Raw genomic sequence first — 115,343 nt, forward strand, 5'->3', positions numbered from 1 at the left:
CGACGTGATCCTGGTGGGTACCGGGTCCGAGGTGCAGCTCGCCGTCGAGGCACGGGAGCTCCTCGCCGCCGACGGCATCGCCGCTCGCGTCGTGTCGCTGCCGAGCCGCGAGTGGTTCGACCGTCAGGACGCCGCCTACCGCGAGTCGGTGCTGCCCGCAGCCGTCAAGGCCCGTGTCTCGGTCGAGGCCGGCGTGGCGCAGGGCTGGCGCGACATCGTCGGCGACGCCGGTCGCAGCGTCTCGCTGGAGCACTACGGTGCGTCCGCCGACTACCAGACGCTGTACCACGAGTTCGGCATCACCGCCGAGGCCGTGGCCGCCGCCGCGCGCGAGTCCGTCGCGGCTGCACGCGGCGAGTAGTACCCGACGACGGCGGCCGGCAGGCGTCGGCCGCCGTCGTCGTCCACCATGTGACGAGCACGGTGGTGAGGCCGCCGCTCCCGACGTCCAGGCAGGAGACCTGACATGACTGAGACGAACCGACCCACCCGGCGCCTCTCCGAGGCAGGCGTGTCCATCTGGCTGGACGACCTGTCGCGCGAGCGCCTCGACAGCGGCAACCTGGCCGGCCTGATCGACACCCACGACGTCGTCGGCGTCACCACCAACCCCACCATCTTCGCCGGAGCGCTCGCCGCCGGGAACGCCTACGACAGCGCGCTCGCCGAGCTGGCCGGTACCGACGTCGAAGCAGCCGTCGAGGCGATCACCACCGACGACGTCCGTGCGGCGGCCGACGTGCTCCGAGGCGTCTACGACGCGACCGGCACCGTCGACGGGCGGGTCTCCATCGAGGTCGACCCCCGCCTCGCCCGTGACACCGCCGCCACGGTCGCCACCGCCCAGCGACTCTGGACCACCGTCGACCGGCCCAACGTCATGATCAAGATCCCCGCGACCGTCGAGGGACTTCCCGCGATCACGGAGACCATCGCGGCCGGGATCAGCGTCAACGTCACCCTCATCTTCTCCATCGAGCGCTACCGCGCCGTCATGGACGCCTTCCTCACCGGGCTGGAGCGGGCGCACGCCACGGGCCACGACCTGGCCCCCATCGGGTCGGTCGCCTCCTTCTTCGTCTCCCGCGTGGACGCCGCCGTCGACGCCGCACTGACCGACGTCGGTACCGAGGATGCGCTCGCCCTGCGCGGCACGGCGGCGATCGCGAACGCACGCCTGGCCTACGCCGCCTACGAGGAGGTCCTCGCCTCCGAGCGCTGGCAGACGCTCGCCGCGGCGGGCGCGAAGCCCCAGCGCCCCCTGTGGGCCTCTACCGGTGTCAAGGACCCGGCCTACCCCGACACCCTCTACGTGACCGAGCTCGTGGCGCCCGGCGTCGTGAACACGATGCCCCAGGCCACCCTCGACGCCGTCGCGGACCACGGCGACATCCCCGGCGACACGGTCTCCGGGACGGCCGGGCAGGCCTCCGCCACCCTGGCTGCCGTCGAGGCACAGGGCATCTCCATGGCCGAGGTGACCGCCCGGCTCGAGGACGAGGGCGTGTCGAAGTTCGAGAAGAGCTGGGACGAGCTGCTCACCACGACCAAGACCGGGCTCGACGCCGCCGGTGCCTGAGCGCTCCCGGCCGGCTCGGGCGACGACCAGCACGCCACACCCAGTACGTACCACGAGAGAGACGGGGCACCGTGAGACCGGCCAAGATCACTGCTGAGCAGAACCCGCTGCGCGACCCGCTCGACCTCCGGCTCCCCCGGATCGCCGGGCCCTGCGGGCTGGTCATCTTCGGGGTCACGGGCGACCTGTCCCGCAAGAAGCTCATGCCGGCGGTCTACGACCTCGCCAACCGCGGGCTGCTGCCGCCCGGCTTCGCGCTGACCGGCTTCGCCCGCCGGGACTGGGACGACCAGGACTTCGCCCAGATCGTGCACGACGCCGTCAAGGAGCACGCCCGCACGCCCTTCCGCGAGGCGACCTGGCGACAGCTGAGCGAAGGCATCCGCTTCGTCCAGGGATCGTTCGACGACCCGGAGGCGTTCGAGCGCCTGCGGCGGACGGTCGAGGACCTCGACGCCGAGCGCGGCACCGGCGGCAACCACGCCTTCTACCTGTCCGTGCCGCCGAGCGCCTTCCCGCTCGTGTGCGAGCAGCTCTCCCGGTCCGGCCTGTCGGAGTCGGAGGAGGACGCCTGGCGACGGGTGGTCATCGAGAAGCCGTTCGGTCACGACCTCACCTCCGCCCAGGAGCTCGACGGCGTCGTCTCGAAGGTGTTCGAGCCGGAGTCGGTCTTCCGCATCGATCACTACCTCGGCAAGGAGACGGTGCAGAACATCCTCGCGCTGCGCTTCGCGAACCAGATGTTCGAGCCGCTGTGGAACAGCAACTACGTCGACCACGTCCAGATCACGATGTCCGAGGACATCGGCATCGGTGGGCGTGCCGGGTACTACGACGGGGTCGGTGCCGCCCGGGACGTCATCCAGAACCACCTCCTACAGCTGCTGGCCCTCGTCGCGATGGAAGAGCCCGTCAACTTCGACGCCGACGCGCTGCGCGCCGAGAAGATCAAGGCGCTGTCCTCCGTGCGGCTCCCGCGCGACCTGTCCCGGCACACTGCCCGAGGCCAGTACGCCTCCGCCTGGCAGGGCGGCGAGAAGGTCGTGGGGTTCCTCGAGGAGGAGGGCTTCAACCCGGAGTCCACCACCGAGACCTATGCGGCGATCCGGCTCGACATCGACAACCGACGGTGGGCCGGCGTGCCGTTCTACCTGCGCAGCGGCAAGCGGCTGGGCCGCCGCGTGACCGAGGTCGCGGTCGTCTTCAAGACGGCGCCGCACCTGCCGTTCGAGAGCTCGCTCACCTCGGACCTGGGCAGCAACGCGCTCGTCATCCGCGTCCAGCCCGACGAGGGCGTGACGCTGCGGTTCGGGGCGAAGGTCCCCGGGACCGCCATGGAGGTGCGTGACGTGACCATGGACTTCGGCTACGGCCACTCCTTCACCGAGTCCTCCCCCGAGGCGTACGAGCGACTGATCCTCGACGTCCTGCTGGGCGACCCGCCGCTCTTCCCGACGCGCGAGGAGGTCGAGCTGTCCTGGAAGATCCTCGACCCGGTGATCACGCACTGGGCCAACAAGGGAAGGCCGGAGCCGTATCCGTCCGGGTCGTGGGGGCCACCGTCGGCCGACGCCATGATGGCCCGCGACGGGCGCAGCTGGCGCCGTCCCTGACCCACCGGCACGACGAAGGAGCACCCCATGATCATCGACATGCCGGACACCACGACGAACGCGGTCAGCAAGCGTCTCGACCACCTGCGCGACGAAGGCGGTGCCGTGGCGCTCGGCCGCGTGCTGACCCTCGTCGTCGTCGCCGTCGAGGACGACATCGAGGCCGCGGTGACCGCGGCCAACGAGGCCAGCCACGAGCACCCGTGCCGCGTCGTCGTCGTCGCGCCGCTGGCCACCCGTACGACGACGGGCCGCCTCGACGCCCAGATCCGCGTGGGAGGCGACGCCGGAGCCTCCGAGGTCGTCGTCCTGCGGTGCGCCGAGCCGCTGCGCGACCATCCCGACACGCTGGTCATGCCGCTGCTCCTGCCGGACGCACCGATCGTCGTCTGGTGGCCCACGGGCGGCCCCGACGACCCGACGGCGGACCCGCTGGGGGCCATGGCCCAGCGCCGCATCACCGACACCACGACGGCGAACGACCCGGTCGCGATGCTGGGTCGTCTCGCCACGACGTTCACCGAGGGTGACACCGACCTCGCCTGGGCACGTGTCACCCTGTGGCGCGGGCTCATCGCGGCGGCGATCGACCAGCCGCCGTACGAACCGGTGACCGCCGTCCGGGTGGAGGGCCAGTCCGAGCACACCTCGCTCGACCTGCTCGCCGCCTGGCTCGGGATGAAGCTCAAGTGCCCGGCCACGGTCGTGCGCACCACGGGCTCCGACGCGATCACCCGCGTGACGCTGGAGCGCAAGAGCGGTCCGATCGTCCTCGACCGGCCCGACGGCCGGGTCGTCACGATCAGCCAGCCCGGCAAGCCCGATCGACGCATGTCCCTGCCGATCCGTTCCCTCTCGGAGGCGATCATCGAGGAGCTGCGCCGGCTCGATCCCGACGAGATCTACGGCCAGGTGCTCGGCAAGGGTCTGGCGCGCGTCGACACCGTGGAGGTGGACGCATGAGCGCGATGAGCCCCCGCGCAGGGGCACCGAGGAGCCCCCGCGCAGGGGCGCCGAGGAACGAGGTGCACCGGAGCGAGGCACCGCAGCGATCGTGCACGGAGGAGATCGCATGAGCACGCGGTTGGTCGTCGTCCATCCGGACCCCACCGTCCTCGCGGAGGCCGCCGCCGCACGGCTGCTGACCCGCATCCTGGACGTCCAGTCCGTTCGTCGTCCCGTGCACGTCGTCCTGACCGGCGGGACCGTCGGCATCAAGACGCTCGACGCGGCGGCCGCGAGCCCACTGCGTGAGGCGGTCGACTGGTCCGGTGTCCACGTGTGGTGGGGAGACGAGCGGTTCCTGCCGGCCGGCGACCGCGACCGGAACGAGACCCAGGCACGCGAAGCACTGCTCGACGACCTCGTCGCTTCCTCGGGCCTGCCGGCACGCAACGTCCACGCCGTGCCCGCCCGCGGCGTCGGCCCGGACGATGCCTCCACCCCGGAGGAGTCCGCCGCGGCCTACGCCGCCGAGCTGGCCGCCTTCGCCGCCGACGGCGACACCGTGCCGGCGTTCGACGTGCTCCTGCTCGGTATGGGTCCGGACGGCCACGTCGCCTCACTGTTCCCCGGGCACCCTGCGCTCTCCGCCCCCGGCGCCGTCGTCGGGGTCCATGCCTCCCCCAAGCCGCCGCCCGAGCGCGTCACGCTGACGTTCGCCAGCATCGGGCACGCCCGCGAGGTGTGGGTCGTCGCGGCCGGCGCGGAGAAGGCCGAACAGGCCGCAGCCGCCCTGGCGGACGGTCCCGTGACCGAGGTGCCGGCGGTGCGCGCCGTCGGGCACGACCGCACCCTGTGGCTCCTCGACGCCGCCGCCGCTGCCGGCCGCGGCTGAGTCACAGCCCGGCACGACCGACGACGCGAGGGGCGGCCCTGTTCTCGGGGCCGCCCCTCGCGTGGTGGTCTCAGCGTGCCGTGGCCAGCCCGCCGGACCGCCGGTCTCGCAACGTCGCGAGCGCCTCCTCCAGCAGGGCGGCGCCGTCCGCCTCCGAACGGCGCTCCTTCACGTAGGCCAGGTGCGTCTTGTACGGCTCGTTGCGCAGCGGAGCGGGAGGGTTCGCCTGGTCCTGACCGGCAGGCAACCCGCAGCGCGGACAGTCCCAGTGCTCGGGTGGCTCGAACTCCTCCAACGCCGCGAAACTCGGCCGTGTCTCATGACCGTTGAGACACCAGTAGGAGACCACGGTACGCGGCGCCATCTCACCGCGCTCCTGCTCTCCCATGGGCCCGGCTCCGACGCGCGAGCCACGGATGGCGTGTCCAGCAGATGCCACGTGTCGTCCTCACCTTCGACTCAGTGGGCCCTCGCCCACGGACGATCCTCGTGCCCGACGGCGCCCCGTGCCGTCCGACGCCGCACCCCCGGGAGCGGCTGGTTGGTCCGTCAGCTCACCTTGGTCGCGAGCCCGAGAAGAACGACGACGACGGTCCACACCAGGGCGATGCCCACCGTGATGCGGTTCAGGTTGCGCTCGGCGACACCGGAGCTTCCCGCTGCGCTCGTCATCCCGCCCCCGAACATGTCGGACATGCCGCCGCCCTTGCCCTTGTGCATCAGGATCAGCAGGATCAGGAACGCGCTGGTGAGCACGAGCACGACATTCAGGAAGATGGTCAACGCGTCGAACATGAGTGTCCTCGGTTCTCGGCCGCCTCACGGCGGGCTGACGGTGCCGGGATTGCCCGGCGGGCTCAAGACTAAGTGACGAACGCCTCTCGTGGCGAACCCTTGGCATGACCAAGGGCTGACCGCCACGAGAGGCGTTCTGGGTGGACGGCGCCCGAAGCCCCGCCCTGCGGCGTCAGGCGACGTGCGACTGGTACCGCGCGATCTTCGCGAACTCCTCCGGGTCGAGGCTCGCGCCACCGACCAGCGCACCGTCGACGTCGGGCTGCGCCATGATCTGCGCGACATTGCCCGACTTCACCGAACCGCCGTACAGCACACGGACGCCGGAGGCGAGCTCGGCGTCGTAGAGCTCCGCGAGGCGGGTGCGGACCGCGCCACAGACCTCCTGCGCGTCCTCGGGCGTCGCGACCTCTCCGGTACCGATGGCCCACACGGGTTCGTACGCCACGACGACGTCCTTCGCCTGTGCAGCCGGGACGCCGTCGAGAGCGGCGTCGAGCTGGGCCAGCGTGTGGGCGACCTGGTCGCCCGCCTTGCGCACGTCGAGGCCTTCGCCGACGCACAGGATGGGGGTGATGCCCTTGGCGAACGCCGCCTTGACCTTGGCGTTGACCGCGGCGTCGTCCTCGGCGTGGTACTCACGGCGCTCGGAGTGCCCGACGGCGACGTAGGTGCAGCCGAGGCGCGCGATCATCGCGCCGGAGACCTCACCGGTGTACGCACCGGACTCGTGCTGCGAGAGGTCCTGCGCACCGTAGCGGACCTCGAGCTTGTCGGCGTCGACCAGGGTCTGGACCGACCGCAGGTCGGTGAACGGTGCGAGCACCGCCACCTCCACCGCGGAGTAGTCGTGCGACGCGTCCTTGAGGGTCCATGCGAGCTTCTGGACCGCGGCGATCGCCTCGGCGTGGTCCAGGTTCATCTTCCAGTTGCCTGCCATCAGCGGCGTGCGGTTCGTGGCCACAGTCGTGTCCTTCGTGTCGTGGTGGATGGTCAGCTCGTGACGGTCAGCCCGCGAGAACGGTCAGGCCGGGGAGCTCCTTGCCCTCGAGCAGCTCGAGGCTCGCGCCACCGCCGGTCGAGATGTGGCTGAAGCCGTCCTCGTCGAAGCCGAGGATGCGCACCGCGGCCGCGGAGTCCCCGCCACCGACGATGGAGAAGGCGCCCGTGCCCGTCGCGTCGACGATGCCCTGCGCCACCGCACGGGTCCCACCGGCGAAGGCGTCGAACTCGAAGACGCCCATGGGACCGTTCCAGACGATCGTCCGCGCGTCCGCGAGCTTCGCGGTGAAGAGCTCGCCGGACTCCGGACCGATGTCCAGGCCCATCGTGCCGTCGGGGATCGCGTCGGCCGCGACCGTCGTGTGCGGGGCGTCCGCGGCGAACGAGTCCGCCGCCACGATGTCGGTCGGCAGCACGATCTCGACCCCGTTCTCCTCGGCCTGCGCCAGGTATCCCCGGACGGTCTCGACCTGGTCGACCTCGAGGAGCGAGGCACCGGTCGCGTGCCCCTTGGCGGCGAGGAACGTGAAGACCATCCCACCGCCGATGAGCAGGCGGTCGGCCTTGGTGAGCAGGTTCGCGATGACGCCGAGCTTGTCGGAGACCTTCGAGCCGCCGAGCACGACGGCGTAGGGGCGCTCCGGGTCGGTCGTGGCCCGCGAGAGCGACTCGACCTCCTTCAGCACCAGGTCGCCCGCGGCTGCGGGCAGGAGCTGGGCGATGTCGTACACCGAGGCCTGCTTGCGGTGGACGACACCGAAGCCGTCGGACACGAAGGCGTCCGCGAGCTCAGCGAGCTCGGCGGCCAGCTCCGCGCGCTCGGCGTCGACCTTGGAGGTCTCCCGGGCGTCGAAGCGGACGTTCTCGAGCAGGGCCACCTGGCCGTCGGCCAGGTCCGCGACGGTGGAGCGCGCCGACTCACCGACGAGGTCCGTGGCGAGCGCGACGTCCTGGCCGAGCAGCTCGCCCAGACGAGCCGCCACCGGCGCGAGGGAGAACGTCGGGTCCGGGCTGCCCTTCGGCCGGCCCAGGTGGGCCATGACGACGACGCGCGCACCGCCGTCGGCCAGCCGCTTCAGCGTCGGCAGCGCCGCACGGATGCGGCCGTCGTCCGTGATGGTCGCGCCGTCCAGCGGCACGTTGAAGTCGGAGCGGACGAGGACGCGCCGGCCGCGCAGGTCCCCGAGAGAGTCGATCGTCTTCATGAGCTCACCTCGTGCAGAAAGGTCGGGTGGTGTCGTACTTCCGGTGACACGACGACGTCCGCGGGTGCGGATCGCTCGTCACGAGGACGGGCGGACCGCGCACCCGCGGACGTCGTGGTCATGCTCGGGCGGAACTGTTTCTCAGAGCTTGTCGCCGACGAGCAGCGTCAGCGACACGAGGGAGTTCGAGTAGCCCCACTCGTTGTCGTACCAGGAGACGACCTTGACCTGGTTGCCGATCACCTTGGTGAGCTTGGCGTCGAAGATGCTCTGGTGCGGGTCCGTCACGATGTCGGAGGAGACGATGTCGTCCTCGACGTAGGACAGCACGCCCTTGAGCGGGCCCTCGGCGGCGGCCTTCACCGCGGCGTTGACCTCCTCGACCGTCACGTCCTTCGGCGCCTCGAAGGTGAGGTCCGTGGCCGAGCCGGTGATGACGGGCACGCGCAGGGCGTAGCCGTCGAGCTTGCCCTTGAGCTCGGGCAGCACGAGCGCCACGGCCTTGGCCGCACCGGTCGTCGTGGGAACGATGTTCTGCGCGGCGGCGCGGGCACGACGCAGGTCGCCGTGCGGGCCGTCCTGCAGGTTCTGGTCACCCGTGTAGGCGTGGATCGTGGTCATCAGACCACGCTCGATGCCGATCGAGTCGTTGAGCGCCTTGGCCAGCGGGGCGAGGCAGTTCGTGGTGCACGAGGCGTTCGAGATGATGTGGTGCGCGGCCGGGTCGTACTGGTCGCTGTTCACGCCCATCACGAAGGTCGCGTCCTCGTTCTTCGCCGGGGCGGAGATGATGACCTTCTTGGCGCCGGCGTCGATGTGCGCCTTGGCCTTGGTGGCGTCCGTGAAGAACCCGGTGGACTCGATGACGATGTCCGCACCGAGCTCGGCCCAGGGCAGGTTCGCCGGGTCGCGCTCGGCGAGTGCACGGATCTTGGTGCCGTCGACGATGATGTTGTCGTCGTCGAACTCGACGGTCTTGCCGAAGCGACCCAGCGTGGTGTCGTACTTCAGCAGGTGGGCCAAGGTCTTGTTGTCGGTCAGGTCGTTGACGCCCACGACCTCGATGTCTGCACCCGACTCGGTGAGAGCGCGGTAGAAGTTACGTCCGATGCGGCCGAAGCCGTTGATGCCGACGCGGATGGTCACGATAGCCCTCCTCAGGGCGCGCCGGATCCGGACCGGCGCACACGGTTGATGCCAAACTCAAGCGCGCCCTCGGCGCGCTGGACGAGACGGAGTCACCCCGGAGGTCCCGTGACGCGTAGCCGGGACATCAGCCCAGGGTCACACCGTCGTCACCTGACACCTCGGAGCCTATACCCATCCGTTGCCGGGTGCTGACTCCGGTCGCCCGTGAGACAGGTGGTCGGACCAGTGCCGCCGGCAGCGTCGGATCAGAGGTCCAGCAGGTCAGGAGAGAGCCCGGCCTCGGTGTCCGGGATGCCGAGATCCATCGCGCGCTTGTCGGCCGTCGAGAGCAGCCGACGGATACGACCAGCCACGGCATCCTTGGAGAGCTGGGGGGAGGCGAGCTGGCCGAGCTCCTCCAACGATGCCTGCTTGTGAGCCAGGCGCAGCTCGCCCGCCTCGCGCAGGTGCTCCGGCACCTCGTCCCCGAGGATCTCGAAGGCCCGCTGCACCCGGGCGCCCGCCGCCACCGCCGCCCGCGCGGAGCGGCGCAGGTTCGCGTCGTCGAAGTTCGCCAACCTGTTCGCGGTGCCACGTACTTCGCGGCGAGCGCGGCGCTTCTCCCACGTCTCGCGGGTGACCACGGCGCCCATGCGCCGCAGGACCTCGCTGATGGCGTCGCCGTCGCGCACCACCACACGGTCGATCCCGCGCACCTCGCGAGACTTCGCCTGCACCCCGATGCGACGTGCCGCACCGACCAGCGCGAGCGCCGCCTCCGGGCCGGGGCACGTCACCTCGAGGGACATCGACCGTCCGGGCTCCGTCAGCGACCCGTGCGCGAGGAACGCGCCCCGCCACACGGCCTCGGCCGCGTCCACACCTCCCGAGACGACCTCCGGCGCCAGCCCACGCACCGGACGGCCACGCGAGTCCAGCAGGCCCGTCTGGCGGGCGAGGGACTCGCCGTCGCGGACCACCCGCACGACGTAGCGGTCGTTCTTGCGCAGACCACCGGCCCTGACCACGATCAGCTCGCTGGTGTGCCCGTACAGGTCGACGATCGACCGCCGCAGCCGTGCCGCGGCCGATTCCGAGTCGAGCTCGGCCTCGATCACCACGCGCCCGGAGATGATGTGCAAGCCACCCGAGAACCTGAGCATCGCGGAGACCTCGGCCTTGCGGCACGACGTCCGGGTCACCACGTGCCGGGACAGCTCGTCCTTCACCTCTACCGTCAGCGCCATGGCGTCATCCTGCCACGCGCCCGAGAGGTGCGCCGTCAGCGGTGCGACTCGTCCCGGCCAGGAGCCGGCGGCCCCTCGAACACGTCCCGGTAGGCCGCGGCGAGCCGCAGCGGGTCGTGACGAGGGGTGCCGTCGCCCCGCGCCACGGACGCCACGACGAGCCGCGCGCCGAGGGCCTCGGCCGCCGCCCGCAGCTCCTCGGCGTCGTCGACCGTCGACGGGTCCGCCAGCACGGCGTCGATCCGCAGCTCGGGCGCGTGCCGTCGCAGCGCCGCCAGGTGCGCGGGTGCTGTCAGACCGCGCGTCTCCCCCGGTTCCGCGCTCAGGTTCAGGGTCACGCAACGGCGTGCCGGAGTCGCGTGCAGCGCCGCCGCCAACCCGGGCACGAGCAGATGGACGAGGACCGACGAGTACCACGACCCAGGGCCCAGCACGACCCAGTCCGCGTCCATCACCGCGCGAACGGCCTCAGGGCACGCCGGCGGGTCGACGGGATCCAGACGCAGCTGGTCGATGCGACCGCCGCTGACGGCGACGCTGCTCTGACCGACGACGGTGGTCGACACCCCGCGATCCACGACGTCGGCCTCGACGACGAGCGGCACCGAGGCCATCGGCAGCACACGACCGCGCGCACCGAGCAGGCGTCCGACCCAGTCCAGGCCGGCCACCGTGTTGCCGAGGCGGTCCCACAGCGACACGATGAGCAGGTTGCCCATCGCGTGGCCGTCGAGGTCCCCGCCCGAGGCGAAACGGTGCTGCAGCAGGTCGCTCCACGTCCTGCCCCACTCCGAGTCGTCGCACAGCGCGGCCAGAGCCATGCGCAGGTCACCCGGCGGCAGGACGTCGAGCTCGTCACGCAGCCGTCCCGAGGAACCGCCGTCGTCGGCCACCGTCACCACGGCGGTGAGCCGTTCGGTCAGGAGGCGCAGCGCTCCCAGGCTCGCGGACAGGCCGTGCCCACCACCGAGCGCGACGGTCCGCGGTCCTTCCGGCCCCCCGATGTGACGGGGCGCGAGGTGAGTGCGCGCAGCGCTGTCGTCGGCCGAGCTCAGCGTCCTATTCCTTCCCGAGGTCACGGGCCGCGACCGTGACGCGCTGACCGGCGGCCCGCAGACGTTCGGCGATCTCCCCGGCGATGGCGACGGACCGGTGCTTGCCGCCCGTGCATCCCACGGCGATCGTCACGTACCGCTTCTCCTCGGCGACGTACCCGGCGAGGACCGGCTCGAGCGCGGCGACGTAGCGTTCGACGAACTCCGTGGCACCCGGCCGTCCGAGGACGTAGCTGCGCACCGCCTCGTCCTGTCCCGTGAGGTGGCGCAGCTCGGAGATCCAGTAGGGGTTCGCCAGGAACCGGACGTCCGCCACGTGGTCGGCGTCGAGCGGCAGACCGTACTTGAACCCGAAGGCGACGATGTTGATCCGCAGGGTGTCGACCGAGCCCGCGGCCACGGCGTCGCGCACCTCCTTGGCCAGGTCGTGCACGGACAGGTCGGTGGTGTCGACCACCACGTCCGCCCGCTCGGCGATCGAGTCCAGCACACGACGCTCGGCGGCGATGCCGTCGAGGATGCGACCCTCGCCCTGCAGAGGGTGCGGACGGCGCACGCTCTCGAACCGGCGCACGAGCACCTCGTCGGAGGCGTCCAGGAAGAGGATCCGGTAGGTCACCCCGCCCGATCGCAGGTGGCCGAGCGCCTCGGCCAGCTCCGGGAAGTACTCCCGTCCACGGACGTCGACGACGACGGCGAGCCGCTCGACCGACGAGCCTGCCTTGGTCATCAGGTCGACGAGCGGGACGATCATCAGGGGCGGGAGGTTGTCGACCACGAACCAGTCGAGGTCCTCCAGGACGCCGGCGGCGCGCGTCCGACCCGCGCCGGACATGCCCGTGATGACGAGCACCTCGGGGTCGGCGCGCTCGGGCGCAGGTGTCGCTGCCTCGATCTCGGCGATGCCCTGCGGGACAGTGATGGGCGACGGTTCGCTCATGGGCCCAGCATGCCATCCCGTGTGCCGGGCGAAGCACCGGCAGGTCCGACAGACTCGACCTTCGCCAGAGCCTCGACGACGGCGTCGGCCGTCCGTGCTCCGATCCCCGGGACCTCGGCGATCTCGGCGGCGCTCGCGGCACGCAGGCGTTTGACCGAGCCGAACCGTGCCAGGAGCGCCTGCTGACGAGCGGGACCGAGACCTGGCACGTCGTCGAGCACGGACGACACCATCCCCTTGCTGCGCCGGCGGCGGTGCTGGGCGATGGCGAAACGGTGCGCCTCGTCGCGCACCCGCTGCAGGAGGTACAGACCCTGCGACGCGCGCTGCAGGATGACGGGGTAGTCGTCGTCGGGGACCCAGACCTCCTCCAGCCGCTTCGCCAGCCCGCACAGCGCGACGTCGGTCACCCCGAGCTCCTCGAGCGCGCGGGCGGCGGCGGCCACCTGCGGCGGTCCGCCGTCGACGACGACGAGGTGCGGGGGGTAGGCGAACCGGCGCCGCTCCTCCGGCTCCACCTCGGCCGCGACCGCGCCGGTCACCCCCAGCTCACCGGAGGCGTGCCGGTCCGCCAGGTAGCGCTTGAAGCGCCGCCTGATCACCTCGTACATCGCGGCGGTGTCGTCCGCCGCGCCGTCCCCCTCCGGCCCGCGCACCGAGAAGGACCGGTACTCGCTCTTGCGGGGCAGCCCGTCCTCGAAGACGACCATCGACGCCGACTGGTAGGAGCCCTGCGTGTGCGACACGTCGTAGCACTCGATCCGCAGCGGAGCCTCGTCCAGCCCCAGCGCCTCCTGCAGCTCGGCCAGGGCCTGACTCCTGGTCGTCAGGTCCCCGGCCCGCCGCGTGCGGTGCAGTGCGAGCGCCTGCTCGGCATTCGTGCGCACCGTCTCGGCCAGCTCGCGCTTGTCGCCGCGCTGCGGGACCCGGACGTCGACCCGCGCACCGCGGAGCCCGGTCAGCCATGCCGTGACCTGCTCGAGGTCCGACGGCAAGATCGGCACCAGCACCTCGCGGGGGACGGCGTCCCGCGCCGCCGCACGCGCCTCACGTTCGCTCGCGCCGGGGTCCAGCGAGTCATCCACCGCGCCGTACACCTGCTGCAGCAGGTGCTCGATCAGCTCGGCGTCCGTGATGTCCTCGACCTTCTCCACCACCCAGCCGCGCTGGCCGCGGATCCTTCCTCCGCGCACGTGGAAGACCTGGACCGCAGCCTCCAGCTCGTCGCCGGCCAGAGCGAAGACGTCGGCATCGGTCGCGTCGGACAGCACGACGGCGTTCTTCTCGGTCACGCGCCGCAGGGCGCCCAGGTCGTCGCGCAGCCGGGCGGCCCGCTCGTACTCCAGATGTGCGGCGGCGTCCGCCATCTCGCGCTCGAGCCGTCGGACGAAGCGGGCGGTGTCACCGGCCATGAAGTCGCACAGGTCGCTCGCGAGCTGGTGGTGGTCCTCAGGGGTGATCCGCCCGACGCACGGCGCAGCGCACTTGTCGATGTAGCCGAGCAGGCAGGGCCGACCCGACTGCTCGGCGCGCCGGTACACACCGGCGGAGCAGGTACGGACAGGAAAGACCCGCAGCAGGAGGTCGAGAGTCTCACGGATCGCCCACGCGTGGCCGTAGGGGCCGAAGTACCGGGTGCCAGGCCGCTTCACCCCCCGCATCACCTGAGCACGCGGGATCTCCTCGCCCATGGTCACCGCCAGGTACGGGTACGACTTGTCGTCGCGATACTTGACGTTGAACCGGGGGTCGTACTCCTTGATCCAGGAGTACTCCAGGGCGAGCGCCTCGACCTCGGTGCCGACGACGGTCCACTCGACGGAGGCCGCCGTGGTCACCATCTGCTGGGTCCTGTGATGCAGGTTCGCGACGTCCTGGAAGTAGCTCGACAGGCGCTGGCGCAGGCTCTTCGCCTTGCCCACGTAGATCACCCGGCCGTGCGCGTCACGGAACCGGTAGACACCCGGCGAGGTGGGGATCTCCCCCGGTCGAGGTCGATATGTCGCAGGGTCGGCCATGAGCCCAGGTTAGGTCAGGGAGCCGACAACCCGGCACCGCTCAGGCGGCGGCCTCCACCAGGTGCAGCGGTGCCGGCTCCACGATCACGCTGAAGTTCACGCTGCGAGCCAGGAAGCACAGGGCGTGCGCCCGATGGTGCAGTGCCCGGACGTGCTCGTCGGTGGCTTGATCGCCCGGTTCCGCGACGACGCGCGGGCGCAGCGTGACGTCGGTGAACTGCCCCTCCCCGCGGGCCTCGACCCGCATCGTCCCTGAGGCGTCGTCCACGTACTCCCGCACGGCGAGACCGCTCTCGGCCGCCAGGTGCAGGAACCAGAGCATGTGGCACTGGGCGAGGCTCGCCACGAACAGGTCCTCGGGGCTGAACCGCCTGGGATCACCACGGAACGTCGGGTCCGCCGAACCTGGCAGGACGGGCCGACCGGGCAGGGCGACGTCATGATCGCGCGTGTAGGCGATGTACGACGACGTCACGGTGTCGGCACCGCCCGGCTCGATGTCGGACGCGGGCCAGCTGACTGCTACCGAGTACTCGTGGTGGGCTCCCATGGCCACACCGTAGAGGTTCAGGCCGCGTCGCGCTTGGTGGCTCGCGCCTTCTTGGCGCTCCTGCTCCGCGCGGGCACGGGCGGCGCGGTCGTCGTGACGGGCGGCTCGACCGGGACGTCCGGGTGGGCCGCGAGAACCTCGGCCAGGTAGCGACCGGTGTGACTCTCCTCGACCGTCGCCACGTGCTCCGGGGTGCCCTGTGCCACCACCGTGCCGCCGCCCGAGCCGCCCTCAGGACCCATGTCGACCACCCAGTCGGCACTCTTGATGACGTCCAGGTTGTGCTCGATGACCAGCACGGTGTTGCCCTTGTCGGCCAGGGACTGCAGGACGCCCAGCAGCTTGCGGATGTCCTCGAAGTGCAGACCGGTGGTGGGCTCGTCGAGCACGTAGACGGTGCGACCCGTCGACCTCTTCTGCAGCTCGCTGGCGAGCTTCACGCGTTGCGCCTCGCCCCCGGAAAGGGTCGGGGCGGGCTGACCGAGCCGGACATAGCCGAGGCCGACGTCCACGAGCGTGCTCAGGTGGCGTGAGATCGCGGGGAACGCCGCGAAGAACTCCGCGGCCTCCTCGATCGGCATCGCGAGGACGTCCGCGACCGTCTTGCCCTTGAAGTGGACCTCGAGGGTCTCACGGTTGTACCGAGCACCGTGGCACACCTCGCACGGGACGTAGACGTCGGGCAGGAAGTTCATCTCGATCTTCAGCGTGCCGTCGCCGGAGCACGCCTCGCACCGGCCGCCCTTGACGTTGAAGGAGAACCGTCCCGGACCGTAGCCGCGGACCTTCGCCTCCTCCGTCTCGGCGAAGATCTTGCGGACCCGGTCCCACACCCCCGTGTACGTCGCTGGGTTCGAGCGCGGTGTCCGACCGATCGGACCCTGGTCGACGTGCACCACCTTGTCCAAGTGCTCGACCCCGGTCACCCGCGTGTGACGGCCCGGCACCTGGCGGGCACCGTTGAGCTCGTTGGCCAGGACGGTGTGCAGGATCGTGTTCACCAGCGTGGACTTGCCCGAGCCGGAGACTCCCGTGACGGCCGTCAGCACCCCCAGAGGGAACGAGACCTCGATGTCGCGCAAGTTGTTCTCCCGTGCGCCGACCACGGACACCTGTCGCTTCGGATCCACACCTCGACGCGCCGCCGGCAGGGCGATGCTCCGCCGACCCGACAGATAGGCACCGGTCATCGACCCTTCTGCCTCGAGCAGCCCGGCATAGTCGCCGGAGTGCACGACGTCACCACCGTGCTCGCCGGCACCCGGGCCGACGTCGACGATCCAGTCCGCCGCGCGGATGGTGTCCTCGTCGTGCTCGACGACGATGAGGGTGTTGCCGAGGTCCCGGAGCCTGGTGAGGGTGTCGATGAGTCGACGGTTGTCACGCTGGTGCAGCCCGATGCTGGGCTCGTCGAGCACGTAGAGGACGCCGACCAGGCCGGAGCCGATCTGGGTCGCCAGGCGGATGCGCTGGGCCTCGCCGCCGGACAGCGTGCCGGCCGCCCGCTCCAGCGTGAGGTAGTGCAGACCGACGTCGAGCAGGAACCCCAGCCGTGCGTGGATCTCCTTGAGCACCTCACCGGCGATCGCTGTCTCGCGGGTCCCCAGCTCGAGCGCGTCGAGGTACTCCTTGGCGCCACCGATCGGCATGCGGCAGACGTCCCAGATCGACTTCGAGCCCACCTTGACGGCGAGGACCTCGGGCCTGAGGCGTGCCCCGCGGCACTCCGGGCACGGGACCTCCCGCATGTAGGCCTCGTACCGCTCCTTGGACCAGTCGGACTCCGTCTCGGCGTGCCGACGCTCGATGAACGTCACCGCACCTTCGAACCCGGTCGAGTACTGCCGTTCGCGCCCCCACCGGTTGCGGTACTTGACGTGGACCTGGTGGTTGCGCCCGTGCAGGACGGCGTCCCGCGCCCGCTGCGGCAGTGCCCGCCAGGGCACGTCCATCGAGAACTTCATCTCCTCCGCGAGGGCGACGAGCACCCGTTCGAAGTACTCCGAGGAGGTCTGCGACCACGGCGCGACGGCCCCCTCACGCAGCGTCCGCTCGTGGTCCGGCACGACCAGCTCAGGGTCGACCTCCAGCCGGAACCCGATGCCGGTGCACTCGGGGCAGGCGCCGTACGGCGCGTTGAACGAGAAGGTACGCGGTTCGATCTCGTCCAGGCTCAACGGGTGGTCGTTGGGGCAGGCGCGCTTCTCCGAGTACTTCAGCAGGCTCGGGGCGTCGCCGTCGGCCCCGGGGCCGTCCGAGGAGTCGACGAGGTCGATCATCACCAGCCCGCCCGCGAGCCCCAGTGCCGTCTCGACGGAGTCGGTCAGCCTGCGCTGCACTCCCTCGCGGGCGACGAGCCGGTCCACGACGACCTCGATGTCGTGCTTGACCTTCTTCTCGAGCGCCGGCGGGCTGCTCAGCTGGACGACCTCGCCGTCCACCCGCGCGCGGGAGAAACCCTGCGTCTGCAGGTCGGCGAAGAGCTCGGTGTACTCCCCCTTGCGCCCACGGACCACCGGTGCCAGCACCTGGTACCGGCTGCCCGCGGGCAGCTCCAGGATCTTGTCCACGATCTGCTGCGGGGTCTGGGCCTGGACACGCTCGTCGCACACCGGACAGTGCTGGGTCCCAGCGCGCGAGAAGAGCAGCCGGAGGTAGTCGTAGACCTCCGTGATGGTCCCGACCGTCGAGCGCGGGTTGCGGTTGGTCGACTTCTGGTCGATCGAGACCGCCGGGCTCAGCCCTTCGATGAAGTCGACGTCCGGCTTGTCCATCTGCCCGAGGAACTGCCGCGCATAAGCGGACAACGACTCGACGTAGCGCCGTTGCCCCTCGGCGAAGATCGTGTCGAAGGCCAAGGAGGACTTCCCCGAACCGCTCAGGCCGGTGAAGACGATCAGCGAGTCCCGCGGCAGGTCGAGGTCGACGTTGCGCAGGTTGTGCTCGCGGGCACCGGAGACGACGAGGCGATTGCTCACCGCAGCATCGTACGGCCCGACACCCACACTCGTACAGGTGTTCCATGTCACGCCGCGCAACCGCCACCCGGGCCACCACCCGGACGCCCGCCTCGCGCTCTGGACTCCTGCCCTCGCTCCGCGACAGGGATGCTTGGATGGCACCATGACCGTCTATGCCGTGACCTACGACTACGCCGCTGACAGCACCGCCGCCCGTGACCGGGTCCGCCCCGCGCACCGCGACCACCTGCAGGCGCTGCGCGCCGAGGGGTCGGTGCTGGTGTCCGGTCCGCTTCCCGCCACGGACACCGACCCGGACGGGGCGCTGATCGTCGTCGCCGCATCGTCGGCGTCGGCCGCGACGGCGCTGCTCGACGACGACCCGTTCCGCCGCGAGGGCCTCGTCGCCCGGGTGTCCGTGCGCGAGTGGGTGCCGGTCATCGGCGGCTTCGCGGCCTGAGCCGCGCCGCGCCGACGACCCCTGTCACGAGGACCTGACGGACCTCGCCGCGTAGAACTGTGACGACGCGGGCTGCCACATGAGCACGACGGTGGTGATGACGAGCGCGAGCTGGACGAGACCCATCACCTGCTGGACCGCCACCCCGATCTGTCCGAGGCTGAACAGGAAGTTCAGCACGTAGACGCCGGCGAGGACGGTGCTCAGGATCCGCGCCCACGACCTGCCCTGGCCGTTCTTGACGGCCATCCAGCACCACAGGCCGACGCCGACGACAGCGCCTACCACGAGGGAGCCGACGAGCACGGCGTCCATCGCGTCGAGGAACCCGGGCGTGGCCAGCTCCGCCATGCCCTGGGCAACCAGCTCCTGCGCCATCGCCTCGCGCATCGTGTCGAGCATGAGGAGACCGAGGACGGCGCCGAGGACGGTCAGGACGGCGCCACCCCACATCAGCTGCACGGCGAGGATCAGGCTTCTCGGCCGGTCGACCGGCTGGGGCAGCTGGTACGGCTGATACGGCTGACCACCGACGTAGCCGTCCGCGGGGAGGTACTGGCCGTACACCGGCTGGCCGCTCCGGTCGCCGCTCGACGGCGGCCCGTCAGGTCCACCGGGCGGCGTCCAGTGCGGGTTCGTGCTGTCGGACACGATGAGACTCCTCGTCGAACAGAAGGCCCGGCACGGTGGGCCGGGCATGTGGTCAGCGCGGGACGCGCCCTGCATCCTCGGATCCTACGGGGACGGCCTCCCCTGTCGCACCGTCCGACGACCAGGAACAGTCGGGCAGCTCGTGGGTCAGCGGTCACCCGTCCCGAGACCCACACCGACCCGCTGGTCACGACGGCTCTTCATGAGGGAGGCCACCGTCGTGACGGCCAGCACCACCACGATGAACGACAACGAGTAGCTGGTGGGGATCTCCGGGATCACCTCGACGTGCTCACCACCGTTGACGAACGGCAGCTCGTTGGTGTGCAGAGCATGGATGATCAGCTTGAGCCCGATGAACCCGAGGATCGCCGCCAGCCCGTAGTTGAGGAACACGAGCTTGTCGAGCAGCCCGTCGACGAGGAAGTACAGCTGGCGCAGGCCGAGCAGCGAGAAGGCGTTGGCCGCGAAGACCAGGTACGTCTCCTGCGTCAGCCCGAAGATCGCCGGGATCGAGTCGACGGCGAAGAGCAGGTCGGCGCTGCCGATCGCGATCATGACGATGAGCATCGGCGTGATGTATCGCCTGCCGTCGAAGCGGACCGTCATCCGGTGGTCGACGTAGTCGTCCGTGGTCCGGAAGAACCGCCGGGTCAGCCGCAGCGCGGCGTTCTCGGTGAACTCCTCCTCGTGCGCCGTACCCGCCCGGGCCTGGGCGATCGCGGTCCACACGAGGAACGCGCCGAACACGTAGAAGATCCAGGCGAAGTGCGCGATGAGGGCCGCTCCGGCCAGGATGAAGATCGTGCGCAGCACCAGCGCGATGGTGATACCGACCAGCAGCACTCGTTGCTGGTGCTCGCGGGGCACGCGGAAGCTGGTCATGATGAGGACGAACACGAAGAGGTTGTCGACGCTGAGCGACTTCTCCGTGATGTAGCCGGCGAAGTACTCACCACCGTACTGGCTGCCCCAGCCGGCGAACACGATCACACCGAAGACGAGAGCCACCCCCACGTAGGCGAGCGACCACCAGGTCGATTCCTTGAGGGTCGGCACGTGCGGCGTGCGCACGTGCCCGAGGTAGTCCACGGCGAGCATCGCGACGATCGCACCGACGGTGACGATCCAGACCCAGACGGGCACATCCATGACAAGTCCTTCCGGCACGCATGACGGGGCACCGGAGGTCTCTCTCACCCGCGGACGTCCAGGGTGGGTGAGACCGAACCGGCATCGACGCCGGTCGTACTGACGACCTCACCACTTGGGAGATACTCCCCTCCAACGAGCGCCCAGCATACGGCACGGCGCCGGCCCGGCCGGTGCGGCGGCGGGTCGTGAAGTCAGGTCGGCACCTCGGAGGGCGTCCCGGGCGTCAGCCCGTCGCCGCCCGCATCTGGCGCAGCTCCTTCTTCAGCCCACCGATCTCGTCGCGCAGCCGTGCGGCCACCTCGAACTGCAGCTCGGCCGCAGCGGCATGCATCTGGTCGCTGAGCTCCTGGATGAGCTCGGCGAGCTCCTCCGCGGCGAGCCCCGCCAGCCTGTTGCCCGACGTCGAGGCCTCCTTCGGCGACCCTGGCACGGGCGCCTTCGTCCGACTGTCGCCAGGCGTCCTGCGATAGCCACCGGCCAGCAGCTCCGCGGTGTCGATGTCCTCACGCGCCAGCATGTCGGTGACGTCGGCGATCCGCTTGCGCAGCGGCTGCGGGTCGATGCCGCGCTCGGCGTTGTAGGCCTTCTGCTTCTCGCGCCGACGGTTCGTCTCGTCGAGCGCGAACTGCATCGCCGGGGTCACCTTGTCGGCGTACATGTGCACCTGCCCCGTGACGTTGCGGGCGGCGCGGCCGATGGTCTGGATCAGGGACCGTTCGGACCGCAGGAATCCCTCCTTGTCCGCGTCGAGGATCGCCACCAGCGAGACCTCCGGCAGGTCGAGCCCCTCGCGCAGGAGGTTGATGCCGACCAGCACGTCGTACTCCCCCATGCGCAGCTCGCGCAGCAGCTCGACGCGTCGCAACGTGTCGACCTCGGAGTGCAGGTAGCGCACCCGTACGTCCTTGCCCAGCAGGTAGTCGGTGAGGTCCTCGGCCATCTTCTTGGTCAGGGTGGTGACCAGTACCCGCTCGTTGCGCTCCACACGGTCGCGGATCTCGCCCAGCAGGTCGTCGATCTGTCCCGTGGTGGGCTTGACGACGACCTCGGGATCGACGAGACCGGTGGGCCGGATGATCTGCTCGACCACGCCGTCCGACATCGACAGCTCGTAGTTCCCCGGGGTGGCGGACAGGTAGACCGTCTGCCCGATGCGCTCGACGAACTCCTCCCAGCGCAGCGGCCGGTTGTCCATCGCGCTCGGCAGGCGGAAACCATGGTCGACCAACGAGCGCTTGCGCGACATGTCGCCCTCGAACATCGCACCGATCTGCGGGACGGTCACGTGCGACTCGTCGATGACGAGCAGGAAGTCTTCCGGAAAGTAGTCGAGCAGCGTGTTCGGCGGCGTGCCACCCTCCCGGCCGTCGATGTGCCGGGAGTAGTTCTCGATGCCGTTGCACGTCCCGATGGTGCGCATCATCTCGATGTCGTAGGTGGTGCGCATGCGCAACCGCTGGGCCTCCAGCAGCTTGTTCTGCTTCTCCAGGTCCGCCAGCCGGGTCTCGAGCTCGGCCTCGATGCTCCCGATCGCCCGCTCCATCCGCTCCGGACCTGCCACGTAGTGCGTCGCCGGGAACAGGTAGACGCTCTGCTCGGTACGGATGACCTCACCCGTGAGCGGGTGCAACGTCTGGATCGTCTCGATCTCGTCGCCGAACATCTCGATCCGGACCGCCAGCTCCTCGTACACCGGGATGATCTCCACGGTGTCGCCCCGCACCCGGAAGGTCCCCCGCGTGAAGGCCATGTCGTTGCGGGAGTACTGCATCTGCACGAACCGACGGAGCATCTCGTCGCGGTCGACGACGTCGCCGACCTGCAGCCGCACCATCCGGTCCACGTACTCCTGCGGTGTGCCGAGGCCGTAGATGCACGACACGGAGGCCACCACGACCGTGTCGCGCCGGGTCAGCAGGTTCGACGTCGCCGAGTGCCGCAGACGCTCCACCTCGTCGTTGATCGACGAGTCCTTCTCGATGTAGGTGTCCGTCTGCGCGATGTACGCCTCGGGCTGGTAGTAGTCGTAGTACGACACGAAGTACTCGACGGCGTTGTTGGGCAACAGCTCGCGGAACTCCGTGGCGAGCTGTGCCGCCAACGTCTTGTTCGGCGCCATGATGAGCGTCGGCCGTTGCAGCTTCTCGATCAACCAGGCGGTCGTCGCGCTCTTGCCGGTACCGGTGGCGCCCAGCAGGACGACATCCTTCTCACCCGCCTGGATCCGCTCCGCGAGAGCTCCGATCGCCGTCGGCTGGTCACCGCTGGGCTCATAGTCCGAGATCACCTCGAAGGGAGCCACGGTTCGCTGCAGGTCGGTCACGGGTCGCATACCCCCCACCGTAGGCCGGGCCACCGACAGCCGCCCCGTCGAGACCGGCCGGGCCGGGGCGGTCGGTCGCTCAGTGCTCGGCCCCGGCGGCGACGGGCAGGTCGACGACGAGCCCGGCGCGGTGGTCCGCGGCCGTGCGCACCACGATCCCCAGGGCGCGTGCCGCCGTGACAGCGTCGACGACGTCGCCGGCCGGCACGTGGACGAAGCCGGCCGGCACGCCCGTGCCAGCCACCGCGTGCGCCAGCGCGTAGAAGGTCGCGTTGCAGACGTAGGTGCCGGCGGTGTTGCTCACGCTCACCGGGATACCCGCCTCCCGGACGGCGACGAGGATCGCCTTGAGGGGCAGAGAGCTCAGGTGGGCGACGGGACCACCGACGACCACGGGCTCGTCCACCGGGGACCGCCCCGCGTTGTCGGGGATCCGGGCGTCGGCGACGTTGATCGCGACCCGTTCGAGCCGGACCGTGCTGGCACCCGTGGCAAGCCCGGTGCAGACCACGACCTGCGGCGCGTGCTCGGCGAGCAGCTCCCGCACCCTTGCTCTGGCCCCGTCGAACGTGACGGGCAGCCGGGCCACCACCAGCTCCTCGGGATGTCCTGCCGCGGCCCAGCGGGCGGCCAGCTCCTGGACCGCCTCCCAGGACTCGTTGACGGAGGCGCCGTCGAACGGCTCGAAACCCGTGACGAGGATCTTCACGCCCGCTCGTCCTCCTCGGCAGCCAGCTCCTGCTCGACCTCTTCGGCCACCCGCGCCCACAGCTCGTCGACCTGTGCCCGGAGCTCGTCCGGCGTGCCGGCCCCGTCGAGGACGACGTCGGCCACCGCCAGGCGCTCCTCGTCGTCCGCCTGTGCCGCGACCCGCGACCTGGCCTCCGCCTCGGTCAGCGACCGCCCGTTCACGAGCCGCCCGACGCGCTGCGCTGCCGGGGCGTCGACGACCGCGAGCAGGTGGAACCGTTCGGCCTGGCCTGTCTCGACGAGCAGCGGGACGTCGTGCACGACGACGGCGCGCGGGTCTGCGGCGCCGGCCGCGGCCTCCTGCTCGGCAGCCAGTCGGCGGACCTGCGGGTGCACGATGCGCTCGAGCCGCTCGCGCGCCGCCGGGTCGTCGAAGACGAGCCGTCCCAGGGCGGGCCGGTCCAGCGCACCGTCGGGGGCGATCATCTGCTCACCGAACGCCTCGGCCACCTCGGCGAGGCCGACCGACCCGGGCGCGACCGCCTCGCGCGCCAGGAGGTCGTGATCGATTACGACGGCACCCAGCTCCCTGAGCCGACGGGCGGCGACGGACTTGCCTGCAGCGATACCACCGGTGAGACCAATGCGGAACATGGGCCCATCCTGCCCTCGCCGTAGGCTTCACGCCATGAGCATGGGTGGGCAGGGATCCGGCGGTCGGCCTGGCGGCGGTGGCGGCATGGGCGGACCGCTGAGGTCCTACGTACAGGACGCGTCCGTGCGCCGCCGTCGGCTGCCTCGCGAGACGCTCCGCCGTATCCTCGCGTTCGCGCGGCCGTACCGCGGCCGGCTCATCCTCTTCATCGCGCTCCTGCTGGTCAGCGCTGCGGCGGGCGCGGCCGTACCGCTGCTGTTCCGCAGGCTGATCGACGAGGGCATCGGCGGCGGGGACCGCGAGACCGTGCTCCTCATGTCGGCCGCGGCGGTCGGCCTCGCCCTCCTGACGGCGCTGCTGGCCCTCGCCGAACGGTGGGTCTCCGCCGTCGTCGGCGAGGAGCTCATCGTCGACCTGCGCACCAGCGTCTTCGACCACGTGCAGCGCATGCCCCTGGCATTCTTCTCCCGCGCACGCACCGGGGCACTGGTGCAGCGGCTCAACGGCGACGTGCTCGGGGCTCAGCAGGCCTTCACCTCCACGTTGCAGACGGTGGTCTCCAACGGGCTCACGATCGTCTTCACCCTCGCGGCGATGTTCGTGATGTCGTGGAGCCTCACCCTCCTGTCGCTGGTGCTCCTGCCGGCGTTCGTCCTGCCTGCCCGGTGGTTCGGGCGCCGGATCGCCACCCTGGCGCGTCGCGGCTACGAGCTCGACGCCGACGCCGGGCAGCTCATGAACGAGCGCTTCAACGTCGCCGGGGCTCACCTCGCGAAGGTCTTCGGCGACCCCGACCGCGAGGCGGCCCGGTATGCCGACCAGGCCCGTGCACTGCGGGACGTCGGCGTCGCCCGGGCACTGTACTCCACCTGGTTCCGGATCGGGCTGACCACTCTCGCCTCCGTCGCCATCGCCGTCGTGTACGGCGTCGGCGGGCTGCAGGCGATCGCCGGCGAGCTCACGGTCGGCACGATCGTCGCGCTCACGGCCTATCTCGGGCGCCTCTACGGCCCCCTGAGCGCGATGTCCAACGTCCAGATCGACGTCATGACCGCGCTCGTCAGCTTCGAGCGCGTCCTCGAGGTGCTCGACCTGGAACCGACGGTGGCCGAGAAGCCCGGCGCGCGGAACCTTCGCGAGGCGGTGGCCGAGCGTGGTGCGGGCATCGAGCTCGACCAGGTGACGTTCCGCTACCCCCGGGCGGACGAGGTCTCGCTCGCGTCGCTCGAGTCCGTCGCCACCGTGCCGAAGGACCCTCCGTCCACGACCCTGCGCGACGTCACCTTCTCGGTGCCGGCCGGCTCGATGGTCGCACTGGTCGGTCGGTCGGGGGCCGGCAAGACCACCGTCTCCCAGCTCGTGGTCCGGATGTACGACCCGACCTCCGGCGTCGTGCGGATCGCCGGACAGGACCTGCGCGACGTCACGGCCGCGTCCCTCCGCGCGACCGTCGGGGTCGTGTCGCAGGAGGCCCACCTCTTCCATGACACCGTCGCGGGCAACCTGCGGTACGCCCGCCCCGAGGCGACCGACGCCGAGCTGACCCGTGCACTGCAGCAGGCACGGATCTGGGACCTGGTCGCACGCATGCCCGAAGGCTTGGAGACCGTCGTCGGGGACCGCGGGTACCGTCTCTCCGGCGGGGAACGTCAGCGTCTGGCGATCGCGAGGCTGCTGCTCAAGGCACCCGACGTCGTGGTGCTCGACGAGGCGACCGCCCACCTGGACTCCGAGTCCGAGGCAGCCGTGCAGGCGGCGCTCGACGAGGCGCTCGCCGGCCGCACCTCGCTCGTCATCGCGCACCGGCTCTCGACCGTGCGGGCTGCCGACGCCATTGTGGTGCTCGACGACGGCGCGGTCGTGGAGCGAGGGACGCACGCGGAGCTGCTGGAGTCGAGCGGGCTGTACGCCGAGCTGTACCGCACGCAGTTCGCCGACCTCGACGACCCGTCGCCGGCATAGCGAGGCCGGGACGCCGAGAGGGTGCATGCACACGATCGTGTGCATGCACCCTCTCTGTCTCGGCGTGCCGGCCTCGCTAGCTCGGCCGGCACCGGCTCAGTTGCCGGTCAGCTTCTCACGGAGCGCGGCGAGCGCCTCGTCGGAAGCCAGCGTGCCGCCGGTCTCCTCCTGCTGCACCGGAGCAGCCGAGGAGTAGGACGACGACGCCGTGGACGACGAGGACGACGAACCGCTGCTCGAACCGCTGGAGACGACGTCTCCGGCGGCGGCGTCGGCGTCGGCCGACAGCGCCGCGCGGACCTGCTCGCGGTGCGACTCCCAGCGGGCGTGCGCCTTGGCGTACTCCGCCTCCCAGGCCTCACGCTGCGTCTCGAAGCCCTCGAGCCACTCGTTGGTCTCCGGGTCGAAGCCTTCGGGGTACTTGTACTCCCCGTTCTCGTCGTAGTCGGCAGCCATGCCGTAGAGCGCCGGGTCGAAGTCCTCGGACTCCGGGTCCATGCCCTCGTTGGCCTGCTTGAGCGACAGCGAGATCCGGCGACGCTCGAGGTCGATGTCGATGACCTTGACGAAGACCTCGGCACCCACCTGGACGACCTGCTCGGGCAGCTCGACGTGGCGGACCGCCAGCTCGGAGATGTGCACGAGGCCCTCGATGCCGTCCTCGACACGGACGAACGCACCGAACGGCACCAGCTTGGTGACCTTGCCCGGCACGACCTGGCCGATGGCGTGCGTGCGGGCGAAGGTCTGCCACGGGTCCTCCTGCGTCGCCTTCAGCGACAGGGAGACACGCTCGCGGTCGAAGTCGACGTCGAGCACCTCGACGGTGACCTCCTGGCCGACCTCGACGACCTCGGACGGGTGGTCGATGTGCTTCCAGGAGAGCTCGGAGACGTGCACGAGGCCGTCCACGCCGCCCAGGTCGACGAACGCGCCGAAGTTGACGATCGACGAGACGACGCCGGGGCGCACCTGGCCCTTCTGCAGGGTCTGCAGGAAGGTGGAGCGGACCTCGGACTGCGTCTGCTCGAGCCACGCGCGGCGCGACAGGACCACGTTGTTGCGGTTCTTGTCGAGCTCGATGATCTTGGCCTCGATCTCCTTGCCGACGTACGGCGCGAGGTCGCGGACGCGGCGCATCTCCACCAGGGAGGCGGGGAGGAAGCCGCGCAGGCCGATGTCCAGGATGAGGCCGCCCTTGACGACCTCGATGACGGTGCCGGTGACGACGCCGTCCTCTTCCTTGATCTTCTCGATCGTGCCCCAGGCGCGCTCGTACTGGGCGCGCTTCTTGGACAGGATCAGGCGACCCTCCTTGTCCTCCTTCTGGAGGACGAGAGCCTCGACGGCGTCACCGACGGTGACGACCTCGCCCGGGTCCACGTCGTGCTTGATGGAGAGCTCACGCGACGGGATCACGCCCTCCGTCTTGTAGCCGATGTCGAGGAGGACCTCGTCGCGGTCGACCTTGACGATCGTGCCTTCGACGATGTCACCATCGTTGAAGTACTTGATGGTGGCGTCGACGGCGGCAAGGAAGTCTTCCTCGGTGCCGATGTCGTTGACGGCGACCTGCGGGGCGGACTTCGTGGTGGAGATGGTCATTGAGTAGTTGCTCCGATGCGGACAGGACATAGTGCGGACAGGGTCGTGGTGCAGGCGTGTTGTGCGGCTGCTGACCGGACCGGCGAGTCTGATCAGGCACCTGAACGGGAGCCGTCGGCCACGCACAGGCCAGCATCACAGGCGCACTGCACCGCCGACCATCCTATCTGTGCCGTTTGGAGGGGTCAACGCCGGTGACGGCGAGGCCTTGAGAGCCCGGTCACGCGAGGGTCCCGGCCACGGCGAGCAGGTCGGCAGGCACCTGCTTGACCTTGCCTGCGATCTCCGCGAGGTCGACCAGGACGACGTCCTCCCCGTGCAGGGCGGTCATGACCCCCGACGAGCCTGCTGACACCGCGTCGATCGCTGCCACCCCGAAGCGCGAGCCCAGGATCCTGTCCGAGGGCGTGGGCGTCCCGCCCCGCTGCACGTGCCCGAGCACCGTGACGCGGGTGTCGAAACCGGTCCGGTCGGCGATCTCCGCACCCAGCCGTTCGCCGATCGCCCCGGCGACGATCTCCCCGAAAGGGCCGAGCTGCGTGCGGTACTGCATCGAGGTTCCCTCGGCGGGGACAGCACCCTCGGCCACGACGATGATCGAGAAGCTCGCGTGCGCCCGGTGGCGGTGTTTCAGGAACCGCACCACGCGATCGATGTCGAACGGGTCCTCCGGCGCGAGGACGAGCTCCGCCCCGCCCGCGATGCCGGCCGACACGGCGATCCAGCCGGCGTGCCGGCCCATCACCTCGACGATCATGACGCGGTTGTGGCTCTCCGCCGTGGTGTGGATGCGGTCCACCGCCTCCGTCGCGATGCTCACCGCCGTGTCGAAGCCGATCGACCTGTCGGTGCCCCACACGTCGTTGTCGATCGTCTTCGGGATCGCGACGATACGCACCCCCGCCTCGGCGACCTTGCTCGCCGCGTGCAGCGTCCCGTCCCCGCCGATGCAGATCAACGCCTCGACACGCTCGGCCTCCAGCGTCGCGAGGACCGCCTCCATCCCACCGTCGTCGGCGTGCGGGTGGTAGCGCGCCGTCCCCAGCATCGTCCCGCCGGTCGGCAGGACGTTGCGGATGTGCTGGCGCGTCAGCGGCATCACGTCACCGTCCGCGAGACCTCTCCACCCGTTCCGGAACCCGACGATCGTGTGCCCGTGCTCGCCCTCGCCGCGCTTGACGACGGCCCGCACGGCGGCGTTCAGCCCCGGGACGTCGCCCCCTCCGGTGAGTAGACCGACACGCACGATGTTCCTCCAGGGATCTTCGGGGATCAAGACGTTCTGGAGACTACCGACCGGATGTGTCCGCGAGGTGTCGGGTGACACCATGTGGACGTGACAGCGACCTGGTTCGGCTACCGCGACGCACCCGACGACGACGGGGCTGCGCGCGCATGGTGGGACGCCCACGCCGACGAGTACCTCGACGACCACGGGCGCTTCCTCGGCGACGCGGGCTTTCGCTGGGGGCCTGAAGGCCTCACGGAGTCGGAGGCACGGCTCCTCGGCGACGTGCGGGGTGCCCAGGTGCTCGAGGTCGGCGCCGGAGCGGCGCACTGCTCACGCTGGCTCGCGGGCCAGGGAGCACAGGTCGTCGCGACCGATGTCGCGCCGGCCATGCTGGACGCCGCAGCACGTCTCGACACCCGGACCGGCACGCACGTCCCGACGGTGGAGGCGGACGCCCGCGCGCTGCCCTTCGCCGACGCGAGCTTCGATGTCGTCTTCACCTCGTTCGGTGCGATCCCCTTCGTCGCCGACGCCGGGCGCGTGCACGCCGAGGCGGCACGCGTGCTGCGGACGGGCGGCCGATGGGTGTTCTCGGTGACGCACCCTCTGCGCTGGGCGTTTCCCGACGACCCGAGCGCCGACGGCCTGACGGCGCAGCGGTCCTACTTCGACCGCCGCCCCTACGTCGAGGCGGACGATGCGGGTCGCGTCGTCTATGCCGAGCACCATCGGACGGTCGGCGACCACGTCCGCGACGTCGTGGCGGCAGGACTGCGCCTGCGAGACCTCGTCGAGCCCGAGTGGCCGGCCTGGAACGACCAGACCTGGGGCGGCTGGGGTCCCGTGCGCGGCGCTCTCCTGCCGGGTACGGCGGTGTTCGTCACCGCCAAGGACTGAACCGGTCAGTGACCGGCGTCGTGCCAGGTCTCCCCCGCACCGACCGAGACGTCCAGCGGCACGTCCAGGGCGTAGGCCGCGCCCATCTTCGTCCGCAGGACCTCCTCGGCGGCCTCCCGCTCCCCCGGTGCGACCTCGACCACCAGCTCGTCGTGGACCTGCAGCAGCAGCCGTGACCGCAGGCCGCGGTCGTCCAGCTCGCGCTGCACCCCGAGCATCGCCAGCTTGATGATGTCCGCGGCGCTGCCCTGGATGGGGGCGTTGAGTGCCATCCGCTCCGCCATCTGGCGACGCTGCCGGTTGTCGCTCGTCAGGTCCGGCAGGTAGCGCCGGCGCCCCAGGATCGTGGCGGTGTACCCCGTGGCGCGAGCTTCTTCCACCACCCCGGCCAGGTAGTCGCGCACCCCCCCGAACCGGGTGAAGTAGTCGTCCATCAAGCCCTGCGCCTCGCCCGTGGCGATGCCGAGCTGCTGGGAGAGCCCGAAGGCGCTCAGCCCGTACGCCAACCCGTAGCTCATCGCCTTGACCTTCGCCCGCATCTCGGCCGTCACAGCGGCCGGCTCGACGTCGAAGACCCGCGAGCCCACGTACCGGTGCAGGTCCTCGCCGGAACGGAAGGCGGCGATCAGGCCTTCGTCCCCCGACAGGTGCGCCATGATCCGCATCTCGATCTGGCTGTAGTCCGCGGTGAGCAGGACCTCGTGGCCCTCGCCGACCCGGAAGGCGCGGCGGATCCGGCGGCCCGACTCCGTGCGGATCGGGATGTTCTGCAGGTTCGGGTCCGTCGAGCTGAGCCGCCCGGTCGCCGCGATCGTCTGCTGGAACGACGTGTGGATCCGCCCGTCCGGCTGGACCGACTTCAGCAGGCCCTCGACCGTGGTGCGGAGCTTGGCCGCGTCACGGTGGGCCAGCAGGTGCGCCAGGAACGGGTGCTCCGTCTTGGTGAACAGGTCCTGCAACGAGGCGGCGTCCGTCGTGTAGCCCGTCTTGATCTTCTTCGTCTTCGGCATGCCCAGCTGGTCGAAGAGCACCTCCTGGAGCTGCTTCGGGCTGCCGAGGTTGACCTCACGACCGATGACGTCGTAAGCCTCGGCAGCCGACCGTGCGACGGCGCCGGCAAAGTGCTCCTCGAGCTCGGTGAGGAAACCCGTGTCCGCGGCGATCCCGGTGTCCTCCATCCGCGCCAGGACGTCCGAGAGTGGCATCTCGACGTCGTCGAGCAGGCTGCGTGCCCCCCGGTCGTCCAAGCCGACTGCGAGCGCCTCAGCGAGGTCCACGACGGCGACCGCGCGTCCGGCGGCCTCGGCACCAGGGGCTGCTCCCTCGGTGAGCTCGAGGTCGAGGGCGCCCTGCGCGGCGTCGTCGACCACGGCGAGCTCGCGATGCAGGTGCCGCACCACCAGGTCGGCGAGGTCGTAACCGCGCTGGTCCGGGTAGCACAGATAGGCGGCGAGCTCGGTGTCGCAGGCGACCCCGTCGAGGACGAGACCCCGCGCGGACAGCATGTGCCAGGCTGCCTTGGCACCGTGCACGATCTTGGGTGCAGCGCGGTCCGACAGCCACGCGGCGAGAGCGCGCTCGTCGTCGGCGGACAGATCCGCCAGGTCGACCACGACCGCGCTCGCCCCGCCGTCGCTGCCTGTCGCCAGGGCGACCTGCCAGGCATCCGCGCGAGCGGGCCTGCCGATCCCCGTCACGTCCAGGCCGAGCAACCGACCGGTGCGCTCGGCGAGCCACGTGGCGAGCGGCCCGTCGTGCAGGTCGACGGCGACACCTTCCGCCGACACGTCCTCGTCATCGGCACCGGCCGGGTCGACGGCGAGGAGTCGATCGCGCAACGCGCCGAACTGGAGGGCGTCCGAGACGCGATGGACCGCCTCACGGTCGAAGCCCACGGCCACGAGGTCGTCGACGGCCAGCGGCAGGTCGACATCCGTCAGCAGGGCGTTGAGCTCGCGGTTGAGGCGCACCTGGTCCGCGTGCTCCCGCAGTGCCTCGCCCCGCTTGCCCGTCACCTCGTCCTGCCGTTCCAGCAAGGTGTCGAGGTCACCGAACTGCGTGATCCACTTGGCCGCCACGCCCGGGCCCACACCAGGGACACCAGGCAGGTTGTCGCTCGTCTCCCCCACCAGCGCCGCCAGGTCGGGGTAGCGCTCCGGACGGACCTTGTACTTCTCCTCCACCGACCCGGGTGTCATCCGTGCGAGCTCTGAGACCCCCTTCTTCGGGTAGAGCACCGTGACGCTGTCGGTGACGAGCTGCAGCGAATCACGGTCACCGGAGCAGATCAGCACCTCCATCCCCGCCTCGGCGCCCTGGCGCGCCAGCGTCGCGAGGATGTCGTCCGCCTCGATACCCTCCCGCTGCAGCGCCGGGACGCGCAGCGCCTCGAGGACCTCCTTGATGAGCGGCACCTGCCCGCGGAAGACCTCCGGCGTGGCGTCCCGGTTTCCCTTGTACTCGGCGAACCGCTCGGTGCGGAACGTCACGCGCCCCGCGTCGAAGGCGACCGCGACATGGGTGGGCTCCTCGTCGCGCAGCAGGTTGGTGAGCATCGAGAAGAAGCCGTAGACGGCGTTGGTCACCTGGCCGCTGGAGGTCACCAGGGTGTCCGGCAGGGCGTAGAACGCCCGGTAGGCCATCGAGTGTCCGTCGATGAGGAGCAGACGGGACCGGGGACCGGAGGTGGTGCTGGAACTGCTGGTTCGCGCTGAGGTCGTCACGGGTGCCAACCTATCGTCCATGACTGACACCGACTCCTTTCCGCACGACGTCTCCGGCTGGCGGCAGGCGGCGGCCGGCACCTTCATCGAACGCACCGGGATCGACCTGACCGAGGTGAGCGCGACGATGACGAGCGGCACCATGCCCGTGGCCGGGAACACCCAGCCGGCCGGACTCCTGCACGGGGGTGCCACAGCAGCGCTCGCCGAGACGCTGGGCTCGGTCGCGGCGCAGAGCCACGCCGGGAGGCGCCGCGCCGCCGTCGGGCTCGAGCTGAACATCACCCACCACCGCGGCGTACGCGCGGGCTGGGTGCACGGCGTGGCGACGGCCTTGCACCTCGGCCGCTCGACGGCCGCCTACGAGATCGTCATCAGCGACGACGACGGGAGGCGGGTCGCGACTGCGCGGCTCACCTGCCTGGTGCTCGAGGCCGACTGAGCGACGGCGCGGGGTACGTCGGTACCGAGGTCAAGAGACGTGGGACGCCGGCTCGGCACCCGAGCCGGCTTGCGCGGCCTCGGCCGCGGCGTGCTCCACCTGGAAGGCGCGCAGATCGACCGGTCCGGTCGGGAGGCCCGCTTCACGGGCACGACGCCGACGTGCGACAAGGTCCTCGATGGCCGCACGGGTGGCATCGCGGCGACGCCGCCCACCGTCCCGGCGACGGACGACCGTCGCACCCGGCGCCGCTCCTTGTGCCAGCCGGCGCTCGAGCACCGGCACAGCGACGACGCGGTGACCAGCTGCTGGCGCGAACCCCAGGCGGGCCAGGAAACGGTGCATCTCGCGCGCACCCGGTGCGGGAGCGCAGTAGATGCTCTCGGCACCGGCGGAGCCGGCGAGCTCGAGGGCCGCAACCAGCAGCGCACGGCCCACACCGTGACGCCGGGCACGAGGTGCGACAAGGATGGCGTCGATGTACAGGCTCGGTGTCACGGCGTAGAGGCGTGGGCCGAGCACACGGGCGAGCAGAAAACCGACGATGGCGTCGTCCTCGACGGCCACCTGGACCTCGCCGCCCGCGGCCAGCAGCACACTGAGGTACTCACACAGGCGTCCGGGGTCGGCGGCCGCGGTCGTACCGTCCGGAGCCACGCTCGCCGCCAGCTCGGCGACCTCGAGCAGATCCTCCTCTGCCACGGGCCGAACTACCACTGCTGCACGCATCGACACTCCTCCCGACAGTCCGTGCGACCCCCCACGGGGAAAGGTCACGAAAAGATCACGACTCCCTGGCGACAATAGCTGTCGCCAGGGAGTCGCACAACGTGTCTCAGGCGCCGACCTGATCGATGACGGCGTCCGCCACCTCACGCATGGTGAGCCTGCGGTCCATCGACGTCTTCTGGATCCACCGGAAGGACTCCGGTTCGCTGAGGCCCATCTTCGTCATGAGCAGCCCCTTGGCGCGGTCGACGCGCTTGCGGGTCTCGAAACGCTCCTGCAGATCTGCCACCTCGGACTCGAGCGCACCGATCTGCTGGTAGCGGGAGATCGCGATCTCGACCGCCGGGAGCAGGTCTGCCGGGGTGAACGGCTTGACCACGTACGCCATCGCTCCGGCGTCACGGGCGCGCTCGACGAGCTCGGTCTGGGAGAACGCGGTGAGAAGCACGACCGGCGCGGCGTGCGCCTTGCCGATCCGCTCGGCCGCGGAGATCCCGTCGAGCTCCGGCATCTTGACGTCCATCACGACGACGTCGGGCTTGAGCTCGGTCGCCAGGTTGACCGCCGTCTCGCCGTCTCCGGCCTCGCCCACGACGTCGAAGCCCGCCTCGCGCAACGTCTCGACGACGTCCATGCGGATCAGCGCCTCGTCCTCGGCGACCACGGCGCGCCGTGCAGGCTTCGCCGAGGTCTCGGGGGGCGCCGGCTCGGGCTCGGCGTCGATCAGCGGGGGCAGGTCGAGCGGAAGCTTCTCGTCGGTCACAGGGACCATCGTAGACCCCGCAGGCACTGGTCGTGTGCTTTTCTCGGGCCGCCGCCGGTGTGACCGTGCGCACCCGGGCCGCGGCTCGACCGGTTGGGCACGGCCCGTCGTGGTGTGGTTCTATAAGGCCGCTGCCGCCCACGCCCCGGTAGCCCAACTGGCAGAGGCAATCGGCTCAAACCCGATCCAGTGCGGGTTCGAATCCCGCCCGGGGCACGCAGCACGAGAGCCCGGTCTGCTGCTGCAGACCGGGCTCTCGTCGTCTGGTCGGCGTCGGTTCACCGACGCCGACCGTCAGCCGGCCACCACGTGACCGTCGGTGTGGCTGCCCACCTTGTGCACCAGGATCGAGTTCGTCGTGCCGGGCACACCCACCGGAGCACCCGAGACGATGACGACGCGGTCCCCGACCTCGGCCAGCCCGTTGGCCTGCAGCGTCTGGTCGACCTGCCCGACCATCGCGTCCACCGAACCGACCTCCGGCACCGCGTACGTGGTGGTGCCCCAGGTCAGGGCCAGCACGTTGCGCACCGACTCCTCCGGAGTGAAGGCGAGCAGGGGGATCCCCGAGCGCAGGCGCGACATCCGCTTGGCGGAGTCGCCGGACTGCGTGAAGGTCACCAGGTACTTCACGCCCAGCGAACCGCCGATCTCCGCGGCAGCCCGCGTGATGATGCCTCCGCGGGTGTGCGGGGTGGAGCCGAGCGGTGCGATGCGCTCACGCCCCATCTCCTCCGTGGCCTCGATGATGGAGGCCATCGTCTGCACCGTGAGGATCGGGTAGTCCCCGACCGACGTCTCTCCCGAGAGCATGACCGCGTCGGCACCGTCCAGCACGGCGTTCGCGCAGTCGGACGCCTCGGCGCGGGTCGGCCGCGGGCTCGTGGTCATCGACTCGAGCACCTGCGTCGCGACGATCACGGGCTTGGCGTTCTGGCGTGCCAGCTCCACGATGCGCTTCTGGACCAGTGGCACCTGCTCCAGCGGCATCTCGACCGCGAGGTCGCCGCGCGCCACCATGAAGCCGTCGAAGGCAGCGACGACCTCCTCGAGGTTGTCGACCGCCTGCGGCTTCTCGATCTTGGCGACGACCGGGACGACACGACCCTCGGCGTCCATGATCCGGCGGACGTCGTCGTAGTCGGCGGCGTTGCGCACGAACGACAGGGCGATCAGGTCCGCACCGAGCCGCAGTGCCCAGCGCAGGTCGTCGGTGTCCTTCTCGCTCAGCGCCGGGACCGAGACGGCCACACCGGGGAGGTTGAGGCCCTTGTTGTTCGAGACCGCGCCCGGGACCTCGACCGTGGTCACCACGCGCGGACCCTCGACGGCGGTGACGCGCACACGCACGTTGCCGTCGTCGATGAGGATCGGGTCGCCCACGCGCGCGTCCTGCGGCAGCCCCTTGTGCGTGGTCGAGACCATCTCGCGGGTACCGACGACGTCCTCGGTGGTGATGGTGAACGTGTCACCCTCCTGCAGGAAGTGCTTCTCGTCGCCACCGAACCGGCCCAGCCGGATCTTGGGACCCTGCAGGTCGACGAGCACGGCGACGTTGCGCCCTGCGTCCTTCGCCGCCGCGCGCACACCGTGGTAGACGGCCTCGTGCTCCGACTGCTCGCCGTGGCTCCGGTTGATCCGGGCCACGTCCATACCCGCGTCCACCAGCTCCCGGAGCTTCTCCGGGGATGCTGTCGCGGGTCCGATGGTGCACACGATCTTCGCTCTGCGCATGTCTCCAGCCTCGTCGTCGTACTGCCCCGGTACCGACCGGGGCCGTCCCGGACGCCACATGGCGCCCGGGTTCGTGCTCATCCTCTCAGGGCAACGGTGCGCGGGCCCACCGGGGCCGGCAGCTCGGTGCTGCCCTGGAGGAACTTGTCCACGGCGGCCGCTGCCGCCCGCCCTTCGGCGATCGCCCACACGATGAGGGACTGCCCGCGTCCGGCGTCACCGGCCGCGAACACACCCGGCAGCGTGGTCGCGTAGTCGTCACCGCGACGTACCAGGCCACGGCTGGTCGTCTCGGCACCGGTCTGCTCGACCAGGTCGGCGGTCTCGGGTCCGGTGAAGCCCATCGCGATCAGCACCAGGTCGGCGGGGAGCTCTCGCTCGGTGCCGGGCTTCGGCACGCGGCGCCCGTCGCCCAGGTACTCGGTCTCCGCGACCTTCAGCGCGCGCACCGCCCCGTTCTCGTCCGCCAGGAACTCGACCGTCGAGGCGAGGAAGGCGCGCTCGCCGCCCTCCTCGTGCGAGCTCGAGACCTCGAACAGGATCGGGTCGGTGGGCCACGGCTGGTGGTCGGGGCGCTCCGTCGGCGGCTTCTTGCCGATCGCGAGCGTGGTCACGCTCGCCGCCCCCTGACGCAGCGACGTCCCGACGCAGTCCGAGCCGGTGTCGCCACCGCCGATGACGACGACGTGCTTGCCCTCGGCGGTGGGGGCACCCTCGACGGGGTTGCCCGCCACCGCCTTGTTCGACGGGGTGAGGAAGTCCATCGCCGCGTGCACGCCGTCCAGGTCCTTGCCCGGGACGGGGAGCTCACGCGCCACCGTGGCGCCGGTGGCGACCACGACCGCGTCGAACCGGCGGCGCAATGCGTCCCACGTGATGTCCTTGCCGATCTCCACGCCGGCACGGAACCGGGTCCCCTCGGCCTCCATCTGGGCGAGCCGACGGTCGATGTGATGCTTCTCGAGCTTGAAGTCGGGGATGCCGTACCGCAGCAGGCCCCCGATCGCGTCGTCCCGCTCGTAGACCACGACGGTGTGACCGGCTCGGGTCAGCTGCTGGGCGGTGGCCAGACCGGCTGGGCCGGACCCCACGACCGCGACGGTCGAGCCCGTCAGGCGCTGCGGCACCTGCGGCGCCACCAGTCCCCGCTCGAACGCCTCGTCGATGATCGAGACCTCGATGTTCTTGATGGTGACGGCCGGCTGGTTGATGCCCAGCACACAGCTCGTCTCGCACGGGGCGGGGCACACGCGCCCGGTGAACTCCGGGAAGTTGTTTGTCGCGTGCAGCCGCTCGATGGCGTCGGCCCACTGGTCCTGGTGCACGAGGTCGTTCCACTCGGGGATCAGGTTCCCGAGCGGGCAGCCCTGGTGGCAGAACGGGATGCCGCAGTCCATGCAACGGCCCGCCTGCTCCTTGAGGAACGGCTGACCGTCCTCGCGCACGGCGTGCGTGTCACGCCAGTCGCGCAGTCGGACCTCGACAGGACGGCTCGGCGGGAGCTCGCGCTCCCGCACCTTCAGGAATCCGCGGGGGTCAGCCACGTGCCACCTCCATGATGTGCTCCCAGAGGGAGGGGTCGAAGTCGTCGCCCTCGCCCAGGGGCGTGCCGGCGGACTCCGCCTCGGCCAGTGCAGCGCGGACGTTCGCCCAGGCGGGCGGCACGATGCGCGAGAACCGTCCCCGCGTCCCGTCGTCCGCGAGGAGCTCGGCCGCGACGGGCGAGCCGGTCTCCTCGTGGTGCCTGGTCAGCAGCTCCTGCACGCGCGACCAGTCCTCGTCCAGGAGCGGCCCGACGACGAGCTCACCACCCGCGACGGCCGCCGAGTTCATCGCGGCGGCCCGCAGGTTGAGCACGTAGGCGACGCCACCGGACATGCCCGCACCGAAGTTGCGACCCGTCGGGCCGAGGACGACGACCTCGCCACCGGTCATGTACTCGCAGCCGTGGTCACCCACGCCCTCGACGACCAGCGTCGCACCGGAGTTCCGCACGCCGAAGCGCTCACCGACACGTCCGCGCAGCAGGATCTCGCCGCTCGTCGCCCCGTAGCCGATGACGTTGCCCGCGATGACGTTGGCCGCACCGTCGAGCACGGCCGCCCGGTCCGGACGCACGATGATCCGGCCGCCGGACAGGCCCTTGCCGACGTAGTCGTTCGCGTCGCCGAAGAGCCGCAGCGTCACACCGCGGGGCACGAAGGCCCCGAACGACTGACCGGCAGAGCCGGTCAGGGTCACGTCGATCGTGTCGTCGGGGAGACCCTGGCCTCGATAGCGCTTGGTCACCTCGTGGCCCAGCATGGTGCCGACCGTGCGGTTGACGTTCCGCACCGGGACCTCGATCCGGACCGGTCGGGCGTCCTGGAGCGCCGCGGCCGCCTGCACGATGAGCTGCTGGTCCAGGGCCTTGTCGAGGCCGTGGTCCTGCCCCTGGGTGCGGTGCATGGCCGTGCCGGCGGGAGGCTCGACGCGCTCCAGCACGGGGCCGAGGTCGAGCCCTTCGGCCTTCCAGTGGTCGACGGCCTTGCGCGTGTCGAGCGCCTGGACCTGACCCACCGCCTCGTCGATCGACCGGAAGCCGAGCGAGGCGAGGTGCTCACGCACCTCGGTGGCGATGAACTCGAAGAAGTTCACGACGAACTCGGGCTTGCCCGTGAACCGGCTCCGCAGCTCCGGGTTCTGCGTGGCCACGCCGACCGGGCAGGTGTCCAGATGGCACACGCGCATCATGATGCAGCCGGAGACGACCATCGGTGCCGTGGCGAAACCGAACTCCTCCGCCCCGAGCATGGCGGCCACCACGACGTCCCGACCGGTCTTCATCTGCCCGTCGACCTGGACGGTGATCCGGTCGCGCAGGTTGTTGAGCACGAGCGTCTGCTGGGTCTCGGCCAGACCGATCTCCCACGGGGTGCCCGCGTGCTTGAGCGAGGTCAGGGGGCTCGCCCCCGTACCGCCGTCGTGCCCGGAGATCAGGACGACGTCGGCGTGCGCCTTGGACACGCCCGTCGCGACCGTGCCCACCCCGAACTCGGACACGAGCTTGACGTGGATCCGCGCGCTCGGGTTCGCGTTCTTGGCGTCGTGGATGAGCTGGGCCAGGTCCTCGATCGAGTAGATGTCGTGGTGCGGCGGCGGCGAGATGAGGCCGACGCCGGGCGTCGAGTGCCGTGTCTTCGCCACCCACGGGTAGACCTTGGGGCCGGGCAGCTGTCCGCCCTCGCCGGGCTTGGCGCCCTGCGCGAGCTTGAGCTGGATGTCGTCGGCCTGGGTCAGGTACTCGCTCGTCACGCCGAACCGGCCCGAGGCGATCTGCTTCACCCGGGAGCGACGCTGCGGGTCGTAGAGGCGCTCGGGGTCCTCGCCGCCCTCGCCGGAGTTCGACCTGCCCCCGAGCTCGTTCATCGCGACGGCGAGCGTCTCGTGCATCTCCTGGCTGATCGCGCCGTAGGACATCGCCCCGGTGTTGAACCTCTTGACGATCTCACTGACGGGCTCGACCTCGTCGATCGGGATCGGCTCACGGTCAGGGTTGAACCGGAGCAGGCCCCGCAGCGTCATCAGCCGCTCGGACTGCTCGTCGACGCGCCTCGTGTACTGCCGGAAGATCTCCATCCGGCCGGTGCGCGTGGCGTGCTGCAGACGGAACACGGTCTCCGGGTCGAAGAGGTGCTCCTCGCCGTCGCGCCGCCACTGGTACTCGCCACCGGTGGTGAGCCGCTCGTGCGGCGCGTGGTTGCCCGACGCCGGGTAGGCCTCCGTGTGGCGCGCCGCGGTCTCGGCGGCGATCACGTCGAGGCCGATACCGCCGAGCCGGCTCGTGGTCCCGGTGAAGTAGTCCTCCACGAGCTCGTGGGACAGACCGACGGCCTCGAAGACCTGCGCACCGCGGTACGACATGATCGTCGAGATCCCCATCTTGGACATCACCTTCAGCACGCCCTTGCCGAGCGCCCTGATCAGGTTGCGCACGGCCTGCTCCGGGGACACGTCGAGGTAGCCGCGCAGGGCCAGGTCCTCGACGGTCTCCATCGCGAGGTACGGGTTGACGGCGGCCGCACCGTAGCCGATCAGCAGCGCGACGTGGTGGACCTCGCGTACGTCGCCGGCCTCGACGACGAGCGAGATCCGGGTCCGGGTCTGGCGACGCAGCAGGTGATGGTGCACCGCGCTCGTGAGCAGCAACGACGGGATCGGCGCTCGCTCGGCGTCGGAGTCACGGTCCGACAGCACGATGTGGGTGGCGCCGGCATCGATCTGCGCGTCGATCTCGGTGAAGATCTCCTTCAGGCGTGCGTGCAGCGCACGGCCCCCGCCCGACACGTCGTACAGCCCTCGGACGATCGCGGCGCGGAACTCACCCTCGAGGCGGGCGTCCCGGTCGATGCGCACGATCTTGGCGAGCTCGTCGTTGTCCAGCACGGGGAAGGGCAGGAGGAGCTTGCGGGCGTGCAGCGGGGTGTCGTCGAGCAGGTTCGGCTCGGGGCCGATGGCGCCACCGATCGAGGTCACCAGCTCCTCGCGGATCGCGTCGAGCGGCGGGTTGGTGACCTGCGCGAACATCTGCGTGAAGTAGTCGAACAACAGTCGCGGACGGCTCGAGAGCACGGCGACCGGCGTGTCCGACCCCATCGCGCCGAGCGGCTCCATGGCGTTGTTGGCCATGGGCGTGAGGATGACCTTCAGCTCCTCCGAGGTGTAGCCGAAGGCCCGCTGACGGCGCTGGACGGAGGCCGGCGAGTGCGCCACGTGCTCGCGCTCGGGCAGCGAGCCGAGCGAGATGGAGTTCTCCTCGACCCACTTCGCGTAGGGCCGCTGCGCGGCCAGCTGGGACTTGATCTCGTCGTCCTCGACGATCCGGCCCTGGTCGGTGTCCACGAGGAACATGCGACCAGGTTCGAGGCGGCCCTTGCGCACCACCGTCGCCGGGTCGAGGTCGAGGACGCCGGCCTCGGAGCCGAGCACGACGAGGCCGTCCTCCGTCACCCAGTACCGGCCGGGGCGCAGGCCGTTGCGGTCGAGCACGGCGCCGATGAGCGTGCCGTCGGTGAAGGTCAGGCAGGCCGGCCCGTCCCACGGCTCGACGAGGTTGGCGTGGTACTGGTAGAAGGCCCGTCGCGCCGTGTCCATCTCGGCATGGTTCTCCCAGGCCTCCGGGATCATCATCAGCACCGAGTGCGGCAGGGAGCGCCCCGACAGGTGCAGCAGCTCGAGCACCTCGTCGAAGCTGGCCGAGTCGCTCGAGCCGGCCGTGCAGATCGGCAGCAACGGTGCCAGGTCCCCCAGCACCTCGCTGGCGAGGTTGCCCTCGCGCGCCGCCATCCAGTTGCGGTTGCCCCGCACGGTGTTGATCTCACCGTTGTGCGCGATCATGCGGAACGGTTGCGCCAGCGGCCACGACGGGAACGTGTTCGTGGAGAACCGGGAGTGGACCAGCGCGATCTCCGAGGCGTAGCGCGGGTCGGAGAGGTCAGGGAAGAACGGCTCGAGCTGAGCCGTCGTCAGCATGCCCTTGTAGGTGAGCGTCCGCGCCGACAAGGAGGCCAGGAACAGACCCAGCTCGTTCTCTGCGCGCTTGCGCAGGCGGTAGGCCCTCCGGTCCAGGTCGATGCCGGCCAGCTCCCGCGCCGGGTCGGCGACGAGAACCTGCCGGAACGTCGGCATGGATGCCCGGGCCGTCGGACCGACGAGGTCTGCGGTCACCGGGACGTCCCGCCACGCGAGCACGTCCAGCTTCTCCTCGACGGCGATCGCCTCGAAGCGTCGCGCCACGACGTCTGCCTCGGCGGGATCCTGCGGGAGGAACGCCATACCGATGGCGTACCGGCCGGCGGGGGGCAGCTCGACGGCCACCACGTCCCGCACGAAGGCGTCGGGGATCTGGGTGAGGATCCCGGCCCCGTCACCGCTGTTCTCCTCGGCACCGACCGCACCGCGGTGGTCGAGGTTGAGCAGCGCGGTGAGGCCTGCGTCGACGATGTCGCGCCCGGGCGTCCCGCGCAGGGTCGCGACGAACGCGACACCACAGGCGTCGTGCTCTGTCGCGGGGTCGTAGAGGCCCTGCGCCTCGGGTGGCGCGACCCAGTGCTGCGGCGTGGTCATCAACACCGTCCTCCTGTGCGCCCGCATGCGGGCGCGTCTGCTTCAAGGGTGGTTCGGGACGTCGTCGGCCCGTCGGACTTGCCAGGCGGAGCTCTCCGGGTGGTGACCCGGTCGGCGCCACCTCAGGCGCGGGGTGCCGGGTCCTGGTCTGGCCCGGCCGCCGACGCTTCCGTGTCGGTCGTGTCGGTGGTGTCCTCGTCGGTGGCGGCCTGAGCCGCCCCGTCGGGGTCACCGTCTGTCTCGGTCTGCGCACCGGTGCCCGGGTCGGCCGAACGACCCGGCAGTGCCACACCGTCCTCCCGTCCAGGACGCAGCCGACCGATGACGACGAACGCGACGAGGGCACCGAGGCCCAGGACGATCGAGGTCCACACGTTCAGCCGCAGCCCGAGCACCATCTCGGCGGTGTCGATGCGGAGCATCTCGATCCACACCCTGCCAAGGGTGTAGACCGCGACGTAGGCCCAGAATACCCTCCCGTGACCGAGCCTGTACCGGCGGTCGAGCCACAGGAGAAGCGCGGCGGCGGCCAGGTTCCAGATCATCTCGTAGAGGAACGTGGGATGGAACAGTGTTCCCTCGGCATACTGCAGGCCTGTGGCCGGGTCGACCGGCAGGTAGACCGGGTCGATCCGCAGGCCCCAGGGCAGGTCTGTGGGCGCGCCGAAGAGCTCCTGGTTGAACCAGTTGCCGAGCCGGCCGATCGCCTGGGCGATCAGGAGACCAGGAGCGAGGGCGTCCGCGAAGCTGGACAGCCGGACACCCAGTCGGCGGCAGCCGATCCACGCACCCACGGCGCCGAGCGCGACGGCCCCCCAGATGCCGAGGCCGCCCTCCCAGATGTACAGCGCGCTGACCGGGTCGCCGTTCTCGCCCCAGTAGGGGGCGGGCGTGGAGAACACGTGGTAGATGCGTCCGCCGACGATCCCGAAGGGGACCGCCCAGAAGGCGATCTCCAGGACGTCGTCGGGGTCGCCGCCACGCGCCTTCCAGCGCCGCATGGTCAACCAGACCGCGACGACGATCCCCGCGAGGATCGCCAGGGCGTAGGCCCGGATCGGCACAGGACCGAGGTACCAGGTGTGCTGCGCAGGGCTCGGGATCGAGGCTGCGAGCTGGCCGATGGCGGTCACGAGACTCCTCCGGTGGTGCGGGCGCGCGCGACTCCGGCCGCGAGCTCGCCGGTCACCTTACCCAGGGTGTCCAGCCGGGCTGCCCACGGTTCCTCGGACAGCAGGGTGCGGACCAGGACCGAACCGACGATCACGCCGTCGGCGTACCGGCCGACCTCCGCCGCCTGGTCACCGGTCGAGACCCCCAGGCCGACGCACACGCGGGCTGCACCCGCGGCGCGCGTCGCCGCGACGAGCTCCTCCGCACGGCGGCCGACGGCCTGCCGCGCGCCGGTGACGCCCATCGTCGAGGCGGCGTAGACGAAACCGCGCGACGCCTGCGCGGTCAGGCGCAGCCGCTCAGGCGTCGAGCTGGGTGCCACCAGGTAGACCTTGTCGAGCCCGTGGGCGTCGGCCGCCGCGCTCCACTCCACCGCCTCGTCGGGGATGAGGTCGGGGGTGATCATCCCGGCCCCTCCGGCGGCGGCGAGATCCCGTGCGAAGCTCTCGACCCCGTAGCGCAGCACCGGGTTGTAGTACGACATGACCAGCGCGGGTACGGTTCCCCCCGAGTGCTCGGCCACTGCCTCGACCACGGTGAGGACGTCGCGGACTCGCGCGCCGGCCGCCAGAGCGGCCTCGGCGGCACGCTGGATGACGGGCCCGTCCATCACCGGGTCCGTGTACGGCACGCCGATCTCGACGACGTCCACGCCGGCGTCGACCATCGTCGTCACGGCCTCGACGGACCGGGCGACGTCCGGGAAACCGACGGGGAGGTACCCGACGAGCGCAGCGCGCCCCGTCCCCGCGAGCACGTCGAGCCGCGCGGCCGTCTGGGAGGTCGTCACGGTCCGGCTCACTGGTCACCCTCCGTCGTGCCCTCGTCGAGCAGGCCGAACCACCGCGCCGCGGTGGCCACGTCCTTGTCGCCACGACCCGAGAGGTTGATCAGCAGCACCTGGTCGGACTCGCCGGCGTCGACCAGGCGGCGTCCGACACGGAGCGCTCCGGCCAGCGCGTGTGCCGACTCGATGGCGGGGATGATGCCCTCCGTGCGGCACAGCAGCCGGAAGGCGTCCATCGCCTCGGCGTCCGTGACAGGTTCATAGGTAGCGCGGCCCATGTCGTGGAGCCAGGAGTGCGCGGGCCCGACGCTCGGGTAGTCGAGACCCGCCGACACCGAGTGGCTCGGACGCGTCTGGCCGTCGTCGTCCTGGAGCAGGTACGAGCGCGCCCCGTGCAGCACACCGGGAGCACCTCCCGAGAAGCGTGCCGCGTGGCGTCCCGACTCGATGCCCTCTCCCCCGGCCTCGAAGCCGTAGAGGGCGACCTCGGCGTCATCGAGGAACGCGTTGAACAGCCCGAGCGCGTTGGATCCGCCGCCCACGCACGCCGCGACGGCGTCGGGCAGCCGCCCGACACGCTCCAGCACCTGCTCGCGGGCCTCCTCGCCGATGATCCGATGGAACTCGCGCACCATCTCCGGGAAGGGGTGCGGACCGGTCACCGTGCCGAGGAGGTAGTGGGTGTGGTCGACGTTGGTGACCCAGTCCCGTAGCGCCTCGTTGATCGCGTCCTTGAGGGTGCGCGTACCGATCGCCACGGGCACGACCGTCGCGCCGAGCAGCTCCATGCGCGCGACGTTGAGGGCCTGGCGCCGGGTGTCCTCCTCGCCCATGTAGACCACGCACTCGAGCCCGAGCAGGGCGGCCGCCGTCGCGGTGGCCACGCCGTGCTGCCCCGCGCCGGTCTCGGCGATGACCCGCGTCTTGCCCATGCGCTTGACGAGCAACGCCTGGCCGAGGACGTTGTTGATCTTGTGCGACCCGGTGTGGTTGAGGTCCTCGCGCTTGAGGAACACGCGCACCGGGGCCGTGCCGTCGGCGGCCGGCCCGGCGATGTGCGCCGCGAACCTCGGTACCTCGGTCAGCGGCGAGGGGCGCCCGGTGTAGTCGCGATGCAGCCGGGACAGCTCGGCGGCGAACCCGGGGTCGCCCTGCGCCTTGCGGAACTCCGTCTCCAGCTCGTCCAGCGCGGCGATCAGCGCCTCGGGCACGTACCGCCCGCCGAACTGCCCGAAGTACGGGCCCTGGACGTCGGCGAGCTTCTCCGCCACCTGGTGGGCCAGGGTCTCGGTCAGCGCGTCGCGTACGGGCTGCTCAGGCTGCTCGGGCTGCTCGGGCACGGTCGCTCCTTCGTGGCGTCGGGTGTCAGATCGGTACGGCGTCGGCCGCCACGAGGCTCACTGCTGAGCGGCGGGGCGCACCGACCACAGGGCAGGGTGCTGCCCTGCGGCCACCAGGTCGGCGACCGACCGACGCGGTTCGCCGTCGGTGACCAGCGCCTCGCCGACGAGCACCGCGTGGGCGCCGGCCCGGGCATAGTCCATGACGTCGTGCGGTCCGCGCACGCCCGACTCGGCGACACGGACCACGTCGTCGGGGATCAGCGGGGCCAGGCGCCCGAAGGTGCCCCGATCGACCTCGAGGGTCTTGAGGTCACGAGCGTTGACACCCACGACGCGGGCACCGGCGTCGAGCGCGCGACGCACCTCGTCCTCGGTGTGCGCCTCGACGAGCGCGGTCATCCCCAGAGAGTGCACCCGCTCGACGAGCGAGGTCAGGACAGTCTGCTCGAGGGCCGCGACGATGAGCAGGACGACGTCCGCGCCGTGCGCCCGCGCCTCCCACACCTGGTACGGCGTCACCACGAAGTCCTTGCGCAGGACAGGCACGTCGACGCATGCCCGGACGGCGTCGAGGTCGGCGAGGCTGCCGCTGAAACGACGCTGCTCGGTGAGCACGGAGATCACGCTCGCCCCGCCGGCCGCGTACTCGACCGCCAGCGCCGCTGGGTCGGAGATGTCAGCGAGGGCACCCTTGCTCGGGCTCGACCGCTTGACCTCGGCGATGACCGCGACCTTGTCCTCGGACAGCAGCAGGCTGCAGCACTCGAGGGCGCCGGGCACCTTCGCCGCGCGCTCCTTGAGCTCGTCGAGCGAGGTACGGGCCTGCCGCACGGCGAGATCCTCGCGAGCCCCCGCCACGATGTCCTCCAGGACTGTCATGCTCTCCCCTCCCTCGGTCGTGTTGCTGCCATGGTAGGCCCGTCTCACCGGCAGGCCGACCACCGCCCGAGGTGCGAGACGGGTCGGCCACCACACTGACGCGGTTCTCGCCACGTCGCGCAGCACATCGTTATCGCTCCGTGACGCGTCGACGAGGCCGCGCACGACGGCGCCCGCACCTCCACGGAGGTGCGGGCGCCGAGGGCCTGCTGCGCGGTCCGGTGGTGCGGGTCAGTGCCCGGACGAGCGCTTTGGCTCGACGCCGTCCTTGGCCTGTCCGTACCCCATGTTGCGCAGGACCAGTCCGACCACGCAGGCGGCGAGGGCGATCACCAGGCCGACCCAGAACAGGACGAACGGCACACCGGGAAGGCAGCCGACCGCGGACACGAGCGCACCCGTCATGACGCCGATCATCGCGGTCCATGCCGCGACCGTGTGGCCGTGGTTGGTGGGCGGGACCGCGTTCGGCAGGTAGATCGGCTCGGCGGTGGTGTTGTCGGTCATGGGCGGGGCATACCTTTCGTCGCGTGCTGCTGGGGCCAGACTACCGGTCGGCGGACGGGTCGGTGCCCCCCGAGAGGGCGTCCCAGTCGGCCTGGGCGTCCGGGGTCTCGTCGGTCCGCGGGCCGGGCAGGACCTGGTCGGCCCCGGCCCGCTCGTGCCGGCCGTCGCCCCTGGACCACGAGCGGAGGCCCAGCACGGCGAGGACGGTCACGACGACCACCGAGATGCCCACGGCGAGCGTCAGCCACGGCCAGACCGTCACCTCGACGGGCGAGGTCAGCGTCGTCACCCCGGCCGCGTCCGCCGCCGCGGAGACCGCGGGCGCCTGCGCGTCACGAAGCACGACGACGGCCCCGAGCGCCACCGTGGCGCCGGCCAGGCCCGCCGCGACGAGAGCGACCCACCGCGCGACCCGACCCGCCAACGTCGCCGCGAGGGCACCGGCCAGCACGACGAAGGCTGCCGCGCTCACCACCGGTGACGCCGTCGTGCCCGGCACCTCGACCGCGACCTCGGGCTCGAGCGCCGTGGCCACGGTGGTACGCAACCACACCGGCGCGGAGACGGCGAAGGCAGCACCGCCGAGCAGCAGCAGGGCCACGACGGCCCGGGACCTCGAACGGATCACCGTGCCTGCTCCGCAGGTGCAGGCGCCAGGTCGACGAAGCGTGCGGCGAGCTGGACGGCCCGGACGGCCGCTGCTGCCTTGTTGCGCGACTCGGCGTACTCCAGGGCGGGTACCGAGTCGGCGACGATCCCGCCACCGGCCTGCACCGAGGCACGTCCGTCCCGCAGGAACGCCGTCCGGATGGCGATGGCCATGTCCATGTTGCCGCCGAAGTCCATGTACCCGCAGGTGCCGCCGTAGATCCCTCGCGAGGCGGGCTCGAGCTCGTCGATCAGGGCGATGGCCCTCGGCTTCGGGGCGCCGGACAGCGTCCCGGCCGGGAACGTGGCCCGCAGGGTGTCGAGCGCGCTCGCCCCCGCACGGAGCCGGCCCACCACGGTGGAGCACAGGTGCATGATGTGGCTGAACCGGCGGGTCGACATGAACTCGACCACCTCGACCGACGTCGGCTCGCAGACCTTGACCAGGTCGTTGCGGGAGAGGTCGACCAGCATGAGGTGCTCGGCCCGCTCCTTGGGGTCGGCGATGAGCTCGTCGGCCAGCGCCACGTCCTCCTCGACGGTGGCGCCGCGCGGCCGCGACCCCGCGATGGGGTACGTCGTCACGTGCCCTGCGTCGACCTTGACCAGCGTCTCCGGGCTGGAGCCCACCACGGCGAAGTCGCGCATGCGGTGGTCGCGGAGCTGGAAGTAGTACATGTACGGGCTGGGGTTGATCGTGCGCAGCGCGCGGTAGACGTCCAACGGCGCCGCCGGGCAGTCGAGGTCGAGGCGCTGCGAGAGCACCACCTGGAAGACCTCGCCCTCGCGGATCGCCTCCTGCCCGGCGCGCACCGCGTCCTCGAACTCGTCACGCGTCGAGCGGAACTCGAGCTCGGGCTCGGCCGCGTCCGGGGCCACCACCGTCCGGACCGCCGGTGCCGCGGCAGCCAGTCGGCGCGCCAGGTCGTCGAGCCGCGCGACCGCGTCCGCGTGCGCCTCGTCGACCCGTTCGTCCGTGCCGTCGCCGTTGATCGCGTTGGCGACGAGCCAGACCGCGCCGGTGTGGTGGTCGATCGCCACCAGGTCCGTCGCCAACGACATCGCGACCTCAGGCACGTCGAGCTCGTCGGGAGCCGTGGCCGGGAGCGTCGGCTCCCAGTGCCGCACGATGTCCCACCCCATCGCCCCGACGAACCCGCCCGTGAGCGGGGGGAGCCCCTCGATCGGCTCGGTCCGCAATGCCTCCAGCGCCGCCCCGAGAACCTCCAGGACGTCACCCTCGCGCGGCACGCCGGTCGGGACGTCGCCGCGCCAGAGGGCCTGACCACCGTCGGAGAGCAGGGTGGCACGTGACTCGACACCGACGAAGGACCACCGCGCCCACGCCCCGCCGGCCTCGGCCGACTCGAGCACGAAGGTGCCCGGGCGCCCCTGAGCGAGCGTGCGGTAGAGCCCCACCGGCGTGACGTCGTCGGCCAGCACCCGCCGGACGACCGGAATCACGCGGCGGTCGCGGGCGAGCTCACGGAAGGACCGCAGTCCCGGCCACGTGGCGCCCCAGGTGAGGTCGTCGGCCGTCGGCGCGGCGGCCCTGGCGGGGGTGGTGGCAGGGGTGGTGGTCACCGGTTCTCCTCGTTCTCGTCGCCGACGACGGCGGGCAGCTCGCCGCCGGCCTCGAAGCAGGTGCGCGAACCGGTGTGGCACGCGGCACCCACCTGGTCGACGCGCACGAGCAGGGCGTCTCCGTCGCAGTCGATCGCGACGGACCTGACGTACTGGTAGTGCCCGGAGGTGTCACCCTTGCGCCAGTACTCAGCGCGGGAACGGCTCCAGAACGTCACCCGCCCCTCCGTGAGGGTGCGGCGGAGCGCCTCGTCGTCCATCCAACCCAGCATCAGCACCTCACCGGTGTCGTGCTGCTGGACGATCGCGGCGACCAGGCCCTGGTCGTCCCGCTTGAGGCGGTCGGCGAGAGCAGGTTCGAGCGAAGTCTGGTTCGGCACCGTTCCATCCTTCCACGCGTGCCGGTGATCCCGTGCGCACGTCTCAGCGGGTCTGGGCGACCCAGCTCGCGTGCATGCGCGCGTAGACCCCGCCTGCGGCGGCCAGCTCGGCGTGCGGACCCACCTCGGCCACGTACCCGTCGTCGACCACGACCACCAGGTCGCTCGCCTCCGCCGTGGACAGCCGGTGCGCGATCGTGATCGTGGACCGGCCGGACGTGAGCGTGTCCAGCGCACGGGCGATCCGCACCTCCGTGGCGGGGTCGACGGCCGACGTCGCCTCGTCGAGCACCAGCAGGTCCGGTGCCGCCAGGTAGGCGCGCGCGACCGCGACGAGCTGCCGCTCGCCGGCCGACAGCGCCTCGCCGCGCTGACCCACGTCGGTGTCCAGGCCGGCCGGCAGGTCCGCGACCCAGTCGGCGAGCCCGAGCGCCTCGAACGCCGCCGCCACGCGCGACCGCACCTCCGGGTCGCCCCCCGGGTCGGCGGGCAGCTCGCGCAACCCGTAGGCCGCGTTGGTCAGGACCGTGCCGTCGAACAGGAACCCCTCCTGCGGGACGAGCACGACCCGTTCCCGCAGGCGCGCCAACGAGATGTCGCGCAGATCTGTACCGTCCAGCTCGACGCGGCCCGCCGTGGGGTCCATGAGGCGCGCGACGAGCTTGGCGATCGTGGTCTTGCCGGACCCGGTCTGCCCGACGACGGCGACCTTGCTGCGCGCCGGAAGCTCGACGTCGATGCCGTGCAGCACCTCGGGTCCGTCAGGGTAGGCGTACCGGACCCCACGGAGCGCCACGTGGGCGTCACCCCGCGGGCTGTCCGCGCCGTCGCGGGCGTCCGCGACGTCGATCGGCGTCTCCACCACGGCGATCACGCGGCGCCAGCCGGCGACGGCGTTCTGCAGCTCGTTGAGGATCTCGGTGGCCATCTGCACAGGTCCGGTGAACAGCTGGACCAGGAAGAGGAAGGCGACGAGCTGGCCCGCGGTGAGGCCGCCGCCGATCCCCAGGTAGGAGCCGACGACCACGACGACCGACAGCACGAGGTTGGCCAGCAGCGTCCCGGAGGAGAACACGACGCCCACCAGCACCTGGGCTCGGCCCTGAGCACGACGGGTCTCCTCGATGGCGCCGTCCACGCGACGACCGGTCCTGGCGGATACCCCGTAGGCGCGCACCGTCTCCGCGCCGACGACGGCCTCCGCGACAGCACCGAGCATGGCGCCCACCTTCTCGCGCACCAGGGTGAACCGGCGTCCCACCGCGCGCTGCGCGAGCCGGAGGACCAGGAACAGCGGGACGAAGCACAACCACACGACGGCGGTCAGCGCCGGAGAGTAGACCGCCATGAGCACGGTGGCCACACCGATCTGCAGCGTGGACACCATGAGCATGATCCCGCCCCACTGGACGAACATCGAGATGGTGTCGACGTCGTTGGTCACCCGTGACACCAGTGCACCGCGGCGCTCGGAGCCTTGCGACAGGGTGGACAGGTCGTGCACGTGACGGAAGGCACGCACCCGCAGGCTGGCCAGACCGGACTCCGTCGACCGGAAGAGCCGGACGTTCACCGCAGCGGTGCACAGTCCCGCCAGCACGATCGCCCCGGCCGCCGCCACGGACATCAGCGCGACGCGTCCCGCATCAGGACCTCCGGCGGCGAGGATGCCCTCGTCGACGGTCTGCTGCACGGCCAACGGTACGACGATGCGCCCGGCCGCGGCCAGGACGGCGAGCGCCAGGGTGATCCACAGGCCCTGGACGATCTGCGGCGAGATCTCGACACCACGTCGCAGGGTCGCGAACACCCCGAGCTCGCTGCTGGACGCGATCCGCGAATCGCTCATCGGGCGGCCTCCTTCTCGTCGTCCTCCCACGGCTCGGAAGCTTCCTCGCCGACGGCACGCTCGTCGGCGAGCTCCCGCTCGCGCCGTGCGGTCTCGACCTCGTAGGCGGTGGCGAGCTCGCGGTACCCCGGGTCCCTGGCGAGCAGCTCGTCGTGCGTGCCGACGTCGACAACACGTCCGCCGTCGAGGTGCACGACGGCGTCGGCCATCGCGACCGAGCTCATGCGGTAGGCGACCATCACGATGGTCACGGGCCGGTCGCCGGTCGGCGTCTCGGTGGCGAGACCGGTGAGGATCTGCTGCTCGACACGGGGGTCGACGGCGCTCGTGGCGTCGTCGAGCACGAGCAGCCGGGGTTGGCGCACGAGCGCACGGGCGATCGCCAGGCGTTGTCGCTGCCCACCGGAGAGGTTCGCACCGCGCTCCCCGAGCGGGGCGTCGAGCCCGTCCGGCAGGGCTCGGATGACGTCGTCGACGCGTGCCAGCCGCAGCGCCTGCCAGACGGCGTCGTCGATCTCGGCGGAGACCTCGTCGGCGAGCGTGACGTTGGCCCGCACCGTGTCCTCGAAGATGAACGTCTGCTGGGACACGAACGCGACCTGGGCGGGGATCTCGCCGTCGGCGAGATCACGCAGGTCGATGCCGTCGAGCAGCACCTCGCCGCGCGTGGGGTCGCTCAAGCGGCTCAGCAGGGACACGAGCGTGGTCTTGCCGGCGCCGGTGGGCCCGACCACGGCGACGGTCGATCCCGGCGCGACGTCGAGGCGCACGGCGTCGAGCAGCGTGGCGGTGCGGCCCGCCGACGGCACGTCGACGCCGACATCCACCATCCGCACGGCCAGGCCGGCCTCTCCGGTGGGCAGCTCGCGGCTCCCCGTCGCCATCTCGCCCCGGGCGTCCAGCACCCGCGAGATGCGCTCGTAGCCGACCAGTGCGCGCGGGATCTCACCGAGCACCCAGCCGAAGGCGCGCACGGGAACGGCCATCATGGTCAGCAGGTAGCTCGCGGTGACGACGTCGCCGACGTCGACCGCCCCGGTGGCGGCACGCCAGGTGCCGACACCCAGCACGAGCAGCGTCCCGAGGTTGGGAAGCAGCTCGATGACGGGGTCGAAGACCGCACGGATCTGACCCGCCCGGACGTTGGCGGCGCGCAGCTCGTCGGCGCGCCGCGCGAACCGGGCCTCCTCGCGGTCGGCGGTGCCCAGGGACTTGACCAGCAGCGCTGCCTCGAAGGACTCGTGGGCGACGTCGGCCACCTCGGCGCGCAGCTGCTGGGCGCGCGTGACGGCGGGCGACATGTACTTCTGGAAGACGACGTTCGCCGCGACGGCCGCGGGGATGACCACCAGTGCCGCCGTCGCCAGCCAGGGGTCGATGGCGAAGAGCATGCCGGCGGCCACACCGATCATGACCACCACACCGAGCGCGAACGGCAGCGGGTTGAACACGCCGGTGGCAGCCTCGACGTCCGCGCTGGCGTTGCTCAGCAGCTGCCCGGTGGGGTGCGCACGGTGCCACGTCATGGGCAGGCGCAGGTACTGCCTCGTCACGCCCCGCCGATGCCCGGCCTGGATGCCGACGACTCCCCACCCCGCCCAGATGCGCCGGCCCGCCACCGAGAGCGCCAGTGTCACCGCGACGGCGGCCAGCACACCGCCCGCGAGCCAGATGTCGCCCCGAGCGGACTCGTCACCGGCGATCGCCGGGATGACGACGGCGTCCGTCGCCCATCCGACCGCCCGGCTGACCGCCACGGTGGCGGCGCCGAAGACTGCCGAAGCGACGACGGCCAGGAGGTAGAGACGGGGCTCGCTGCGCATGCCGCGCCAGACGAGCTGGACGCCGCGGCGCAGCCGTGACCCCGTCAGGGCCGCCGGGCGGGCGGATTCGAGCACGGTAAGACCTCACAGTCCGTCGGGATCGAATCGATCCTATCCCCGGGACGACCGCAAATCGTTGCCTAGGCGGATCGCGTGCCGGGCCGAGGTCTGCTCAGCGGACGGCGATGCCCGCCTCACGCATCGCCGACTTGACCTGGGCGATCGACAGCGCGCCGAAATGGAAGACGCTCGCCGCGAGCACCGCGTCCGCCCCTGCCTGCGCGGCGGCGACGAAGTGCTCCGGGGTGCCGGCGCCCCCCGAGGCGATGAGCGGGACCGACACCCGTCGACGCACCGCTGCGAGCATCTCGAGGTCGAAGCCCGCGGTCGTACCGTCGGCGTCCATCGAGTTGAGCAGGATCTCACCCGCCCCGAGGCCGGCGGCACGCTCGGCCCACTCGACCGCGTCGATCCCGGTGCCCCGTCGGCCCCCGTGGGTGGTGACCTCGTAGCCCGACGCGGTGGTGGTCCCGCCGGTCACCCGGCGGGCATCGACGGACAGTGTCAGCACCTGGTTGCCGAACCGTTCCGCGATCTCCGCGACCAGCTCGGGACGCGCGATCGCCGCAGTGTTCACCCCGACCTTGTCCGCTCCGGCCCGCAACAACCGGTCCACGTCGTCAGTGGTACGCACCCCGCCGCCGACGGTCAGCGGCACGAAGACCTGGTCCGCGGTGCGCCGCACCACGTCGACCATGGTCTCCCGCCCGGCCGAGGACGCCGAGACGTCCAGGAACGTCACCTCGTCCGCTCCCTCGGCGTCGTACTTGTCTGCGAGCTCGACCGGGTCGCCGGCGTCGCGCAGGTTCGTGAAGTTCACGCCCTTGACGACGCGACCGGCGTCGACGTCCAAGCACGGGATCACCCGTACGGCCACGGTCATGTGCTGGTCACCCTTCAGTGTTCTGGTCCTCGGTCGCCTCGGCGTCCCCGGCCGTCCCCTCCGGCGCATCGGCGTCGGGAGCCTCCTCGGTGACCTGGTATCTCGCGTCGAGGATGTCGACGACATAGACCAGCGTCTCCCCGGCGAGCTCGCTCCCGGTGCCACCGTATCCGAGCTGCGGCGGGACGACGAGCATGACCTGCGAGCCGACCGCCTGCTCCAGCAGGCCCTGGTCCCAGCCCTCGACGAGCCGGCCGATGCCGATCGTCGCCGACTGCGGAGCGACCCCGGGCGCCCAGCTCGAGTCCACGACCGACCCGTCGCTCCAGCGCACCGCGACGTAACGGACGGTCACCACCTGCCCGATGTCGACCTGCGGCCCCGACCCGCGCACCAGCGGCTGCACGACGAGCTCACCCGGCGGATCGGTGTCGGGGACCCTGACGGACGGCGTGCCGTCCGGGTCACGCAGCACCTGCGGCTGCCCGTCCTGCGTCTCCACGGCGGTTCCCGAGGCCCGGGTGGGCAGCACGTCCACCACGAGCACCACCGGGACGTCACCGTCCTGCTCGACCACGAGAACCCGCGCCCCGACCCGCTTGCCCCGCAGCGACTCGTACAGGTTCTGCCCCAGGGACCGGGCGTCGAAGGTATACCAGGCCGGGGCGTCGAGATAGGTCGACGAGATGACGCTGCCGTCGCGGCCGTCCTCGGCGTACATGTGCAGCAGCACCGGGCCCCCGTCCTCCAACGGGTCGCCGGAGCCGGGCCGCAGCGTGCGCGAGCCCGACCGGACCACCTGATAGGGCTGCGGGTAGTCCACGACCGGCGGCTCACCCTCGGGGCCGGTCACCTCGACCGGGGCCTGCGAGGGCTCCGACGAGGGAGACAGCTCCTCGGTCAGGGGTGTCGAGCAGCCGGCCAGCGCAAGCACGACGGCGGTCCCAGCACCGACGAGGGCGGTGGACAGGCGGGACGGTCGGGACAGCACCGGGACAGTCTGCCACGGCGACCCGGTCCGTCCGTCTGGCTTCACGCCATGGTCACGGGCTGCTCGAGAGGCCCTCTCACATGGACTCGATGAGCCGTTCGACCCGCTCGTCGACGTTGCGGAACGGGTCCTTGCACAGCACGGTGCGCTGCGCCTGGTCGTTGAGCTTCAGGTGGACCCAGTCGACCGTGTAGTCGCGCCTGGCCTCCTGCGCGGCACGCACGAAGTCGCCCCGCAGCTTCGCCCGGGTCGTCTGCGGCGGCACCGCGGTCGACTCGAACACCTCGAGATCCGTGACCACGCGATCGACCATCCCTCGCGCCGCGAGCAGGTTGTACAGGCCCTCGGTGCGCGAGATGTCGTGGTAGGCGAGGTCGAGCCGAGCGATCCGCGGGTCGTCGAGCGTGAGGTCGTGCTTGACCTGGTACCGCTCGATGAGCCGCTTCTTGATGACCCAGTCGAGCTCACGCTCCACCAGTCTCAGGTCGCCCGACTCCAGCGCCCGCAGCCCACGCTCCCACAGCTCGAGCACCTGCTTGACCTGCGGGGTCAGCTCGAGGTGGGTCTCCACGTGCTCACGCACCCGCTGGTAGTACTCGCCCTGGAGATCGACCGCGGTGGCCGAACGGCCGTTCGCCAGCTGGACAGGCTGCAGCCCCGACGAGTCGTGGCTGATCTCGCGGATGGCCCGGATGGGGTTCTCGAGCGTGAGGTCACGCACCGGTACGCCGGCCTCGACCAGCCGCAGCACGAGGTCGGTGGCCCCGACCTTCAGCATCGTCGTCGTCTCCGACATCGACGAGTCGCCGACGATCACGTGCAGCCTGCGGTAGTGCTCGGCGTCCGCGTGCGGCTCGTCCCGGGTGTTGATGATCGGGCGTGAGCGGGTCGTCGCGCTGGAGACCGCCTCCCAGATGTGGTCGGCACGCTGGGACAGGCAGTACGTGGCACCGCGCGGGGTGGCGAGCACCTTTCCCGCCCCGGTGAGCACCTGCCGGGTGATGAGGAACGGCACCAGCACGTCGCTCAGGCGCGAGAAGTCGCCCTGGCGTCGCACGAGGTAGTTCTCGTGGCAGCCGTACGAGTTGCCGGCGGAGTCGGTGTTGTTCTTGAACAGGTGCACCTTGCCGGGCAGCCCCTCGTGCTCGAGGCGCTGCTGGGCGTCGGCGACGAGCCCCTCCAGGATGCGCTCTCCCCCGCGGTCGTAGGCGACGAGCTGACGCACGTCGTCGCACTCCGCCGTCGCGTACTCGGGGTGGGACCCGACGTCGAGGTACAGGCGCGACCCGTTGCGCAGGAACACGTTGGACGACCGACCCCACGCCACGACCTTGCGGAAGAGATAGCGAGCCACCTCGTCCGCACTCAGGCCACGCCCGTCGTCTGCCGCGCACGTGACGCCGTACTCGGTCTCCAGGCCGAAGATCCGTCGCTCCATGGTGCCCCCTCAGTCCTCGCCGTCGGCCAGCAGGTCGGCCAGCACAGCACCGTGCAGGCGTCGGAAGGCTCGCCGGGGCCGGTCGCGTTCCAGCACCGCGACCTCGAGCCCGGCGGCATCGATGGACCGCTCCGCCCCGTCCGCCGCGACCGACCCGTCCGCGGTCACCGCGCCGAGCGTGCGCACCGCGAGACGGAGCACCTCACCGAGCTCCATGTCCTCGTGCCACGCCTCGCGCAGACGCGCGGTGAGCTGCTCGGCCTGGCCGCCCATGACGACGAACCCGTGCTCGTCCGCGACCGAACCGTCGTACGACAGCCGGTAGATCTGGTCGCGCGCCGTGGAGGCACCGACCTCGGCCACGACGAGCTCGACCTCCAGCGGCTTCGACTCGGTCGTGAAGACGGTCCCGAGGGTCTGGGCGTAGGCGTTCGCGAGGCCCCGTGCCGTCACGTCCGCACGGTCGTAGGAGTAGCCGCGCAGGTCCGCGTACCGCACACCGGCAACCCGGAGGTTCTCGAACTCGTTGTACTTGCCGACCGCCGCGAAGGCGATGCGGTCGTAGATCTCCGAGATCTTGTGCAGTGCGCGAGACGGGTTCTCGGTCGCGAAGGCGATACCGCCCGCGTAGGCGAGCACGACGACGGAGCGGCCCCGGCCGATCCCCTTGCGCGCGAAGTCCGCGCGATCCTTCATCAGCTGCTCGGGCGAGACGTAGAACGGCATGCTCATGCGCGCCGGCTCCCTTCGCTGCGCTCGGCGACGATCCGACCGACGATCGCCGCGAGATCGTCGTCTGCGACCCTGCGGTAGCCGTCCGCGGTCACCGTGGCCACCACGGGCCAGATCTTGCGGACCGTGTCCGGCCCGCCGGTCGCGCTGTCGTCGTCGGCTGCGTCGAAGAGTGCCTCCACAGCGACGGCGACGGCACCCTCGGAGTCCAGGCCCGTGCGCCACAGCTTCTTCAGGGCGCCGCGGGCGAACACCGAGCCGGAACCCACCGAGTGGTGCTCCCGCTCCTCGTACCGGCCACCGGTGACGTCGAAGCTGAAGATGCGCCCGGACTCCCGTTCCCGGTCGTAGCCACCGAAGAGCGGCACGACGGCCAGTCCTTGGAGAGCCATCGGCAGGTTGCCGCGGATCATGGTCGCCAGACGGTTCGCCTTGCCGTCCAACGACAGCAACGACCCCTCGATCTTCTCGTAGTGCTCGAGCTCGAGCTGGAACAACCGCACGAGCTCGACCGCGATGCCGGCCGACCCGGCGATCCCCACCGCGGAGTACTCGTCGGCCGGGAAGACCTTCTCGATCTCCCGGCTCGCGATCATGTTGCCCATCGTGGCCCGGCGGTCACCTGCCAGCACCACACCCCGGCCGCCGTCCTGGGTGCCGAAGGTCAGCGCGACGATCGTCGTGGCGTGCGGCGCGAGATCCGTCGTCGGCAGGGTGCCGGGGGTCGAACGGTTGCCCGGCAGCAGCTCCGGTGCGTGCGCCGCCAGGAAGTCCACGAACGAGCTCGACCCAGGACGCAGGAAGGCGTCCGGAAGCCGGCCCGAGGAATCAGCAGGAGTCATCGGCACTCACTGGCCGCCCTTCTGCACGAAACCGCGCACGAACGACTCGGCGTTCGACTCGAGGACCTCGTCGATCTCCTCCAGCAGCGAGTCGACCTCCGCGTCACGCTCCGAGGTCTGCGGCGCCGCCGGTTCGGGTGCCTCCGCGTCGTCGTCGGGCGTCCGGTCGTCACGCTGCGGGTTGATGCGTTCCTGGCCAGCCATGGTCCGCCTCCTTCGTCGTTCCTGCGAGGTGTGGTCAGCCTATGCCGTGACGGGGACCGCGCGCGCCGCGCGGCTCACGTGTCGCCCCGCAGCCCTTCCAGCAGCGTCGCAGCATCAGGGCTCGCGTCCAGCAACGCCCCGATGTGCGACGCCGTCCCCCGCAAGGGATCCAGCATCGGCACCCGCTGCAGGGACGCGGCGCCCGGTACGTCGAAGATCACCGAGTCCCAGCTCGCCGCGGAGATCTCGTCCGGGTAGCGCTCCATGACCTCGCCACGGAACCAGGCCCGGGTGTCCGACGGCGGGTGGTGCACGGCACGTGCCACCTCCTCCTCGGTGACCAACCGTTCGACGGCGTCCGCCGCGACCAACCGGTGGTAGATGCCGCGCTCGGGTCGCACGTCGGACCACTGCAGGTCCATGGCGTGCAGCCGCGGGTGGTCCCACGCGAGGCCGTCGCGGGTGCGCAGACGGTCCAGGAGCCGGAGCTTGGCCACCCACTCGACCTCTCGTGCGCAGCTGGTCGGGTCCGCGCCCAGCCGCCCCACGACGGAGCGCCAGCGGGCGACCACCTCCTCGGAGCCCGCGTCCGAGCCGAGCGCGGCCAGCGACCGGGCCACCACGTCGGCGTACCGCTCCTGGATCTCCAGGGCGGTCGCCGTCGTGCCGTCGGCGAGCTCGAGCGGTGCGGACAGGCCGAGATCTCGCGAGACGCGGCGCACGTCGCCCACAGGGTCGGCGAGGCGCAGCGCCGCGAGGTCCCCCCGGACCTGCGCACCGGCGTCGGCGAGCTCCTCCAGGTGCTCCACCACCCACAGCACCAACGACGTCGTGCCGAGCTTGAGGTAGGTGGCGACCTCGAGATGGTTGGCGTCGCCGAGGATCAGGTGCAGCCGGCGCCACCGCGTGCGGTCGGCGTGCGGCTCGTCACGGGTGTTGACGATGGGGCGCCGCAGCGTCGTCTCGAGCCCGACCTCCGCCTCCATGTAGTCGGCGCGCTGGGAGAGCTGGAACCCGGGCTCCTCGCCCGACTGGCCGAGACCGACCCGGCCGGAACCGGTGAACACCTGCCTGGTCACCAGGAACGGCGTCAGCAGCTCGACGAGGGTGCCGAACCCCAGATGCCGGTCGACGAGGTAGTTCTCGTGGGTGCCGTAGCTGGCGCCCTTGCCGTCGACGTTGTTCTTGTACAGCGCGACCTCGGACCCCGGTACCTGGGCGAGGCGTCGGGCCGCGGCAAGCATCACCCGCTCCCCCGCGACGTCCCACAGGACGGCGTCGCGGGGGTTGGTGACCTCCGGCGAGGAGTACTCCGGGTGGGCGTGGTCGACGTAGAGGCGCGCGCCGTTCGTCAGGATGCAGTTCGCCGCGCTCGGGTCGTCGTACTCCTCGGACTCGGGGCGCTCCAGACGCTCGGTGCCTGAGGTCGGCCCGGACGGCGCCGGCGCCTCGGGGTCGTCCGTGAGCAAGGAGGGGTGGGCCGAGGCTCGCTGCAGGTGGAAGCCCCGGGCGTCCGCGAGAGGGTCCTCGTCGTCGTAGTCCCAGCGCGCCGGCGGGTGGCCAGGACGACCGTCCTGCACCGACGCCCGGTAGGTGGTGACCACCTGGGAGCTCATGAGCATCGGGTTCGCCATCGGGCGTCCCGGCGCCAGCACCCCGTACTCGGTCTCGATACCCATCACGCGTCGCACCGTCACACGACCCACCCTAGGCGTCCGTACCCCCACGATGCTCTCCCGTCCACCGACGCCCGCCCGGCGTCTGCGCAGGCGGGCGTGGCGTCAGAGGTACTGACCGGTCGAGCTCACCGTGTCGATCGTGCGCGGCGTCCCGCTCTCGCCCTTCTTCGAGACGATCGTGCGGATGAAGACGATGCGCTCGCCCTTCTTGCCGCTGATGCGCGCCCAGTCGTCCGGGTTCGTGGTGTTGGGCAGGTCCTCGTTCTCGTGGAACTCGTCCACGCACGCCGACAGCAGGTGCTCGACCCGGATGCCGCGGCTGCCCGTGGCCAGCAGGTCCTTGATCGCGGACTTCTTCGCGCGGTCGACGACGTTCTCGATCATCGCGCCGGAGTTGAAGTCCTTGAAGTACAGCGTCTCCTTGTCCCCGCTGGCGTACGTCACCTCGAGGAACTGGTTGTCCTCGTCCTCGGCGTACATCCGCTCCACCACCGAGCGGATCATCGCCTCGACAGCCTCTCTCCGGTCGCCACCGTGCTCGGCGATGTCGTCGTCGTTGATCGGCAGGTCCGCCGTGAGGTACTTGCCGAAGATCTCCGTGGCGCCCTCGGCGTCGGGCCGCTCGATCTTGATCTTCACGTCGAGCCGGCCGGGACGCAGGATGGCTGGATCGATCATGTCCTCGCGGTTCGAGGCACCGATCACGATGACGTTGTCCAGCCGCTCGACGCCGTCGATCTCGGCCAGCAGCTGCGGCACGATCGTGGTCTCTACGTCGGACGACAGACCGGTCCCGCGCGTGCGGAACAGCGACTCCATCTCGTCGAAGAACACCACGACGGGCATGCCCTGCGTGGCCTTCTCCCGGGCGCGGGCGAAGATCAGCCGGATGTGCCGCTCGGTCTCGCCGACGTACTTGTTGAGCAGCTCCGGACCCTTGACGTTGAGGAAGAAGCTCTTGGCGGTCGGGTCCCCGCCTCGCTCGTCCGCCACCATCTTCGCCAGCGATGCCGCCACCGCCTTGGCGATGAGGGTCTTGCCACAGCCGGGCGGGCCGTACAGCAGCACACCCTTGGGCGGGCGCAGGCCGTGCTCCCGGTAGAGGTCCGGGTGGGAGAACGGCAGCTCCACCGCGTCCCGGATCTGCTCGATCTGCGGGCCGAGCCCACCGATGTCCTCGTACGCGATGTCCGGGACCTCCTCGAGGACGAGCTCCTCGACCTCGGACTTGGGGATCACCTCGAACACGAACCCGCTGCGCATGTCGACGGTCAGCGCGTCGCCCACCCGTAGAGGAGCGCCCAGGACGGAGCCGGCGAGGCGCACGACCCGCTCCTCGTCGGCTCGCCCGACGACCAGGACCCGCTCCGGGTCGAGGACCTCCTTGATCGTCACCAGCTCGCCGATGCGCTCGAACCCGCCGGCGGCGACCACGGTCATGGCCTCGTTCAGCTTGACCTCCTGGCCCGGTGCCAGCGTCTTGAGGTCCAGTCCCGGGCTCGCCTGCACGTGCATCTTGCGGCCGGACGACATGACGTCGACCGATCCGTCGTCGTGCGCGGCGAGGAAGATGGCGTAGGTGCCGGGCGGCTTGGCCAGGTCGTCGATCTGACTCTTCAGCTCGAGGATCTGCTCGCGCGCCGCGCGCAGCGCCTCGGCGAGCCGCTCGTTCTTCGCCGCGAGCAGCGCGAGCTGCGTCTCACGGCCCGACGGCGCGGGCTGGTTCGACTCCGGGCGGACAGGGTGTTCAGTCATCGCGTCCCCTCTCGTGCGGCACGGGCGGCGACCTCCACCGGCGAGGAGGTACCCCCGAGACACAGCACACTAAGGGTCAACACCCTGATCGTGTCGGTCATTTCACGGACCGGTCGCGGTACTTCACACGATCCAGACCTCGCCGTGACCCCCCTGTGACATGTGACGGCGCCGTCGCCGGCCGTCTCACTCCTCGGGAGCCTGCCCGACCTCGCGCCGGACACGCCGGACCTTCTTGTCGGAGACGGGGCGCTCGCCGAGGTCGGACTCGGTCCACTCGGCGTCGGTCGTGCCCGGGTACGCCCCCTTGGCCGGGCGCCGCTTGCGCTCGGGGGGCGCGACGCCGTCGGCGAGGCGCCGCGCAGTGATGAGGAAGCCGGTGTGACCGATCATCCGGTGCTGCGGGCGCACGGCGAGGCCCTCGAGGTGCCAGCCCCGCACCATGGACTCCCACGCCGTCGGCTCGGCGAACCGGCCGTCGGCCCGCAGGTCCTCCGCGGTCCGCGACAGCTGGGTGGCGGTGGCGACGTAGCACACGAGCACGCCGCCGGGGACGAGCGCCCTCGCGACCGCGTCGACGTTCTCCCACGGGGCCAGCATGTCGAGCACCACCCGGTCGACGGTGCCCGGCTCGACCACGTCGGCGACCCGGTCGGCGAGGTCACCGACGTGCAGGTGCCAGGCCGGATGCTCCTGGCCGAAGAAGCTCTCGACGTTGCCGCGGGCGATCGCGGCGAAGTCCTCGCGTCGTTCGATCGAGTGCAGCTCACCGGCGTCGCCGACGGCACGCAGCAGCGAGAGAGTCAGCGCGCCCGAGCCGACCCCGGCCTCGACCACCCGCGCGCCCGGGAAGATGTCGGCCATCTGGACGATCTGCCCGGCGTCCTTCGGGTAGACGACGGCGGCGCCACGGGGCATCGAGAGCACGTAGTCGCTGAGCAGCGGTCGCAGCGCCAGGTACTCGATGCCGGCGGTGTTGGTCACCACCCAGCCCTCGGGCCGGCCGATGAGGTCCTCGTGGCGGAAGTAACCCTTGTGGGTGTGGAACGTCGCCCCTTCGGCGAGGGTGATCGTGTGCATCCGACCCTTGGGGTCGGTGAGCTGGACCTTGTCGCCGACGCGCAGCGGTCCGCGCCGCTCGTCGGCGCCGGTGGCGGCAGAAGAAGTCACGAGCGACGAGTCTACTGACCGCCCGGAGCACGCACCGCCGCGGCGACGCGGGCGACGTCGAGCACGCCGGTGACCCGGACGCCGTCGAGGACGGGCACCACACGCGACCCGCCCGACGACCTGGCCAGGTGCTGGAGCAGCTCCGGGCCGCCGTCGTCGGCCGCGACCGCCGAACCGGGCGCGAACGGCACGACGACGGCCTCCACCGGGGTGGTGCCGAGCTGGTCGGGGGGTATCGCGGCGGACGCGCGGGGATCCACCCAGCCGACGGGCGTGTGCCCGTCGACGACCACGACGACGACCCCGCCCCGGCCGGCGGCCGCCGTGCCGACGTCTGTGACGCTGGACCCTGCCGGGACGACGACGGCGGGTGTCGCCAGCGACCGGACGGTGAGACCCTCGAGCCGCTCGCGACGACGGCCGGTCCGCATGGCCTCGGTCGCCCCTGACCAGAGGAAAGCCCCGATGAGCGCCGCCCACATGACGGTGATCCAGGACGGCTGGCGCCCGCCGACCAACGGCCACAGCAGCGCCCCGGCGACGACGCCCACGCCGACAGTGCGGCCGACCCAGCCGGCGGCGACGGTGCCGCGGGTGCGCGAGCCGGTCGCCGCCCAGATGGCGGACTCGAGCACCTGGCCGCCGTCGAGCGGGAGGCCCGGCAGGAGGTTGAAGACCCCGACGAACGCGTTGGAGAAGGCACCGGCGTACAGCAGCAGGGCCGGGATCGAGGCGGTCGTCTGCGCCTGGAAGCCGAACCAGAAGGCGACCGCGAGCGCGAGGTTGGTCAGGGGCCCGACGATGGCGACGAGGGCGGTGTCGGCGGGCCGGTGCGCACCGCCGGAGTACGCCGTGTGGCCGCCCCAGAGCGTCAGGGCGAGCTCGTCCACGCGGTGCCCGCGGGACCGCGCGACCAGCGCGTGCGCGACCTCGTGGCAGAAGACGGAGCCGAACAGCAGCAGCACGAACGCGAACGACACGACGAGCACGCCGGGCGTGTCCATGCCAGGGGCGAACGAGCGGACGGTCGGGGCGAACAGGACGGTCAGGACGACGGCGGCGAGGAACCACGACGGCGTCACGAGCACGGGCGCGCCGGCGACGCGGCCGATCCGCCAGCCGGAGGAACGGGAAGGCACCGGCCCAGGCTATCGGTGCGGGCCTGTGGACGGCGCGGGCTCGGTGTGGGCGGCCCGCCGTAGGGTGGCGAGCATGACGACGACGGCGGACCCCACCCCGGATCTCACGCCGGACCCCGTGGCCTCCCCCGCGGACCTGGCGGTCGAGTCCCCCCGTCGACCGCCGGCGCTCTCCCCGTCCCGAGCGGGCGACTTCATGCAGTGCCCCCTGCTGTTCCGCTTCCGCACGGTCGACCGCCTGCCAGAGCCGCCGTCGTCGGCCGCGGCACGCGGCACGCTGGTGCACTCGGTGCTCGAGCGGTTGTACGACGCCCCGCTGGGCGACCGCACCCGCGAGGCTGCCCTCGACCTGCTCCCGGGCGAGTGGGACCGGCTGGTCGAGGCCGAGCCGCGCTACTCCCAGCTCTTCGTCCCGGGCGGTGACGCCGCGGGGCAACCCCTCGAGTCGTGGCTCGAGGGGGCGGGGCGTCTGCTCGGGACCTACTTCACCCTCGAGGACCCGAACCGGCTCGAGCCGGAGGCCCGGGAGCTGTACGTCGAGAGCCAGCTCGACGGCGGCCCGCTGCTGCGCGGCATCGTGGACCGGCTCGACGTGGCGCCGGACGGCGCGATCCGCGTCGTCGACTACAAGACGGGCAGGTCGCCGCGCCCGGGGTTCGAGAACAAGGCGCTGTTCCAGATGCGCTTCTACGGGCTGGTCGTCTGGCGCGAGCGCGGGGTGCTGCCGAAGATGCTGCAGCTCGTGTACCTGGGGGACGGCCAGGTACTGCGCGCAGAGCCCCGCGAGCGTGAGCTCGAGGTGACCGAGACCAAGATCCGCGGCGTGTGGGACGCGATCACGGCGGCAGCACACCGCGGCGAGTTCGCCGCCCGGCCCAGCAAGCTGTGCGGCTGGTGCGCCCACCAGGACATCTGCCCCGAGTTCGGCGGCACTCCCCCGCCGATCCCGGAGGGAGCGCTGCGCGAGCGGCTCGGCCTCGACGTCTGACCCGGGTCCGGCCGGAGCCGGGTCGGCGCGCTCAGACCAGGTCGAGGACGTCCCCGGCAGCCAGGCGGCGCAAGAGCTCCAGGTCGACGTCGGCCAGGGTCCTGGCCCGGCTCAGCCCGGCGCGCGGCTCGACCGGCAGCACGGCCTCGACGCCGAGCGTGCGGGCGCCCGCCGCGAGCGCCGACGAGATGCCCGCCGGGGAGTCCTCGATCGCGACGCAGTCCTCGGCGGCGACGCCGAGCCGCCGAGCCGCCACGAGGTAGGGCTCCGGGTCGGGCTTGCCCCGCTCGACCTGGTCACCGGTGACGAGGACGGCGAAGGCGCCCGGCACGTGCGCGGTGACGGCCTCGGCCAGGACTGCGTAGCTCATGGTGACCAGGGCGCAGCGCACACCGGCCCCGCCGAGCATGTCGAGGAGGTCGCGGGCGCCGGGCCGCCACGGCACGTCGTCACGCACCTGGGCCGTCACCCTGGTCAGCAGCCGCTCCACGATCTCGGGCACCGGCAGATCCACCCCAGCGTCCCTCAGCACGCCGGCGGACACCTCGAGGGGGTTGCCCACGAGCTGCAGCGCCTGGTCGTGCGTCCAGGTGCCACCGTGCTCGGCGACGAGCTCGTGCTCGGCGGCGATCCAGTACGGCTCGGTGTCGACGAGGGTGCCGTCCATGTCCCACAGGACGGCGTCGGGCAGGGGCAGCCCGGCCGCCGGCTGGTCGGCGACCTGACCGGCGGAGACGTGCTCGGAACGAGAGGACAAGCGTGAGCTCCATCGATAGTCGTGAAACCTGCTGTGCGACAACCGACCCTATCCGCCTGCGGCGCATCGAACGGCGCGGACAGGGCCCCACGGCGATGTGGTGCTGGACGTGCGTGGCCACCAGGCCCTCACGCAGGCCCCCTCCGACACCGGCTCCGTCACTGACCTCACCCTGTCCGGCACCGTGGCACCGGCCGCCGGCTGTATAGGCTTGCCGGATGAGCACCGAGCAGCCGGTCGGCCGCCACGCCGCACGTCAGACCGTCATGATCGCTGCCTTCGAGGGCTGGAACGACGCCGGCAGCGCAGCGACCGGTGCCCTGGAGCACCTCGCCGAGGTGTGGGAATCCTCACTGCTGCGCGAGCTCGACCCGGAGGAATATCACGACTTCCAGGTGAACCGCCCCGTCGTGACGACCGCACCGGACGGGCAGCGGCACGTCGTCTGGCCCACGACGACGGTCTCCGTCGCCGAGCTGCCGGACCGGCAGGTCGTCATCGTGCACGGCATCGAGCCGTCGTTCCGCTGGAAGTCGTACTGCCGCGAGCTGCTGGACATCGCCGAGGAGCTCGACGTGCAGACGGTCGTCACCCTGGGCGCACTGCTCGCGGACGTCCCGCACACCCGCCCTATCCCTCTCACGGCGACCACGGAGAGCCCCGGTCTGCAGGCGGTGCTCGATGTCGAGCCGAGCACGTACGAGGGCCCGACGGGCATCGTCGGCGTCCTGCAGCACGAGGCCGCCGCACGTGGCTTCCAGTCGGTCTCCCTCTGGGCGGCCGTGCCGCACTACGTGGCGAACCCCCCGTCGCCGAAGGCGACGCTGGCCATCCTCGCCCGGGTCGAGGAGCTGCTGGCCGCCTCCGTCCCGCTCGGCGAGCTGCCCGAGGACGCCGAGGCATGGCAGCACGGGGTCGACGAGCTCGCGAGCGAGGACGCGGAGATCTCGGAGTACGTCCAGCAGCTAGAGGAGGCCAAGGACACCGCCGAGCTCCCCGAGGCCTCGGGCGACGCCATCGCGAGGGAGTTCGAGCGGTACCTCCGCCGTCGCGACCACGGCCCCGGCCGGGGCGGTCCCGGCCGGGGAAGCCCGGACAAGGGCTGACCTCGCCGGTACCGTCGCCGGACGGCGAGCGACGCCGTCAGGCCGGCAGGCTCACAACCGCACGCCGAGCAGCGCGTTGACCGCTCGCGCCACCACCCCGGGTGCGCCTTCCTCGTCCCCGGACGTGTCCCGGCCCGGGGCCAGCGCCCGGTCCGCCCACGCGTCGACCGCGGCCAGCGCCCGGGGTGCGTCGAGGTCGTCGGCGAGCGCCGCGCGCAGCTCGGCCAGCAGCGCGTCGGCCGGCGGCGCGCCGTTGCCCGAGACCGCAGCACGCCAGCGGTCGAGCCGTTCCCGGCCGGCGTCGAGGGTCGCGTCGGTCCACTCCCACTCGCTGCGGTAGTGCTGGGCGAGGATCCCGAGCCGGACGGCCATGGGGTCCACGCCCTCGCGACGCAGCGCGGAGACGAGCACGAGGTTGCCCCGCGACTTGCTCATCTTGTGCCCCTGGTAGGCCACGAGCCCTGCGTGGACGTGGGCGGCGGGCGCGGTGTCCGGCCCGGCGAGCATGCGTGCGTGGGAGACGGACATCTCGTGGTGCGGGAACAGCAGGTCTGCTCCCCCGCCCTGGACGTCGAAGGGCAGGCCGAGGCCGTCTCGGGCGATGACGGAGCACTCGACGTGCCAGCCGGGGCGTCCCGTGCCGAGCACGCCGCCGTCCCAGGCGGGCTCGCCGGCGCGCTCTCGGCGCCACAACAGCGGGTCCAGCGGGTTCTTCTTGCCCTCGCGGTCCGGGTCTCCGCCCCGCTCGGCGAACAGCTCCGCCATCGTCGTGTCGTCGAGGCCTGAGACGGTGCCGAAGGCCGGGTCTGCCGTGAGGTCGGCGTACACGTCGCCGAGCTCTGGGGTCGCGCCGCCTGCTCCGGGCTCCACCGGCACGCGGTACGCGGTCCCGTCGGCCAGCATCTGTGCGACGGCCCGGGCGATCGGCTCGACATACTCCACCACGCCGGTCCACGGCGCCGGCGGGACGACACCGAGCGCCGTCATGTCCTCGCTGAAGAGTGCGGTCTGGTCGCGGGCGAGGTCGCGCCAGTCGACGCCGGTCTCCGCGGCTCGCTCGAGCAGCGGGTCGTCGACGTCGGTGACGTTCGAGCAGTAGGTCACCTGCTTGCCGGCGTCGGTCCACGCCCGGTGCAGCAGGTCGAAGGCGACGTAGGTCGCGGCGTGGCCGAGGTGCGTCGCGTCGTACGGCGTGACCCCGCACACGAAGGACCGGGCGGTGGGCCCGGGAGCAGGGTCGACGAGAGCACCCGAGGTGGAGTCGTGCACTCGCACGGCGGGACGGCTCCCGTCGGCGGGCGCGGGCAGCTCGGGGATCTGAGGGGCAGGCCAGGGATGCACGGGGCCAGGCTACCGGCGTCAGACCGCCTGGCCGGAGTCGGCCTCCAGCACGCCGGTGAGGATCAGCACGACCACGAGTGCCGCCAGCGCGTAGCGGTAGTAGACGAACAGCTTGTAGGAGTACGTCGAGACGATCTTGAGGAAGCCGATCAGGACGACGTACCCGACGACGAAGGCGACGAGCGTCGCCACCACCGTGGCCAGGACGCCGGCCGTGCCCGGATGGGCGGTGCCCTGGACCGCACGGGCCAGCTCGTAGAAGCCGGAGCCCAGCACGGCCGGGACCGCGAGCAGGAACGAGTAGTCGGCCGCGGACCTGCGGGAGAAGCCCATCGCCAGGCCGGCGGTGATCGTCGCACCGGACCGCGACACACCCGGGACCAGGGCCAGCACCTGGGCGAAGCCGAAGCCCAGAGCACGCCGCGGGGTCATGTCCTGGATCTCCAGCCGGCGCGAGCAGTAGGTGTCGGCGAGCTGCAGCAGCACGCCGAAGATCACCAGGGAGGCGACGGTGAACCACAGGTTCCGCAGCGTCGTCTCGATGTGCTCCGCGAACAGCACGCCCGTGACGACGATCGGCACCGAGCCCACGGCGATGAACCAGGCCATCCGGGCGTCGAGGTCGTGTGCGCCGAACCGCGACCGCCAGTCGCGGCCGTGCTCGCCGCGCAGCGCCTTCCACCAGGCCACGCAGATGTTCCGGATCGTGCGCCGGTAGTACAGCAGCACGGCGACCTCTGTCCCGATCTGGGTCACCGCCGTGAAGACGGCGCCCGGGTCGGCCCCGCCGACCAGCTCACCGACGATGCGCAGCTGCGCGCTGGACGAGACGGGCAGAAACTCGGTGAAGCCCTGCACCAGGCCGAGGAGGATCGCTTCCCACGCACTCACGGGCGGCAACACTACCTGCGTCCTGAGGGGTCACGGCGCGGGACCCGCCTGCCGTCGGACCGCGCCGGTAGGGTTCCGCGCATGGAAAGACGGCAGGTGGGCGCCTCAGGGCTGCGCGTCTCCACGCTCGGGCTGGGCACGATGACCTGGGGGCGGGACACGGACGCGGTCGATGCCGCGGCGATCCTGCGGTCGTTCCTCGATGCCGGCGGCACGCTGGTCGACACCGCGGCCTCTTACGGCGACGGCGATGCGGAACGCCTCCTCGGCGAACAGCTCGCCGGTTCGGTGGGGCGCGACGAGCTGGTGCTGTGCACCAAGGGTGGCGTCCGTCACGGCCCGGCAGGACCTCGCCGCGACGCATCCCGCGGCGCGCTCCTCGCGGACCTCGACGCATCGTTGGGACGCCTCGGCGTCGACCACGTCGACCTGTTCCTGGTGGCGTGCCCGGACGCGTCGACACCGCTGGAGGAGACGGTCTCGGCACTGCGGCTGGCCGTCACCTCGGGTCGAGCACGGTACGTCGGCCTGTCGAACTTCCCGGCGTGGGCGTCGGCACGCGCCGCCACCCTCCTCGAGGCGGCCGACGGCATCGGGTTGGCTGCCGTGGAGATGGAGTACTCGTTGCTCCAGCGTGGCGTGGAACGCGAGACCGTGCCCGCCGCAGAAGGCCTGGGTCTCGGCCTGCTCGCCTGGTCGCCCCTGGGTCGCGGGGTGCTCACCGGCAAGTACCGACGCTCCGTGCCCGTGGGATCACGGGCCGCGTCGAACCATCTCGCAGACTTCGTCGGGCAGTACCTGGAGGACCTCGACGCCGCGGCCGTCGTCGAGGCGGTCGCCACAGCCGCCGACGGGCTCGGCAGGGCACCCCTGGAGGTCGCCCTCGCGTGGCTGCTCGCACGCCGGGCGGTGGCGTCCGCCATCGTGGGAGCACGCACACCCGAACAGCTCAAGGGGACGCTCGGCGCGCTCGACCTGGCGCTGCCCGGCGAGGTCCATGCCGCGCTCGACGACGTCTCCGCCCTGGTCCCCGGCTACCCCGAGCGCTGGTAGCCAGCGCTGGTAGCCAGACGGCTCAGCGCCCGTCGGCCTCGTCGCCTCGCTCGCCGTCGTCTTCGTCATCATCGTCGTCTTCGTCATCATCGTCTTCGTCATCATCGTCGTCATCGAGGAAGAACGGCGTCACCTCGGTATACACCTGAGCCAGGGCGTCCTCGTACACCTCGAACGCGTCGGCGAGCACCTCATAGGCGTCGTCGACGGCCGGGTCCTCGTCGCCACGACGGGTGGAGACGGCGTGGTAGTGCCCCTCGAGAGCGGCGACGAAGCGGTCCAACGCGGCACGCGGATCAGCGGTCATGCTCTGACGGTAGCGCCAAGCGGGGCACAATGGGCACACGAAATCGCCGGACGGTCACCTGGGAGGCGACGAATGGCATCGAGCTGGCGCAAGCACGGGCAGTACGAGTACCGCGTGGTCACGATCGACCGGGGCACCTCCGTGCCGGACGCGCGCAGGATGCTTACCGACGAGGCCGAGTACGGCCGCTGGGAGCTGGCCCGCACCCGCCTGTACCTCGGCGGCGAGCGCCGGGTCTGGCTGCGGCGCAAGGTCATCCGGGCGACCTCGACCCTCTGAGATGACCACCTTCCGCAAGGCACGCCGCGGCGCGCCGGAGGGGTTCTTCGCCACCGAGGCGGCCGGGCTGCGCTGGCTCGCCGTCGACGACGGACCGACGGTCGCCCGCGTACTCGACGTCGGCGCCGGCCACCTCGACCTCGAGAGGGTCGCACCGGCCCCACCCACGATGGACGCGGCGCAGCAGCTCGGCCGGCGCCTCGCCGCGATGCACGACGCGGGCGCCCCGGCGTTCGGTGCGCTCCCACCCGGGGCCGACGCCGGCTGGTTCGGGCCGCTCGACGACCCGCTGGAGATGGTCAACGGATCGTGGTCCGACTGGCCGACCTTCTACGCCGACTCCCGCCTGCGGCCGATCGCCGCGCAGGGCCGGCGCCGCGGAGTGTTCGGGGCCGACGACGCCGCCGCGTTCGAGCGGGTCTGCGCCCGGTTGCCCGAGCTCGCCGGACCGGCTGAGCCACCCGCACGGCTGCACGGCGACCTGTGGTCCGGCAACGTGCTCTGGACCGACACGGCCAGCGGGACACAGGCCGTGCTCATCGACCCGGCTGCGCACGGCGGCCACCGGGAGACGGACCTGGCGATGCTGGCGCTGTTCGGTGCGCCGCACCTGGACGAGATCCTCGCCGCGTACGACGCGGTGCACCCACTCCCACCGGGCTGGCGCGACCGGGTGGCGATCCATCAGCTCTACCCGCTGGCGGTGCACGCGGTGCTGTTCGGCGGCGGGTACGTGGGCGCCACCCGCCGGTCGATGGCCGACCTGTCGGGCTGAGGACCGATGAGTCGGCCGCCCCCGCGCGGTCGTACCGTCATGCGCACCGTCTTCGCTTTCGAGGTCGTCTCGCTGGACGGCTACCACGTCGATGCCGCAGGAACCCTCGATTGGTTCCCCGCGGACCCGCAGCTCGAGGAGTACTCCCGGGGCCAGGGCGAGCACATCGACACGATCGTCATGGGTCGCCGGACGTTCGAGCTGATGGCGTCGTACTGGCCGACTCCGGCTGGAGCGGCCGACGACCCGGTGGTCGCGGCCTTCATGAACGGCCTGCCGAAGGTCGTGGCCTCCCGCACCCTGAGCGAGCACGAGTGGGGTCCGACGACGTTCGTCGCCGACGACGTCGCGGGCCACGTCGCGCGGCTCAAGGCGGGACCGGGCCGGGACATCGCCGTCTTCGGTAGCTCCACGCTGGCCGGACACCTGCTGGCCGCAGGAGTGATCGACGAGCTCCGGGTCGCTGTCGCACCGGTGGTGCTGGGCGCCGGCACGCCGCTCTTCGCGGGTGCCCCGGGCCCGATCCCCCTGGAATGCGTCGGAGCGCGCGAGATGGGCGCCAGTACGTTCCTGACCTATCGGCCGGCCTCGAAGACCTGAGCCGTCCGCGTCAGCAGGACATGAGCAAGCGGTCCAGCACCCGGGTGCCGAACCGCAGCGCGTCGGTGGGGACACGCTCGTCGACTCCGTGGAACATCCCCGCGAAGTCGAGGTCGCCCGGGAGCTGCAGCGGAGCGAACCCGTAGCCGGTGATCCCGAGGCGTGCCAGCGACTTGTTGTCGGTGCCGCCCGAGAGCGTGTACGGAAGCACGGCGGCGCCCGGGTCCTCCGCGTGCAGGGCGTCGACCATCGCGTCGACCAGGTCGCCGTCGAACGGAACCTCCAGCGACCGGTCGGTGTGGATCGGCTCGATCCGTACGTGCGGACCCGCGAGCTCGCGCAGGACACCCATGGCCTCGGCGTCGTGCCCGGGCACCGTGCGCATGTCGAGGGTCGCCGAGGCCGTGCCGGGGATGACGTTGGCCTTGTAGCCCGCGTCGAGCTGTGTGGGGTTGGTCGTGTGACGCACCGTGGCGCCGACGAACTTCGCGGCCGGGCCGAGCGCCGCCACGAGGGCGTCGACCTGCTCCGGGTCCGCCCCGCCGGTGGGGTCGAAGGGTAGACCGGTCAGGTCAGCCACTCCTCGTAGCAGGCGTTCGACGGTCGGGGTGAGCGTGTACGGCCAGGCGTGCTTGCCGATCCGTGCCACGGCGGCGGCCAGCTCGGTGACCGCGTTCTCGTGGTTGACCTGCGAACCGTGCCCGGCACGGCCGTCGGCGACCAGGCGCAGCCAGGCGAGCCCCTTCTCCGCCGTCTGCACGAGGTAGGCCCGACGCCCACCGACGTCGACGGAGAACCCCCCGACCTCGCTGATCGCCTCGGTGGCACCCTCGAAGACCTCGGGATGATGGTCGACCAGCCAGCGGGCACCGAGGACTCCCCCGGCCTCCTCGTCGGCGAACATGCCGATGACGACGTCGCGGGCCGGACGGCGGCCCTCGCGCGCCATCTGACGCACGACCGCCAGGATCATGGCGTCCATGTCCTTCATGTCGACGGCGCCGCGCCCCCAGAGCAGGCCGTCGATCTCCTCCCCGGCGAACGGGTCGACCGACCAGTCCGCCGCGGCGGCGGGGACGACGTCGGTGTGCCCGTGCAGCACCAGGGCGGGGCGCGAGGGATCCGCCCCCTCGAGCCGCGCGACCACGGAGGCGCGACCCGGTGCGGACTCGTACAGCGTGGGCTCCACCCCGACGTCGGCGAGCAGCCCGGCGACGAGCTCGGCCGCCTTGCGTTCTCCCGGCCCCTGGTTCTCGCCGTAGTTCGAGGTGTCGATCCGCAGCAGGTCCTGGCAGATGCCGACGACCTCGTCCTCGGCGGTGGGCACGGACGCGGCGTCGGACTGCATGGTCATGGTCACAGGCTACCGACCGGGCGCAGGTGTCAGTGGCCCAGGTGCACCGTGCGCGGACCCCTGCCGTCGCCCTGCTCGTGGCCCGCGTCGTAGCCGGCTCCGTGACCGAGGTGCGTGCCGTCGTCGAGCACCTCGATGCGGTCCGGCGCTTCCTCCCCCGGGCCGACGACGACGAACTGGCCCATCATTCCGGCGTCCTCGTGCGCCAGGATGTGGCAGTGGTACATGTACGGCGTGTTCGAGTCGGTGTGGTTGCCGAACGTCACGAGCAGCCGGGTGACCTTGCCGGGCTGGAGGTAGACCGTGTCCTGCCAGCCCTGGAGCTCGAGCGGCGGCACCGTCCCGGCGACGTCGAGCACATGGAACTGTGCGTCGTGCACATGGAAGTTGTGCACCATGTCGTCGCGGCCGAGGACCTCCCAGATCTCGGTCGCACCGGACTCGACGACCTCGTCGATGCGACCCATGTCCATCGGCTCGCCGTTGATCGAGTTCCCGGCGAGCGTGAAGGTGCGGGTCGCCGTGGCAGTGCCGGCGTCCGGCAGCCGGGCGTCGTCACCCGCGAGCGTGCCCGGCACCTGCGCCGTCGGAGCGAGAGACTCCGCCGCGCGCAGCTCGAGGACGTCCAGCGTGTCGTCGCCGCCGGAGAACCGAGCCGTCACGGGATTGGTGCCCAGGTCCTGCGGGTGGCTGCGCAACACGGTGCGCTCACCCGCGGCGACGTCCACGACGATCTCCGCGCGGTCGCCCGGGCTCAGCGTGAGCCGGTCCGTGCGGACCGGCTCGGGCAGCAGACCGCCGTCCGAGGCGATCACCGCGAACGCGCGATCGTCCGTGAACCCGAGATTCATCACCCGGGCGTTCGCACCGTTGAGCACGCGTAGCCGGACCCTCTCGGTGGTGACGTCCAGGTAGGGGCCAGGTGTGCCGTTGACCAGGATCGTGTCACCCACGATGCCGACCGGCGAGAACAGTGGCGGGCCGTCGTCGAGGCTACCGTCGGCATCGAACGACTTGTCCTGGATCACCAGCGGCACGTCGTCGACGCCGTAGTCGTCCGGCAGGTCCACCGTGCCTGGCTCGTCGACGAGGAAGAACCCCGCGAGCCCGCGGTAGGCGTGGTCCGCGGTGCGCCCGTGCAGGTGCGGGTGATACCAGAGTGTCGATGCCGGCTGGTCGATCGTCCAGGTGGGTGACCACTTCTCGCCGGGGGCGACCACCTGGTGCGGTCCGCCGTCCATCGCCGCGGGCAGCTTCATCCCGTGCCAGTGCAGGGTGCTGGTCTCGGCCATCGAGTTGGTCACGTCGATGCGCACCTGCTCGCCACGCTCGGCGCGCAGCGTCGGCCCGAGGAACGACCCGTTGACACCGAGAGTCGGTGTCGGTGTGCCCTGACCGAGATCCGTCGCCCCCTCGAGCATCTTGAGGGTGAAGACCCGGGTGCCGTCGGCCTGGACGCTCGAGTCCGCGAGCGGCGGGATCGCCAGTTCCCGGTCGAACGCGACCTGCCCGGCGGTGTCCAGTGCGGCACGGGCGTACACGACCGCCCCGGCAGCACCGAGCAGGACCGCGACCAGCGCGACGCAGAGCGTGACGATCGTGATGACCCGGCGGCGCGAACGGGTACGGGCTCGGGCGGCGGCCGAGGGCTGCTCGGTGGTCATGTGAACTCCTTGTCGACGGCAGGCAGCAACGCTACGGACGCCGTGCGGGCCCGCGCATCCGGCATCGGCCGTAGACCGACCCGGAGCTTCCCCCGGGTTCCGGCCCGCTGTGACTCAGGGTGGCTTCAGGGTGCGGTGGGCCAGCTGCGATCTCGACACCGGAGAACCGCGGTCGGGTGCCACCAGATACCGCCTGAGGACGCCGGCCCAGGCAGAGCCGTGGGCCACGGTGCGCACCGTGGCCCACGATCCGCGACGTCGCCGACGACACCATGCTGGTACGTCCCGACGATCCGAAACGTTTTGGCACGTGCCGCGCTCCGCGCCTTTCGGGCACCGTCGTCTGTATCCGTAGTCACCCCGAGAAGGAGCTCGCCATGCGAAGACTCGTAGCACTGGCCGTCGCGGCGCTCGTCGGCGCCGCCGGACTCGTGGTGGCGACGGAGCCGCCCGAGGCTCAGGCCCACGGCGCCGAGGTGTTCCCTGGCAGCCGGCAGTACTTCTGCTGGCTCGACGGCCTCACCGAGACCGGCACGATCGACCCGCAGAACCCGGCGTGCGCCGACGCCGTCGCCACCAGCGGCGTGACGCACCTGTACAACTGGTTCGGCAACCTGGACTCGAACGGAGCCGGTCGCACCGAGGGTTACATCCCGGACGGGCAGATCTGCGACGGTGGCGGCAACGGCCCGTACGACTTCTCGGCGTACAACGAGCCGCGGACCGACTGGCCGACGACGCACCTCACCGCCGGCGCGACGTACGAGTTCCAGCACAACAACTGGGCCGCCCACCCGGGGCGGTTCGACGTCTACGTGACCACCCAGGGGTACGACCCGCTGTCGCCGCTGGGCTGGGACGACCTGGAGCTGATCGACTCGGTCGTCGACCCGCCGGAGTCCGGGGGCCCCGGCGAGCTGAACTACTACTACTGGGACGTCACGCTGCCCGCCGACCGCAGCGGCCGGCACCTCGTGTTCACGCACTGGGTGCGCTCGGACAGCACCGAGAACTTCTACAGCTGCTCCGACGTGATGTTCGACGGCGGGAACGGCGAGGTCACCGGGATCGGCGACACCGACCCGGACCCTGACCCCGACCTGGCGTGCCCGGACGAGGCACCCGGCGTGCCGGGCACCGTCATGGCCTCCGACGTGCACGCGACCAGCGCGCACGTCATGTGGGGCGTGGCCCAGGACGGCTGCGTGACCGGCTACGACGTCATCGACCCGGCATCCGGTGAGGTGCTCGCCTCGACCGACGGCTCCCCGATGGTGGACCTGACGGGCCTGGATCCCGAGACCACCTACGACGTCGCCGTCCGGGCACGCAACGACCACTCCGGCGAGGTCTCCGCGACCTCGGCGACGACGTCGTTCACCACGGCCGCCGAAGACGTCGACCCGCCGCCCACCGGTGACTGCGAGGTCGACTACTCCGCACCGTCGTGGGGTGCGGACCAGCGGGGCTACACCGCCTCGGTGACGGTCACCAACACCGCCGACGCCCCGGTCGCCGACTGGGAGGTCGCGTTCGAGTACCCGGGCGGTCAGACCGTGGACGTCCCCGGCTGGAGCGCGACCGTCTCCCAGGACGGCACCTCCGTGACGGCGACCCACCCGGCCTGGTCCAGCACGATCGGTGCCGGTGAGTCGGTGACGTTCGGCTTCAACGGCGCCACCGCGGCCGCCGGCGAGCACCCCGACCCGGCCGCCTTCACCCTCAACGGGACGGCCTGCTCGAGCTGAGCCCGCCGACGCCGCCGGCTCGGTCCGGTGATCGGCCGGTCCGGGCCGGCGGCGTCGTCAGGGGCAGGGCGGCATGTTCAGGGCCAGCGGGGCGCCGCCTCGGCCGGCCACGGCTCGGCAGGCTCGCGCGGGTCGCCCGGCAGCAACGACGCCATCCACGAGTCCCGCAGAACGCCGCGCTGCAGGCCGTAGCGCCGCAGCGTCCCCTCGAACCGGAAGCCGAGCCGCCACGCGACGCGGCGCGAGGGCCAGTTGCCGACGTTCGCCTGCCACTGCAGCCGTGCGAGGCCCAGGCCCTCCGGGTCCAGCGCCCAGTCGGCGGCCAGGCGCGCGGCTGCCGTGGTCAGTCCGCGGCCCCGGGCGTCGGGCGCGGTCCAGTACCCGATCTCGCCCGCCCGGTCCTCCCCCGGTGCTCCGATTCTCCGGGAGATGCCCATCATGGCCAGGACCGGTCCGTCGACTTCGCCCGGCGGGCGGACCGCCCAGGTGAACATGGTGTCGTTCGCCCAGCCGTCGGCCACCATCTGCGTGACGAAACCCTCGGCATCAGCCCGGGAGTAGGGCGACGGGACGGTCGTCCACTTGGCGATCTCCGGGTCGGCGCACACCTCGGCGACGCGGTCGACATCAGCAGGGGTCGGGGTGGACAGCGTGGCCTCGGGGCCGCGCAGGACGAAGGGTTCCATGCGTGCATCCTGCCAGGACGCCGTGCGGCGGGACGAGCGGATATCAGGCGCGCGGCGAGGACGGGCGAGGGTCGGTCGACTCCTGCTCCGCGGGGCTCTCTGCCGAGTCGGCGGTGGCGGGCGGGTCCGGGCTGGTCTCGTCCGCCCCAGCGGGCAGCGGGACCGGGGAGTCCCCACGCAGCGTGGAGAAGACGGTCCACACCACCGCCACCAGCGGCACCGCGACGACGGCGCCGAGGATCCCGGCGAGCACCGTGCCCGACAGCACGGCCACCGCCACGACCACGGGGTGCAGCGCGACCTGCTTGCCCATGATCAGCGGCTGCAGCACGTGCCCCTCGAGCTGCCCGATGGCCGCGATGCCGAGCGTCACGATCAGAGCCGTGACGAAGCCCTGGGCCGCAAGGGCCACCACGGCGGCGATGATCATCGCCAACGGCGCTCCGATGATCGGGATGAACGCCCCGATCAGTACGAGGACGGCCAGCGGAGCAGCGAGCGGCACGCCCAGGATCTGCAGCAGGACGAAGGCGAGAACGCCGTCGATGAACGCGATGATGACGGTGCCGCGGGCGAACCCGGAGAACGTGTACCAACCGGCACCCGCGGCGTCCCGCCACCGGCGACGATGCCGTGCGGGCACCTGCCCGACGAACCATCTCCACATGCGGTCGCCCGAGTGCACGAAGAACACGGTGCAGAAGATCGCGAGCGCGAAGACCATGAAGCCCTCGACCACCGAGCCCGCCCGCTCCGCGGCCTGCCCGGCCAGGTTCTCGGCGTTGTCCGCGAGCCACTGCTGACCCGAGTCGATCCACTCGTTGAGCTGGGCGGCCGTGATCGACAGACCGAAGGGCAGGTTCTGCAGCGAGTCGAGGATCTGCTCCACACCGGTGTCGAACTCACCGGCCAGGCGCGTCCACTGCCCCGCCACGGACGCGACGACATAGGTCAGCAGCCCGCCGAAGACGATGACGCCGCTGAGCAGGGCCAGCAGGGTCGCCAGGGCCCGGGGCATGACCCGGGCGTACAGGTCGGCCAACGGCCGGAAGACGGACGTCAGCACCAAGGCCAGGAAGATCGCGACGAAGATGACCCGTATCTGTGCGGTCGCGTACACGACCAGCGCGACGGCGGCGACGACGGCGACGAGCCGCCACGACCAGCCACCCGTCGTGCGCAACCACTGCGGGACGTCCTCCGTGGACTCGCTCACGACCACTCCCTCTGCCTCGGGTGCTGCCAGTGTGCTGCCCGCGGCGGCTCAGTGCACGGAGAACCCGCCGTCGACGTGGATCGACTGTCCGGTCACGTAGGACGACGCCGCGCTCGCGAGGAACACGGCCGGCCCGGCGAAGTCCTCAGGCACTCCGTTGCGGCCCACGAGCGTACGGTCCGCGAGCGCCGCCACGCGTCCCGCGTCCTGCTGCAGCCGGCGGTTGAGCGGGGTGAGCACGAACCCGGGCACGAGCGTGTTCGCGGTGACGCCCCGGGGTGACCATGCCTCCGCCTGCGAGCGCGCGAGCGACTCCAGACCGCCCTTCGAGACGCCGTAGACGCCGCTGGTGACGAAGGCGCGGTGCGCCTGCTGCGAGCTGACGTGGATGAGGCGGCCGTAGCCCCGCTCGGCCATGCCCGGCCCGAACCGCTGCCCGAGCCAGAAGGGCGCCTCGAGGTTGACCGCCATCGTGGTGTCCCAGACGGCCTCGTCGATCTCGGCCATCGGGGGACGCAGGTTGACCCCGGCGCTGGACACGACGACGTCGGGCTCGCCGTAGGGCTCGACCACGGCGTCGGCGACCGCCCGGACCCCGGCGCGGGTGGACAGGTCGCCCTGGACGGCGGCGGCCCGGCACCCGGCTCCGACGAGGTCGGCGACGGTGGCGTCCAGCGCGGCACGCCCGCGGGCCACGACGACGACGGCGGCACCCGCCCGTGCCAGTGCCGTCGCGATCGCCCGGCCGATGCCGGAGCTGCCCCCGGTCACGACGGCGGTGCGGCCGTCGAGCGAGAAGAGGCCGTTGAGCGTCATCCGTGCAGCGCCCCGGCGAAGAAGGACGTGGACGCCGCGACGACGTCGGCCTTGGCGTGCGGGTCGTCCTGCTCGGGGAGCACGAACCCGTAGTGGCCCGCCGTCGGGGCGCCGACGGTGCCGCCGTCGGCGCCGGGGATCAGGTCCGCGTAGCGCATGCCGTTGCCGGCGGGCGGGGTGATGTCGTCGGCGGCGGCCCAGCGCACGCCGACGGGGACGTCCACCGCGGCCAGGCTCTCGGAGGTGATCAGGGGCCCGACCGCCGGGCAGAGCAGGAATCCGGCGCGCACGCGGGTGTCGCGGTAGTCGGCGGCCGCCAGTTCCACCCACGCGCGGGCGTCGGACTCGTCGTAGCGCGCGGCGAGCTCGTCGGCGATCCCGGGGTACTCCGGCGTCGGGGGAGACTCGATCTGGCCGGTCATCAGTGCCGCGTACGCATTCGCCGAGACCCGGGCACCGCACACCGCCGCTGCGGTGTAGCCGCCGATCGAGAAACCGCAGGCCCCGACCGGGCCGCGGGCGTCGACGTGGTCGAGCACGAACGAGACGTCCAGCGGGCGTTCCCACCACCAGGTGAAGCCCTCGGCGAGGTAGCCGTCGAGGTAGTTGTTGCCGTGGTGGTCGATCGCGGCGACGTCGAACCCGGCCGCACGCAGGCCGTCGGCCCACCACGCGAGGCCCTCGGCCGCGCCGCCGGTGCCGTGGGACAGCACCAGCAGAGGGGCGTCCTCCCGGTCGGCGCGCCACACGTGCACACGGACCGGACGGTCGGCGTCGGCGTCGATCGCGCGGCGGGCCGGGTCAGACAGGTGCAGCGTCTGCGGTGTCACGGGGCGATCCTTCCACGGACGGCGGGTCGTCCACGAGGCCCTGACCGACGCGGCGCAGGACGAGAACGACGAAGGCCTGTCTCAACGAGTGTCCGGAGCGGCGCCGGAGGGGCCTCAGCGCGAGATTCCCGGACACGAATCTCCGTGACTCTCGAGAGCCGACGTCGGCTCTCCATCGGAGGTCCAGGAGGTGAGGACACATCCACCGCCTGCGCGACGGCAGCGTCGTGGTGGCGACAAAGCGCGGTCCCAGCGAGTAAGACCAGTGAAGACTTCCGGCGTGAGAACGTCCGCGGGATCCGAATGAGACAGCGGATCGGGAAGGGCTCGCGCCTCCACAGCGCGGGCTCTTCTTGTCCCCTCAGAGGGGTCCGCTTCCCTCGCGCCTGGTGGGAACGCCTCCGGTCCTGACCGGTCGACACGGCGGATCCAGGCTCAGCCCCCAGTCGATCAGCCCGGCTACTTCTGCCCGGGTGCGCAACCGGTCGGCCAGCACGTCCCAGGACCCGTCGCGCTGCCAGACCCGGAACCGAAATAGACACTCTCCCAAGACCCGTGAGCGTCCTCGGGAACGTCCCGCACGGGCAACCCGTCCGGTCCGGAACCGGATCCCGTCGAGCTGGCGACGTAGGTTCCGCGGCCGCCGGCCACGCGACCTGACTGGCAGCGACGGCTCCAGCACCGCCCACATCTCATCGGTCAAGTCATGACGTCCTGCATCACTCACGACACCGCATGATGACGGAACTGCAGTTCAGAACCACAATCTCAAACACGCCCTAGGGGACGTCCGGCCTGTCGCCGGCGGGCGCGATCAGGGTACGGCGGACCAGTACTCGAAGACGTTCGGCGAGCTCCTCGCTACTCCAACCCTGCTCGGTCATGAGGTCGTCGATGAGCTCGACAGACATCAGAGACCACAGGAGGTCGGCGGCGGTCGCGATGGTCCAGGGATCGGAGAGCATGCCTTCATCGGCGAGCCTGCCGGCCAGTGCCAGGCACAGGTGATGCCAGTCAGCCATCGCTTGCTGCCAGAGAGCCTCGGCGTCGAGGTCGGCTCCGCGGGCCCTGTCAACGGCTCGAACCACGCCGATCAGCCGGGACTGGTAGCCGGCGGCATGCCGAGCCCACGCGTCGAGAGCGTCGACCGCACTGGATGCCTCGATCATCGGATCCAGTGACGCGTGCAGGTCGAGTCGCTCGTTGATGTGCGCGAACAGGTCGATGAAGAGCTGCCCTCGAGAGGCGAAGTGCAGGTAGAGGCCCCGACGGCTCACTCCGGAGGTCTGAGCAACCGCCGACATGGACAGTCCAGCACCACCTTCTGTCTGGAGGAGGCGCCACGCCGCGTCGAGGATTGCCGCCCTCGTGTCGCGGCTGCGCCTGTTTCGGGGCTCCACGATGCGAGTCATCGGCCATCTCCCTGACCAGGTTGTGCGGCGTGCAAACCACCAGCCGTCTTGACACAGGCCTGTGCGCGGTGTGTAGTGAAGAAACTATACATGGTGTGTAGTTTGCTCCATCGGTGGAGGGAGCATCATGAGCCGTGGGTTCTGGCAACGGCGAAGCTGGATCTTCCTGATCGTGCTGGCCGCCGTGATCGTCCTGTTCGGTGTCGGCGACATCATCTTCGCCATGGACGCCGACGAGGCGATCGCGCAGGGCATCACGGGTATGACCGTGGCCGAGATCGAGACGCTCAGCGGGCCGGTCGCCGCCCTGATCAACGTGCTGGTGCGTGCCGGTGGCGCCCAGCTGCTAGTCCTGGGGATCGTCTGGTGCACGATCCTTGCCATACCGTTCCGCCGGGGCGAGCGTTGGGCGTGGTACGTGATGTGGACGTTCCCGCTCTGGGCGCTCGGTGTCGCCGTCCACTTCCTGTTCGTGGACCTGCAGCCAGACGCTCCGACGCCACCGCCGGCGATCTCCGGTTGGGTGTTCTTCGCCCTGTGTGCGGCAGTCCTCCTTGCTGGGCGTCCCTCGGTCGACGCCGACAGGCCGGACGTCCCCTAGGCGTTCTCGGAGACCGAGATGAATTGCTCGGCGTCTCGGTCGGCTGGGTAGACCACGAAGAACGTGTAGTCGGTGCCGTTCAGGGTGTCGATCAGGTCCAGGAGATCGTCGCGGGTCGGGTCGGGCAGGCGGTCGCCGCCCTCGGCGTCGGCGTAGTACTCCACGGACCCCAGCCCTTGCCCCGTCGTCGATCACCGCGACGGTCCTTCAGGTCGTAGTTCTCCCGGATCCATGAATCGGCGTGGCCAGCCCATTGGTGCACTCCTGGCGGACGTATCCTTGTGTCCGGAGGGGGACTTGAAACCCGCACGGGTGTCTGCGTGACTAGTGGAGATGCTCGCTGACCAGCGAACACCCGGTACTCGATGGATCTCAACGGGCTCTCAGTGGTCCTCAACTGTTCCCGACGGGAACACGCCCGTCGGCAAGCTCGCCGACGCGCATGAGGGTCGAACGGTCGCGACTCGGCAGCCGCTTTGCACTGCGACTTACTTGTCGACTACGTCGGCCACCCCGCGTGCACCGGTGCCACCGGTCGCGACATGACGTGAACCCTCCCCTAACACCCGGCAGAATCCGAGTTCAACGCCCGGCAGTATCGGAACTCGCCTGCTCCATCCTCGTCTGCGGCGGGCCAGAAATCGGTCCCGGAGCCCCGTCTCAAGACCGGCGTCTCAGGATGGTGCTCTGTCGTGCCTGTCTCCCACTCCCGGGACCCGTTGACCGCCTGGTACCACTATTGGTACCGTCGTCTCGTGACGAAGCACGACAAGCGGCTGGCCCAGATGCGGATCAGCCCCACCAACGTCAGCTTCGACCACCTCGCGAGCGTGTGCGAGCACTACTTCGGAGAGCCGAGGCAGAGCGGCTCGTCCCACCACGTCTACAAAACACCGTGGCCAGGCGACCCCCGGGTCAACATCCAGAACAGCAGGGGCCAGGCCAAGGCGTACCAGGTCCGACAGGTCCTCGAGGCGATCGACAAGCTCGAGGACATGAACTCCAAGGAGGAGGAACTGTGAGCGTCGCAGAGCACTACACCTACCGCGTCGCATGGTCGCCTGAGGACCAGGAGTATGTCGGCACCGTGCTCGAACTGCCCGCGCTCTCCTGGCTCGAGCCCGAGCCAGGCCCTGCCTTTTCCGGCATCCAGCAGCTGGCGCGCGACGTCGTCGCCGACCTTCAAGAGTCGGGCGAGCCGGTCCCCCAGCCGCTGTCCGAGCGCAACTACTCCGGCGAGTTCCGCGTGCGGATCCCACCACGGACCCACCGACGGCTGGTCGAGCAGGCGGCCGAGGAACACATCTCCCTCAACCGTCTCGTCTCCGACCGTCTCGCCTCAGCCTGAGACACAGCCAAGCCCCTGTCTCGAGACCATGCCGCGGGACAGGGGCTTCGTGCTGTCCCGGGTCGCCCGGGCACGGCGGCATCCTTGCCACCCCCCGGGGGGCAATCCAGATCAGATGACACCCATCGGTGCAGCAGTCCCGTTCGGCGTGCAGGAAGTTGCCGGTCCAGCTCGCCGCCGCGAACACGCACAGCACCCACGCGTACCAGGTGCCCGCCGCGCCGCGGGCACGGAACCGGAACGCCGCCCACGTGCCGAACAAGATGACCGAGTCGATCGTCAGCGGGAACATCCACGCCACCCGCGGAGCGATACCCGACGCGATTCCCACGGCCCGCAGCGCGGAGAACGACAGCGTGAACGCCATGACCGCCGCAACCGTGCAAAGCAGCACTCCCGGCCACAACGCGAACGCCATCCCTCGACCCCGGCTCACCGGTGCCCTCCCGCAAGCCGCCCCAGTCCCGCCGTCCCCTGCCGGCCGGAGGGTTCGCCGTCGGGTGCTTCCTGTCCGACGACGGCGCCCACCACTGGCCGCAGCTTGAGTGCGGCCGCGATCTCGGCGAGGTGGTCGACCGCCTCGCCGACATCGTCTGCCGCGGCCGACCGGACCGCTCCCGGGAAGCCCGGGTCGGTCACCCACTCGTCAGCACGGACGACCTGCTCCAGGAGGGTGCGCGTCACCGTCCGCAGCATTGATGCCTTGATCGTGGCGGCCTCAAGGAGGATCTCCGCCCGAGGACGAGAGGCCCGCAGCGCAGGTGGTTCGCCGAGTTCGACGGGACCGTCGCTCGTCGGCTTGCCCTGTGTGGGCAGGCGGCCGGCGTCGACGAGGTCGCGCTTGTACGCCGAGACCGTCGGCTGCGAGATCCCGAGCCGCAGCGCGACCTGCCGCTGCCGCAACCCGGCAGCGAGCATGACGCGGACCTGATCGCGAAGTTCTGTCGAGTCCATGATGTGACCCCCGGGTGAGCGGATACGTTCACCAGGGGAACGCCCCTCAATCCGCCGCCAAGTAACACACAGACGTCGACTGAGCACACGACGGCGGCAGCACCGACCCACCGAGCCAAGAAAGTGGATCCAGTGACGATCGCCGCAGCATGCCGCCCATCGTCGGTTGAAGGGGCCATCCGCCACCAACTGCCGGCCCTTACCCGCTAGATTGCGCAGGTACGACCGTCTCAGCGCAGCGAAGGACCATCAGCATGGAAACCACCGTCCTCACGCCGCAGCAGGTGTTCTACCTGCCCCAGCACCTGATGGTCCCGCTCTTTCAGCGACCGTACGTCTGGGAGGAATCCGACCAGTGGGAGCCGCTGTGGCAGGACATCGTGCGACTGGCCGATCTGAAGTACCGAGATCCGTACGTCAACGCGCAGCACTTCCTCGGCGCAGTGGTACTGCAGGCCAACGATGTAGCGCACGGCTCCACGCCGACGAAGAACGTGATCGACGGGCAGCAGCGGCTCACCAGCCTCCAACTCCTCATCGACGCGACCGCTGCCGTGTTGTCCGAGAACGGCGCCGACGACCTCGCCAACGAGCTTTGCGACCTGACCCATAACCGGTCCTACCAGGCGGCTCACGAACGAACCCTGAAACTGCTCCACACCAACCGCGACCGCACCGCCTTCGTCGAGGTAATGAATGCAGAGCCACCGGTCGATCACACCGACCTCACTCACTCCGGCTCCCTGATCGTCGGCGCGCACGCCTACTTCAGTGACGCGGTCGCCGCCTGGCTCGGCAGCACTGACGGCGACGCCTACAGTCAGCGCGCGCGTGCCTTGGTTCATGTCCTCTCGCAGGGACTCCAGATCGTCGTGATCGATCTGAAGGCAGAGGAGAACTCTCAGGAGATCTTCGAGACCCTCAACGCCCGCGGCACCCCGCTGACCGCTGCTGACTTGATCAAGAACCTCGTCTTCCAGCGGCTGGAGGCTGAGGGAGTCGACACTGCGAAGGCCTACGCCGAGGACTGGCCTTTCGAATCCGACTTCTGGGAAGCCGACGTCAGCGTCGGGCGCGTAACGATGAGCCGGAGCTCCCTCTTCCTCGGTCAATGGCTGTCGGCTCGGCTTGGAGAAGAGGTCTCGCCGAAGCAGACGTTCTCCCGGTTCAAGCACCACGTCGAGCACGAGGCCAACTCGAAGATGAGCGACCTCTTGGCCGCCATCAAGACCCAGGCGGGCCAGTACCAAGAGTGGACGATCGCGGCCGAGGACACGAGTCGCGTGCTGTCGCCCACCGAACGCGCGGTGTACCGGATGCAGTGCGCCGGGATGGAGCTGCTCAAACCGGTCCTGATCTGGCTCCACGACCCTGCACTCGACATCCCGCAGGCCGTCGCTGACGAGGTGATCGGACACTTCGAGTCGTGGGTCATCCGACGCCAGTTGCTCCGCCTGACGACTGCGCAACTGGGTGCAGTGGTGGCCGACATCATCCGTACGCACCGCACCGCACCGCCCGCTGAACTCGGACAGCGGGTCAGTGCACAACTCGCCCGCCAGTCCGCGGCTTCGACCTACTGGCCCGGCGACCAGGAAGTCCGGGACTACCTACGAACTGAGCAGGCATACCGACGCTACCCACGGACCCGTTTACGCATGTACCTGGAGGCGATCGAGGACCACCTCCGCGCACGCTACCGGTACCCGGCCATGCCGCGGCAGGGCAACCCGATCGAGCACCTTCTCCCGCAGAAATGGCAGACCCACTGGGCCGTTGACGGGTTGGAAGCCGAGATCGCTCGCAGCGAGCACGTCCACCGACTCGGCAACCTCACCTTGCTCACCGAGAGTCTCAACAGCACCGTCTCCAACGGGCCCTGGGCTGGGGCGAAGGGCAAGCAGGCGCGGATCGCCGAGCATGATGTGTTCCTGATCAACCGTCCATTCCGCGACGGCGAGATGTGGGACGAGGACGCGATCGACGCCCGTACCGAGACGATGGTCGATGCCCTGCTCGCCACCTGGCCCGTCCCGGAAGGGCACGTGGGGAAGATCGATGATCCGGCAACCAAGTCTCAGGCATGGGTCGAGATCAAGCACCTTGTCGCCGCCGGGCTCCTCCAACCTGGGATCGTTCTCCGACCGAAGGGGGGCGGCGAAACGATCGCCCGGATCACCGATCAAGCACTCATCGAGATTGACGCCAAGACCTTCGACAGCCCGTCAGCGGCTGCACGTCACGTTCGCAACGGACAGCAAACAAACGGCTGGTGGTATTGGCACCTGGAGGACGGTCGCCGGCTCAAGGACGTGCGAGCGGAGTTCCGCGACGAGGAGCCCGCCGTCCAGCCAAGTTTCGACTGGTCACCGCTGCATCGGATCCTCGAACAACTTCCCGAGGGCCGCTGGGCCTCATACGGGGAGCTGGCGGACGCAATCGGCACCGCATCGCAGCCTCTCGGCAGCCACATCGCCAACTGCCGTCATTGCGTAAACGCCTGGCGCGTCCTGACCGCGGACGGCCGAATCGCACCCACCTTCCGATGGGTCAACCAGGACGACACCCGAGACCCCAAGGTCGTCCTGGAAACAGAGGGCATCGCGTTCGCCGACGACAAGGCGGACCCCGAGCGGCAACTGGGAAGCGATGAACTTGCTGACCTGACGGAGGCCCGCACGAGTTGAACGTCCTTCAGGTCGTCTAGCTTCAACATGGAGCCACTTGTGATGCTTCGGACGGACTCCGGCCCCGCCGACAACGTCAACCTCCAAGCGGCCCCTCCCCCTCGCCATCTCGCCATCACCTGTAGACGACGTCACCAGAACGGCAGCAAACACCGTCACCCGCCGCTGACGGCCTCCGGGCAAGACATCCGAACCTGTGGATTCTTCCTGCTGTCCACAGATCACGATCGGCAACACCCTCGGCAAGACCTCGCCGCTGCATGGCTTCCAGAGTCGCGGCGTCGGCTCCGCGGACTCGACCCGACCAGCTTCCGATTCTCGCTTCTGCGGGTGTTCGACCCCGCGACCCCGGCGCGGGTCGTCGATGAGTCGGAGAGCCACTTCAAGAAGGGCCTGGACACGCGTCGGTACGGGCTGAACCGCAACTCACCCCAACCACGAGAACCCCAGCCTCCGTGCAGCAGACCCTGCTGGGCCGGCCGGCGACCAGGTTGCGCCCAACCTCCCGTGAAGGGCAGGCCCGGCGCTCGCTACGCCCCCATCGCCATGCTCAAGCCTCCTCGGTCACTTCGTTCCGTTCGAGCTGTCCGAGCGCGGCTTCAGCACCGACGGACTCGCGGCCCCTTATCACCTTCACGACCAGCTCCTCACGTTCGGCCTCCGGGAGTGTCATCGACTCGGCGAGCAGACCGGCGAAGGAGTCCACTCCTTCTTGCTCCGAGTCCTCGTGAAATACCCAGCGGAAGTCCACGTCCCGAGTCGTCAGCTCGACTGTCGAGCGACCGCCGTCACGCTGCGGGCATCGCGAGCGCACGTAGCGGACATGCTCGAGAGGAACCGAGTGCTCGATCGTGCCCTCCTGGCGGAAAGTGCTTGCTTTCGCGGTGATGACGCGCCGATCTGTCACGGCGACGAAGACCGCCGACTTCTCCAGGTCGAAGCGCTCACGCAGGTTCTGTCCGATGCCCTTGACGACGTCGCCCTCGTGCAGGTCGAACGGAAGGCCGACGCCGTGCAGTGTCTCTCCGTCGTCGAGCATCCAACGCAGCACTTCGAGTTGTGCTGCCGGGTCCAGGGACTTCGGCCCGGCGGCGACACTGGGTACACCGAGCGGAGAAGCGGGCGGACGGAGCGAGTCTGCCAACGGTGCCACTGCCGCTAGAAGTTGAGCTGCGGTCACCTGGGCAGCCTTGGCGTCCTTCCTCTTCCTGGTGAGAGGCACGGTGGATCTTCCAGGCAGTTCAGAGATGATCCGGAGCTCGCGCGCAAGCTCTGAGATGAGACGCGTCGCCTCGGGAACGGCGGCCTCCCCCTCTGTCCGGGTCTCCCTAACGATGGCGTCGACGAGCAGTGCTTCGTTGGCGTCGTCAGGACCGATCGCGCGCGCCCGACCCGCGTGAAGAGCCTGGTACGACGTCCATGCCTTCAGCGCCGAGAGCAAGGCGTATGCGTCGAATGCGATCGCTGCGGCGTTCGCGTCCAGGTACTCGCGGCGACGACGCACGTCGAGTTGGTCGATCTGCTTGATGTGCGCGCCGACGTTCCGTCGATAGAACTCCCGCTGAGTGCGCAGGTCAGCGCCTCTGCCGGAGATCTTGTCCCACAGCGTCTGGGTGACCACAGTTGCCTCGCGCGCCAGTGACACGACCGAGTCGATCTCGTCAACGAGGCCCGTGAGTTCGGACCACTGCTCGTGACGGATCGTCTGCAGCACCTGGCTGGTCAGCGCGATGTTCGCGCTGATGAGGCCGGAGATCTGGCTGAGCTGCATCTGGATGGCGATCATCGCCACGGCGGGCCCAACCGCAGCCAGCGCTCCTGCGGCAGTCACGGTGCTCACGGGTACGAACCTCGCCTGCGCGACGACCTTGCCGTTGGCGAACACGGCGCCCAAGTTCGCGCCATCCTTCACCGCGAGCGCCCCTCCGTTGTTGAGGAGCGCCTGTGTAGTGGACGTCACCCGGTACAGACCCTGAGCGCTCGCGGCGGCGTTGGCGAGATTGCCCCCGACAGCCGCGAGATTTCCGAGCCCGCCAACTGCCGTGGCGAGTCCGTGACGATCAGCGGCCGGGACGAGACCGAAGTCCACGATTTCGAGTCCATCTGGGACCTCGCCGAAGACAATGGCCGTTCCCGGGACCACCTCGACAAGGGTCGTCGACGGGGTTGTAGAGATCCCTTCGCCGAGGTCGCCCACGCGATCTGCATGTCGCTCAGCGTCGCCGTGGTTGACCGCTTCCGGGTCGTCAAGCACGTCTACTCCTCTGTCCGCTCGAGCGGTCACGATGGCCGCCGCTGGCCATGACCTTATGGCAGCGCTGGATCATCGCGTCAGCCACCCGCAACTGATTTCACCCTCATGGGCGGGCACGACCTCGACGGGCACGCGCACTGTCGGAGACGGCGTGCAGCCGCCGCGAATCGCAGAACCGCACCCTTGAACACCGTCAGCCCTCAGTCCCCAATCAGGCACGCCGTGCACAACTAGCGCGTGAAGGAAGTTCCCTCGCCGGCGTCACCGATGCCAGCCCCGCACCCTCGGGGGAGAGACGTCGAGGAACGAGCCGATCGCCGCCTGCGAGATCGCGCCCCCGCCGTACCGGGAGGAGGAGCCCAACCCCGGGCGGACCTGGTGACGCACAGCACCTGCCCGCGCGCGACCCGCTACGCGATGAGGAGTAGTCCGCGCAGCAGATCGGCAAGTCGGCGCGGTGGTGTCACAAGAACCGCGCCGGGTTGCCGCACCACGTGATAGGCGAGTCCGTTCGGTATGACGATCAGTGCGTCGACCTGTACCGCGAGCAGACGTTCCACCCCGCGTCGTCGTCGCAGACGTCCCGACCGGCCGATCAGATGGTGCCGACGGCGCTGTCCGCGAGGCGTGCCCGCGTGGGAACGAGAGCCCTGAGGTGACGGCGGCTGCTCGTCCTGGTGTGACAAGGGCCCCACTTCGCGACCTGCGAAGAAGGGCTCTCTCGTCGTGCCTTCGGGTGCTGATGTTCCCATGGCCAGCGGAAGCCCGTGTTTCCGCTGCTCAGCGTGGTGTCCGGAGGGGGACTTGAAACGCGCACGGGTGGATGCGTGACCATTAGCGATGCCCGCCGACCTGCACACACCCGGTCGTCGATAGCTCTCACTGGGCTCTGAGTGGTCCTTGTATGTTCCCGGCGGAAACACCGCCATCGGCGAGCTTGCCGATGCGCATCCGGGTCGAGGCGGGTGCGGCCCAGCAGACGCTGTGCACTGCGACCTCCATGTCGACCGCCTCGGCCAGACCGCGTGCAGAGACGCCACCGGTCGCGAACCCCTTCCCCGGCACCCGGCGGTCTCGGAGTTCAACGTCCGGCAGTCTCGGAACTCAGATGCTGGCAGTTCTGGAGTCCAGGGCCCGGCAGTTGAGGATTTGGCGTAGCCTTCCCTGGTGAACACGTCGAACGAGATGGTGCCACGCCGGATCCTCGCCGTCGCTCTGGAGCGGCACCGCGAAAGCCCCGTGCTCCTCCTGGAGGGCCCGCGCGCCGTGGGCAAGTCGACCCTGCTACGACAGCTGGCCGCAGCGGTCGAAGGACGGATCCTCGACCTCGACGACCTCGACACCCGAGACGCCGTCACACGCGACCCGGGCACGATGATCGATGGGGACCAGGTCGTCCTGATCGACGAGTACCAGCACGCCCCGGTCGTGCTCGACGCCATCAAGGCGAAGCTCAACGCCTCAGGGCACCCCGGACAGTTCGTCCTGACCGGCTCCGCGCGACACGAAGCGCTCCCGCGGGCCGCCCAGGCCCTCACCGGCCGGCTCCAGCGCCTTCCCATCCTGCCGCTGGCTCAGTCGGAGCTCGCGCGCACCCGTCCAGACCTGCCGCAGCGGCTCCTGGCCGACCCGGCCGCCGCCGTCGAGTCCGCTGCCGCGGCCCCCTCGCCCACGACACGTGAGGACTACGCCACGAGGGTTGTCCTCGGGGGCTTCCCTCTGGCCCTCGCCGCCACCACCGACCGCGCCCGCCGGCGCTGGGTCGACGACTACGTGCGCCTCACCCTGGAACGCGACGTCCAGGAGCTGTCGAAGATCCGCCAGGCCCACACCCTGCCCCTCATCCTCGAACGCGCCGCCGGCCAGACCGCCCAGGTCCTCAACGCCACCCGGATGGCGGACGCCACCGGGGTCGACAACAAGACCGCGCGCGACTACCTGCGCCTACTCGAAGCCGTGTTCCTCCTACGGATCCTGCCCGCATGGGACCGCACCCTGACCAAACGCACCAACGCCCGCCCCAAGGTCCACCTGCTCGACACCGGCGTCTCCTCCCGACTCCTGCGCCTGACCCCCGAGAAGCTCGCCCGCCGCGAGCCAGCCGCACTCACCGAGTTCGGCCACGCCCTGGAGACCTTCGTCGTCGCAGAGATCCTGAAAGAAGCCAGCTGGACCGAAGACATCGTCGACTACGGGCACTGGCGCACCCGCGACAACCAGGAGGTCGACCTCGTCCTCGAGGCCGACGACGGCGGCGTCATCGGCTTCGAGGTCAAGGCCGCGTCCCGCGTCTCTGGCACGGACTTCAGCGGCTTGCGCAAACTACGCGACACCCTCGGCTCGTCCTTTATCGCGGGCGTCGCTCTCTACACCGGCACCCGCACCTACACCTACGACGACCGACTCCACGTCATGCCCATCGACCGCATCTGGACCACCACCTGAGCCACTGCCCTCGCGCTGCTGCTCACGGGTGGACGAACGCGATCTACCTTCCGCCAGGCCGATCCTGCAAGCCCCGGGGAACTGTCACTTCCATTTCCCCCACCGACGGCCTGCCCCCTCGCCCACCAACCGGACGACGCGGACAGCTGCATCATCAGCGTCACCCATCAGTGCGGCAGACCCATCCGCCGACGCCCTGAGGAAGGCAACGACCTGATCGTCTGCACTGGGACGGCAACGCATCATGCACTGGCCCGTTCACAGGTGGCACCGCAGTCACAGAGTCTGAGCAGGAGGGTCTGCCCCCTCGTCAGGGCTGCAGGGCGGTCATCAGATCAGCCGCGCGGTGCGGCGCCGTGCTGAAGACGACGAGATGGGTCGCGGTACCGGTGGCGAGCACGGGGCGCAGCTGGGTGAGGTCAACGTCGGCGGCCGACACCGACGTGCCGCTCGCAGCAGGAAGCGCGCTCGCATCGATCAGCTCGGCGGCGCCCAGGCCGCGCCAGATCGTACCCAGTCCCACCCGCGGGGACAGCGCGTCGGTGACCGTGATGTCCTCCGGCTCCGAGCCAGGCTCCAGGCGACGCAGAACCCCGGGCAGCCCGCACTCCAGCCCCCAGGTGACGTACTCGGTGAGAAACTCCACGGCCTCTGCACCAGCCTGCCGCACCGCTGGTGTCGCCAGCAGCCGGCGCGCGCCGGACACCGCCTCCGCCTCGGCAAGCGCTTCGGGCACCTCTTCGGCGAGCTGCCGCACTGCCTCTTGGTCTTCTGCCTCGATTGGCGCGAGCGTCACGGCACGGGACACGGCGCGCAGCGCCGAGGCGTCGTTCGCGCCGAGGGGGAGCACGCGCCACCCGATCTCACCCCCGAGGTTCACGGCAACAAGGTTCCCCTTCAGCGCGTCGAGTGCGTGCACGGCGTCAAGACGCACCACGGTGCGGCGCGCGTCGACCTGCGAGTAGCTGATGGCCCAGTGCCGAGCGGTCGCGATGACCTTCCGAGTATCCACGGGGAAACTCTCCCACCTTGTCCAGCGGCAGCGAAAATGCCTCAGACCGGTCCACGCCACCGGGGCAGTCCCCTCCGTGTCAGGACGCACGGCGCAGCGCACGCGTGAGCTGGCCGACGCCGGTATCGATCATCGAGTTCTCGCGGCCTTCGACGATGAGCAGGTGACAGGGCGAAGAACGCCGACACCAGCCTGTCCGATGCCGGCGCTACCGCAGGACCGGGATGCCGGCATTACTCCGCACCCCGTTGGAGAGCATTCCTAGGATGGGAGGCAGCTCGCCCGCCGTCACCACCGGTGGCACTACCGAACGACAGCAGGCGCACGCCAAGGAGTGAACCGAGCACCACCCGACCAGGCCACCACGCCACCCGGGAACGACAGAAGACCCCCCGTTGTGGACCGGGAGGCCTTCGTCGTCGCTGTCTCAACGAGTGTCCGGAGGGGGACTTGAACCCCCACGCCCGATAAAGGGCACTAGCACCTCAAGCTAGCGCGTCTGCCATTCCGCCACCCGGACAGGTGGACCGCTCCCGGGCCGCGTAGGCCCGTTTCGGTGCGGTGAAAAACATAGCACGACGGGCGCCCCGACCTGCAAACCGTCCCGCCGTGGCGCAGGTCACGTGACAGGCCTAGCGTGAGCGCGATGAGCACACGCATCGAGGACTACGGGGTCGTCGGCGACCTGCACACCGTGGGGCTCGTCGGCCGGGACGGGTCGCTCGACTGGCTCTGCCTGCCGGACCTCGACTCCCCCGCCTGCTTCGCCGCGCTGCTCGGAGACGAGCGGCACGGCTTCTGGCGGGTGGCGCCGGCGTCCGGCGGGGTGTGCACGCGGCGTCGCTACCGCGGCGACTCGCTCGTGCTGGAGACGGAGTGGGAGACACCGGACGGGCACGTCCGGGTGACCGACCTCATGCCCCCGCGCGGCGAGGATCCCCACGTCGTGCGCATCGTCGAAGGGCTGCGCGGCCGCGTGACCGTCGAGAGCCTGCTCGTGCCACGCCTCGACTACGGCAGCATCGTGCCGTGGATCAGCGAGGCCGGCACCACCCTGGGCGGCCGCACGACCAGCATTCGCTTCGTGGCTGGACCGGACGCGCTCAGGTTCTCCGCCCCGGTGTCCGCCGACGTCGCCGGCGGGGCGGTGCGGTCTCGTGTGGAGGTCACGCCCGGCGACCGGATCCCGTTCGTGCTGGCCCACTACCGTTCGCACCTGCCGGAGCCCGCCCGCCTCGACCCGCACGACGCCCTCGTCGACACCCTGGACTTCTGGTCGGACTGGATCGGCCAGACCGACTACGACGGCCGGTGGCAGCAGCCGGTGCGCCGCTCCCTGCTCACCCTGAAGGCGCTGACGTTCGCACCGACCGGTGCCATCGCCGCAGCCGCGACGACCTCGCTGCCGGAGCAGCCGGGCGGTCCTCGCAACTGGGACTACCGGTACTGCTAGCTGCGCGACGCCACGTTCACGCTGCTCGCGCTGCTCGGTACCGGCCACACCGCAGCGGCCCGCTCCTGGCGCGAGTGGCTGCTGCGCGCCGTGGCGGGCGACCCCGCCGACCTGCAGATCATGTACGGGCTGGACGGCCGCCGTCGGATCCCGGAGACGACCCTCGACTGGTTGCCCGGCTACGAGGGCAGCGCTCCGGTCCGGATCGGCAACGGCGCGGCCGGCCAGCTGCAGCTGGACGTGTGGGGCGAGACCCTCGGCGGGCTGCACGTGGCCCGGACCGCCGGGCTGGCGGACGACGCCGACAGCTGGCGCCTGCAGAAGGCCCTGCTGGACTTCCTCGAGGGCCACTGGGACGACGTCGACAACGGGCTGTGGGAGGTCCGGGGCCCGCGCCGACCCTTCGTTCACTCGCGCGTCATGGCCTGGGCCGGGGTCGACGCCATGGTGCGGGCCGTGGAGGACTTCGGGCTCGACGGCCCGGTCGACGAGTGGAAGGTGCTGCGCGAGGCCATCCGCTCCGACGTCCTGACCCGCGGCTACGACGCCGGACGCCGGACCTTCACCCAGTTCTACGGCTCCACGGGTCTGGACGCGTCGCTGCTGCTCATCCCCCGTGTCCGGTTCCTGCCGTGGGACGACCCGCGCGTGGTCGGCACCGTCGAGGCCGTGCAGCGCGAGCTGGGGCGTGACGGGCTGCTGCTGCGGTACCGCAGCAGCAGCGACGACCACGTCGACGGCCTGCCGGGCGACGAGGGCACCTTCCTCGTCGCCAGCTTCTGGCTCGTCGACGCGCTGCACGGCATCGGGCGCGAGCGGGAGGCCCACGCCCTGTTCGAGCGGCTCCTCGGGCTGCGCAACGACCTCGGTCTCCTCGCCGAGGAGTTCGACGTCACGACCGGCCGTCAGCTCGGCAACTTCCCGCAGGCCTTCAGTCATCTGGGTCTGGTCAACTCGGCGCGCATCCTGTCCGGGCATCCTGGGCAGACACCGGACGCGCGCCCCCGCGCCCGCTCCGCCTCGCCTCGCTCCGATAGCGTCGCACCATGACGAGCGAACGGCAGATGGTCCGCACGTTCCACGAGGCGTTCGGCATCCCCATCAACGACGGCACCCCGGACCTCGCTCTTCCCGGCGACCGGCTCCGGCTGCGCTACCGCCTCGTCGCCGAGGAGTTCGCCGAGCTCACCGGCGCCGTCCTCGGTCCGCGGGCGCGCGCCGTGGTCGAGCAGGCGGTGGCCGCGGTCGTGGACGGACCCACCGACGAGGCCGACCTGGTGGAGACCGCCGACGCGACCGGGGACCTGCGGTACGTCCTGCACGGGTTCGAGCTGGAGTGCGGGATCCCCGGCGAGGCGGTGTTCGCCGAGATCCATGCGTCCAACATGGCGAAGCTGGGGCCGGACGGCCGGCCGCTGCGACGTCCGGACGGCAAGATCCTCAAGCCGGCCGGGTGGGAGCCGCCGGACGTCGAGGGCGTCCTGGGAGCGCAGCGTTCCGAGAGCGTCGGCGACGGCGTGTAGCGTTCGGGCGAGCCCGGACCAAACGGTCATCGGGAGCAGACCGGACGAAGGAGCACGCACACCATGATGGGTGGGCACCACGCCGCCTCGGGCGCGGCCGCCTGGGTAGCCGTCACGGCCACGACGCCGATCGCGTTCGGCTGGTACCCGGTCTCCGACGTCGGGGTCATGACCGGCGCGCTGGTGTGCGCGGGCGCCGCCCTGCTGCCCGACGCCGACCACCACAACGGGACCATCTCGCATTCTCTGCCGCCGGTGTCGGAGGGCGTGACCAAGTTCGTCGCCACGGTCGCCGGCGGCCACCGCAACGCCACCCACTCGATCGTCGGCGTCGCCGTCTTCACCGTGATCGCGTGGGCGATGAGCTTCATCTCGGTCTCCACGGAGCGGTTCGGCGACGTGCTGATCGGCCCCGGGATCATGGCCGTGCTCCTCATCGCCTTCGCCGTGCGGGCGTTGAAGCTGACCGGACAGCGCCGATGGTGGACATGGAGCCTGTCCGTCTCGTTGGCAGCCTTCGTTGCCGTGTTCGCGCCCGAGGAGTGGTACTGGATGCCGTTCTGCGTCGGCCTGGGTTGCGCGGTGCACGTCCTCGGCGACCTGCTCACCACCCGCGGCGTCCCGCTGCTCTGGCCGCTGAGGATCACGTCGCCCCGCTGGATCAGGCGACACCGCTGGCTGCCGTTCGACGACATGTGGAGCCCGCGCGGCAACATCTCGATGCCTCTGCTGGGCAACGCAGGGTCATGGCGCGAGTGGGCGCTGATGACGCCGGTGAGCGCCTACGCCCTGCTCGGCGTCGCCTGGGCGGCGCTCAACCAGATGGGGTTCGACACGGCGTCGGCATGGAGCTCCGCGACAGAGCTCGTCCTGTCGGCCGGCGAGTCCTTGCTCCCCTCCTGAGCGCGCCGCTCGTCAGCCCGGCCAGCTGCTCAGGAGACGGCGGTCCGACTCGAGGCGGGCCTGCGGGTCGGTCGTCGGGGAACCGTGGCCCGGGACCAGCACCGCCGCCCGGGCGACGAAGGGTGCCAGGCGTTCGAGGCCGGCGCGGTACGTCGCCACGTCCGCCCGGCCGGTGATCTCGTCGAGCGGCAGCGGAGGCTCGACGTCGCTCAGCATGTCGCCGGCCACCAGTACGCCGCTGCCCGGTAGCCACAGCGCCGCGTGCCCCGGAACGTGCCCGTCGTGCTCGACCACCTGCACCACCGGCAGCAGACCACCGAGGTCTGGGAGCGCCGTCGTCGGTCCGCCGGACGCCGTGACGCGTCCCAGCAGGTCGAGCACCTCGCGGGGATGCTCGTGCCCGCCGTACCGTCGCGCGTCCTGCCGCGCCTCCGCCACGAGCCGGTCACGCTCGTGCCGCGCCGTCCGGGCCGTCGTCGGCGTCGCCCAGCGCGGGACGTCCCCCAGGTCGGGATGCCACAACAGGTGGTCGTGGTGCGCGTGCGTCGCGAAGCCGGCCACGACCCGTGCACCGAGCGCCTCGACCTCGGCGGCGATCGCGATCAGTTCGTCCGGCTCCCAGGCCGGGTCGACCAGCAGCGCGGCCCGGCCTCCGCGCCGACGGCGTCCCAGCACGAGCGTGGAGGTGGTGGCGAGCCGACGGCTCGTGCGGACCAGCACGTCCTCGGCGACCGGCACGAATTCCATCCGCCCACCGTAGAGAGTTATTCGCTGGACGGAGGTGAGGTGGTCCTGGCAGCCTCACGGTGAACGGCGCAGCAGGTGCGCCCGCGCGGACGGAGGGCAGAAGAGATGGACGTCGTCGTCACGCACGCCCTGCCGGTCCGCCCTGCACGGGCGACCGCCACCACCTGCTGAGGAGCCGCCGTCGGCCGCTCCTCCCTCTCGAGGAGCCTTTCCCGTGCACCAGCACACCCCCTCTTCCGACTCCCTCCCGACCCCGCACACCGTTTCCGGGCCCGGTCCCGGCCAGCGGTGGTCCACCTGGACCTCCGTGGCCAAGGGCCAGCGCGGGCCCGCACCGTGGCCTGACTGGGTCGTCACCGCCGACGCGGCGCTGGACACCGAGCTCGGCGTCCTCAAGACGGGCAAGGAGGCCGACGTCTTCCTGATCGAACGCGCCGTGCCCGACGAGCCCGGCCGGGGCAGCCTTCTCGCGGCCAAGCGCTACCGTCGCCGCGAGAACCGGCAGTTCCACCGTGCCGCCACGTACACCGAGGGGCGCCGGTCCCGGCGGACCCGTGACCAGCGCGCCGTGGAGGACCGTCGGTCCGCCTGGGGCCGGTCGGTCGCCGCCACGCAGTGGGCCGACGCCGAGTTCTCCGCGCTCTGCGAGCTCTGGGGCGCCGGCGCCCCGGTCCCCTATCCCGTACAAATCGATGGCACCGAGCTCCTCATGGAGTTCGTCGGCCGTCGCACCGACGACGGCGCGTACGAGGCCGCGCCGAGGCTCGCGCGGCAGCGTCCCGGCCCGGCGATCCTGGCCGACTGGTTCGACCAGCTGTACCGGGCGATGAGCGTCCTCGCCCGGCTCGGGTGGGCGCACGGCGACCTGTCGCCGTACAACGTCCTCGTCGACACGGCCGGCGCGTCCGGCAACGCCGACGGCGGCCGGCTCGTGATCATCGACCTGCCGCAGGTCGTGGACCTGGTGGCGAACCCCTTCGGCGCCGACCTGCTGCACCGTGACTGCCGCAACGTCTGCACATGGTTCACCAGCCGGGGGCTGGAGGTGGACGCCGACGAGCTCTTCGCCGACGTCTTCGCCCAGGCGTGGTGAGACGCCGGCACGTCCGTCAGGGCGTGCCGGCGTCGGCGGCGTGCGGACCGGCGGCCGACCTGGCCCGGGCAGCGGGTGCCCGGGCCAGCCCGGCTCCCGGGCTACCGCAGCGGCGTGAAGTCGCGGCTGCCGATGTGCGTCGGGCGCGGTGCCGGCGCGGCGTACGGATCGGTCAGCGTGTTCTCGACGCTGTTGAACACCAGGAAGATGTTCGAGCGCGGGAACGGCGTGATGTTGTTGCCGGACCCGTGCATGATGTTGCAGTCGAACCACAGCGCGGAGCCGGCCGGACCGGTGAACTGGTCCACGCCGTACTTCCAGGCGAGCTCGGTGATGGCCTCCTCGCTGGGGACGCCGATCCTCTGCTCCTTGAGCGAGTCCTTGTGGTAGTCCGCCGGGGTCTCGCCGACGCACGGCACGTAGCTGCGGTGCGAGCCCGGCATCACCATCAGACCACCGTTGTACGGGTAGTTCGGGGTGAGGGCGATCGAGCAGCTCACGGCGCGCGGGGCCGGCATCCCGTCCTCGGCGTGCCACGTCTCGAAGTCCGAGTGCCAGTAGAACCCGGTGCCCTTGTAGCCCGGCATGTAGTTGACCCGGGTCTGGTGCAGGTACACGTCCGAGCCCAGGAGCTGGCGCGCCCGGTCCAGCAGCCGGGAGTCACGGCTCAGCGCGTCGATCTGCCGGCTGAGCGCGGTCACCTCGAAGATTGAGCGCACCTCGCCCGAGGACCTCTCGGTGACGACGCGGGGGTCGCCGCGCAGCGACTCGTCGGTCGACAGCCGGTCCAGCTCGGCCGTGTACCGGGCCACCTCGGCGGGCGTGATGAAGTCCTCGAGGATCGTGAAGCCACGCTGGTCGTGCGCCTCCAGCGCGGTGGCGTCGAACGGGCCGTCGTCGGCCGTGCCCCACACCGTGGGGTGCTCGCGCTCGACGATCTCCCCCGGCTCGGCGAGCCTGCTCGGGTAGAGGTCGGTCGTGGTGTCGGTCAGAGCGGTCATGGGTCATCCCTTCTCCCGGATCGTCCCGGGATCGCGGCGTCTCATGCTCGCGTGCGCTCGGGCCCGTCGGTCACGAGGACCCGAGCGCGCGCACGTCGCCCATCCGAACGCGTCGGGGCGCCTCCGTGCAAGTCGACGTGCCGGTGGGCCGGTCAGCCGCCCCGGCCGACGCTGTTGTCCGGCGCCCCGTCCCCCGGCGGGAGGTCGCCGCGCTCGACCGGCCCGGACAGCGGCGGCAGCAGCGTGTCCAGCTCGTCGGCGGTGGGCACGCGCACCGACTCCAGCGCCGCGCGCAGCACCTCGGCCTCGACACCGGACCCGGACACCCGCACGAGGGCTCCGTCACGCTCGACGGCGTACTCCTGCACGTCGCCCGCCGTGCGGTGGAACATCTCGCCGTCGGTCCTGCACTCGACCGGGCCGTCCGCCGTCGAACCGCTGGTGGTGAGCACGGGCAGGTCCGCACAGGATCCGGCGGTGATCCCGCCGGCGACGGCGGAGACCATCACCGCCGCACCGGTGGAGGCGTCGGCGAGGACCGCGGAGTACCCGTCGGCGCCGTACGCCCCGCCGGCGTGCGAGATCGCGGTCAGCCCCTCCACGTCGATCGTCAGCACGTACTCGGGCACCACGCCGTAGGACCCTGCGCGCTCCGCGACGGTCGCGGGATCGGCGGGCGTCGCGCTCGGCGAGGGGGCGGCGGTCCCCTCGCCTGTACCGGCCGGCCCCGCACAACCGGCCAGCGGCAGCACCACGATCAACCCGCACCATGCCGTTCGTCGTCGGTTCATGCTCCGCCATCCTGGCAGGTGGGACCCGCCAGAGCCTGTTCAGTCGGCGGCGAGCACGTGCCGCATCACGCACCGGGGCAGCTTCCCGCTGGTGGCAGCGGTGTCCCCGACCCGTTCGAAGCCCTCGGACTCGAAGAGCGGCACGGTGCCGACGAACGCCGCGCTCACCGGGACCCTGGCACCCGGGGCGACCTCGACGGGGAAGCCCTCGAGGACCCGTCCGCCCCGGGCCCGCGCGTGCTCGACCGCCCCGTGCAGCAGCGCGCGGGCCACCCCGCGGCGCCGGTACCCGACCCGCACCACGAAACACATGACGACCCAGGTCGTCGGCCAGTCCTCGGGTTCGCCGCGGGGCAGGACGCGCGAGCGCTGCAACGAGCCGACTGCCGACCTCGGTGCGAGCCCGACCCAACCGACGGGGGTCGTCCCGGTCCCGCCGCCGGTGTCCTCCAGGTAGGCGAGGAGCCCTGGGGGCTCGTGCGCGCACAGCTCGCGCAGGTGTTCCTCGCGCCCGTCGACCGACAGCCCGCGTGGCATGCGCCAGTGCAGGCACCAGCAGGCCTGCTCGCGCCCCCGGGGGTTGAGCAACGTCGCCACGTCGTCGAACCGGCTCGCGGTCGCGGGTTCCACCCTCACCTCGACCATGTCCCGACACTACGACGGGGTGCCGACACCGACAGAGCGAGGTGTCACGCCGCAGGTGCACCGGTGGCCATCTCATGGTTGAATATAAGTCTCTACTTATGGAAGGAACATCATGAGCATCATCATCGACCCTGTCGCCACGGCAGGACTGGTCGCCCGCGAGGTCCGCAGCGGCGAGCGCGGCGGCGAACCCACCCGCATCGCGGTCGCCCGGCGCAGCTACGCCGCCGAGCAGCACGACGTCTGGGACGCCGTCACCTCCGCAGAACGCCTCCCCCGCTGGTTCCTGCCCGTGGACGGCGACCTGGCACCCGGCGGGCGCTACCAGTTCGAAGGCAACGCCGGCGGCACCATCGAGCGGTGCGAGGCCCCCGAGTCGTTCTCCGTCACGTGGGAGTTCGGTGGCGGCACGTCCTGGGTGACGGTCACGCTGCGCCCGCACGACGGTGGCACGCTCCTCGAGCTGGTCCACGAGGCGCCCGTGCAGCCCGAGTTCTGGGAGCAGTACGGGCCGGGAGCCACCGGCGTCGGCTGGGACCTCACGCTCATGGGCCTCGGCCTGCACCTCGACACCGGGGCCGGCAGCGACCCGCGCGAGGCCGACACCTGGAGCGTCTCGCCGGACGGCGTCGCGTTCGTCCGTGCGGCAGCCACCGCGTGGGGAGAGGCGGCCGCGGCCGACGGCGACGACCCCGAGGCCGCTCGGGCGGCGGCAGAGCGCACGATCGCCTTCTACACCACCCCGCCCGAGGCCTGAGGTGACCGGACCGGACGGGGCGGCCGCCGAGGCGCTCGCCGCGCTCGGCGACCCGGTACGGCGGAGGCTGCTGGAGCTCGTGCACCGCGCGGGCGAGCAGCCCGCCGGCGCCCTGGTCGCGACCCTGCAGTCCGAACGGGACATCTCGCAGCCGGCGGTCTCCCAGCACCTGCGGGTGCTGCGTGAGGCGCGCCTGGTGCAGGTGCACGCCGAGGGGACCCGGCGCCTGTACACCGTCGACCCCGCCGGGATCGACGCCGCCCGGAGCTGGCTCGCCACGTTCGCCGACCCGTTCTCCCAGCCCTTGGACGCCCTGGCCACCGAGCTGGTCCGCGGTCGCCGCGACCGCCGTCGTGCCGCCGCGCAGCACGCTACGCAGGACGCCGCGGTCAGCGGAAGTCCCGCGACCGGGTCGCCACCGGCAGCCGCAGGGCGGCGAGGTGCTCGGCGAGCAGGTTGACCGCGCCGTCGGCCCGCTCCACCCGACCGCGCACGACCAGCGCGGGAGCGCCACGCGCCACCGTGCGGAACCGCCGCCACAGGCCGGGCGTGCAGATGACGTTGAGCAGCCCTGTCTCGTCCTCCAGGGACAGGAACGTGACCCCGCCCGCGGTGCCGGGACGCTGCCGGTGCGTGACGACGCCGCCGACGGCGACCCGGCGCCCCGGCTCGGTCGTCGTCGCCTGCTCCACCGTCAGCACACCCTGGCGGTCCAGCCCGGCCCGCACGTGCTCCAGCGGGGAGGTGGAACCCGGGGTGACCCCGGTGGCCCAGGCGTCCGCGACGTCGATCTCGAGGGGACTCATGCCCGGCAGCGGCGGTGCCTCGACCCCGGCGACCACCCCGTCCAGGGTGTCCGGCCCCTCCTGACCGAGCGCGCCGGCCGCCCACAGCCCTTCCCGTCGCGTCACGCCCAACGACTCCAGCGCACCGGCGGTCGCGAGCGCCTCCAGCCGGGTGGTCGACAGGTCGACGCGGCGCACGAGGTCGCGCAGGTCGCGGAACGGCCCGCGCGCGCGACGCTCGGCCACCACCTGCTCCGCCACCTGGGTGCCGAGCCCCCGCACCGCCGACAGCCCGATCCGCACGGCCAGGCGCGGATCGACGTCGACCATGCCCTCAGCACCCGTCGTCGGCCCCGGACGGTCTTCCACGGCGTGGTCGGCCTCCGCGACGGCATGGTCGGCCTCGACGCACGCCAGTGCCCGGGAGGTGTTCACGTCCGGGCGCAGCACCCTCACCCCGTGCCGGCGAGCATCGGCGGTCAGGGACTGCGGGGAGTAGAAGCCCATCGGCTGCGCCGCCAGCAGTCCCGCGTAGAACGCCGCGGGGTGATGGACCTTCAGCCAGGCGGAGGCGTACACCAGGTAGGCGAAGGAGTAGGCGTGCGACTCCGGGAACCCGAAGTCCGCGAACGCCTTGAGCTTGTCGTAGATCTCCTCGCGCGCGTCCGGCGGGACACCACGCTCTGCCATCCCCGCGAACAGCCGCTCCCGCAGCGCCTCCATGCGCTCGGCCGACCGCTTGGACCCCATCGCCCGCCGCAGCTGGTCCGACTCGGCCGGGCTGAACCCGGCGACGTCGATCGCCATCTGCATGAGCTGCTCCTGGAACAGCGGCACCCCCAGGGTGCGCTTCAGCGACGGCTCCAGCAGCGGGTGCAGGTAGGTCACCTTCTCCCGGCCGCGAGACCGCTCGATGTACGGGTGCACCGAGTTGCCCTGGATGGGGCCGGGGCGGATGAGCGCGACCTCCACGACGATGTCGTAGAAGCAGCGCGGCCGCAGCCGCGGCAGCGTCGCCATCTGGGCACGGGACTCCACCTGGAACAGCCCGACGGTGTCCGCGGCGCACAACAGGTCGTACACGCCCGGGTCCTCCGGCGGCAGGGTGTGCAGCGCGAGGCGCCGGCCCGTGTGCTCGTGGACGGACTCGAAGGCGTACCGGATCGCCGTGAGCATCCCGAGCCCCAGCAGGTCGAACTTCACCAGCCCGGCGTCGGCGCAGTCCTCCTTGTCCCACTGCAGCACCGTGCGGCCTTCCATCCGGGCCCACTCCACGGGGCAGACCTCGATGACGGGGCGGTCGCACATGACCATGCCGCCCGAGTGGATGCCCAGGTGCCGCGGCAGCCGCAGGAACCGGTCGGCCAGGTCCAGCACCGGTGCGGGGATCTCGCCCTCCTCCGCGGCCGACGGCGGCACCTGCGCGGGCACGACGTCGTGCGGGTCGTCGGCCCGTCGCGCCGCGCCGGCGTCGACGGCCAGCGGGTCGACGACCCTGCCTGTCCCGTGATGCCCCCACTGGGCGGCCACCCGGGCCTTCTTCTCCTGCCGCCGTGTGACCGGCGCGCCACCGGTCGCCCGGGCGTCCCTGGCCTTGGCGTCCGCGGCCGGGCTGGTCGGGTCGTGCCCGCGCAGGGACCCCCACCGCTCGATCGACTTGGACCATGCGTCCTGCTGCCCGACGTCGTGGCCGAGCGCCCGGGCGGCGTCCCGCACCGCCGAGCGGGGCCGGTAGGAGATGACGTTGGCGACCTGCGCGGCGTGCGTGCGCCCGAACCGCGAGTAGACGTGCTGGATGACCTCCTCGCGCCGCACCGACTCGATGTCGATGTCGATGTCCGGCGGCCCGTCCCGCTCGGGCGCGAGGAACCGTTCGAACAGCAGCCCGTGGCGCACGGCGTCGACGGCGGTGATCCCGAGCGCGTAGCAGACGGCGGAGTTGGCTGCGCTCCCCCGGCCCTGGCACAGGATGCCCCGGCTGCGGCAGAACTCGACCAGGTCGTAGACGACGAGGAAGTAGCCAGGAAAGCCCAGGTCTGCGATGACGCGCAGCTCGTGGTCGACCTGCGCCCACGCTCCCGGGACCCGCTCGGCCTCTCTCGTGCCGTAGCGTTCCGTGGCACCGCGGCGCACCAGCTCGCGCAGCCAGCTGGCCTCGTCGTGACCGTCCGGCACCGGGTAGGGCGGCAGGTTCGGCGCGACGAGGTGCAGGTCGAACGCGCACTCGGCCGCCAGCCCGGCCGCGGTACGCACCGCCTGCGGGTGCCGGGCGTGCAGACGCAGCATCTCGGCGGCCGACCGCAGGTGCGCCGTCGGACCGCCCGGCAGCCACCCGTCCATGCCGTCCAGCGAGGACCGGGCGCGCACGGCCGCCAGCGCCCCGGCCAGGTCGGCGTCCCGCGGGCGGGCGTAGTGGGCGTTCGTCGTCGCGACCAGGGGCAGGCCGGCGTCGGCCGCGAGGGCGGCGAGCGCGGCGTGCCGATCGGCGTCGCGCGGGTCTCCGGTGGCGGTGACCTCCACGGCGACGTTGTCCCGGCCGAAGGCCGCGACGAGCCGGTCGAGCTCTGCCCGGGCGGCCTGCGGACCGGGCGGGCCGCCGTCCGTGGCCACCTCCTCCAGGGCGCGGCGCACGGCGCCCTTGCGGCATCCCGTCAGCACCAGCCACTGCCCGTCCGCCTGCGCCCCGAGCTCGTCGAGGCAGTAGCGCGCCTTGCCCTTGACCCCGGCGTCGAGGTGGGCCGTCGCGATCGCCCGGGACAGGTTCCGGTAGCCGTCCGCGCCCCGGGCCAGGACGAGCAGGTGGGTCGCCCGCGGGTCCGGCACGCCGGTGGGCGGGTCGAGCACCGGCGCGCCGCCGGGGACCGGGGCCTCCAGGTGGAGCTCGGCGCCGAAGACCGTGGGCAGGCCGACCTTCCGCGCCGCCTCGGCGAACCGCACGACGCCGTAGAACCCGTCATGGTCGGTCAGGGCGAGCGCCTCCAGGCCCAGGCGGGCGCCCTCGGCCGCCAGCTCCTCGGGGTGGGAGGCGCCGTCGAGGAAGCTGAACGCCGAGTGGGCGTGCAGCTCCGCGTACCGCTCAGTCATAGAGAGCCTCCACCTGCCACGTGCCACCCCGCTGGGCCAGCAGCAGCCCGCGGCCGTCGTCGAGCACGACCTGCAGGTAGACGCGGCGGCGGCCGCCGTCCGGCGCCCACCATCGCTCCGCCAGGGGCCACGGGCCGGCCCAGCCGACGACCTCGTGCTCCTGCGTCAGGTCCTCGGTGTCCCAGCGCACGCGGGCGGGGTCGCCGCTCGCGGCGAGCCGGGCGTCGACGACGACGGCGCCCCCCGCACCGTCGAGCACGCAGGCGGGCACGGGGTCGGGCAGCAGGACGGCTGGCGCAGGGCTCGGCAGGGCGCCGGGCCACGGCAGGTCGGGGTCGCGCTCGAGCGCCGCCTCCTCCCCGAAGGGCACGAGCTGGACGCGGCTGCGGGCGTCACGCCCGCCCTGCAGGCGCACGGTGAGCACGGCCTGGGCCCCGAGGAGGCCCTGCACGCGCCCCAGTGCCTGGCGGGCGCGGGCGTCCTCGCCGGCGTCGGTGCCCCACAGGCGCGGCTGGTGGGTCCCGGCCGGCGCGACGTCCTCGGCCGCGAGCGCCAGGTGCACCAGCGGTGCGACCTGCGGCGTGCCCTCGGTGCCGGTCCGGCGCAGCGCCGAGGCCGTGAGCCAGCCCTCGAGCTGCCAGCGCACCCGGTCGGTGATGCGTGCGGCGCTGAGCCCGCCGGTCGCGGCGGCATCGGTGCGCCACAGCCGTTCGAGCTCGCCCGCGGTGGTGCGTGCGGTGATGCGGAGCCGTCCGCAGGACAGGCCGCGGTCCGTCAGGAGCGTGTGCAGCTCGGTGGCCAGGCGTCGTGCGGCGAAGGCGGCGACGTCGACCCGCTCGGCGGGCGGGTCGAGCTCGGTCTCGACGGCCAGGTCCGCCTCGATGCGACGGCGGGCGGGCGGGCGCTCGTCCTCACCGCGCGCCAGCCGGTGGGCCCAGGTCCCCAGGTCGCCGAAGCGGCCGGCCACGCTCGCGGCGGGCAGTGCGGCGAGGTCGCCGAGCGTGTGCAGCCCGAGTCGCCACCACAGCCCCGCCGCCTCCCGCACCGCAGCGACGGCGCCGGCCTCGCAGACGGCGTGCACGAGCTCGCCCACCGGACGGGTGGCGAGGTAGTCCGCCGACTCCCCCGCCGGCACGACGGCGTCGGCCCGGGCGGCGAGGACGGCGGCGAGGAGGCAGTCGGCCACCCCGACCTGGCACTCGTGGCCGGTGCGCGCGGCGACGGCGGCCTCGAGGGCCTCGGCGAGCGCCCGCTCGGAGCCGTGGTAGCGCGCGGCGCCGTCCGCGGGCAGCAGCAGCAGACCGGGACGGGCGACCTCGAGCCCGGCCACCACCGTCTCGGCGGCCTGGGCCACCGGTTCGAAGGCGCGGACGTCGCGGGCGTCGTCGACCTCGAGCAGCTCCAGGTCGGGGCAACGTTCCTGGGCCTGACGACGACGCATGCCTCGGCGCACCCCGGCGGCGCGCGCGACGGCGGAGGTCGCCACGACGCTGCGCCCCGCGGTCGCGCCGCCGCTCGACCGAGCACCGAGGACGGCGGCCGGCACGTGGGCGTCGATCCCGGCGGCCGTCAGCGCCGCCACGACCGGCCAGTCCGGCACCCAGAGCACCGCCGTGCGGGTGGTCATGCGACCCTCAGCCGACGTTCGCGGGGGGCGACGGGCCCGGTGGGCACGGGGGTCGGCGGGACCTCTCCGCAGACCGGCACCTCGACGTCGATCTCCACGGGCCGTGCCGCGGAACCTCGCCCGGTGCGCAGCACCGACAGGGTGCGTCGTCGCAGCCACCCGGCCCCGGCGTCGGCACCGGCCCATGCCCCGCCCCGGGCGTCGAGCACGACGTGCGCCCCGGGCCAGTGCCCGGTGGCCACCAGGACGGCGCCGCGCTGCCGGGTACGAGCGGCGAGCCGGCGCCGGTCGGCGGGCAGCAGGGCGGCCTGCGGGCCGACGACGACCACGTCCATGCCGTCGAGCAGCGCGGCGAGCACGGCCGGTGAGTCCGGGCCGGGATCGGGGACGACGGCGGTGCGCTCGAGCGAGATCCCGGCGTCGGCGGCGGCGAGCATCCCGACGGCGGGGGCCCCGACGAACGCCACCCAGGCGCCGTCGCGCGAGGTGGTGGCGAGCAGACCGAGCAGCAGGCTGGTGGAGCCCTGCACGGTGAGCACGCCGCCGCTCGGCAGCCCTCCGCCGGGTAGCAGCGCGGCGAGCGCAGGGTGGACCGGGCGGGCCGGGGTGATGCCGCCATCCGGTTCCGGGACCGGCGCGGGCGGCCTGCTCGCCTGCTGGACGGGGCGGGTGCTCCCCTGTTCGGCGGCTCGCAACGCGGCCAGTGCCCGCGAGTGCCGGTCGTCGTGAGGAACCCCGTGGCCCGCGAGACCGGGACCCATCACGGGGCGGACCTCGGGGACGACGCTCATGCGGCCTCCCTCCCGGCGGTCGAGCAGTCGGTCGGACCGCTGTTCGAACGTGCGTTCGAACATGGGTTCAGTACACGCCCGCTCGGGACCGGTGTCAACCGCGCTGGTCATGACCCGCAACAGCTAGGCCGCTATCGAGTCCACACCGCCTGCTGGCCGCCGACGAGCACCCCTGGCCGTGCCCCGCCAACGCCCGAGCATCACCACGACATCCCGGTCGGGCGCGAGGGCTGGTTCGTGGCGGACCTCGCCGACCTCCCCGACGCGCCCCGCCACGCCGAGCTGATCGACGGGAACCTGATCTTCATGACGTCGCCGCAACGTCGCTGGCACATCTAGCCGCTCAAGTACGCGTCAGCTGGCATCCGCAGCATGTGGCTGGTCGACGACGAGGACGGCGCCCGTTGCCGTTCGGCATCGAGATCGACCTGGCCACCTCACACAGAAGGTGGGCATCGGCGAACCCTTCTCGGCCAGGCTCGCATGGTCAGTCAGGCGCGACGCACACACCCGGCCATGGAACAATCCGGACGCGGGTGCTGCACGCGACGTAGCGCACGGCAGCACCCGCACTGCACGCAGCACACCAAGGACGACGACGGGACGCACTGCCGATGGTTGACGACGCTGACGACGTCCACGACAGCGACGAGCCCGAGGAGAACAAGGACGCCAACCAGCGCAAGGACAGCGGGCTGCCGGACGAGTTCTGGCACGTGCTCGGCGAGCCCGCCTCCCCGGCGGAGGCTGCGGCCCTCCACCAGTTCCGAAGGATGCTCCCGAACGACGGCGTCACGACGGCCTGGGTGAACCTGACGTTCATCGACGACGGCGGCCGCACGGGTGAGATCGACGTGCTGCTGCTGACCCGCTCCGGCTTCTACCTGGTCGAGCTCAAGGGCTGGGGCGGCTACATCCAGGGCGATCAGGTGCGCTGGCAGCTGCGTCGCGGCAACGTGGAGAACCCGCTGCTGCTGACGGACCGCAAGTCGAAGCGTCTGGCGAGCCTGCTCAAGCGCGGCCGATTCAAGGTGTCGCCGGAGGCTCGGCGGTCGCTGCCGTTCGTCAGGCCGCTGGTGGTGATGCACGGTGAGGGCTCCACGCTCGACCTGAGCAACAACGGCGAGACGAACGTCGTGACGCTCAACGGCTACAAGGTCAAGATCAAGGGCGAGCCGGTGCAGCGCCTCACGCAGTTCCTCGCGGCGGCAGCAGAGCATCCCCGGGACCGCATCGACGCGCGCCGCGCGCACCAGATCCGCACGGTCTGCCGGGCAGCCGGGTTCAAGCCCACGCCCAAGTCGCGAGAGGTCGCGGACTACGTAGTCGACCCGGACATCGACCCCGTCGCCGAGGGCCCGGACTGGCAGGACGTCGTGGTCAAGCACCCGGACGTGGACGGCGTGCTCAAGCGCATCCGGTTGTACGACATCACGCCGCGGGCGCCGAAAGACGAGCGCGCCCGGCTGGAGCGCCTGGCCAAGCGGGAGTATCAGCTCACGTTCGGCATCAACCACGACGGCATCACGGCACCGACGGAGTTCCGTACGACGCCGGACGGTCCGGCGCTGCTCTTCGATCATGACCCGCGCGAGATGCGCTTGGACGTGTTCCTGTCCAGCGAGCAGGGCCGCCGGCTAGTCCAGCCTGCGCGGGTAGCCCTGGTGCGCCAGCTTGGCGAGGTGCTGCGGTATGCCCATCAGCGTCGTATCCAGCACCGGGCACTGTCTCCGGCGCACGTGTGGGTGACGCCGCAGGGCGACGACCGCCCCGCCCGGGTGGCGGTCCGTAACTGGTTCGCGGGCTCCAAGGAGCGTTCGGAGACGACGACGCGGTTGTCGGTGCTCTCGGGGCATCCGTCGGACATCGCAGGCTCGCAGGATGCACGCGACCTGGTCTACCTGGCGCCGGAGAGCATCGACGCGGCGGGCGACGTGCCGGGGATCGCGGCGGACGTCTTCGGTCTCGGCGCTCTGGCGTACCTGATCCTCACGGGCAGGGCACCGGGTGCTGACCGCGCCGAGGTCGATGCCGCGCTGGAGCAGCGTGGCGGGCTGGACCCGCGGCGCGCGTCGTCGGACGTGCCCGACGACGTCGCTGACGTGGTGCTGGCGGCCACCGCCCGGTGGGACGTCGATCGACTCTCGACGGTCGAGGACGTGCTGGAGCTGCTGAGCAGGCGGTGGCTCACGGTCCGCACGGAGGAGCCCGATGCGCCACGCCGCGAGGTCATCGATCCGCTGGACGCCGACGAGGACGCGGACCTCGACGACCGGTTCCTCGTCATGTCGAGGCGCGGCGAGGGTTCCTCGGGCCTGGCGCTCGGGGTTAAGGACATCGAGGCTGACGACCCGGACCGCGAGCTGATCCTCAAGGTCGCCCGCAACCAGGCCGCAACCGAGCGGCTGGCCGCAGAGGTGCGCGCGCTCGCCCAGCTCGATCACCGCCGGGTGGTTCGGCTGGTGGAGCCGGAGCTGCTGGAGGTCGGGGGCCGTGCGGCGATCCTCATGACGGATGCCGGCACGGAGACACTCGCGACCCGCTTGGCCAAGGAAGGCCGGGCAACGGTAGAGCAGCTGGAGCGCTACGGCGGCCAGCTGCTGGAGGCCATGGTGCACGTGGAGTCCACGGTGGGGTTCCACCGGGACGTCAAGCCTGCGAACCTGGGCATCATTCCGGATCCGGGCACGCGCAAGCCGTCGCTGGTGCTGTTCGATTTCTCGCTGTCGGCCGAGCCGGTGGACAACATCGAGGCGGGCACGCCCGGCTATCTGGACCCGTACCTGGGGCGGGGACGACGACGGCGCTACGACCGGGCGGCCGAGCTCTGGGCAGTGGCGACCACCCTGTTCGAGATGGCGACGGGGTCGCTGCCGTGGTGGCCGCAGAACATGTCGCGGCCGTCGAAGGCGACCGAGGCACCGGTGGTCGAGCGGTCGTCGTTCGAGCCGAGCGTGTCAGCGGCGATGGCGCGCTTCTTCACGACAGCGCTGCACCCGGCCGCGAACCAGCGGCACGGCTCGGCGGCACAGATGGCCGAGGAGTGGCACCGCATCTTCGCCGCGCTGGACACGGGCGCCGCCGACGCCGAGGCGAACGACGAGCTGGCCGCGCGTGTCACGGCGGACACGCCGCTCAGCGAGGCGGGGCTGTCGGCCCGAGCGCTGTCGGGGGCGCGCCGCCTGGACGGCGTGGTAACGGTGAGCGACCTGCTGGGCACCTCGCCGGTGACGGTGAACGCGATCCCGGGGCTGGGCGAGCGGTACCGCAAGGAACTGGCGCGGCGCATCTCGCAGTGGCGCGAGGCGCTGACATCCCCGGCGGAGGCGCCGTCGCGCGGCACTGAGCAGCGCGTCGAGCGGCTCCTGGCACGCATCGACAGGCCGGACGACCAGGCGACCATCCGCGCAGTGCTGGAGGGTCTCGACGGCAACGACTGGCCGGAGCTCGCAGACGTCGCCACTCACCTGGGGCGTACGCGCCCCCAGGTGAGCGCCGCGGTGCAGGCAGCCGTGGAGCGCTGGTCGGGCCACGGCCAGTCAGTCCTGGACGAGACCCGCAGCACCGTGGTCAGGCTGCTGGCCGAGGCGGGCCGCGTGATGACCCGCCGGGAGTTGGCGCGCGCGCTGGCCGCCAACCTGGGGTCGCTGCGTTCTGGACCAGAGCGTCTGCGCGCCGGGACGGCGCTGCTGCGCGCGGTGGTGGAGCTGGATGCCCGGCACCCGGACCCTCGCCTGGAGCTGCGCCGGCGGCGCCACCCGGCCAAGGACGACCTGCTGGCGTTGCACAAGTCAGCCGACCCGCTCGGTCAGGATGTCGAGCATCCGGACGCGGATGTCCTGACCGAGCTGGCCGCCGAGCTGGGCGACACCGCCGACGCCCTGGTGGCGGACGGCATCGTGGCGTTCTCCCGGGCGGCGCCGGAGCTGGAGGGCACGGCGCGCTCGGTCACCGGCGCCGCCCCACAGATCGGGTCGCGGCGCCTGCTGCGCCTCGCGGCAGCCGCCTCGACGCGGGCGCATGTGTCGGTGAGTTTCGACGAGCTGTATCCGGCGGACCTTGAGCCTGCCACGGCGCTGGAGGTGTCGATGCGGGGCCGCCCAGCGCGTCCAATCGCCCGCGAGGCCCTGCGCGCCAACGTGGTGGCACGCTTCGGCGGGGTGGAGTTCCCGCCGTCGGGCCCGGCGCTGGACGCGCTGGTCCACGAGGTGCTCGGCATGACGGCGCAACGTAACGGCGACGACACGGTCTACGAGCCGCAGCAGCGGGGCACGACGACGGCGTTCGGTTCCACGACGCGGCACGGCTCGGCGCCCGTGTCACCCACGCACGAGGCCGAACGGGAGCTGGCCCGCACGCTACCCCGGCACTCAGCCCTGACGCTGTGCACGCGGCCGCGCTACTACGCCCGCGCGGTGGCGGACCTGTCCCGCGCGTACGGCGTCGAGGTGCTGGATGTGCCCCGGCTGCTGGTGGACGCCACCCGCGAGACGGCAGCACGCCACGGCATCGACTGGGGCTTCCTGCTGGGCGTGGACGCGGGGCCCGCGGGCGGCGCGGACCGGCAGCGGATGGCCACGCTGGTGCGCCAGGCCGTGGAGCCGGTGTGGCGCGAGCAGATGGCCCGCGACGTGCCACTGCTGGTGACGCACGCCTCTCCCCTGGTCCGCTACGGGCTGGGGCCGCTGCTGGCCGAGATGCTGGACCTGGCCACCCCGCGGCCGGCGGCGCGCTGGCTGCTGGTGGCGCGCGACGGCCGCTCGGACCGCCCGCTGCTGGACGGCGAGCCCGTCCCGGTGGGCGTGGCAGGCTGGGTGGACCTGCCCGCTCATCTGTCGGCGTTCGGCTCCGAGACTGCACGACCTGACACCGTTCGACCTGAGGGAGATGCCCGGTGATCGACTCTGCCGCCCTGCTGAAGGATCTGAGGGCGCAGCTGCGGCTGCTGCAGGCAGACCTGACCGAGCGGGCCGAGGATCCACAGATCGAGTGGTCCACCCGCCTCCAGGCGGAGTACGCCGAGGCAGTCGAACGCCAGCGCACGGGGTTGTCGTGGCTCGCGTGGCGGGACAACCAGGTGGACCAGGCGGCCGTGGCGTGGCTGGTCTCGACGACGTTCCTGCGGTTCTGCGAGGACAACGCGCTGCTGGCGGGCGCCCGGGTGGCGGGGCGGCAGGTTCCGGTCGGCTGGATCACGGGCCCGGGCGAAGGCACGCAGCGTGCCGAGGAGAACCTGGACGCCTATATCCGCAGCGATGCCGAGCATCGTTCGCACAGCCGACGTCACTGGCTGCAGCAGGGCTTCGCGGTGCTGGCCGCCCAGCCCGCGGGTGCGGCGCTGATCGACCGGCGGCACAACCCGGTGTGGTCGGCGACCATCTCGGGCGAGGCCGCCGCGGCACTGATGGCGTTCTGGCGCCGCACGACGCCGGACGGTGACCTGGTGCACGACTTCACCGACGCATCGCTGGACACCCGGTTCCTGGGCGACCTGTACCAGGACCTGTCGGAGCACGCCAAGAAGACGTACGCGCTGCTGCAGACGCCGGAGTTCGTCGAGGAGTTCATCCTCGACCAGACCCTGGAGCCCGCCGTGCGCGAGTTCGGCCTCAAGGGACTGCGGGTCATCGACCCGACGTGCGGGTCGGGGCACTTCCTGCTGGGCGCCTTCGAGCGGCTGCACGCCAAGTGGCTCGCGGACGCACCGGCGATGGGCGCCCGCGAGCGCGTGCGCACCGCGATGGCGTCCATCAGCGGGGTGGACCTCAACCCCTTCGCGGTGGCGATCGCCCGCTTCCGCCTCACGGTGGCGGGAATGCGTGCCGCCGGGGACACCAGCCTCGCAGGGCTGGCCCCGATGGGCTTCCGCCTGGCGATCGGCGAGTCCCTGCTCGGCGCGCAGGGCACCCAGGACACCTTCGACGACGCGATGTTCGGCCAGCTGAACCTGGGCGACACGCTCGCGGCCGACGACGGCGCCACCGGCGTGTTCGAGTACGCCACGGAGGACCTGGGCGACTACCGGGGCATCCTGACCACCGGGCAGTACCACGTGGTGGTGGGCAACCCGCCGTACATCACCGTCAAGGACAGCACGCTGAACCGGAAGTACCGCAAGGCGTATCCGACGGCGCACCGCCAGTACGCGCTGTCCGTGCCGTTCATGGAGCTGTTCTTCCGGCTGGCGATCCGCGGCGCGCAGGGGGTGCCCGCCGGGTACGTCGGTCAGATCACCGCGAACTCCTTCATGAAGCGTGAGTTCGGCAAGAAGCTCATCGAACAGTTCTTCGGTGGCAGAAGCAGTGAGCCGTCCCTGTTGGCCAACCCGGCCGACCTGACCCACGTCATCGACACGTCAGGGGCGTACATCCCGGGGCACGGCACACCGACCGTGATCATCGTCGGACGGCGCAGGTGGCCCGAGGCAGGCATCGTGCGCGCCGTGCTCGGGGTGCGCGGCGAGCCCGGGCAGCCGGACAACCCGGCGAAGGGCAAGGTGTGGACCGAGATCGTGCAGCACCTGGCCGAGCCGGGCTTCGACGGGACGTATGTGTCGGTCACGGATCTGGATCGCGAGGTCCTGACGAGCCACCCCTGGTCCCTCAGCGGCGGCGGTGCCGACCAGGTGCTCGACCTTCTCAACGCTGTGAACGGCCGTCTGTCACGCCATGTAGATGAGATCGGTTTCGGTGCCGTGACACGGGAGGACGACGCCTTCATGGTCGGCGTCGGAACCCTGCGGCGGCAAGACGTGCCAGAGGCTCACCAGCGGGCACTGGTCGAGGGCGAGTACCTTCGTGACTTCACCGAACCTACAGAGGCAACGGTCAGCGCCTGGCCCTACGACACGGAAACGCTCAAGGCAGCTGACGACCCGAGCATTCAGCGGATGCTCTGGCCCTGGAAGCACCGCCTCGTCGGCCGCGTGGCCTACGGCAAGACGCAACTCGAACGCAAGTTGCACTGGTTCGAGTACTCGATGTTTTTCGACAAGCGCTACCGCCGCCCGCTGTCGATCGCGTTCCCCTTCGTGTCCACCCACAACCACTTCGTCCTGGACCGGGGCGGGAAGGTCTTCAAGCAGACCGCGCCGGTGATC

General features: G+C 71.2%; 98 protein-coding genes and 2 tRNA genes (2 of these 100 only partly in view). 31 read left to right on the forward strand and 69 right to left on the reverse strand.

The genetic code is table 11. The annotated features are described in order from the left end of the window. From tkt to pgl, 5 genes are all read left to right on the forward strand, one after another. A protein-coding gene (gene tkt / locus PZC42_RS09675; RefSeq protein ID WP_277210447.1) for a transketolase crosses the window boundary here: on the forward strand, window positions 1-361 show its final stretch. Its footprint begins 1,751 nt before the window's first position; only the last 361 of its 2,112 coding nucleotides appear in the window; its start codon lies beyond the left edge, outside the window; its stop codon occupies window positions 359-361. 105 nt (window positions 362-466) lie between these two features. Beyond that, the gene (gene tal / locus PZC42_RS09680) at window positions 467-1,579 is read left to right on the forward strand and encodes a transaldolase (protein WP_277210449.1); all 1,113 of its coding nucleotides are present in this window, start codon (window positions 467-469) and stop codon (window positions 1,577-1,579) included. 71 nt (window positions 1,580-1,650) lie between these two features. Further along, complete coding sequence (zwf, locus tag PZC42_RS09685; protein ID WP_277210450.1) at window positions 1,651-3,192, forward strand: glucose-6-phosphate dehydrogenase; 1,542 nt, start codon at window positions 1,651-1,653, stop codon at window positions 3,190-3,192. Window positions 3,193-3,219: 27 nt separating this feature from the next. Continuing rightward, on the forward strand, window positions 3,220-4,155 hold the full coding sequence (gene opcA / locus PZC42_RS09690) for a glucose-6-phosphate dehydrogenase assembly protein OpcA (protein ID WP_277210452.1): 936 nt from the start codon (window positions 3,220-3,222) through the stop codon (window positions 4,153-4,155). Between the two features lie 109 nt (window positions 4,156-4,264). Beyond that, window positions 4,265-5,029, forward strand: a complete 765-nt coding sequence (pgl, locus tag PZC42_RS09695) for a 6-phosphogluconolactonase (protein ID WP_277210454.1) — start codon at window positions 4,265-4,267, stop codon at window positions 5,027-5,029. Window positions 5,030-5,099: 70 nt separating this feature from the next. On the opposite strand, the gene PZC42_RS09700 is transcribed toward pgl, so the two are convergent. From PZC42_RS09700 to uvrA, 11 genes are all read right to left on the reverse strand, one after another. Further along, window positions 5,100-5,468, reverse strand: a complete 369-nt coding sequence (locus PZC42_RS09700; RefSeq protein ID WP_277210456.1) for an RNA polymerase-binding protein RbpA — start codon at window positions 5,466-5,468, stop codon at window positions 5,100-5,102. A gap of 110 nt (window positions 5,469-5,578) precedes the next feature. Next, window positions 5,579-5,824 carry a preprotein translocase subunit SecG gene (gene secG / locus PZC42_RS09705; RefSeq protein ID WP_277210458.1) on the reverse strand — a complete coding sequence of 82 codons (246 nt, stop codon included), beginning with the start codon at window positions 5,822-5,824 and terminating at the stop codon, window positions 5,579-5,581. 172 nt (window positions 5,825-5,996) lie between these two features. Then, window positions 5,997-6,764 carry a triose-phosphate isomerase gene (gene tpiA / locus PZC42_RS09710; protein WP_277210770.1) on the reverse strand — a complete coding sequence of 256 codons (768 nt, stop codon included), beginning with the start codon at window positions 6,762-6,764 and terminating at the stop codon, window positions 5,997-5,999. A 67-nt stretch (window positions 6,765-6,831) separates the two neighbouring features. Next, window positions 6,832-8,031, reverse strand: a complete 1,200-nt coding sequence (locus tag PZC42_RS09715) for a phosphoglycerate kinase (RefSeq protein WP_277210460.1) — start codon at window positions 8,029-8,031, stop codon at window positions 6,832-6,834. 141 nt (window positions 8,032-8,172) lie between these two features. Then, the gene (gene gap, locus PZC42_RS09720) at window positions 8,173-9,177 is read right to left on the reverse strand and encodes a type I glyceraldehyde-3-phosphate dehydrogenase (protein WP_277210462.1); all 1,005 of its coding nucleotides are present in this window, start codon (window positions 9,175-9,177) and stop codon (window positions 8,173-8,175) included. Between the two features lie 248 nt (window positions 9,178-9,425). Continuing rightward, complete coding sequence (whiA, locus tag PZC42_RS09725) at window positions 9,426-10,406, reverse strand: DNA-binding protein WhiA (RefSeq protein WP_277210463.1); 981 nt, start codon at window positions 10,404-10,406, stop codon at window positions 9,426-9,428. Between the two features lie 35 nt (window positions 10,407-10,441). After that, complete coding sequence (locus PZC42_RS09730; RefSeq protein WP_277210772.1) at window positions 10,442-11,410, reverse strand: gluconeogenesis factor YvcK family protein; 969 nt, start codon at window positions 11,408-11,410, stop codon at window positions 10,442-10,444. Between the two features lie 55 nt (window positions 11,411-11,465). Then, window positions 11,466-12,401: an RNase adapter RapZ gene (gene rapZ, locus PZC42_RS09735; protein WP_277210466.1), complete on the reverse strand. Its 936-nt coding sequence runs from the start codon at window positions 12,399-12,401 to the stop codon at window positions 11,466-11,468. After that, a complete protein-coding gene (uvrC, locus tag PZC42_RS09740; RefSeq protein ID WP_277210468.1) occupies window positions 12,398-14,419 on the reverse strand; it encodes an excinuclease ABC subunit UvrC in 2,022 nt (673 codons plus the stop codon). The genes rapZ and uvrC overlap by 4 nt, the downstream gene beginning before the upstream one ends. 40 nt (window positions 14,420-14,459) lie before the next feature. Further along, window positions 14,460-14,969 (reverse strand): OsmC family protein, encoded by a 510-nt coding sequence (locus tag PZC42_RS09745; protein WP_277210470.1) that lies wholly within the window; start codon window positions 14,967-14,969, stop codon window positions 14,460-14,462. Window positions 14,970-14,986: 17 nt separating this feature from the next. Continuing rightward, a complete protein-coding gene (gene uvrA, locus PZC42_RS09750) occupies window positions 14,987-17,947 on the reverse strand; it encodes an excinuclease ABC subunit UvrA (RefSeq protein WP_277210472.1) in 2,961 nt (986 codons plus the stop codon). A gap of 145 nt (window positions 17,948-18,092) precedes the next feature. Here uvrA and PZC42_RS09755 point away from each other — a divergent pair, with 145 nt between their 5' ends. Further along, window positions 18,093-18,389, forward strand: a complete 297-nt coding sequence (locus PZC42_RS09755) for a YciI family protein (RefSeq protein ID WP_277210474.1) — start codon at window positions 18,093-18,095, stop codon at window positions 18,387-18,389. A 24-nt stretch (window positions 18,390-18,413) separates the two neighbouring features. On the opposite strand, the gene PZC42_RS09760 is transcribed toward PZC42_RS09755, so the two are convergent. The 5 genes from PZC42_RS09760 to coaE all read right to left on the reverse strand — a co-directional run bounded on the left by PZC42_RS09760 (window position 18,414) and on the right by coaE (window position 23,862). Beyond that, window positions 18,414-19,040 (reverse strand): hypothetical protein, encoded by a 627-nt coding sequence (locus tag PZC42_RS09760; protein WP_277210476.1) that lies wholly within the window; start codon window positions 19,038-19,040, stop codon window positions 18,414-18,416. Between the two features lie 147 nt (window positions 19,041-19,187). Beyond that, a complete protein-coding gene (locus PZC42_RS09765) occupies window positions 19,188-20,192 on the reverse strand; it encodes a TerC family protein (RefSeq protein WP_277210478.1) in 1,005 nt (334 codons plus the stop codon). Between the two features lie 226 nt (window positions 20,193-20,418). Further along, window positions 20,419-22,527 (reverse strand): excinuclease ABC subunit UvrB, encoded by a 2,109-nt coding sequence (uvrB, locus tag PZC42_RS09770; RefSeq protein ID WP_277210480.1) that lies wholly within the window; start codon window positions 22,525-22,527, stop codon window positions 20,419-20,421. 70 nt (window positions 22,528-22,597) lie between these two features. Next, window positions 22,598-23,227, reverse strand: coding sequence for a pyroglutamyl-peptidase I (locus tag PZC42_RS09775; RefSeq protein WP_277210482.1), 630 nt, complete (start codon window positions 23,225-23,227; stop codon window positions 22,598-22,600). Next, the gene (coaE, locus tag PZC42_RS09780) at window positions 23,224-23,862 is read right to left on the reverse strand and encodes a dephospho-CoA kinase (protein ID WP_277210483.1); all 639 of its coding nucleotides are present in this window, start codon (window positions 23,860-23,862) and stop codon (window positions 23,224-23,226) included. The genes PZC42_RS09775 and coaE overlap by 4 nt, the downstream gene beginning before the upstream one ends. A 40-nt stretch (window positions 23,863-23,902) precedes the next feature. On the opposite strand from coaE, the gene PZC42_RS09785 reads away from it, so the two are divergent. After that, entirely contained in the window at window positions 23,903-25,825 is a 1,923-nt protein-coding gene (locus PZC42_RS09785; RefSeq protein ID WP_438802948.1) for an ABC transporter ATP-binding protein, read from the forward strand. A 96-nt stretch (window positions 25,826-25,921) separates the two neighbouring features. Here the strand turns inward: PZC42_RS09785 and rpsA are convergent, their stop codons facing one another. Further along, on the reverse strand, window positions 25,922-27,430 hold the full coding sequence (rpsA, locus tag PZC42_RS09790) for a 30S ribosomal protein S1 (RefSeq protein ID WP_277210485.1): 1,509 nt from the start codon (window positions 27,428-27,430) through the stop codon (window positions 25,922-25,924). A 220-nt stretch (window positions 27,431-27,650) separates the two neighbouring features. Then, complete coding sequence (locus tag PZC42_RS09795; RefSeq protein WP_277210487.1) at window positions 27,651-28,676, reverse strand: 6-phosphofructokinase; 1,026 nt, start codon at window positions 28,674-28,676, stop codon at window positions 27,651-27,653. A gap of 84 nt (window positions 28,677-28,760) precedes the next feature. Between PZC42_RS09795 and PZC42_RS09800 the strand changes: the two genes are divergently transcribed. Beyond that, complete coding sequence (locus tag PZC42_RS09800) at window positions 28,761-29,558, forward strand: class I SAM-dependent methyltransferase (protein WP_438802942.1); 798 nt, start codon at window positions 28,761-28,763, stop codon at window positions 29,556-29,558. Between the two features lie 5 nt (window positions 29,559-29,563). Here the strand turns inward: PZC42_RS09800 and polA are convergent, their stop codons facing one another. Next, on the reverse strand, window positions 29,564-32,302 hold the full coding sequence (gene polA, locus PZC42_RS09805; RefSeq protein WP_277210491.1) for a DNA polymerase I: 2,739 nt from the start codon (window positions 32,300-32,302) through the stop codon (window positions 29,564-29,566). On the opposite strand from polA, the gene PZC42_RS09810 reads away from it, so the two are divergent. Continuing rightward, on the forward strand, window positions 32,301-32,723 hold the full coding sequence (locus tag PZC42_RS09810) for a hotdog fold thioesterase (RefSeq protein WP_277210493.1): 423 nt from the start codon (window positions 32,301-32,303) through the stop codon (window positions 32,721-32,723). The two genes, polA and PZC42_RS09810, sit on opposite strands and share 2 nt — an antisense overlap. Window positions 32,724-32,753: 30 nt before the next feature. Here the strand turns inward: PZC42_RS09810 and PZC42_RS09815 are convergent, their stop codons facing one another. Continuing rightward, entirely contained in the window at window positions 32,754-33,452 is a 699-nt protein-coding gene (locus tag PZC42_RS09815; protein ID WP_277210495.1) for a GNAT family N-acetyltransferase, read from the reverse strand. Window positions 33,453-33,558: 106 nt separating this feature from the next. Next, complete coding sequence (locus PZC42_RS09820) at window positions 33,559-34,224, reverse strand: ANTAR domain-containing response regulator (protein WP_277210497.1); 666 nt, start codon at window positions 34,222-34,224, stop codon at window positions 33,559-33,561. Window positions 34,225-34,357: 133 nt separating this feature from the next. Between PZC42_RS09820 and PZC42_RS09825 the strand changes: the two genes are divergently transcribed. Beyond that, a tRNA-Leu gene (locus tag PZC42_RS09825) sits at window positions 34,358-34,431 on the forward strand. A 78-nt stretch (window positions 34,432-34,509) separates the two neighbouring features. Here the strand turns inward: PZC42_RS09825 and pyk are convergent. From pyk to PZC42_RS09940, 23 genes are all read right to left on the reverse strand, one after another. Further along, entirely contained in the window at window positions 34,510-35,949 is a 1,440-nt protein-coding gene (gene pyk / locus PZC42_RS09830; protein ID WP_277210776.1) for a pyruvate kinase, read from the reverse strand. 77 nt (window positions 35,950-36,026) lie between these two features. Continuing rightward, entirely contained in the window at window positions 36,027-37,493 is a 1,467-nt protein-coding gene (locus tag PZC42_RS09835; protein WP_277210499.1) for a glutamate synthase subunit beta, read from the reverse strand. Continuing rightward, window positions 37,486-42,054 (reverse strand): glutamate synthase large subunit, encoded by a 4,569-nt coding sequence (gltB, locus tag PZC42_RS09840; protein WP_277210501.1) that lies wholly within the window; start codon window positions 42,052-42,054, stop codon window positions 37,486-37,488. Before gltB ends, PZC42_RS09835 begins: the two co-directional genes overlap by 8 nt. Before the next feature lie 122 nt (window positions 42,055-42,176). Continuing rightward, window positions 42,177-43,187 (reverse strand): prolipoprotein diacylglyceryl transferase, encoded by a 1,011-nt coding sequence (lgt, locus tag PZC42_RS09845; protein WP_277210503.1) that lies wholly within the window; start codon window positions 43,185-43,187, stop codon window positions 42,177-42,179. Next, on the reverse strand, window positions 43,184-44,017 hold the full coding sequence (trpA, locus tag PZC42_RS09850) for a tryptophan synthase subunit alpha (protein WP_277210505.1): 834 nt from the start codon (window positions 44,015-44,017) through the stop codon (window positions 43,184-43,186). The genes lgt and trpA overlap by 4 nt, the downstream gene beginning before the upstream one ends. A gap of 8 nt (window positions 44,018-44,025) precedes the next feature. Then, on the reverse strand, window positions 44,026-45,309 hold the full coding sequence (gene trpB / locus PZC42_RS09855; protein ID WP_306574572.1) for a tryptophan synthase subunit beta: 1,284 nt from the start codon (window positions 45,307-45,309) through the stop codon (window positions 44,026-44,028). 102 nt (window positions 45,310-45,411) lie between these two features. Then, window positions 45,412-46,236, reverse strand: a complete 825-nt coding sequence (gene trpC / locus PZC42_RS09860; protein ID WP_277210507.1) for an indole-3-glycerol phosphate synthase TrpC — start codon at window positions 46,234-46,236, stop codon at window positions 45,412-45,414. 231 nt (window positions 46,237-46,467) lie between these two features. Then, the gene (locus PZC42_RS09865) at window positions 46,468-46,743 is read right to left on the reverse strand and encodes an HGxxPAAW family protein (RefSeq protein WP_277210509.1); all 276 of its coding nucleotides are present in this window, start codon (window positions 46,741-46,743) and stop codon (window positions 46,468-46,470) included. A 40-nt stretch (window positions 46,744-46,783) separates the two neighbouring features. Then, window positions 46,784-47,371 (reverse strand): Trp biosynthesis-associated membrane protein, encoded by a 588-nt coding sequence (locus tag PZC42_RS09870; RefSeq protein ID WP_277210511.1) that lies wholly within the window; start codon window positions 47,369-47,371, stop codon window positions 46,784-46,786. Next, entirely contained in the window at window positions 47,368-48,975 is a 1,608-nt protein-coding gene (locus PZC42_RS09875) for an anthranilate synthase component I (protein WP_277210514.1), read from the reverse strand. Before PZC42_RS09875 ends, PZC42_RS09870 begins: the two co-directional genes overlap by 4 nt. Further along, window positions 48,972-49,355 (reverse strand): phosphoribosyl-AMP cyclohydrolase, encoded by a 384-nt coding sequence (gene hisI, locus PZC42_RS09880; RefSeq protein WP_277210516.1) that lies wholly within the window; start codon window positions 49,353-49,355, stop codon window positions 48,972-48,974. The genes PZC42_RS09875 and hisI overlap by 4 nt, the downstream gene beginning before the upstream one ends. A 43-nt stretch (window positions 49,356-49,398) precedes the next feature. Further along, window positions 49,399-51,204 (reverse strand): ABC transporter ATP-binding protein, encoded by a 1,806-nt coding sequence (locus PZC42_RS09885; RefSeq protein WP_277210518.1) that lies wholly within the window; start codon window positions 51,202-51,204, stop codon window positions 49,399-49,401. Beyond that, the gene (locus PZC42_RS09890) at window positions 51,201-53,027 is read right to left on the reverse strand and encodes an ABC transporter ATP-binding protein (RefSeq protein ID WP_277210780.1); all 1,827 of its coding nucleotides are present in this window, start codon (window positions 53,025-53,027) and stop codon (window positions 51,201-51,203) included. The genes PZC42_RS09885 and PZC42_RS09890 overlap by 4 nt, the downstream gene beginning before the upstream one ends. Before the next feature lie 172 nt (window positions 53,028-53,199). After that, on the reverse strand, window positions 53,200-53,970 hold the full coding sequence (hisF, locus tag PZC42_RS09895; protein WP_277210520.1) for an imidazole glycerol phosphate synthase subunit HisF: 771 nt from the start codon (window positions 53,968-53,970) through the stop codon (window positions 53,200-53,202). A 7-nt stretch (window positions 53,971-53,977) separates the two neighbouring features. Then, window positions 53,978-54,961 (reverse strand): FKBP-type peptidyl-prolyl cis-trans isomerase, encoded by a 984-nt coding sequence (locus tag PZC42_RS09900; protein WP_277210522.1) that lies wholly within the window; start codon window positions 54,959-54,961, stop codon window positions 53,978-53,980. 76 nt (window positions 54,962-55,037) lie between these two features. Then, complete coding sequence (gene pafA / locus PZC42_RS09905) at window positions 55,038-56,399, reverse strand: Pup--protein ligase (RefSeq protein ID WP_277210524.1); 1,362 nt, start codon at window positions 56,397-56,399, stop codon at window positions 55,038-55,040. A 9-nt stretch (window positions 56,400-56,408) separates the two neighbouring features. Further along, a complete protein-coding gene (gene prcA / locus PZC42_RS09910) occupies window positions 56,409-57,131 on the reverse strand; it encodes a proteasome subunit alpha (RefSeq protein ID WP_277210526.1) in 723 nt (240 codons plus the stop codon). After that, window positions 57,128-57,973 (reverse strand): proteasome subunit beta, encoded by an 846-nt coding sequence (gene prcB / locus PZC42_RS09915; protein WP_277210527.1) that lies wholly within the window; start codon window positions 57,971-57,973, stop codon window positions 57,128-57,130. The genes prcA and prcB overlap by 4 nt, the downstream gene beginning before the upstream one ends. 6 nt (window positions 57,974-57,979) lie before the next feature. Next, the gene (locus tag PZC42_RS09920) at window positions 57,980-58,177 is read right to left on the reverse strand and encodes a ubiquitin-like protein Pup (RefSeq protein WP_277210529.1); all 198 of its coding nucleotides are present in this window, start codon (window positions 58,175-58,177) and stop codon (window positions 57,980-57,982) included. A 74-nt stretch (window positions 58,178-58,251) separates the two neighbouring features. Next, window positions 58,252-59,856 carry a depupylase/deamidase Dop gene (gene dop / locus PZC42_RS09925; RefSeq protein WP_277210782.1) on the reverse strand — a complete coding sequence of 535 codons (1,605 nt, stop codon included), beginning with the start codon at window positions 59,854-59,856 and terminating at the stop codon, window positions 58,252-58,254. A 102-nt stretch (window positions 59,857-59,958) separates the two neighbouring features. Then, entirely contained in the window at window positions 59,959-61,611 is a 1,653-nt protein-coding gene (arc, locus tag PZC42_RS09930; RefSeq protein WP_277210531.1) for a proteasome ATPase, read from the reverse strand. Window positions 61,612-61,797: 186 nt separating this feature from the next. Then, the gene (locus PZC42_RS09935; protein WP_277210533.1) at window positions 61,798-62,781 is read right to left on the reverse strand and encodes a tRNA (adenine-N1)-methyltransferase; all 984 of its coding nucleotides are present in this window, start codon (window positions 62,779-62,781) and stop codon (window positions 61,798-61,800) included. Window positions 62,782-62,792: 11 nt separating this feature from the next. Further along, on the reverse strand, window positions 62,793-63,920 hold the full coding sequence (locus PZC42_RS09940) for a site-2 protease family protein (protein WP_277210535.1): 1,128 nt from the start codon (window positions 63,918-63,920) through the stop codon (window positions 62,793-62,795). A gap of 73 nt (window positions 63,921-63,993) precedes the next feature. Here PZC42_RS09940 and PZC42_RS09945 point away from each other — a divergent pair, with 73 nt between their 5' ends. Beyond that, complete coding sequence (locus PZC42_RS09945; protein WP_277210537.1) at window positions 63,994-64,908, forward strand: RecB family exonuclease; 915 nt, start codon at window positions 63,994-63,996, stop codon at window positions 64,906-64,908. A 31-nt stretch (window positions 64,909-64,939) separates the two neighbouring features. Here PZC42_RS09945 and PZC42_RS09950 read toward each other — a convergent pair whose 3' ends face one another. Beyond that, the gene (locus PZC42_RS09950; protein WP_438802943.1) at window positions 64,940-65,665 is read right to left on the reverse strand and encodes an HAD family hydrolase; all 726 of its coding nucleotides are present in this window, start codon (window positions 65,663-65,665) and stop codon (window positions 64,940-64,942) included. 218 nt (window positions 65,666-65,883) lie between these two features. Here PZC42_RS09950 and PZC42_RS09955 point away from each other — a divergent pair, with 218 nt between their 5' ends. Further along, window positions 65,884-66,771: a PAC2 family protein gene (locus PZC42_RS09955; RefSeq protein ID WP_277210539.1), complete on the forward strand. Its 888-nt coding sequence runs from the start codon at window positions 65,884-65,886 to the stop codon at window positions 66,769-66,771. A 51-nt stretch (window positions 66,772-66,822) separates the two neighbouring features. Here PZC42_RS09955 and mshC read toward each other — a convergent pair whose 3' ends face one another. Both mshC and uppP read right to left on the reverse strand, forming a co-directional pair. Next, window positions 66,823-68,112 carry a cysteine--1-D-myo-inosityl 2-amino-2-deoxy-alpha-D-glucopyranoside ligase gene (mshC, locus tag PZC42_RS09960; protein WP_277210541.1) on the reverse strand — a complete coding sequence of 430 codons (1,290 nt, stop codon included), beginning with the start codon at window positions 68,110-68,112 and terminating at the stop codon, window positions 66,823-66,825. Window positions 68,113-68,130: 18 nt separating this feature from the next. Next, window positions 68,131-69,003: an undecaprenyl-diphosphatase UppP gene (gene uppP, locus PZC42_RS09965; protein ID WP_277210543.1), complete on the reverse strand. Its 873-nt coding sequence runs from the start codon at window positions 69,001-69,003 to the stop codon at window positions 68,131-68,133. Window positions 69,004-69,084: 81 nt separating this feature from the next. Between uppP and PZC42_RS09970 the strand changes: the two genes are divergently transcribed. Then, the gene (locus PZC42_RS09970) at window positions 69,085-70,056 is read left to right on the forward strand and encodes an aldo/keto reductase (protein WP_277210545.1); all 972 of its coding nucleotides are present in this window, start codon (window positions 69,085-69,087) and stop codon (window positions 70,054-70,056) included. A gap of 22 nt (window positions 70,057-70,078) precedes the next feature. Here PZC42_RS09970 and PZC42_RS09975 read toward each other — a convergent pair whose 3' ends face one another. Further along, window positions 70,079-70,363 (reverse strand): primosomal protein, encoded by a 285-nt coding sequence (locus PZC42_RS09975; protein WP_277210547.1) that lies wholly within the window; start codon window positions 70,361-70,363, stop codon window positions 70,079-70,081. A gap of 72 nt (window positions 70,364-70,435) precedes the next feature. Here PZC42_RS09975 and PZC42_RS09980 point away from each other — a divergent pair, with 72 nt between their 5' ends. The 3 genes from PZC42_RS09980 to PZC42_RS09990 are packed head-to-tail and all read left to right on the forward strand — an operon-like array spanning window position 70,436 to window position 72,017. After that, a complete protein-coding gene (locus PZC42_RS09980) occupies window positions 70,436-70,642 on the forward strand; it encodes a DUF5703 family protein (protein ID WP_106269450.1) in 207 nt (68 codons plus the stop codon). Between the two features lies 1 nt (window position 70,643). After that, on the forward strand, window positions 70,644-71,417 hold the full coding sequence (locus PZC42_RS09985; protein WP_277210550.1) for a fructosamine kinase family protein: 774 nt from the start codon (window positions 70,644-70,646) through the stop codon (window positions 71,415-71,417). Window positions 71,418-71,423: 6 nt separating this feature from the next. Then, window positions 71,424-72,017, forward strand: coding sequence for a dihydrofolate reductase family protein (locus tag PZC42_RS09990; protein WP_277210552.1), 594 nt, complete (start codon window positions 71,424-71,426; stop codon window positions 72,015-72,017). A 10-nt stretch (window positions 72,018-72,027) separates the two neighbouring features. On the opposite strand, the gene PZC42_RS09995 is transcribed toward PZC42_RS09990, so the two are convergent. Together PZC42_RS09995 and PZC42_RS10000 are read right to left on the reverse strand one after the other, a co-directional pair. Further along, a complete protein-coding gene (locus PZC42_RS09995) occupies window positions 72,028-73,371 on the reverse strand; it encodes a M20/M25/M40 family metallo-hydrolase (protein ID WP_277210554.1) in 1,344 nt (447 codons plus the stop codon). A 29-nt stretch (window positions 73,372-73,400) separates the two neighbouring features. Beyond that, window positions 73,401-75,035 carry a multicopper oxidase family protein gene (locus PZC42_RS10000; RefSeq protein WP_277210556.1) on the reverse strand — a complete coding sequence of 545 codons (1,635 nt, stop codon included), beginning with the start codon at window positions 75,033-75,035 and terminating at the stop codon, window positions 73,401-73,403. 377 nt (window positions 75,036-75,412) lie between these two features. Here PZC42_RS10000 and PZC42_RS10005 point away from each other — a divergent pair, with 377 nt between their 5' ends. Next, the gene (locus PZC42_RS10005) at window positions 75,413-76,783 is read left to right on the forward strand and encodes a lytic polysaccharide monooxygenase (protein ID WP_277210558.1); all 1,371 of its coding nucleotides are present in this window, start codon (window positions 75,413-75,415) and stop codon (window positions 76,781-76,783) included. 77 nt (window positions 76,784-76,860) lie between these two features. Here the strand turns inward: PZC42_RS10005 and PZC42_RS10010 are convergent, their stop codons facing one another. The 5 genes from PZC42_RS10010 to PZC42_RS10030 all read right to left on the reverse strand — a co-directional run bounded on the left by PZC42_RS10010 (window position 76,861) and on the right by PZC42_RS10030 (window position 81,743). After that, entirely contained in the window at window positions 76,861-77,469 is a 609-nt protein-coding gene (locus tag PZC42_RS10010) for a GNAT family N-acetyltransferase (RefSeq protein ID WP_277210560.1), read from the reverse strand. 43 nt (window positions 77,470-77,512) lie between these two features. Further along, entirely contained in the window at window positions 77,513-78,685 is a 1,173-nt protein-coding gene (locus PZC42_RS10015; RefSeq protein WP_277210562.1) for an AI-2E family transporter, read from the reverse strand. A 48-nt stretch (window positions 78,686-78,733) separates the two neighbouring features. Further along, window positions 78,734-79,501, reverse strand: a complete 768-nt coding sequence (locus tag PZC42_RS10020) for an SDR family NAD(P)-dependent oxidoreductase (protein WP_277210564.1) — start codon at window positions 79,499-79,501, stop codon at window positions 78,734-78,736. Beyond that, window positions 79,498-80,331, reverse strand: a complete 834-nt coding sequence (locus PZC42_RS10025; protein ID WP_277210566.1) for an alpha/beta hydrolase family protein — start codon at window positions 80,329-80,331, stop codon at window positions 79,498-79,500. Before PZC42_RS10025 ends, PZC42_RS10020 begins: the two co-directional genes overlap by 4 nt. A gap of 779 nt (window positions 80,332-81,110) precedes the next feature. Beyond that, entirely contained in the window at window positions 81,111-81,743 is a 633-nt protein-coding gene (locus PZC42_RS10030; protein ID WP_277210568.1) for a TetR/AcrR family transcriptional regulator, read from the reverse strand. Between the two features lie 127 nt (window positions 81,744-81,870). Between PZC42_RS10030 and PZC42_RS10035 the strand changes: the two genes are divergently transcribed. Further along, window positions 81,871-82,344 (forward strand): hypothetical protein, encoded by a 474-nt coding sequence (locus tag PZC42_RS10035; RefSeq protein WP_277210570.1) that lies wholly within the window; start codon window positions 81,871-81,873, stop codon window positions 82,342-82,344. Here PZC42_RS10035 and PZC42_RS10040 read toward each other — a convergent pair. Next, window positions 82,341-82,508 (reverse strand): hypothetical protein, encoded by a 168-nt coding sequence (locus PZC42_RS10040; protein WP_277210572.1) that lies wholly within the window; start codon window positions 82,506-82,508, stop codon window positions 82,341-82,343. The genes PZC42_RS10035 and PZC42_RS10040 overlap by 4 nt on opposite strands. Before the next feature lie 591 nt (window positions 82,509-83,099). Here PZC42_RS10040 and PZC42_RS10045 point away from each other — a divergent pair. After that, a complete protein-coding gene (locus PZC42_RS10045; RefSeq protein ID WP_277210574.1) occupies window positions 83,100-83,366 on the forward strand; it encodes a toxin HicA in 267 nt (88 codons plus the stop codon). Then, window positions 83,363-83,692 (forward strand): type II toxin-antitoxin system HicB family antitoxin, encoded by a 330-nt coding sequence (locus PZC42_RS22530; protein WP_277210576.1) that lies wholly within the window; start codon window positions 83,363-83,365, stop codon window positions 83,690-83,692. The genes PZC42_RS10045 and PZC42_RS22530 overlap by 4 nt, the downstream gene beginning before the upstream one ends. Here the strand turns inward: PZC42_RS22530 and PZC42_RS22645 are convergent. Together PZC42_RS22645 and PZC42_RS10055 are read right to left on the reverse strand one after the other, a co-directional pair. Beyond that, window positions 83,655-84,110 carry a DUF2637 domain-containing protein gene (locus tag PZC42_RS22645; RefSeq protein WP_368860268.1) on the reverse strand — a complete coding sequence of 152 codons (456 nt, stop codon included), beginning with the start codon at window positions 84,108-84,110 and terminating at the stop codon, window positions 83,655-83,657. The two genes, PZC42_RS22530 and PZC42_RS22645, sit on opposite strands and share 38 nt — an antisense overlap. 14 nt (window positions 84,111-84,124) lie before the next feature. After that, window positions 84,125-84,646 (reverse strand): helix-turn-helix transcriptional regulator, encoded by a 522-nt coding sequence (locus tag PZC42_RS10055; protein WP_277210578.1) that lies wholly within the window; start codon window positions 84,644-84,646, stop codon window positions 84,125-84,127. 254 nt (window positions 84,647-84,900) lie between these two features. Here PZC42_RS10055 and PZC42_RS10060 point away from each other — a divergent pair, with 254 nt between their 5' ends. After that, the gene (locus PZC42_RS10060; RefSeq protein WP_277210580.1) at window positions 84,901-87,333 is read left to right on the forward strand and encodes a DUF4357 domain-containing protein; all 2,433 of its coding nucleotides are present in this window, start codon (window positions 84,901-84,903) and stop codon (window positions 87,331-87,333) included. A 550-nt stretch (window positions 87,334-87,883) separates the two neighbouring features. On the opposite strand, the gene PZC42_RS10065 is transcribed toward PZC42_RS10060, so the two are convergent. Next, window positions 87,884-89,587, reverse strand: coding sequence for a hypothetical protein (locus PZC42_RS10065; RefSeq protein WP_277210581.1), 1,704 nt, complete (start codon window positions 89,585-89,587; stop codon window positions 87,884-87,886). A gap of 410 nt (window positions 89,588-89,997) precedes the next feature. Further along, a complete protein-coding gene (locus tag PZC42_RS10070) occupies window positions 89,998-90,147 on the reverse strand; it encodes a hypothetical protein (protein ID WP_277210583.1) in 150 nt (49 codons plus the stop codon). A 607-nt stretch (window positions 90,148-90,754) separates the two neighbouring features. On the opposite strand from PZC42_RS10070, the gene PZC42_RS10075 reads away from it, so the two are divergent. After that, window positions 90,755-92,032 carry an ATP-binding protein gene (locus tag PZC42_RS10075; protein WP_277210585.1) on the forward strand — a complete coding sequence of 426 codons (1,278 nt, stop codon included), beginning with the start codon at window positions 90,755-90,757 and terminating at the stop codon, window positions 92,030-92,032. Between the two features lie 310 nt (window positions 92,033-92,342). Here PZC42_RS10075 and PZC42_RS10080 read toward each other — a convergent pair whose 3' ends face one another. Together PZC42_RS10080 and PZC42_RS10085 are read right to left on the reverse strand one after the other, a co-directional pair. Next, window positions 92,343-93,044 (reverse strand): nuclear hormone receptor family protein, encoded by a 702-nt coding sequence (locus PZC42_RS10080; RefSeq protein WP_277210587.1) that lies wholly within the window; start codon window positions 93,042-93,044, stop codon window positions 92,343-92,345. A gap of 435 nt (window positions 93,045-93,479) precedes the next feature. After that, window positions 93,480-93,564: transfer RNA gene (locus PZC42_RS10085), tRNA-Leu, on the reverse strand. 126 nt (window positions 93,565-93,690) lie between these two features. Between PZC42_RS10085 and PZC42_RS10090 the strand changes: the two genes are divergently transcribed. The 4 genes from PZC42_RS10090 (at window position 93,691) to PZC42_RS10105 (ending at window position 96,923) form a co-directional block, all read left to right on the forward strand. Beyond that, window positions 93,691-94,497, forward strand: coding sequence for a glycoside hydrolase family 15 protein (locus PZC42_RS10090; RefSeq protein WP_277210589.1), 807 nt, complete (start codon window positions 93,691-93,693; stop codon window positions 94,495-94,497). A 30-nt stretch (window positions 94,498-94,527) separates the two neighbouring features. Then, window positions 94,528-95,547, forward strand: coding sequence for a glycoside hydrolase family 15 protein (locus PZC42_RS10095; protein ID WP_438802949.1), 1,020 nt, complete (start codon window positions 94,528-94,530; stop codon window positions 95,545-95,547). Beyond that, entirely contained in the window at window positions 95,544-96,020 is a 477-nt protein-coding gene (locus PZC42_RS10100) for a pyrophosphohydrolase domain-containing protein (RefSeq protein ID WP_277210590.1), read from the forward strand. The genes PZC42_RS10095 and PZC42_RS10100 overlap by 4 nt, the downstream gene beginning before the upstream one ends. A gap of 63 nt (window positions 96,021-96,083) precedes the next feature. Next, a complete protein-coding gene (locus PZC42_RS10105; RefSeq protein ID WP_277210592.1) occupies window positions 96,084-96,923 on the forward strand; it encodes a metal-dependent hydrolase in 840 nt (279 codons plus the stop codon). Between the two features lie 12 nt (window positions 96,924-96,935). Here PZC42_RS10105 and PZC42_RS10110 read toward each other — a convergent pair whose 3' ends face one another. Further along, window positions 96,936-97,670 (reverse strand): MBL fold metallo-hydrolase, encoded by a 735-nt coding sequence (locus PZC42_RS10110; protein ID WP_277210594.1) that lies wholly within the window; start codon window positions 97,668-97,670, stop codon window positions 96,936-96,938. Between the two features lie 214 nt (window positions 97,671-97,884). Between PZC42_RS10110 and PZC42_RS10115 the strand changes: the two genes are divergently transcribed. Beyond that, a complete protein-coding gene (locus tag PZC42_RS10115) occupies window positions 97,885-98,763 on the forward strand; it encodes a serine protein kinase RIO (protein WP_277210596.1) in 879 nt (292 codons plus the stop codon). Between the two features lie 101 nt (window positions 98,764-98,864). Here the strand turns inward: PZC42_RS10115 and thpD are convergent, their stop codons facing one another. From thpD to PZC42_RS10130, 3 genes are all read right to left on the reverse strand, one after another. Next, entirely contained in the window at window positions 98,865-99,764 is a 900-nt protein-coding gene (gene thpD / locus PZC42_RS10120; protein ID WP_277210598.1) for an ectoine hydroxylase, read from the reverse strand. A gap of 152 nt (window positions 99,765-99,916) precedes the next feature. Then, on the reverse strand, window positions 99,917-100,555 hold the full coding sequence (locus PZC42_RS10125) for a hypothetical protein (protein ID WP_277210600.1): 639 nt from the start codon (window positions 100,553-100,555) through the stop codon (window positions 99,917-99,919). A gap of 39 nt (window positions 100,556-100,594) precedes the next feature. Continuing rightward, window positions 100,595-101,200, reverse strand: coding sequence for a GNAT family N-acetyltransferase (locus tag PZC42_RS10130; protein WP_277210602.1), 606 nt, complete (start codon window positions 101,198-101,200; stop codon window positions 100,595-100,597). A 112-nt stretch (window positions 101,201-101,312) separates the two neighbouring features. Here PZC42_RS10130 and PZC42_RS10135 point away from each other — a divergent pair, with 112 nt between their 5' ends. Beyond that, window positions 101,313-101,957 carry an SRPBCC family protein gene (locus PZC42_RS10135; RefSeq protein WP_277210604.1) on the forward strand — a complete coding sequence of 215 codons (645 nt, stop codon included), beginning with the start codon at window positions 101,313-101,315 and terminating at the stop codon, window positions 101,955-101,957. A gap of 1 nt (window position 101,958) precedes the next feature. Further along, the gene (locus tag PZC42_RS10140; protein WP_277210605.1) at window positions 101,959-102,417 is read left to right on the forward strand and encodes an ArsR/SmtB family transcription factor; all 459 of its coding nucleotides are present in this window, start codon (window positions 101,959-101,961) and stop codon (window positions 102,415-102,417) included. Here PZC42_RS10140 and PZC42_RS10145 read toward each other — a convergent pair. The 3 genes from PZC42_RS10145 to imuA' are packed head-to-tail and all read right to left on the reverse strand — an operon-like array spanning window position 102,347 to window position 108,307. Then, window positions 102,347-105,826, reverse strand: a complete 3,480-nt coding sequence (locus tag PZC42_RS10145; RefSeq protein WP_277210608.1) for an error-prone DNA polymerase — start codon at window positions 105,824-105,826, stop codon at window positions 102,347-102,349. The two genes, PZC42_RS10140 and PZC42_RS10145, sit on opposite strands and share 71 nt — an antisense overlap. Then, window positions 105,819-107,453 (reverse strand): Y-family DNA polymerase, encoded by a 1,635-nt coding sequence (locus PZC42_RS10150; RefSeq protein ID WP_277210610.1) that lies wholly within the window; start codon window positions 107,451-107,453, stop codon window positions 105,819-105,821. Before PZC42_RS10150 ends, PZC42_RS10145 begins: the two co-directional genes overlap by 8 nt. Continuing rightward, entirely contained in the window at window positions 107,450-108,307 is an 858-nt protein-coding gene (gene imuA', locus PZC42_RS10155) for a DnaE2-dependent mutagenesis accessory factor ImuA' (protein WP_277210612.1), read from the reverse strand. The genes PZC42_RS10150 and imuA' overlap by 4 nt, the downstream gene beginning before the upstream one ends. Before the next feature lie 551 nt (window positions 108,308-108,858). On the opposite strand from imuA', the gene pglW reads away from it, so the two are divergent. Further along, window positions 108,859-113,142 carry a BREX system serine/threonine kinase PglW gene (gene pglW / locus PZC42_RS10160; protein ID WP_277210614.1) on the forward strand — a complete coding sequence of 1,428 codons (4,284 nt, stop codon included), beginning with the start codon at window positions 108,859-108,861 and terminating at the stop codon, window positions 113,140-113,142. Next, window positions 113,139-115,343, forward strand: the 5' portion of a protein-coding gene (gene pglX, locus PZC42_RS10165) for a BREX-2 system adenine-specific DNA-methyltransferase PglX (RefSeq protein WP_277210616.1). 1,452 nt of this gene lie beyond the right edge of the window; only the first 2,205 of its 3,657 coding nucleotides appear in the window; its start codon is at window positions 113,139-113,141; its stop codon lies beyond the right edge, outside the window. Before pglW ends, pglX begins: the two co-directional genes overlap by 4 nt.

This window comes from Isoptericola croceus (assembly GCF_029382255.1).
Classification (GTDB): Bacteria; Actinomycetota; Actinomycetes; order Actinomycetales; family Cellulomonadaceae; genus Isoptericola; species Isoptericola croceus.

Bases quoted from the DNA above. Each gene is read 5' to 3' on its own strand.
- tal (WP_277210449.1), top strand. From the start codon at position 467: ATGACTGAGACGAACCGACCCACCCGGCGCCTCTCCGAGGCAGGCGTG.
- opcA (WP_277210452.1), top strand. From the start codon at position 3,220: ATGATCATCGACATGCCGGACACCACGACGAACGCGGTCAGCAAGCGT.
- pgl (WP_277210454.1), top strand. From the start codon at position 4,265: ATGAGCACGCGGTTGGTCGTCGTCCATCCGGACCCCACCGTCCTCGCG.
- secG (WP_277210458.1), bottom strand. From the start codon at position 5,824: ATGTTCGACGCGTTGACCATCTTCCTGAATGTCGTGCTCGTGCTCACC.
- tpiA (WP_277210770.1), bottom strand. From the start codon at position 6,764: ATGGCAGGCAACTGGAAGATGAACCTGGACCACGCCGAGGCGATCGCC.
- PZC42_RS09715 (WP_277210460.1), bottom strand. From the start codon at position 8,031: ATGAAGACGATCGACTCTCTCGGGGACCTGCGCGGCCGGCGCGTCCTC.
- whiA (WP_277210463.1), bottom strand. From the start codon at position 10,406: ATGGCGCTGACGGTAGAGGTGAAGGACGAGCTGTCCCGGCACGTGGTG.
- rapZ (WP_277210466.1), bottom strand. From the start codon at position 12,401: ATGAGCGAACCGTCGCCCATCACTGTCCCGCAGGGCATCGCCGAGATC.
- uvrC (WP_277210468.1), bottom strand. From the start codon at position 14,419: ATGGCCGACCCTGCGACATATCGACCTCGACCGGGGGAGATCCCCACC.
- PZC42_RS09745 (WP_277210470.1), bottom strand. From the start codon at position 14,969: ATGGGAGCCCACCACGAGTACTCGGTAGCAGTCAGCTGGCCCGCGTCC.
- PZC42_RS09755 (WP_277210474.1), top strand. From the start codon at position 18,093: ATGACCGTCTATGCCGTGACCTACGACTACGCCGCTGACAGCACCGCC.
- PZC42_RS09765 (WP_277210478.1), bottom strand. From the start codon at position 20,192: ATGGATGTGCCCGTCTGGGTCTGGATCGTCACCGTCGGTGCGATCGTC.
- uvrB (WP_277210480.1), bottom strand. From the start codon at position 22,527: ATGCGACCCGTGACCGACCTGCAGCGAACCGTGGCTCCCTTCGAGGTG.
- coaE (WP_277210483.1), bottom strand. From the start codon at position 23,862: ATGTTCCGCATTGGTCTCACCGGTGGTATCGCTGCAGGCAAGTCCGTC.
- PZC42_RS09785 (WP_438802948.1), top strand. From the start codon at position 23,903: ATGGGTGGGCAGGGATCCGGCGGTCGGCCTGGCGGCGGTGGCGGCATG.
- rpsA (WP_277210485.1), bottom strand. From the start codon at position 27,430: ATGACCATCTCCACCACGAAGTCCGCCCCGCAGGTCGCCGTCAACGAC.
- PZC42_RS09810 (WP_277210493.1), top strand. From the start codon at position 32,301: ATGACTGACACCGACTCCTTTCCGCACGACGTCTCCGGCTGGCGGCAG.
- polA (WP_277210491.1), bottom strand. From the start codon at position 32,302: ATGGACGATAGGTTGGCACCCGTGACGACCTCAGCGCGAACCAGCAGT.
- PZC42_RS09815 (WP_277210495.1), bottom strand. From the start codon at position 33,452: ATGCGTGCAGCAGTGGTAGTTCGGCCCGTGGCAGAGGAGGATCTGCTC.
- PZC42_RS09820 (WP_277210497.1), bottom strand. From the start codon at position 34,224: ATGGTCCCTGTGACCGACGAGAAGCTTCCGCTCGACCTGCCCCCGCTG.
- pyk (WP_277210776.1), bottom strand. From the start codon at position 35,949: ATGCGCAGAGCGAAGATCGTGTGCACCATCGGACCCGCGACAGCATCC.
- gltB (WP_277210501.1), bottom strand. From the start codon at position 42,054: ATGACCACGCCGCAGCACTGGGTCGCGCCACCCGAGGCGCAGGGCCTC.
- trpC (WP_277210507.1), bottom strand. From the start codon at position 46,236: ATGACAGTCCTGGAGGACATCGTGGCGGGGGCTCGCGAGGATCTCGCC.
- PZC42_RS09865 (WP_277210509.1), bottom strand. From the start codon at position 46,743: ATGACCGACAACACCACCGCCGAGCCGATCTACCTGCCGAACGCGGTC.
- PZC42_RS09885 (WP_277210518.1), bottom strand. From the start codon at position 51,204: ATGAGCGATTCGCGGATCGCGTCCAGCAGCGAGCTCGGGGTGTTCGCG.
- PZC42_RS09890 (WP_277210780.1), bottom strand. From the start codon at position 53,027: ATGCGCAGCGAGCCCCGTCTCTACCTCCTGGCCGTCGTCGCTTCGGCA.
- hisF (WP_277210520.1), bottom strand. From the start codon at position 53,970: ATGACCGTGGCCGTACGGGTGATCCCGTGCTTGGACGTCGACGCCGGT.
- pafA (WP_277210524.1), bottom strand. From the start codon at position 56,399: ATGGAGCGACGGATCTTCGGCCTGGAGACCGAGTACGGCGTCACGTGC.
- prcA (WP_277210526.1), bottom strand. From the start codon at position 57,131: ATGAGCATGCCGTTCTACGTCTCGCCCGAGCAGCTGATGAAGGATCGC.
- prcB (WP_277210527.1), bottom strand. From the start codon at position 57,973: ATGACTCCTGCTGATTCCTCGGGCCGGCTTCCGGACGCCTTCCTGCGT.
- PZC42_RS09920 (WP_277210529.1), bottom strand. From the start codon at position 58,177: ATGGCTGGCCAGGAACGCATCAACCCGCAGCGTGACGACCGGACGCCC.
- dop (WP_277210782.1), bottom strand. From the start codon at position 59,856: ATGGGTATCGAGACCGAGTACGGGGTGCTGGCGCCGGGACGCCCGATG.
- arc (WP_277210531.1), bottom strand. From the start codon at position 61,611: ATGACTGAACACCCTGTCCGCCCGGAGTCGAACCAGCCCGCGCCGTCG.
- PZC42_RS09945 (WP_277210537.1), top strand. From the start codon at position 63,994: ATGACGACGACGGCGGACCCCACCCCGGATCTCACGCCGGACCCCGTG.
- PZC42_RS09955 (WP_277210539.1), top strand. From the start codon at position 65,884: ATGAGCACCGAGCAGCCGGTCGGCCGCCACGCCGCACGTCAGACCGTC.
- PZC42_RS09970 (WP_277210545.1), top strand. From the start codon at position 69,085: ATGGAAAGACGGCAGGTGGGCGCCTCAGGGCTGCGCGTCTCCACGCTC.
- PZC42_RS09975 (WP_277210547.1), bottom strand. From the start codon at position 70,363: ATGACCGCTGATCCGCGTGCCGCGTTGGACCGCTTCGTCGCCGCTCTC.
- PZC42_RS09980 (WP_106269450.1), top strand. From the start codon at position 70,436: ATGGCATCGAGCTGGCGCAAGCACGGGCAGTACGAGTACCGCGTGGTC.
- PZC42_RS09985 (WP_277210550.1), top strand. From the start codon at position 70,644: ATGACCACCTTCCGCAAGGCACGCCGCGGCGCGCCGGAGGGGTTCTTC.
- PZC42_RS09990 (WP_277210552.1), top strand. From the start codon at position 71,424: ATGAGTCGGCCGCCCCCGCGCGGTCGTACCGTCATGCGCACCGTCTTC.
- PZC42_RS09995 (WP_277210554.1), bottom strand. From the start codon at position 73,371: ATGACCATGCAGTCCGACGCCGCGTCCGTGCCCACCGCCGAGGACGAG.
- PZC42_RS10000 (WP_277210556.1), bottom strand. From the start codon at position 75,035: ATGACCACCGAGCAGCCCTCGGCCGCCGCCCGAGCCCGTACCCGTTCG.
- PZC42_RS10005 (WP_277210558.1), top strand. From the start codon at position 75,413: ATGCGAAGACTCGTAGCACTGGCCGTCGCGGCGCTCGTCGGCGCCGCC.
- PZC42_RS10010 (WP_277210560.1), bottom strand. From the start codon at position 77,469: ATGGAACCCTTCGTCCTGCGCGGCCCCGAGGCCACGCTGTCCACCCCG.
- PZC42_RS10020 (WP_277210564.1), bottom strand. From the start codon at position 79,501: ATGACGCTCAACGGCCTCTTCTCGCTCGACGGCCGCACCGCCGTCGTG.
- PZC42_RS10030 (WP_277210568.1), bottom strand. From the start codon at position 81,743: ATGACTCGCATCGTGGAGCCCCGAAACAGGCGCAGCCGCGACACGAGG.
- PZC42_RS10035 (WP_277210570.1), top strand. From the start codon at position 81,871: ATGAGCCGTGGGTTCTGGCAACGGCGAAGCTGGATCTTCCTGATCGTG.
- PZC42_RS22645 (WP_368860268.1), bottom strand. From the start codon at position 84,110: ATGGCGTTCGCGTTGTGGCCGGGAGTGCTGCTTTGCACGGTTGCGGCG.
- PZC42_RS10055 (WP_277210578.1), bottom strand. From the start codon at position 84,646: ATGGACTCGACAGAACTTCGCGATCAGGTCCGCGTCATGCTCGCTGCC.
- PZC42_RS10060 (WP_277210580.1), top strand. From the start codon at position 84,901: ATGGAAACCACCGTCCTCACGCCGCAGCAGGTGTTCTACCTGCCCCAG.
- PZC42_RS10090 (WP_277210589.1), top strand. From the start codon at position 93,691: ATGAGCACACGCATCGAGGACTACGGGGTCGTCGGCGACCTGCACACC.
- PZC42_RS10100 (WP_277210590.1), top strand. From the start codon at position 95,544: ATGACGAGCGAACGGCAGATGGTCCGCACGTTCCACGAGGCGTTCGGC.
- PZC42_RS10105 (WP_277210592.1), top strand. From the start codon at position 96,084: ATGATGGGTGGGCACCACGCCGCCTCGGGCGCGGCCGCCTGGGTAGCC.
- PZC42_RS10110 (WP_277210594.1), bottom strand. From the start codon at position 97,670: ATGGAATTCGTGCCGGTCGCCGAGGACGTGCTGGTCCGCACGAGCCGT.
- thpD (WP_277210598.1), bottom strand. From the start codon at position 99,764: ATGACCGCTCTGACCGACACCACGACCGACCTCTACCCGAGCAGGCTC.
- PZC42_RS10125 (WP_277210600.1), bottom strand. From the start codon at position 100,555: ATGAACCGACGACGAACGGCATGGTGCGGGTTGATCGTGGTGCTGCCG.
- PZC42_RS10130 (WP_277210602.1), bottom strand. From the start codon at position 101,200: ATGGTCGAGGTGAGGGTGGAACCCGCGACCGCGAGCCGGTTCGACGAC.
- PZC42_RS10135 (WP_277210604.1), top strand. From the start codon at position 101,313: ATGAGCATCATCATCGACCCTGTCGCCACGGCAGGACTGGTCGCCCGC.
- PZC42_RS10145 (WP_277210608.1), bottom strand. From the start codon at position 105,826: ATGACTGAGCGGTACGCGGAGCTGCACGCCCACTCGGCGTTCAGCTTC.
- PZC42_RS10150 (WP_277210610.1), bottom strand. From the start codon at position 107,453: ATGACCACCCGCACGGCGGTGCTCTGGGTGCCGGACTGGCCGGTCGTG.
- imuA' (WP_277210612.1), bottom strand. From the start codon at position 108,307: ATGTTCGAACGCACGTTCGAACAGCGGTCCGACCGACTGCTCGACCGC.
- pglW (WP_277210614.1), top strand. From the start codon at position 108,859: ATGGTTGACGACGCTGACGACGTCCACGACAGCGACGAGCCCGAGGAG.